The organism is Lysobacter sp. Root983 (genome assembly GCF_001429345.1).
In the GTDB taxonomy this organism is placed as follows: Bacteria; Pseudomonadota; Gammaproteobacteria; order Xanthomonadales; family Xanthomonadaceae; genus Lysobacter.
The window spans coordinates 525,968-635,831 of sequence record NZ_LMJO01000016.1 but is presented as its reverse complement, the minus strand read 5'-3'; the positions used below and the strand labels follow the sequence as shown (position 1 = coordinate 635,831).

Genomic DNA, 109,864 nt, shown 5'->3' with positions numbered 1-109,864 from the left:
GCACCAGGCCGGGCCGAACTGGACCGCGCAGGTCAGCGTCGACGGGCGCCTGGTCACGGGCCAGAACCCGCAGTCGGCCACCGCCACCGCCGAGGCGGTGCGGGATTTGCTGCGCAAGTCGACGGCCGCCAACTAGTACTCGGCGCCGCGAAGACGATGCGGTTCGCCTTTGGCTCACCGCATCCTACGCATCGCGATGCCTGGCGGCGTCCTCTTCGGGTCATGGCGAGGACGGCCGGAGAATTTCGCGCACGATCGGGTGCGGGGCGCGCGCGGAAACTGAGGCGCCGGTCATCCGAAGGTCCCATATCCCGCGTCGCAGCAAGCCCTACACTCGCTCTCACCATATCGCTCCGGGGAGAGTCCGTATGAAGTTGCGCAACGCCGTCCTGTCCGCTGCCTTGTCCTTGGGTTTGAGTCTGGCCTTGAACGCGCAGGCGCAGAACGCCGCGCCGACGATCGCGCTCAAGGCCGCGCACCTGTTCGACGGACGCAGCGGGCAGCTGGTGTCGCCCGGCGTGGTGGTGGTGCGCGGCGATCGCATCGTCGCGGTCGGTCGCGATGCCGCTATTCCGGCCGACGCGCAAGTGATCGACCTGGGCGAGGCGACCCTGCTGCCCGGCTTCATCGACGCGCATACCCACCTGGCTTCCGATCACAGCGAGGATTGGGCCCAGGGCTTCTACGAAAACATGCTGCGCTTCCCGACCGAGCAGGCCTTCCACGCGCAGCGCAACGCGCAGTCGGCGTTGAAGGCCGGCGTGACCACCGCGCGCGAGCTGGGCGCACCGGATTTCGTCGACATCGGCCTGCGCAACGCGATCAACGCCGGCCTGGTCCAGGGCCCGCGCCTGATCGTGGCCGGCCACGCCATCGGCTCCACCGGCGGCCACTGCGACAGCGTCAACGCGCCGCCGGATCGGATCCGGCCCGCCGGTCCGCTGGAAGGGGTGTGCAACGGCGCCGAGGAATGCCGCCTGGCGGTGCGTCAGCAGATGAAGTTCGGCGCCGACGTGATCAAGATCTGCGCCTCCGGAGGCGTGCTGTCCGAGTCCGACCCGGTTGACGTGCCGCAGCTCACGCCGGCCGAGCTCGGCGCGATCATCGGCGAGGCCCACAACTGGGGCCGCAAGGTGGCCGCGCACAGCCACGGCGATGTCGCCGCGCGGCTGGCGGTGGAGGCCGGCATCGATTCGATCGAGCACGGCAGCTTCCTCACCCCGGCCACGCTGCAGCTGATGAAGAACAAGGGCGTCTACCTAGTGCCCACGCGCATGACCCAGCTGTGGGTGGATGAGAAGGCGAACACCTATCCGCCCAAGATCGGCGAGAAGGCGCGCGCCGCCGCCGCCGCGCATACCCAGATGTTCAAGCAGGCCTTGAAGATCGGCGTGCCGATCGCCTACGGCACCGACTCGGCGGTGTTCCCGCACGGCCTCAACGCACGCGAGTTCGGCGATTACGTCGACATGGGCATGAGCCCGGCGCAGGCGTTGATGACCAGCAGCCAGGGCTCGGCGAAATTGCTCGGCATCGACAAGGACACCGGCACTCTGGAAGTCGGCAAGGCCGCCGACATCGTGGCGGTGCCCGGCGACGTGATCCAGAACGTGCGCGCGACCGAGAAGCCGGTGCTGGTGATGCGCGCGGGCGTGGTGGTCAAGGGCGCGCCCTGAGCGGAGGTGCTTCCGCGCTTTAGGAACATCTCAAAGAAGACCGGAGCGACGCGCGGTCCCAGTCCGCGCGCCGCTCCGGGGATCTCCCTGACGAGGAGAGCTGCAGCTTGCCTGCGGGCCGTCGCAGCAGCCGAGACTGCAGCGCAATGTCGTCTCCGCACGATGCCGGTGCGCGCGCAGCCGGCATCGCGGCTGCGCGGATACCGATGCCCCGCATTACCGCCGTTGTCCCGACCCCACCCTCCACCGACTCCGGGAGTAAGACCATGAGCACGATCGCCACCAAAGACGGCACCCAGATCTATTACAAGGACTGGGGCAGCGGCCCCGTCGTCGTCCTCAGCCATGGCTGGCCGCTCAACGCCGACAGCTGGGAAGCGCAGATGCTGTTTTTGGCCGACAACGGCTATCGCGTGATCGCGCACGACCGCCGCGGTCACGGCCGCTCCAGTCAGCCCTGGCAGGGCAACGACATGGACCACTACGCCGACGACCTGGCCGAGCTGCTCGAGCATCTGGACGTCAAGGACGCCTCGCTGTTCGGCTTCTCCACCGGCGGCGGCGAAGTCGCGCGTTATGTGGGCCGTCACGGCACCGCGCGCGTGGCCAGGCTCGGCCTGATCTCGGCGGTGCCGCCGCTGATGCTCAAGACCGAAGCCAACCCCGGTGGCCTGCCGGTCGAAGTCTTCGACGGCATCCGCAAGGCCTCGCTGGCCGATCGTTCGCAGCTGTATCAGGACCTCGCCAGCGGCCCGTTCTTCGGCTACAACCGGCCCGGCGCCAAGAAGTCGCAGGGCGCGATCGACGCGTTCTGGATGCAGGGCATGATGGCCGGGCACAAGAACGCCTACGACTGCATCGCCGCGTTCTCGGCCACCGACTTCACCCAGGACCTGAAGAAGTTCGACAAGCCGACCCTGATAGTGCACGGCGACGACGATCAGGTCGTGCCGGTGGACGCCGCCGCGCGCGCCTCGGCCAAGCTGATTCCGCACGCCAAGCTGGTGATCTACCCCGGTGCGCCGCACGGCATCACCGACACCCACAAGGAAAAGCTCGGCGCCGACATGTTGGCGTTCCTCAAGTCCTGATCCGCGCGCGACGCCGGCCGCGCGCCGGCGTCGCGCCATCGTCCGCAACCGCCCAGCCCTCGCGAGGTGAACCATGTTCGGCATCACGCCCTTCGGCATGTTCCATACCGTCGTCAGCCTCATCGCCCTGTTCGCCGGCCTCATCGCCCTGATCCGTTACCGCGAGATCGGCTACGAGCGCCTGATCGGCAAGGTCTATGTGTGGTTCACCATCGGCAGCTGCGTGACCGGCTTCTTCATCTTCCGCCACGGCGGCTTCGGCAAGCCGCACGCGTTGGGCGTGATCACGCTGATCGTGTTGTTCTCGGCGCTGGCCGCCGACCGCAAGGCGATCTTCGGCGGGCTGTCGCGCTACGTCGCGGCGATCGGCTACACGCTGACGGTGTTCTTCCACCTGATCCCGGGCTTCACCGAAACCGCCACCCGTATCCCGGAGGGCCGGCCGCTGGTGTCGGGGCCGGACGCGCCGGAACTGCAGGCCGCGGTGGGCGCGGCCTTCCTGGTGTTCCTGGCGGTGGCGCTGCTGCAGGCCTTGCGGATCCGTCGTCAGCGCGCGCCGCTGCCGCAAGCTGCCTGATCCCGCCACACCCAGGCGCCCTCGCGGTGGAGGCCTGGGTTGTCGTTGAGCCGCCCGGCGGCGCCTGAGGCGACGCCGGCGGCGTAGCCGTGCGCCCGCTGCGGCCGCCGCGATGCAAGCTCAGGCGCCGACGTCGCGCCGCACGTCGTTGAGATCGCGCACCGGGCGCACTTCGATGCAGCCGGAATTGGCCCAGGGGAACTGCGCGGCGATGCGCAGGGCCTCGTCCATGTTCTCGGCTTCGATCAGGTTGAAGCCGCCCAGGTATTCCTTGGTCTCGGCGAAGGGGCCGTCGGTGATCGTGGCACGGCCGTTGCGCACGCGCAGCGACTTGGCGGTGGTCGGGGCCTCGAGCTGTTGCGAGTCCAGCAGGTAACCCTGGTCGCGCAGCTCGTCGGCGTGGATCAGGCAGTCGCGCATCATGCTCTTGGCCTCGTCGGCGGGTACGCCGCCGAGCAGGCTGTCGTCGTTGTAGATCATCACCAGAAATTTCATTCGCGGTCTCGGATCGAGGGGTGGGCCCGGCAATGTGCGGCCAGCGGTCGCGGGCCGCAAGAGACCCGCCGTTCTTTCGCGCGTTCGTGCACAAGGCAGGGGCCGAAGGTCTTCACAACCAGCCGCGCACGCGGCGAAATCTCAGTGCCGGCCCGGCCGGTCGCGCAGCGGGTCGATCGCGGCAGGGCGGCTCTGGATCACCGACGGCCCGCCGGCGACGCGATCCGGGCGGTCGGGCGCAGGCGCGTACCGTCGCCATCGGCTTGCAGGTCCCAGGCGATCGGGGCCCGCGCGAGTAGGGCGCCCGCGCTTTGGATGCGTTCGACCGCGACGATGCGGCGGCCGTCGGCGTTCATGCGGGGCGGCGTCTGCGTGAGGCGGGTTTGGCGGGCTGCGGCTCGGGGTGGGCGGCGAGATGAGCGCCCAGGCGGTCGAGCTGGCGTGCGCCGGCGTCGCGGCGCTGGCCGATCCAGCGTTCGGCCGCGGCCAGGCCGTCGCGATCGAGTTCGCAGCTGCGGACCCGGCCGGTCTTGCGCGAGCGCACCAGGCCGCTGGCCTCCAGCACCTGCAGGTGCTGCACCACCGCCGCCAACGACATCGCCAAGGGCCGGGCGAGTTCGCTGACCGTGGCCGTACCGCCGTCCAGACGCTCGATCATCGAACGCCGGCTGGGGTCGGCGAGGGCGTGGAAGACGCGGTCCAGATTCGGGGGATGGTTAGGCATGCGCTTGAGTGTGGGCGGGGCCATCCAACTGTCAAGTAATCGCTTAAGTATGGGTGCGCACTGCCGGTGCCGCCGATGCCCCTGCGCGCGGCTGTGCCGATCGCGGACAGTGGCGTAGCCGGCCCGGGCGGTGTCGATTCCGCGCAGCCCCACTCGGAATCTCTACGGGGCCTCTGCTAACGTCCTTCGTTCCGAACCTGGGAGGGGATGCCCATCCGTCGTCTGCGTAGCCCTGCCCGACTTGCCCTGCTGGTACTGCTGCTGGGACTGGCCGGCGCGGTGATGGTGGGGTTGCGCCAGCAGTCCGGCAACGAGGCGCGCACCCAGCAGCTGCTGGACAGCATGGCCGCGCGCGCCACGGCCGATTTGAAGTCGCGTTTCCAGACCTACGAATACGGGCTGCGCGGGGCGCGCGGGGCGGTGCTGGGCGCCGGCGGCGCGATCAACCGCGAACGCTTCCGTCGCTACATGCAGTCGCGCGAGCTCGCGCGCGAGTTCCCCGGCGCGCACGGCTTCGGTTACATCGCGCGCGTGCCCGCCGGCCGCGAGGGCGCCTTCCTGAGCGGCCTGCGCGCGGAAGGCCTGCGCGAGGTCAAGGTCCGCCAGCTCGCCCCGCACAAGGGCGAGAAATACCTGATCAAGTACGTCGAGCCCGAGGCGCCCAATCGCGCCGCGCTGGGTCTGGACATCGCCTCCGAGCGCAAGCGCCGCGAGGCCGCGCTGGCCGCGCTAAAGAGCGGGCAGCCGACCCTGACCGGGCCGATCACCCTGGTCCAGGTCGAGGGCAAGCCCAATCGCAGCATGCTGTTCCTGCTGCCGGTGTACCCGAACGGACAACCCTCGGACCCGGCGCAGGCCGCAGCGGCGGCGGTGGGCTGGGTGTACGCGCCGCTGGTCACCGACGACATCCTGGCCGACTTCGGACAAACCCACGCCGACTACGGCTTCATCCTGAGCGACGTCACCGACCCGGCGCACGGCGAGCGCATCTACGCCTCCGCCAGCATCGGCGAAGGCGTCGACCAGGAGCGTTCGCGCCAGCGCGTTTTCGCCCTGTACGGCCGCCAGTGGCGCATGGATATCGAGGCCCAGCCGGCCACCATCGCCGCCCTGGACCTGCCGCAGCCCTGGCGCGCGGCGGGTTCGATCGCCGCGTTGGGTTCGCTGCTGGCGGTGCTGCTGTATCTGTTCATGAGCTCCAACGAACGCAAGCAGCGTTCGATCGCGCAGAGCGCGCGCCTGGCCGCGATCGTCGAGAGTTCGCACGACGCCATCGTCGGCACCTCGTCCGACGGCCGCGTGACCGAGTGGAACCGCGCCGCCCAGCAGATGTTCGGCTATCCGCCCGAGGAGGCCATCGGCCGCTCGCTGGTCGAGTTGGTGGTGCCGTTCGAGCGCATTCGCGAGGACGGCCAGATCCTGCAGCGCGCGCTGGCCGGCGAAGAGGCGGTGGCGGTCGAGACCATCCGCCGCCATCGCAACGGCTCGCCGTTGTACGTGGAGATTTCGGCCGCGCCGATCCGCAGCGGCAGCGGGCGCGTGGTCGGCGTGGCCTCGACCCTGCGCGACATCGCCGAACGCAAGGAAGCCCAGGCGGAGATCCTGCAGCTCAACGCCACCCTGGAGCATCAGGTCGAGGAGCGCACCGCCGAACTGCAGGCGTTCTCGGCGCTGCAGCGCGCGATCCTGGCCAACGCCGGCTACGCCATCATCGCCTCCGACCCGGAAGGCAAGATCACCCTGTTCAATCCGGCCGCCGAGGCGATCCTGGGCTACTCGGCCGAGGAACTGGTCGGCCGCGAGACCCCGGCGCTGTTCCACGAGCCCATCGAGATGGCCGAGCGCGCCCATGCGCTGCAGATGGAGCTGGGCCGACGCATCGATCCTGGCTTCGAAGTGTTCGTGACCAAGGCCCGCATCGAGCCCGATTCCAACGAGTGGACCTACATCACCAAGAGCGGCGACCGCATCCCGGTGCTGCTCAACGTCAGCGCGCTGCGCAAGAGCGACGGCGAGATCGTGGGTTACCTGGGCATCGCCGTCGACCTGCGCGAGCGCAAGCGCCGCGAGGCCGCGCTGGAGACCAACGAACGCAAGCTGCGCGGGCTGTTCGAGCTGTCGCCGTTGGGCATCGCGCTGACCGACGAGAGCGGGCGCTTCGTCGAGTTCAACGAGGAGTTCCGCGCCCTGACCGGCTACAGCGAGCAGGAACTGCGCGCGCTGGATCAGAGCAAGCTCACGCCCAAGGAGTACGAGCTGCAGGAGAAGGCGGTCCAGCGCACCCTGCACAGCAGCGGCCGTTACGGCCCCTACGAGAAACAGTTCGTGCGCAAGGACGGCGCGCGCGTGCCGGTGCGCTTGAACGGCGTGGCCCTGCGCATCGACGGCAAGCTCCATACCTGGTCGATCGCCGAGGACATCACCGTCCAGCGCACCGCCGAGGCGGCGATGGTGGACGCGGTCGCCGCGGCGGAGGCGGCCAGCAAGGCCAAGAGCGATTTCCTGGCCAACATGAGCCACGAGATCCGCACGCCCATGAACGCGATCCTGGGCATGCTGCAGCTGCTGCAGAAGACCAGCCTGGACCTGCGCCAGCTCGACTACGCCAACAAGACCGAGACCGCGGCCAAGACCCTGCTGGGCATCCTCAACGACATCCTCGACTTCTCCAAGATCGAGGCCGGCCGCCAGACCCTGGAATCGCACGAGTTCGAACTCGAGCAGGTGCTGCGCGACATCTCGGTGATCCTCAGCGCCAACGTCGGCGACAAGGACATCGAGATCGTGTTCGATATCGACGAGCACGTGCCCAAGCGCGTGATCGGCGATTCCCTGCGCCTGCAGCAGGTGCTGATCAATCTGGTCGGCAACGCGATCAAGTTCACCCACTACGGCGAGGTGGTGCTGGTGGTGCGCGTCGCCAACGCCGATCAGGGCCGGGTGTCGCTGGCGTTCGACGTGCGCGACAGCGGCATCGGCATCGACGAAGACAAGTTGGTGGCGATCTTCGAGGGTTTCTCGCAGGCCGAGGCCTCGACCACCCGCCGCTTCGGCGGCACCGGCCTGGGCCTGGCGATCAGCCAGCGACTGGTGCGCCTGATGGGCGGCGAGCTGGGCGTGGAAAGCGAACGCGGCCGCGGCAGCCGCTTCTTCTTCAGCATCGGGCTGGGCGTGCCCAGCCAGCCCTCCGAGGCCCCGGCCGGTCCGCCGGAGCGCCTGCGCGAACTGCGCGCGTTGGTGGTGGACGACAACGACAGCGCGCGCAACGCGATCCTGGCGATGGTGCAGTCGATCGGCTGGAAGGCCGATGCCGCGCGCAGCGGCGAGGAAGCGCTGGAATTCGTCGAGCGCGCCGCCGGCGAGGGCCCGCCCTACGAAGTGATCTTTCTGGACTGGCGCATGCCGGGCCTGGACGGCTGGGAGACCGGCCGGCGCATCCGCGAGCTGATCGGCGGCAGCCAGGCGCCGTTGATCGTGATGGTCACCGCGCACGGCCGCGAGATGCTGGTCGAGCGGCTGGGCCGCGAACAGGCGGTGCTGGACGGTTTCCTGATGAAGCCGGTGACGGTGGCGATGCTGATCGACGCGGTCGCCGATGCGCGCTCCGGACAGGGCCTGCCGCTGCCCTTGCCCGATCCGGCGCCGCTGCAAGCCTCGCGCAATCGCCTGGCCGGAATGTCGCTGCTGGTGGTCGAGGACAATCCGACCAACCAGCAGGTGGTGACCGACCTGCTCGAAAGCGAGGGCGCGCGCGTGGCCGTGGCCGGCGGCGGCGCCAAGGCCTTGCAGATGCTGGTCGGCCAGGCCGGCCAGTACCACGTGGTGCTGATGGACATCCAGATGCCCGACATGGACGGCTACACCGCGACCCGGCGCATCCGCGGCAATCTGGGTTTGACCAGGCTGCCGATCATCGCGATGACCGCGAACGTGTTGCCTTCCGACCGCGAGGCCTGCCTGGCCGCAGGCATGAACGATCACCTCGGCAAGCCCTTCGATCTGGATACCCTGGTCGAGCGCCTGCTGCATTGGACCGCACGCGGCGCCACCACCGCGGGCGCTGCGGCGGCCGCGAACGGCGCGGGCGTAGTCGCGCCTGCGACCACGCCCGCACCCACGCCCGCACCTGCGCCACCCGTGGAACCCGCCGCCGAGCCCGCGCCGCCGCTGCCCGCGCTGGAGGCCGAAGCCGCATTGCAGGCCGAGGCGGCGCAAGCGCTGGCCGCGCGCGCCGTCGCCACCCAAGCCGCTACGGCGCAGGCGGTGACGACCCAGGCCGCCGCCGCCCAGATCGCCACCACCCTGCCGGCCGCGGCGCACACCGCGGTGGCGCCGGGCGAAGCCGCGCCGGCCGCGAACGGCGAGCCGGCCTTGCTGGATTGGGAGGCCGCGCTGGCCCGTTTCGGCGGCAAACGCCGCGTCTACAGCGACGTGCTACGCGGCTTCCCCGACGGCGGCACCCAGATCATGGGCGAGCTTGCGACCGCTTTGCGCTCCAAACAGCGCGAAGGCGCGGCGCGTCAGTTGCACACGCTCAAAGGCGTCGCCGCCACGGTCGGCGCGATGCGCCTGGCGCAGTTGGCCGAGCTGCAGGAGAAGGCGATCGCCGCGGCCGGCGAGGACTGGTTGCGCGCGCTGCAATTGGGTGCGTTGCGCAACGGCCTGGGCGAAGCGGCGGCCGCCACGCGCGAGCGCCTGCAGATATTGAGCGCCGACGAACCGCCGCCGCCGGGCGACGACGCGCCGGTGCCGCAGCGCTCGCTGCAGCGCCTGCGCGAACTGTTGAGCGCCTCCAACCTGGGCGCGCTGGACGTATTCCACTCGCTGGAGGCGGGCCTGGCCCGCCACCACCCGGGCGAGCATCGGCAGCTGGCCGATGCGCTGACCCGGTTCGACTTCGCCGCGGCGGCCGATGTGTGCGGCCGCCTGCTGGCCCGATCGGAATGACAAGGAGATGAACGTGATCTTGTTCGACGTGGAGGCGTTGCCCGGGACGGCGGCCGCTTCGCGACGCGCGCGCTTGCTGGTCGTGGACGATCAGCCGATCAACATACGCGCACTGCACGAAGTGTTTTCCGCCGATCACGACGTGTTCATGGCCACCAACGGCGCGCAGGCGCTGGCGTTCTGCCGCCAGACCCCGCCCGACCTGGTGCTGCTGGACGTGGTCATGCCCGACCTGAGCGGGCTGGAGGTGTGCCGCGCGCTCAAGGCCGATCCGGAAACCCAGAGCATCCCGGTGATCTTCGTCACCAGCCTGGACGATCCGGCCGAGGAGGCCGCGTGCTGGGACGCCGGCGGCGTCGACTTCATCACCAAGCCGATCAACGCCTTGACCGTGCGCAACCGCGTGCGCGCGCACCTGACCTTGAAGCAGCAATCGGATCTGCTGCGGCGCATGGCCTGGGTCGACGGCCTGACCGGCGTGGCCAACCGGCGCCAGTTCGACGAGCGCCTGGCGCGCGAGTGGCAGCGCTGCCGCCGCGGCGGCCAACCGCTGTCGGCGGGCATCATCGATATCGACCACTTCAAGGCCTACAACGACACTTACGGCCACCTCGCCGGCGACGACTGCCTGCGCCAGGTCGCGGCCGCGATCGAAAGCAGCCTGGCGCGCCCGGGCGACCTGGTCGCGCGCACCGGCGGCGAGGAGTTCACCTGCCTGCTGCCCGAAATCGATCTGGCCGGCGCGCGCGTGGTGGTGGAGAACGTGGAGCGCGCGGTGCGCGCGCTGGGCATTTCGCATGCGGCCAGCGAGCACGGAACCGTTACCGTCAGCATCGGTATCGCGACCGCGCAACCGGCGGAGGAAGAGAACGCCGAGAGCTTGCTCAATCGCGCCGACAGCGGCCTGTATCGGGCCAAGCGCGGCGGGCGCGCGCGCGTGCGCAGCGACGAGGACACGCCCACGGCGGGCGCATGAGCGCCGCGTACGACGATGGCGCCCGCGCGCCATGACGAAACCCGCATGAGCGCCGCCGAACGCATCCCGGAACGTTTGAGCTGGATGTCGGGCCTGCTGGATCCGCGCCCGACCGATGCGGTGTTGGAACTGGGCTGCGGCAACGGCGTGCTGGCCGCGCTGCTGCTGCCGCGGCTGACGCGCGGCCACTACCTGGGGTTGGATCGCTCCACCGCGGCGATCGCCGCGGCGGTGTGGCGCAATTCCGATGCGGTCGCCTCGGGCGCGGCGAGTTTCCGCGTGGTCGAGGTCGCCAAGGCCGAACCCGAGCGGCGCTACGAGCGCATCGTCGCGGTTAATCTCAATGGGTTCTGGACCGGCGCCGCGTCGGAACTGGCGCGCGTGCGCGACTGGCTGGCGCCGCGCGGTCGTCTGTATCTGGCCTATCAGCCGCCGAACGCGACCGAGCTGGCGCGGATCGAAGCCGGTTTACGCGAAAACCTGCAGCGCCACGGCTACACGGTCGCCGCCGTGGAGGTCGCGCCGCTACGCCCGGTGCCTGGGCTGTGCGTGATCGCCGGGGCCGACTGAAGCGCCTTCAGGCCTTGGCCGACAACCAGCGCTGGATCAGCGAGGCCAATGTCGCCGCCGCGGTCGCCTCGTCGATGCGGCCGCGCTGCCACTGCTGGGCGATCGCGTCGCCGGCGCCGATGATGCCGACGCAGCGCAGCTGCAGTTCCGACGCGGGCAGCGAGGAGTAGGGCGCCAGCGCGTCGCGATAGCGGGCGACGTAATCGTCGATCAGGCGCTGCTGCTCGCGTTCCATGGATTCGTCGCCCTTGAGCGCCGCGACGATCGCGGGGTACTCGGGACCGGCGGTGGTGTAGCAGCGCAGATACGCCTCGGCCAGCATGCGCGCGGCGTCGCCGAGGCGGCGCGGCAGGCGCTCGAAGCTGCGCTCCAAGGCGGCGGCCTGGCGCTGGTCCAGGTGCCGGTACATCGCGATCAGCAGACCGGCGCGGGTCTGGAAGTGCTCGTAGGCGATCGGCTTGCTCACCCCCGCGCGTTCGGCCAGGTAGCCCAGGGTGAGGGCGTCGCTGCCTTGTTCGCGCACGATCGCGAAGGCGGTCTCGAGCAGCTGCTCGCGCCGTTCGGGTTTGCGCAGTCGTCGGGCTGCCGTCTCGCTCATGGAACGCTGTACCGCCGGGTTTCGTGGTGTCGCCGTCTCGTGCGCAGCGTACATTACCATTCGTAACTTACCAATCGTAGCTTGTCGCCCAGGGCGACGGCACCCGAACCCAGGAGCTAGCCCATGACCTCACACACCCTCGCCCCCGTCCTCATCGTCGGCGGTTCCGGCGTCGTCGGTGCCCAGGCCGCGCACGCGCTGCGCCGGCTGCATCCGCGGCTGCCGATCGCGATCGGCGGCCGCGACCTGGCCAAGGCCGAAACCGTGGCCGTCGCGGTCGGCGGCGCCAGCGCGGTGCGCGTCGATCTGCAGCGCGGCGATCTCGGCCTGGACGCGGACGCGCGTTACAGCGCGGTGATCGTGTTCGTGAAGGACGCGGGCTTGAACACCTTGAAGTACGCGCAGGCGCATGGCCTGCCGTACCTGAGCACCTCCAGCGGCTCGTTCGAGATCGCGCCCGAGGTCGCGCTGCACCTGCGCAAGCCGGGTGCTGCGCCGATCCTGCTCGCCAGCCATTGGCTGGCCGGCGCCGCGACCCTGCCGGCGCTGCACTACGCACGCGAGTTCGCGCAGATCGAGCGCATCGATCTGTCGGCGCTGCTCGACGAGGAGGACATGGGCGGCCCCGCCGCCGCCGCCGACTACGAGCGCCTGATCGGCGCCGCCGGCGCGCAGGTGCTGGAAGACGGGCAATGGCGTTGGCTGCGTGGCGACGAGGCCGGGCGCAGCATTCGCAGCGTGGACGGCATGGAAGTGGCGGCCGCGGCTTATTCGCCGCTGGACGTGGTCACTCTGGCGGCCGCGACCGACGCGCGTTGGATCCGGCTCGACATGGCCCTGGGCGTGAGCGCCAGCCGCCGTCGCGGCGAGGCCTATTCGACCGAGATCGCGATCGAGATCGAAGGCCAGGGCCACGACGGCCGGCCGCTGCGCGTGCGCCACGAACTGGTGCATCCGGCCGGGCAGGCACCGCTGACCGCACTGTGCATCGCCCTGGGCGTCGAGCGCCTGCTCGGCCTGGCCGGCGGGTCGGCGGTGGCGCCCGGCCTGTACTTCCCGGACGGCCTGATCGATCCGGCCTACCTGCTGCTGCGTCTGCAGGAAGCCGGCGTGCGCCAGCGCCGGATCTGAGCCGGTAGGGAGCGCTCCGCGGCCGGCGGTAGGACGCGCGGGTATCGGTGACAGCCACCACGCGATAAGTGGATACTCCGTCACGCTCGGGTCGCGGGGAAGGCGGCCCGATTCCGCGCCAGACCGCCCGGACCCGCAGGCCCGGGCGCACTCCTATCTGACTCCAAGGAAAGGTCGTCATGAGCAAGATCGCGATACCCGATCTGGTCGAAAAGCTGGCCGGCACCGCCGCCAAACCGCTCAAGGATTCCTCGCTCAAGACCGAGCTGCTGAGCTACGAGAAGGGCGCGGAAACCAGCGCCGAGAGCGGCAGCATCAAGGCCGTGTTCGGCGCCACCGCGGCGGCCGCGATCCATCTGTACAACAGCGCCGACGATGTCGACGAAGACGGCGTGATCGGCAGCCGCGCCGAGGCCGTCGATCCGGCCAAGGCCAGCACCGACTGGCGACCGCAGCTTGCGTTCGCACCCGGCAACGCCTGGCTCAAGTACTCGCTGAGCGCAGCGGCCACCGCCAAGGCCACCGCCAAGATCGGTACCGCCGGCGGCAGCATCAGCGGCGATCGCTCGCTGCGCCTGCTTTGCTACAAACGCCACGACGCCGCGACGCGGATCGGCGAGGCGGTGCTGGCCGATGTCGACGAAATCGCCAGCGTGCTGTCCGCATCCGACATCGCCGGGCTCGGCGTCGGCGAGGCGGTCGCGCTGAAGTCGCGCGGCAAGCTCACCGCCAGCCTCAGCGTCAGTTGGTCGGACATTTTCTCCAGCTCGTTGCACGGCCTGACCGAGGTGCTCGGCGCCGAACGCGCCGGCGCGTTCCTGATCAACATCGGCGCCAGCGCCAGTGCCAGCTTCACCGCCACCGTCGACGACGATTTCAGCCTCAGCTTCGTGCGCGAGCGCGCCTCCGGCGATCGCGCGATCCGCGTCGCCCTGCGCAAGAGCACGGTCCACGACGCCCGCTTCGATGCCAAGGCCGGCGTGCAGATCAAATTCGCCGATCCGGCCGCGGTGGAGAAGGTGCTGGGCGGGGTCGTGGCTGGCGTGCTCGACGCGCCCACCGCGGCGTTGAAAGCGATCGAAGAGGCGACCTCGTTGGATCGGGTGCCGGAGCGCTATCGTCCGATCGCCGAAGCCCTGGCCGAGCGCTTCGGCCTGGACGAGGTCAACCCGCTGCCCAAGCTGAAGAAGAAGTTGCAGGAGCTCACCGAACTGCTGAACGAGCACGTGACCCAGATCGCCGAGACCAAGGTCACCCTGGGCTTCAGCTACGAGTACATGCGCCTGGCCAGCGAAGCCTCGCTGCTCGAGGCCACGCTGTCGGAAGACGCCCTGTCGCGCCTGCACGGCGCCCTGCTGAGCTTCGACTTCCAGCGCGTGCTGGCCTACACCGGTTCGGGCTATGCGCTGGAGTTCTTCCTCCATCAGAAGACCGTGGAGCGCGTGCGCGCCTGGGGGTTCACCTTGGGCGTGGGCACCTGGTTCAACCTCAAGAGCAAGCAGGAGCGCAAGGACCGTTTCGTCAGCCGCCGCTACGTCTCGCCGGCCGGCGAAGCGCTGACCCGCGCCTATCTGGGCAGCACCCAGTACACCGCCAACGCCAACACCTGGACCACCGAGTACGGTGCCCTGCTCAAGGCCGATCTGGAAGAAGCGCGCGCGCCGCAGCAGACCGCCGCGCGCGATTTCAAGTGCGGCCTGCAACTGTGGTGGGAGGAAAGCCGGATCAAGACCGCGAGCGAACTGTCGCGCGTGGTCGACGATGCGGTGCTGTGGGGCGTGATCGACGCCGATGCGGCGCCCGCATTGCAGGCGCAGCTGCAGGGCGCGCTGGGCTCGGCGAGCGAGTGCAAGCCGCGCCTGAGCGTGATGCTCAGCGACCACGGCCTGCGCCAGGCCATGCGCGCCTACGCGGGCGCCGACGATGCGACCTGGGCCCGGCATGCGGCGCGCGCCTTGCCCTGGTACGCCAAGCAGTCCGCGCGCGCGAGCTGCGCCAGCCGCGAGGCGGTCTACGCGCCGCTGTTCGAGGCCTATCGGCGTCGTCCCGACGCCAGCGGCAGCGCGCTCAAGCAACTGATCGCCAAGAGCCTGCGCGACTACGGCGGCGGTCTGGCCGGACAGGAGTCGATAGGCGAGACGCCGTGGACCGTCTATCAGGTGCTGCTGCGTTCGGATATCGACCAGCGGCGTTTCTGGAACCGCTGGGAACGCCTGCGCAGCGGCGCGGCGCGCATGATCGATCTGCTGGAGGTGCGCGGCGACTGGAACGACTTCGACGACCACTTCGCGATGCTGCGCGGCGTGTTCGAGCAGACCTTCCTGATCCGCGCGGCCGCCAGCCTGCTCGCCGAAGCCCTGCCGGCCTCGCTGCGCGACGGCAAGGCCTATGCGACCACGCTGACCATCGCCTACCGCGACGGCAATCAGGACAAGAGCCTGGTCGTGGGAGGCAAGGGCTAAGCTCAGACCGCGGCGATTCCTTAGGGAGGAGGAAACGAGCATGAACCTGTTGTTCGAGATCGGCGGCGACCTGCTGGGGTGGGTCGCCTCGGGCGCGGCCTTGCTGCTGTCGTGGTGGCTCTTGCGCGCGCTGATGCGCTGGCTGGTGCGTCCAGGGGACACGCGCCTGAGCCTGGAGCCGGCGCCCTCGGGACAGGCCCGCACGCTGGTGGTGCTGGTCCATGGCATGCCGGGCCTGCGCCGCTTCCGCGGCGCCTTGGACCTGGTCGCGCGCGCGTTGCCGGACGCCGACCGCCTGATCGTCGATTACCAAGGCGGTTGGATGCGCGGCTACACCAGCAACGCCAACGCCCTGGAGATCGCCGACGCGATCGAGCGGGGCATCCACAGCGAGTTCAAGCGCGGGCAGTACGATCGGGTGATTCTGCTGGGCTATAGCGCCGGCGCGGCGCTGCTGCGCAAGGCCCTGGTTTGGGCCTACGGCCAGGAAGAGGATCGCGCCGCGTTCGGCCGCCGTGGCAAGCGCGCCTGGGTCGATCGCACCGAGCGCCTGGTGCTGTTGGCCGGCATGAACCGCGGTTGGACCGTAAGCCCCAAGCCCAGCGCGATGGGGTGGCCGACCTGCGTATTCATCCGCGCCTGCCAGGTGCTGGCGCGCGTGCTCGGTATCGGCCGCCTGATCCTGGCCATGCACAGCGGCTCGCCCTTCGTCGCCGATACCCGCGTGCAATGGATCCGCATCGCGCGTTCGGACGCGGTGGTGCAGGGCCGGCAACCGTTCCCGCAGGTGATCCAGCTGATCGGCAATCGCGACGACCTGGTCACCAAGGAGGACGGCCAGGACCTGGATACCGCCGCCGGCACGGTGTTCCGCACCATCGCCCAGACCGGACACAAGGAGATCGGCAGCGCCCTGGACGATGCCAGCACGGCGGCGGCTTTGGAGCGCCGGCGCCTGATCGAGCTGGCCGTGCTGGGTCGCATCGACGAACTCGAGCCGGACGTGGTCGAGCTCAAGGAGGATCGCGAGGTCACGCGCCTGGTCTACGTGATGCACGGCATCCGCGACCACGGCGATTGGACCGACAAGATCCGCGGCGAGATCGAGCATCGCTGCGACGCGGGCGGCGAGAAGGTCGCGGTGTTCAACGCCAAGTACGGCTATTTCCCGATGGCGCGCTTCCTGCTGTACGCCGATCGCCAACGCAATGTGCGCGACTTCATGGATCGCTACACCGAGCATCTGGCTCACTATCCCAACGTGCGCGCGGTGGATTTCGTCGGCCATAGCAACGGCACCTACATTCTGGCCAGCGCGCTGCAGCGCTATTCGACCATGCGCGTGCGCCGGGTTTTCTTCGCCGGCAGCGTGGTGCGCAGCGACTACCCGTGGGCGCAGCTGGTCGAAGAAGGCCGTGTCGAACGGGTGATCAACGTGGTCGCCACGGCCGACTGGGTGGTGGCCTACTTTCCCAAGCTGTTCGAGCAGATCGCCGGCCTGTTCCGGGTCGGCACGCGCGGCGGCTGGCTGGATCTGGGCGGCGCGGGCTTCAATGGCTTCCGCGATTCCGGCGTCGCCGCGGCGGTGGACGACCTGAAGTTCGCGGTCGGCGCGCACGGCACCGGCGTGGCGGTCGCGGAACCGGCCAAGTTGAATGCGATCGCGGCCTATGTCGTCGCCGCCGACGACAGCGGCTTACGGGCCTTCGAGGGTGCGCAGACGCAGAACGCGCGGATCGGATTCTCGTCGAATCTCAGCATTCTGGTCTGGCTGGCCCTGATCACCCTGCTGTTTCAGATCGGCCTGTTGCTGTACATGGGTTGCGTCTTGATGGGCTGGTTCGGCGCCGCCGACGCCGTCAAGCTGGTGTATCCGGCCTTGGTCTTGTTGCTGCTGTACTTCGTCTGATCCCGGCGGCGGGGTCAGACGATCAAGCCCGGCATCGCGCGCACCGCGCGGCTGTCCGGAAACACCTGATCCTCCAGCGCGCTTTCCGGCAGCCGCAGGTGCTCGACCAGCAGGCCCTTGAACAGGCCGCGCAGGTCGCTGGTCGCGCGCAGGTCGCGGCCCTCGTTGAGCGCGGCCGGCGCCAGGCCGGGCCAATCGCCGGCGATGCGGCCGCCGCGCACCGCGCCGCCGGCCAGCAGGGCCAGGCCGCCGGTGCCGTGGTCGGTGCCGGCGGTGCCGTTGACCGCGGCGGTGCGGCCGAACTCGCTGACGATCGCGATCGCGGTGCGTTCCCAGATCGGCGCCGCCCCGTCCTGGAATGCGCGCAGGCCCGCATCCAGTTCGCCCAGCTTGCGCGCGAGCACGGCGGCCTGATTGCTGTGGGTGTCCCAGCCGGAGTCTTCGACGAAGCCCAGGCGCGGGCCATCGGCGGCGGCCATGAAGCGCGCGGCCGCGCTCATCGCCTGCGGCAGGCGTGCGCCGCGCGCCGTGCCGACCTGCATGCCGGCGCCCTGGTTGTCGAGCGCGCGCGCGAACGCGCCCGACAGCTGCGGATCGGCGGCGTACAAGGACTGCAGGCGCTGCAGCAGGATCGGATCGACGTCCTCGGGCAGCGGCGGCGACCAGGTGGTGGCCGCGCCGGGGCCGCGCATGATCAGCGGCATCACCGCGCTCACCGCCAGCGCTTCGCCGCCGCGCATCGCGGCGACGCAGCGGTTGAGCCAGCCGCTGGCGGCGCCGTTGGCGCTGGCGGTGCCGTTCTCCAGGCAGTCCTGCGCCTCGAAGTGCGAGCGCTGGCGATACGGCGGCGCGATCGCGAGCACCGGCAGCAACTGCCCGCGCGCGTACAGCGAGTGGGCGAACTCCAACGCGGGATGCAGGGCGAAGTCGGCGTTCAAGGCGCGCGCGTTCTGCGGCGCCAGCGCGCCGCGCAGGCGCGCGTAGGCGGCATCGTCGCGTGGCGGCAGCAGGTGCAGGCCATCGACGCCGCCGCGCAGCAGCACCACCAGCAGACGCTGGTCGTTGGTCGATGCCAGCGCGCTCAGGTTCGGCCATAGAGTCAAAGTGGCGGCGGCGCCCGCCGCCGCGATGAAATGTCGTCGGCTCAGTCGCATCTCAGCTTCTCCATTGAAAGGCCGGGCTGGCGAACAACAGGGCCAGGCCGCCGCGCGGGGATTCGGCGCGGCGCAGGGCGCCGAGGGTGTCGGCGTCCAGGCGATCGGCGAACACCGCCCGCGCGATCGCCAGCGGGTCCACGCGCGCGTCGGGCGCCGACTCCGACAGGCTTTGCGCGGCCTGCACGCGTTTCCACAAGGCATCCGGCCCGCTCCATTCGGCGGCCTCGTCGGCGTAACCCGCGGGCGAGCGCGGCGTGAACGGCGGTTGGCCCATGCGCGCGAGCAGGGCGATCAGGCCGCGCGGCTGTTCGCCCGGCGTCGCGCCGCTGGCGCGCAGCGCCGAGATCACGAAGTCGTCCGGGGTCTTGAACTTGCGCGCGTCCTCGCCCCAGGCTTCGGGCGCATCGATCAGGGCCGCGTAGACCGTGGGCAGGTCGCCGCCGCTGCGCAGCCAGGCCGCGCTCAGGCGCGCGACCAGGGCCGGCGGCGGCGTATCGCCGACGAAATGGCGCGCGAGCTTGTACGAGAGGTGGCGCGCGGTGGACGGATGCACGGCCAGGTCGGTCAGGATCGCGCGTCCCTGTTCGAGGCCGCCGTCGGCATAGCGGCGTCCGGCCACGTTGCGCGCGCCGGCTTCGTGCGCGGCGGCGCGGAACACGAAGGCCGAGGATGCGTCGCCAGCCGTGAGCTCGCGCGGCAGCGGCGCGCCCCAGCCGGTGATCGCGCGCGCCAGTTCGGTCACGTCGGCCTGCGTGTAACCGCCGTCGACGCCGAGGGTGTGCAGCTCCAGGATCTCGCGGGCGAGATTCTCGTTCAGGCCGATCTCGCGCTTGGGCGCCTGCGCGTTCGCGCGCGCCATGCGCCGACGCGCGCGCTGGGCGAGCATGGAGTCGGCGCCGACCGAGCGCACGTTGTCCAGGTAGCGCAGCATGCCCGGATGCGATTCCACCGCGATCAGCAGGTCGGCGTAGCGCGACAGCAGGTGCGGTCGGATCGCTTCGCGTTCCATCGGCGCGGCGTACAGCGCGGCGGCGCGTTTGTCGATCGAGATCGCGAAGTGGTTGGACCAGAACCGTACCAGACGCTCGACGAAGCCCTGCTCGCTGGCCACCGCGACCCGGTAGCGCCGCCCGAACTCGCGTAACTGATCCGCGCGGAAACGCTGGCCGAAGTTGGCGACTTGCTCGGACTGCTCGCCTTGCCGGCGCGCGGCCGCGCGTTCGCGGTAGTAGTCGGCCTCGCGGCGCAGGTAGTCCAGGCTGGCGGGCAGATCGGCGAAGCGCGCCTGGGCGCCGTCGCCGCGCAGCTGCGCGTGCAGCCAGCCGCGCGGATCGTCGATGCGGGTCAACTGGCCTGGCGCCGCGCCCAGGCCGAAACGATTGACCGCGCTCACGCTTTCGCCCGTCGTCATGCCCGCTCTCCATCGGCTACCGGTCTGGCAACGCCTGCGCGCGGCGACGGTTGACAGGCGCCGCGCGCAGGCCGCCACCGGCGCCCCTACACGCGCGGGCCCGCATGGCGTAGGGTTGCGGGCAATCGGCGCGCCGCGCCGCGCAACCGCAGGCCCGCGCCCGACGCGTGGCCAGGAGACCGTGGCAATGCAGAGCGAACCGCAAGAGCTCCATCGTGGCCTGGGCGAACGCCATATCCGCCTGATGGCGTTGGGCGCCGCGATCGGCGTCGGTCTGTTCCTGGGTTCGGCCAACGCGATCAAGCTGGCCGGCCCCGGCATCCTGCTGGCCTACCTGCTCGGTGGCGCGGCGATCTTCATCATCATGCGCGCGCTGGGCGAGATGGCCGTGCACAACCCGGTCGCGGGTTCGTTCAGTCGCTACGCGCAGGACTATCTGGGCCCGCTGTCGGGTTACCTGACCGGCTGGAACTACTGGTTCCTGTGGCTGGTGACCTGCGTGGCCGAGATCACCGCGGTCGGCATCTACATGCAGGTCTGGTTTCCGGGCACGCCGCAATGGGCCTGGGCGCTGGCCGCGCTGGCGGCGATGGGTTCGGTCAACCTGATCGCGGTGCGCGCCTACGGCGAGTTCGAGTTCTGGTTCGCGATGATCAAGGTCGTGACCATCGTGCTGATGATCGTCGGCGGCCTGGGCATGATCGTGTTCGGCTTCGGCAACAACGGCGTGGCCACCGGCATCTCGCACCTGTGGTCGCACGGCGGCTTCTTCCCCAACGGCGCCAAGGGCGTGCTGATGTCGCTGCAGATGGTGATGTTCGCCTATCTGGGCGTGGAGATGATCGGCCTGACCGCCGGCGAGGCCGCGAATCCGAAGAAGTCGATTCCCGACGCGATCAACTCGGTGTTCTGGCGCATCCTGATCTTCTACGTCGGCGCGCTGTTCGTGATCCTGTCGATCTATCCCTGGAACGAGCTGGGCACCACCGGCAGCCCGTTCGTGATGACCTTCGAGCGCCTGGGCATCCGCGAGGCCGCCGGCATCATCAACTTCGTGGTCCTGACCGCCGCGCTGTCCTCGTGCAACAGCGGCATCTTCAGCACCGCGCGCATGCTCTACAACCTGGGCCAGCAGGGCCAGGCGCCGCGCACCTTCGCGATCACCTCCGCCAGCGGTGTGCCGCGCAAGGCGGTGCTGGTGTCGGTGGTGGTGCTGCTGTTCGGCGTGCTGCTGAACTACCTGGTGCCGGAGAAGGTGTTCATCTGGGTGACCTCGATCTCGACCTTCGGCGCGATCTGGACCTGGGCGGTGATCCTGCTGTCGCACCGCAAGTTCCGCGCCGGGCTGAGCGCGGAGCAGCGCGCGGGCCTGGAGTTCAAGATGCCGCTGTATCCGATCGGTTCGTGGATCGCGCTGGCGTTCCTGGTGCTGGTGGTGGGCCTGATGGCCTACTTCCCCGACACCCGCATCGCGCTGTTCGTCGGCCCGGCCTTCCTGATCCTGCTGGTGGTGCTGTACTACGCGCTGGGGCTGGGCAAGCGCGCGCCCGCGAACGGATAAGGCCAGACGTCCGAGGCGGCGCGCGGACATTCCGCGCCGCCTCGGCAAGATGCCGGTGGCGGCTTCGCCCGGGTCGCGGAAGAGGTCCGGGGCTTGCGCCCGCGCGCCGCGCCGGCGGCGCTTATTCCTTGGCCGGGGTCAGGAAGTAAGCCTCGACTTCGCCCTTGACCTTGACCGTCATCGGATTGCCGCGCCGATCCAGGGCCTTGCCCACCGGCACCCGCACCCAGCCTTCGCTGATGCAGTATTCCTCGACGTTGTGGCGCTCCTGGCCGTTGAAGCGGATGCCGATGCCGCGTTCGAGCAGGGCGTCGTCGTGGAAGGGGCTGCGCGGGTCGTTGGACAGGCGGTCGGGCGGGGTATCGGTCATCGTCGGTATCGCTGTGGCTGGTGGCGCCCAGGGTGGGCGCGGGCTACGGTCGCGGCGCGCGCGGGGCGGCGCCGGTTGCACAGGATACGCGTCGCGCCGGCCGCGGTCGCCTCAGTGGGGCCGGTGCAGCTCGAACGCGGTCAGCGGCCGGATCGCGTCGATCTGGTCCAGCCACAGGTTGTGCACGCGGCTGCCGCCGTCGTCGAGCGGTTCCTCCAGCCGCAGCATGCCGTTCAGCCCTTCCACGTCGCCGGGCCCGTAGAAGGTCTGCAGGCCGGGCAGGGCGGCGACCACGCCGCGCAGCACGCGGCCGTCGTGCATGCTCAGCTGCACGCGCGCGTCGTCGCGCAGATGGGCGATATGCGACTCCAGGCGGGCGATGTCGGCGGGCGCGGAATAGACATGGTCGGCGTTGCGTGACATGGCGGCGGCCTCGATCGGGGTGATCCGACTCTAGCCCCGCGCCGCGCAAGCGCGGGTGAAGCCGCGTTCAGTGGGCGCGCGGCTGCAGGCGCAGCTGCGCGGCGGCGAGGCGGAAGGGGTCGATGCCGACTTCGTAGTAGCGATGCCCGCGCAGGCTTGCCGACTGCGCGGCCTGCGGATCCGACCAATCGGCGAAATCGCGCAGGGCGTCGGCATGGCCGCGGTCGGCCTGCAGCAGGGCCTTGCGCACGTTGTCGTCGACCAGCAGCACGTCGCGGTCGCGCGGCGCGTGCGCGATCAGCTTGGCAGCGCGGTTCACGCAGGGCCCCATCACCGTCGGCACCTGGAACTGGCGTGGCCCGATGTTGGTCGAGATCAGCGGGCCCAGGGTGATCGAGACGCGCAGGCGCACCGCGTCGGCGGCTTCGGCGGCCAGGCTTTTCCAGTGCAGGCGCTTGAAGTCGCGGAAGTCGGCCAGCAGTTCGGCGGCCGCGCAGACCGCGCGCAGCGCCGGGCTGGCCACGGCCGAGTCGTGATTGCCGCCGTAGTGGAAGCGCGCCAGGGTGCCGTCGCCGCTGAAGCGTTCGATCACCGCCGAGTACGGACCGATGCGCTGATACACGTGCTCGGTGAAGCGCCCGATCAGGCGGGTGGCGTCGACCAGCGGCAGCTCGTCGAACAGCGACGAGGAACGGGTGAGGTCGACGTACAGCACCGCCGCGTTCTCCAGGTCGATCTCGCCCTGCAGGCCCAACGCCCGCGCGCAGTCGCGATGGGAGAGGAAAGCATCGGCCTTGGCGGCCAGGCCGCCGTCGCCGTCTTCCAGCAGTTCGCTCAGGCGCCGTCGGTCCTCGGCGTCGAAGCCCTCGGGGTCGATCACGTCCTGGCTGCCGGCGACGGTCTTGTTGAACAGTTGGATCACGCCGACTTGGCGGTGGCGCGCATGCAGCGGCGCGACCAGGGTGTGCACCGGGGTGAAGCCGGATTGCTGATCGTAGGAGGCGACATGGCGGGCGTTGGCTTGCAGGCGGTTGTCGCCGATCGCCGCGCCCTTGCTCCAGCATTCGCCGACGATGGTCCAGGCCTCGACCAGCTTCATGCGCAGGATCGCGGCGGCCGCCGCGGCGTCGGCGTTGTACACCGCAACGAAGGCGAAGCCGCGCGGAAACTCGCCTTCGTCCTCGCGCGCCGGGTAGATCGGCACGTACAGCGACGCGGCCTGCGCGTCCATCGCGCGCGCCACGCGTTCGACCCGTTCGGTGAGCTGCTCGCGCAGGCGCGCGAGGTCGCGCGCTTCCGGCGACGCGTCCTGGTCGGCGTGGCGCAGGCGTTGCTCGCTCTTGGCCAGATCGGCGCGCACGCGCGCGAGCTCGGCCTCCTTGATGCGCAGCTCGGTGTCCTTTCCGGCCAGGATGCGCTGGTGATAAAGCTTGGCCAGGGTGGCCACGAAACCGGCGCCGAGCACTCCCGCGCCGAGCTTGGCCCATTCGATCCACTCGCTCATGTCCGCTCCTGGACGCGCGCCGGGCCGCCCGCCGGGCCCCATCAGCTGTGACGCGAAAGCCGCGCAAAAGCGGCCCCGGCGCGCGCGCCGGCTTTCCATCGCCGCGCCCAGGCGGCATCCTGCCCGCCTCCCCTGCGGCGAAACCGCCATGCACGCACCCGACGACGACTACGAAAGCGACGATTACGACGGCTACGACGGCGACCTCGACGAGGCCACGCCCGAGGCCCTGGTCTGGCAGTTGCTGCTGATGATCAACCCCGGCGACGAGGAATCGGCGCTGCAGCAGTTCGCCGACTACCGCGAGGCGCTGGCCGAGGCCGGCGGGGAGACCGACGAGCCGGTCTGGCTGATCAAGGACGCGATCGACTGGAAGGCCGGCTACTACGTCGACTGGAAGGACAGCGAGTCCTTCATCGACAGCATCAACGAGCTGGCCGCGCGCTGGAACCTGCGCATCGACTGGGGCACCGACGACACCGCCGACCCGGATTTCCTCGACGGTACCGACGTGCCCGCGCTGATGGCGACCGCGCACGACCGCCTGCGCGAGCACGGCTACACCCTGTGGACCTGGAACACCGGCGGCGACAGCCACGCCGGCTGGATCGCCCTGCGTCGCGACGACGAGGCCATGCAGGTGCTCTCGACAGCGCTCGGGATCGAGTCGCGGCCGGGCAGCGACGCGTTCTGAGGGCGGGCCGGGCCGGCCTAGCCGGCCGGGTCGGCTTCGGCGCCGCCGCGCGCCAGCGGGTCGGGCAGGGCCTCGCCCTGGCGGCTGAAGGCCAGCGAGACCGAATTCAGGCAATGGCGCTCGCCGGTCGGCGGCGGGCCGTCCGGGAACACGTGGCCGAGGTGGCTGCCGCAGCGCGCGCACACGATTTCGTCGCGGATCATGCCGTAGCTGGTGTCGCGCACGACGCGCACGTGGGCCGGGTCGTAGGGCGCGAAGAAGCTGGGCCAGCCGGTGCCGGAGTCGAACTTGGTGCTGGAACGGAACAGCGGCAGGCCGCAGTAGCGGCAGGTGTAGACCCCGTCCAGCTTGTTGTCCAGGAACACCCCGCAGAACGGCGCCTCGGTGCCGTGCTGGAGCAGCACCTTGGCCTCCTCGGGGCTCAGGCCCGCGCTGAGTTCGCGCCGTTGGGCGTCGCTGGGCGGGCTGAGATCGAAGGCGGTCATGGCGGGCTCCGGGTGTCGGCGGGGTGCCCCAGATGGTACGCAAGCCCGTCCCCACTGGCGCGCAGGGCCGGAGAACGGTGCTTCCCAGCCCTGTTCAGCTGAACGGGGAGGCCGGGCCCCGCACATAGTGTTTGCATTTCTCGCAGAAGCGGACTAGCGTATCGAGTGCTGTGTTCGTCAAGGGTCACCATGAACCGTGGCCCGATGCCGTAGATCCCAGATCCGCCCATCGTTGCACCAGGCTTCCTCCTTGCAACCAGCATCAAGGCCGCGTAGGCGGCATTCCCATTACGTTTCAAGGAGCAAGCAAAATGTCGAACCGTGAATTCGGTACGGTCAAGTGGTTCAACGACGCCAAGGGCTTCGGCTTCATCAGCCGTGAGAATGGCGAAGACGTGTTCGTGCACTTCCGCGCGATCGAGTCGCAGGGCTTCAAGAGCCTGCAGGAAGGCCAGAAGGTCTCCTTCACCGTCACCCAGGGCCAGAAGGGCCTGCAGGCTGAATCGGTGCAGGCGGTCTGAACCGCTTAAGGACCGCGCCCTCGGGCGCGATCCGACACGAAAAGCCCGGCTTCGGCCGGGCTTTTTGTTTGTGCGCGATCCGCTACGCCGCAGCCGACCCGCGCGCTCAAGCCGGGGCGGCGGCCATGCGGGTATCGGCCTGGCGCAGCGCACGCAACAGCAGCACCACGCTCAGGATCGCCTGCAGGGTCACCGAGGCCACCGACAGCAGCCACAGCTGACGCAGCTCGAAGTCCGGCCGGGTCGACAGCCATACCGCCGGCAGGGCGAATGTCAGCATGCGGCTGGCGCTGCTGGCGAACGCGGGCAGGGTGTTGCCCAGGGCCTGGAACATGCCGGAACAGGTGAAGATCAGCCCCGAGGCGACGAAGTTCAGCGAGATGATGCTCAGGAACTGCGCCGCCACCGCGATCACCGCGGTCTCCTGGGTGAACACGCCGACCAGCCAGTCCGGCCGCCATTGGCATAGCGCGGTCAGCGCCAGCATCAGCACCACCCCGATCGCGACCGCGGCATGGAAGGTCGCGCGTACCCGGTCCGGCCGGCCTGCGCCGACGTTCTGGCCGGCCACCGGCGCGGTCGCGAAGGCCACCGCCATCGCCGGCAGGAAGATCGCCTGCATCACCCGCTGGCCGATGCCGAAACCGGCCTGGGCCTCGGCGCCGAAGCCGCGGATCACCCAATAGATCACCGCCATGTAGACGAACATCAGCGCGAACTCGCCGCCCGGCGGCAGGCCGATGCGCAGGATCCGCTTCCACACCGCAAGCCGGGCGTGGAACTGGCTGGGATCGAAGCCCACGTACTTTTCCAGGCGCGCGAAGTACAGCGCCATCATCACCACGCCCGCGGCCACCGAGATCGAGGTGGCCAGGCCGGCGCCGGCCACGCCCATCGGTTTGCCGGTCAGCCAGCCGGCGATCAGCACCGGCGCCAGGATCGCGTTGAGGATCACCGTCAGCATCTGCACCACCATGGTCGGCTTGGCGATGCCGGTGCCGCGCAGGGCCGAGCCCATCGCGATCTGGGCGAACTGCAGCGCCAGCCCGGGCAGGAACCAGTACAGATAGTCGATGCCGTGCTGGGTGGTGACGGCGTCGGCGCCCAGCGTGCGCATGTAGGCGCCGCCCAGGGCGTAGCCGAGCACCAGGGTGATCGCCGCGCAGGTCAGGGCCAGCAGCAGGCTCTGGTTGAACACCAGGTTGGCATCGTCGCGGTCCTTGCGTCCGACCGCGTGCGAGATCAGCGCCATCGTGCCCACGCCCAGGATCTGGGTCAGGGCCATCACGATGAACTGCACGTTGCCGGCCGCGCCGACGCCGGCGATCGCGGCATCGCCCAGGCGCGCGACGAAGTACAGATCGATCAGGAAGTACAGGGTCTGGAACAGCATGCCGATCATGATCGGCGCGGCCATCCGCAGCACGTGTTTGGGAATCGAGCCCTGGGTCAGGTCCTGCATGGCGGTGCCGACGTCTGCGATGCGCGGACGTTAGCGCGCGTTTGGCGCGCGCGCCATGGCCGTAAGCCACGGTTCGGCGCAGGCGGCTCCTAGGCGGCGGTGCCCGGGCGTCGGAACACGATCAGCTTGCCGGTGAAGGCCTGCACCACCTCGCCGCGCTGGTTGCGCGTCTCGTTGCGGACCACCACCAGGCCGCGGTCCGGACGCGAGCGCGAGGGCGAAATCTCGACGATCTCGCCGTGCACCTGCAGGGTGTCGCCCGGCCGGGTCGGGCGCGGCCAGGCGATTTCGGCGCCGGCGCCGATCAGGCCGCCGGCCGGAATGCCGCGTTCGACCAGCAGGCGCATGGTGATCGCCGCGGTATGCCAGCCGCTCGCGGCCAGGCCCTCGAACAGGCTGGCGCGCGCGGCCTCCTCGTCCAGATGGAAGGGCTGCGGATCGAACTGGCGCGCGTAGGCTTTGATCTGCTCGGCGCTGACGGTGTAGGTCGCGGTCTCGAAGCGCTGGCCGACCGCCAGATCGTCGAGGTAGAGGCCATCTTCGGAATGTTCGGTGCGCATGCGCTGTCCTCCTCTACTGCTTGCGTTCGAACACCAGCAGGGTCGAGGTGGCCGAGGCGTACAAACGGCCCTGGGCGTCGGTGAGGCGACCCTCGGCGAAGGCCACGCGCTTGCCGATCGACAGCAGCTTGGCCTCGGCGCGCACCGGCCCGGTGTCGGAGCTCATCGCGCGGTGATAGGCGACCTTGAGCTCCAGCGTGGTGTAGGCCTGCTCGGCGCTGAGCGCGCTATGCGCGGCGCAGCCGCAGGCCGAGTCCAGCAGGGTCGCGGCATAGCCGCCGTGGATCACGCCCAAGGGGTTGTAGGCGTGCGGGCCGGGCGTGCCGGCGAACACCGCGCGGCCTTCGTCGACCTCGGTCAGGATGAAGCCCAGGGTCTCGCCGATCGGCGGCGGGCGGCCCGCGGCGAGCAGGGCGCGCAGGGTTTCCAGGCCGTTGAGGCCGCGCAGGGATTCGAGCTCGAACACATTCACGGTCATCGCGGGGGCTCCGAGGGCAGGTCGGCGAGAGGGGTCAGCGAGATAGAACAGCGGCGGCGACCGCGTGCAGCACTTCGTCCGACAAGGCCGGATCGTCGACGGCGCGCGCCAGCACCAGCGCGCCGACCATGCTGGACAGCGTCGCCAGCGCACGCGCGCGGCGCGCGGCGCGGCTGCGGCCGGGCAGCAGCGGGGTCAGCAGTTCGATATAGGAACGCAGCGCCTGGCCGAGGCTGCGCCGCACCGGCGGATCCAAGCGCGCGGCGTCGGCGCCGAGTGCGGCGAAGGTGCAGCCGCGGCCGGGTTGGTCGCGGTGCGCGCTCGACAGATAGGCCGCGGCGATGTGCTGCAGCGCGTGTTCGGGATCGCGTTCGATCAGCCGCGACCAATAGGCCAGCGAGCCGGCGACCGCGTGTTCGCAGGCCTCCGCCATCAGGTCCTGCTTGGATGCGAAGTGGCCGTAGAAGCCGCCGTGGGTGAGGCCGGCGTCGCGCATCAGGTCGGCGATGCCGACGCCGTCGTAGCCGCGTTCGCGGAACAGGCGCGCGGCCGCGCCGACGATGCGTTCGCGGTTCTCGGCGGTTTGTTCGCGGCTGACTTTCATGCATGCGCTCCCCGGGACCCGGGTTCGGCCCGGTCCGGCGATCCTAGCAGTATTGATGACGATCATCATTTATACGCGGACGTCGATCCGACCGGCGGTCGCGCCGGCCCGGCGCGGCCGCCTGAAAGGCGGACAACGCGCGGTCAGGCGCGCTGGCGCCGGTCGCCGGACTTCGCGTCTAATCCGAGGGCCGGCGAAGCGCGCCGGCGTCCCGCACGGAATCGCGATGCGCCTGTACGCCGCTGTAGTCCTCACCGCTGTCTGCGCCATGGCCTCGGCCGCCGAGCCCGCGCGCGGTCCCGCGCCCAAGCCCAACTGCCTGGACGCGCGCAGCATGAGCGAGGCGCGTCAGGCGTCGGATCGCAGCCTGGCGGTGATGCAGGCCGACGGCCGCCGCTTCCGTCTCGACCTGGGCGAGGATTGTCCGGCCGCCGTCGCCGACGAGCAGGCCAGCGTGCTCGCGCGCGAGGGCTGGGTCTGCGGCGGGGGCAACGAATACCTGCGCAGCGGGCAGCGTCTGTGCGCGGTGTCGGCGGTGACCGAGATCGACGCCAAGGCCTATGCCGAACTCGCGCTGGCCAGCCATCGCCGCCACGGCGAGGTCGCCACCCTGGACGCGGTCGAGGTGCGCGCCGAGAAGCGCCGCGGCTTCGGCGGCTCGGTGCAGTACTGCCTCAACCCGCGCTACATGCGCGGCTGGAACGAAGACGGCAAGGGCCTGGTGGTGGAAGTGTCGCCGCAACGTTCCGGCGGCAATCGCTACTACCGCGTCGAACTGGCGCACAGCTGTCCGGAGCTGTTCGACGCCACCACCATCGAGCTGCGGTCGGGCCTGGGCATCAGCGCGGTCTGCGGCAATCCCGGCGACGTGGTGGTGGCGGTGCCGGAGATGCGCGCGGGCGAGGGCATCGCGCGCAGCGGCGGCGCGCTGTCGCGGATCCAGTGTCCCATCGCGACCGTGTATCCGATCGACAAGTAAGCACTGACGCCACGCGCGCAACGCATTCGTTAGCGTCGCGTGCAAGGCGCATGAACGCGCGCGGATGAATGCGCGATGTTCACCGAAGGTTGCCGCATGCGTGGCGAGACTCGACGCACCTTCCCCCAAGGAGGCTGCCATGAGCCGCACCGTCGTACTCCGCAGTACCGTGCTCGCGATCGCGCTGGCCGTATCGGGCACCGCGCTGGCCGAGCAGGCCTTGACCGAGGCCAAGGTCCGCGCCCAGCTCACCGAGCAGGGCTATACCCACATCAACGACATCAAGTTCCGCGATGGCGTCTGGAAAGCCGACGCGCGCAGCGCCGAAGGCAATCGCGTCGACGTGCGCCTGGATCCCAAGACCGGCCGCGTCTATCCGGACGAACAAGTGGCCAACCTCAGCGAAGCCGACGTGCGCGCGCGCCTGGCGGTGGCCGGATACACCAACGTGCACGACGTCGATTACGAGGACGGCATCTGGAACGCCGAGGCCGACGATCCGGCCGGCCGCGATGTCGAGCTCAAGATCGATCCCAGGAACGGGCGCGTGATCGGCGCCGACAAGGACTGAGCGATCGCCTCGTCGCGGATCGCGTCGCTCACTCGGCGCGATCCGCGCGGGTCTTACCAGGTGTCTTCCAGCATGCGCGGCCGGCAGGCCAGATAGCCGCTTATCGTCAGCACCACCAGGCACAGGCTGAGAAAGCCGAACGGCAGCACCCAGCCGTGGGTGGTTTCGTGCAGCCAGCCGAACAGCAGCGGACCGACGCAGCTGATGGTGTAGCCCACGCCCTGCATGAAGCCCGACAGCGAGGCCGAACCGGCTTGCGTGCGCGTGCGCAGATTGATCAGGGTCAGCGACAGCGGGAAGGTGCTCGGGCCCAGGCCCAGCAGCGCCACCCACAGCAGGGTCGCCGACATCGGCGCCCACAGCAGCCCGGCGAAACCGCACAGGTACATCACCACGCAGGCCAGCACCACCGGAAACGGGTTGGCGATGCGAACCGCGAGCGCGGGCAGGGCCAGCGCCGCGACCAGGCCCAGGGTCGAGAACAGCGCGACCATGCTGCCGCCCAAGGCCGCACTGCCGCCGGCTTCGACCAGCAGCTTGGGCAGCCAGGTGAACATGGAATAGGTGATCAGCGAGGTCATGCCGAACATCAGCGCCATGCCCCAGGCCACCGACGAGCGCCAGACTTTGCCGCGCGGCGCGGGCGCGACCAGTTCGGGCGCCTCGTCCGCGGGCGTGACCGCGCGATCGTGCGCGGCGGCCAGCGCGCGCGCCTGCGCGGAACGGCCGTAGCGCTCCATCCACAGCGCCGCGATCCACGGCAGCGCCGCGGCCACCGCCACCAGCGACCACGAGCCCAGCGACACGCGCCAGCCCGCGGCTTGGGCCAGCGGCACCGCGGCCAGGGCCGGCAGGATCGTGCCCAACTGCAGCACGGTGATGTAGAGCGAACTCACCGCACCGACGCGATCGGCGAAGTAGCGCTTCACCAGCGGCGGCAGCACCACGTTGCCGATACCCATGCCCGACAAGGCCACCACCGAGGCCACCAGCAACTGCCAGGTGTCGCCGGCGAAGGAACGCGCGAGCAGGCCCAGCGCGGCCAGCACCATCGCCGTCAGCGCCGCGCGTTCCAGACCGAGGCGGTGCGCGATCGCCGGCGTGAGCACGCCGAACGCCGCGAACGCCGCGGTCGGCACCATGCCGAACACGCCGGTCATGGTGGGGCCGAAACCGAATTCGCTGCCCAGGCTGTCGAGCAGCGGTGTCAGCGAGGTCACCGCGGTGCGCAGGGTGAACGCCGACAGCACGATGCCGGCCAGGACCAGGGCGCGGCCCTGCCACAGCGAACGCGGGCGCAGCGTCGGCGCGGCGGACGCGCTCATCGCGCGCACCGGGTCGCGGGGGAGGGAAAACTGCTACGGAAAGCGGGACTCATTGCGGTGCTGCCATGGGGGGATGCGCGGGCCGGCAGCGGTGGCTGCCACGGGCTGCAGCGAGCGTGGTGGCTCGCGTGGCGGTCGGCGGGCGCGTCGGGTGGGGAAGGTCAGTGCGGCGTCGCGGTGGCGACCGCATCGCCGGAGGCGACAGTGTGCCGCACAAGATGAATGCGCGGCAGGCCCGTCAGGGCAACGCACAGTTCCAGCCCCAATGTGCCGAAAGAGCAGATTCCGCAAACTCCGCGCCTCCGCCCCTGACTTCCGCCGCTGGACCGGCCGATCCGCGCTCCACTAGTATCGGCCGCACTTTGGCCTAAGGCGTTACGCCCATGAAATTGCTGGTTGCGTCCCTGCTGTCCCTGTCGGTGTCCGCGGCCCTGGCGGCCGAAGCCCCGAAGTTCGATCCCAAGCGCCTGTCCGACGAGGTCAAGACGCTGTCCTCGGACGAGTTCGAAGGTCGCGGCCCGGCGACCGCCGGCGAGACCAAGACCATCGACTACGTGGTCGCGCAGATGAAGGCCGCGGGCTTGCAGCCCGGCGGCGATCTCAAGGACGGCCAACGCGCCTGGACCCAGGCGGTGCCGCTCAAGCGCGCGCAGATCGAAGGCACGCCGACCCTGTCGGTGGCGGTGGACGGCAAGTCGCAGGCGCTGAGCCAGGGTAACGAGATCGCCGTGCGCGCCGCGCTCGACGGTTCCACCGCGGTCAAGATCGCGAACGCGCCGCTGGTGTTCGCCGGTTACGGCGTCAAGGCGCCGGAACGCAACTGGGACGACTTCAAGGGCGTCGACCTCAAGGGCAAGATCGCGGTCGTGCTGATCAACGACCCCGACTTCGAGAGCGGCCAGGGCGACTTTGGCGGCAAGGCCATGACCTACTACGGCCGCTGGACCTACAAGTACGAAGAAGCCGCGCGTCAGGGCGCGCTCGGCCTGCTGATCGTGCATGAGACCGATCCGGCGTCCTACGGTTGGGCCACGGTCAAGAACTCCAATACCAACACCATGTTCGACGTGGTGCGCGACCGTCCGGGCGCGACCCATCCGAGCATGGAAGGCTGGATCCAGCGCGATTTCGCGGTCGATCTGTTCAAGCGCGCCGGCCTGGATTTCGAAGCGCTCAAGCGCCAGGCGCAGACGCGCGACTTCAAGCCGGTCGAACTCAAGGGCGCGACCCTGTCGGCCAACTACCAGGTCAAGAGCGAAGTCATCACCTCGCAGAACATCGTCGGCCGCGTCGACGGCGCCCAGCGCCCCGATGAGACCGTGATCTACAGCGCGCACTGGGATCACCTCGGCGTCGGCGCGCCCGACGCCAAGGGCGACAAGATCTATAACGGCGCAGTCGACAACGCCACCGGCACCGCCGCCCTGATCGAAATGGGCCGCGCCTTCGCCCACGGTCCCAAGCCGCAGCGTTCGGTGGTGTTCCTGGCGGTAACCGCCGAGGAAAAGGGCCTGCTGGGTTCGGAGTACTACTCGTCCAAGCCGCTGTACCCGCTGGCCAAAACGGTGGCGGTGATCAACACCGACGCGCTGGATCCGACCGGCCCCTCGCGCGACTTCACCACCTCCGGCAGCGCCAAGCAGGAGTTGCTGGACGAGCTGATCGACCTGGCCAAGGGCTGGAACCTCAGCTACGTCACCGATCCCAAGCCCGAGGCCGGCCACTTCTTCCGTTCCGATCACTTCCCGTTCGCCAAGCGCGGCGTGCCGGCGATCTCGTTCGGTTCCGGCGACGACAAGGTCGAGGGCGGCCGCGCCGCCGGCGAAGCCGCGCAGCAGGCCTACACCGCCGATCGCTATCACCAGCCGGCCGACCAGTGGGAAGCCAGCTGGAGCTTCACCGGCATGGCGCGCGACCTGGAGCTGCTGTACACCCTGGGCAACGGCCTGGCCAACTCCAAGCGCTGGCCGAACTGGAGCCAGGACTCGGAGTTCCGTGCCGCCCGCGACGCCACTTCGGCGCAGCGCAAGTAAGCCTCACGCGCCGCCCGCTCCGTCGATGGAGCGGGCGCTGCCGCGTATTCGATCGTACGCATGAGCCATATCCTCCGACTCCGACCCTGCGTCGCCGGCGACGAAGCCGCGCTGGCCCTGGTGGGCCAAAGCAGTTTTCTGGAAACCTTCGCCGGCATCCTCGGCGGCGGCGACATCGTCCAGCATTGCCAACGCGCGCATGCCGCGTCGGCCTATCGCGCCTGGCTGGAGGATCCGGCCTGCGCGTTGTGGCTGGCCGAGGTCGCGCCCGGCGACGCGCCCGTGGGTTACGCGGTGGTCGCGCCGGCGCAACTGCCGCTGGACGATCCGGACGCGCGCGATCTCGAGCTCAAGCGCCTGTATCTGCTCAGCCGTTTCCACGGCGGCGGCTGGGGCAAGCGCCTGCTCGAGGCCGCGGTGGCGCATGCGCGCGCGGCCGGCGCGCCGCGCCTGCTGCTGGGCGTGTACGCCGGCAACGCCGCCGCGATCGGCTTCTACGAACGTTGCGGCTTTCGCGCCCTGCGCATGCGCCGCTTCAACGTGGGTGGCCGCGACTACGACGACTGCATAATGGGCCTGGCGCTGGACTGAAGCGCGCCAAGCCTGGAACGCTACGACCCATCCATGCACGCCTGACGCGGTTGAAGCGGCGGGCGCGACGCCGCATCTTGTAGCGATAGGGCCGCTACGGCCGCATACGCACGGTGTCGCCATGTCCAAGTCCCTCAAGATCGATTTCGTCTCCGACGTGTCCTGCCCCTGGTGCGCGGTCGGCTTGAAGTCGCTGGAACAGGCGATCGCGCGGGTCGGCGACGAGGTCGCGGTGGAACTGCACTTCCAGCCTTTCGAGCTCGATCCGCAGATGGGGCCGCAGGGCCAGGACATCGACGAGCATCTGTACGAGAAGTACGGCTCCACCCCGGCCCAGCTCGCCCAGAACCGCGAAGCGCTGCGCCAGCGCGGCGCCGCGCTGGGCTTCGAGTTCAACCTGCGCAACCGCATCTACAACACTTTCGACGCCCACCGCCTGCTGCATTGGGCGGCGCTGGAAGGCGGCGAGCACGAGCGCGCGCTCAAGCACGCCCTGTTGCGCGCGTATTTCACCGAAGGCCGCGACGTGTCCGCGCACGAGGTCCTGGCCGAGGTCGCGGCCTCGGTCGGGCTGGACGCGACGCGTGCGCGCGAGATCCTGGCCTCGCAGGAATACGCCGAGGACGTGCGCGCGCAGGAGCGCTACTACCAGAGCCAGGGCATCAGCGCGGTGCCCTCGGTGATCATCAACGACCGCCATCTGATCCAGGGCGGTCAGCCGGTGGAGCTGTTCGAAAGCGCGCTGCGCCAGATCGCGGGCCTGGAGCCGTTGCCGGCGCCTTGATCGCGCTGGCGCGCCGCCGCCGGCGTTGCCGATCTCAGCGGCCCAGGATCTGCAGGATCTCCAAGGCCATGCGCCGCCGGCTGCCCGACAGCCGACGAAAATGCGCCAGTGCCTCGCTCTCGTGTTCGTCGCGCGCGTAATCGTCGACCAGCACGGCCGGCGCCAGGTCGACGCCCTCGCAACGGCTGGGCCCGCGTCCGGTCGCCAGCCATTCGAAGCTCAGCCCGGTCTCCTGCGCGATCTGGATCAGGTGCTCGACGCTGGGCGTGGTCCCGGCCGGATGCTCCCACTGGGTGACCGCGCTGCGCTTGACGCCGATGCGGCGCGCCAGCTCGGCCTGGGACAAGGTGGTCAAGGCCCTGGCCTTGCGGATTCTCAACGACAAGCCACTCACGCAGTGCTCCTAGTGTCGACGTCCTGGTCGCGCATTCCGGTCCTTGGCCCGCCGCGGCTTACCGGCAAGGGATTCTTGCCGCATGTTGTGCGGTATCGCTTTCCTTGCGGCGGGTAGGCCATCACGGCTTACGGCTACAGCAAACGGCTAGTGCGGCTGTCCGAGGACAGCCGGTGCGCGCACTTTTCAGGCGGGGCGCGGATATGCGAAACAGGTCACGCGCCGCGGCCCTGGGTCCGCGGCGTTGCCGTCGATGCCGCCGCCACGGCGTCGGGTACAGGGGGCGGTCCGGATCCATCCTCGCCGTGCGCGCCGCGCCGGCCCAGCACGGAGCATCGGGATGTTCAGGATCTGCCTGTTCGGTTCGCTGTCGATCGCCAGCGAAGGCGCGCCGTCGGAGGCCGTCGCCATCGCCGGCCGCTGCGCCAGCCTGTTGGCTTATCTCGCGCTGGGGCGCGGCCGCTATTTCAGCCGCTCCGAGCTGCTCGCCAGCCTGTGGCCCGAACGCTCGTCCTCGTCCACCGCCGGTTCGTTCAACACCGCCCTGTGGCGGCTGCGCAGATTGGTCGAACAGCCGCCGCTCAAACACGGCGACCTGATCGTCTGCGACCGTCGCGGCGCGATCGGCCTGAACGGGCCGGCCGCGGTCTGGCTGGACGTGGACGAGTTCGAACGCCTGGTCACGCCCGGGCTGAGCCACGTCCCCGAACGCCTCAGCGACGCCGACATCGAGGGGCTGCGGCGCGGCGTGGCGATGTACACCTCCGACATCCTGCTCGACGTCACCGACGACTGGGCCCTGCGCGAACGCGAGAAGCACCGCCGCAGCTATCTCAATGCGCTCGGTCGGCTGGTCCAACTGGCCACGATCCGGCGCGACTACGCCGAAGGCATCCGTCACGCCCAGGCCATCCTGGACAGCGATGCGCTGCGCGAGGACGTGCACCGCGACCTGATGCAGCTGTTCGTGCTCAGCGGTCAGCGCGCGCAGGCGCTGCGCCAGTTCGAGCATTGCCGCGAACTGCTGCGGCGCGAGCTGGCGATCCAGCCGATGCGCGAGACCATGACGCTGTACCAGAGCATCGCCCAGAGCGCGATCGGCAACGAGCCGGCCGCCGCGCCGTGGACGGCGCCGAACGTGAGCGCGTATGCGGTGCCGCTGCCGACCCAGCCGGTGTATCCGAGCATGACGGCCGACGAGGGCATGCGCGCCTACGGGCTGATCGATGCGGCGCGCCGGCATCTGGCGACCGCGGATTCGCAACTGCAGTTGAGTCTGCAGTTCTTGGAGCGCTGAAAGCGGGCGTGGTGCGTTGCAAGGTCTGCGCCCACCCAGGTCATCGCCTGTCCCGATCGCGGCTCACGCCGCTCCCACAGAAAGCAGCGCAGAGGAATCGGAGGCGACGAGGCCGCGGCCCGCGCCCACCTTGCCCTGTGGGAGCGGCGTGAGCCGCGATCGCCTGCCCGCGCTCCTGCCCATCCGGTACGAGCCCTCATCGCGCCGACCCGGCGCCAGCCCCGTCCTGCGCGGCTCTCAGCCGCATCACCGCGACATCACACGCCCGCATGAAGGCGTGATCCACCGGTGATCCGCCCGTGATGCGGCGGTGACGGCGCCGGCGCAGCCTCGGCCACTAGCGCTGGCATAGGGGCTCGTCGCAATGGCACTGCTCGAAGACCGTACCGCCGTCTTCATCGTTCGCGTCTGGTGCGAGCGCGGCGATGCCGAGGCCGCCGTCGCCGAATGGCGCGGTTCGGTCGAGCACGTCCAATCCGGCCAGCGCGCGTTCTTCCGCCACCTCGAATCGGTGGTCGAGTTCATGAAGCCGCACCTGGAAGGCATCGGCATCGATGCCCAGCAGCGCTTCTGGGAACGCATTTCCTCGGTCATCAACGACGTCGGCGGCACGCCGATCGAACTGGCGCTGGATGCCCGCGCGCCGGCGATCGACGCGCGCGCCGATGCGGCTTCTTCCATCACTGCAAGCAAGCGCCGATAGGAGTCAGTCATGGCACTCATCCGAGCCAACCGCGAATCGATCGACGATCGCTTCAGCGTGCTGGGATTCACGGTCCGCAGCGAAAGCCCGCTGTTCGAGATCGGCCTGGCCACCGACCCGGAGCTGCTCAAGGCCGAAAACCGCGCGCGGCGCACGGCCAGCAACTTCTATTCCAGCCGCGTGCTGGGCAGCGGCGCGCGCCGCGGCGACGCGGTCTACCTGGTGCCGCCCAGCGTGGTCGCGCGCTTCGTCGGCCAGCCGCGGCTGTACTTCGGCCTGGCCACCTACAACGAAGGCGACCGCAGCCGTCCGGTGTCGGTGAAGATCCCCGATGCCGGCAACATGTACGTCAATCTCAGCGGCCTCACCGAACGCGGCCTGCGCCGCACGGCGCGCCTGGACACGGTGTCCGGCTACGGCGGCGCGGCCAACGGCGGCCTGGCCTGGGGCGGCGACGCGCTCGACAGCGGCGCCGCGCGCGCGAACGGCAATGGCCGCGGCACCGGCGCGGCCGTCGCGCCGGCCGCACCGGCGCCTTACAGCGACGGTTACTCAGACGATCTGTGGCAACAGGGCGCGAGCGCGCCGCCCGCGCCGGCCAGCAACGGCCACGACAGCGCCGCGCCGGCCGCCGCCGCGCCCGCGCCAGCCGCCACGCCGGCACCCGTAGCCGACGCGGCGCCCGCGACCGCGCAGTCCTACGGCCGCTACCAGCAGCGCTACGACGCGCCCGCGCCGCGCACCCCGGCGCCGAACTCGCGCTCGTTGCTGGTCTCGTCCTATTACCGGCCGAGCAACTGGTTCGACGCCCTGACCACCCAGATCGGCTTTTTCGTGAGCAGCGCGATCTGGTTCCTGGGCGTGACCGACACCACCGTGCCGCCGCATTCGGCGATCTGCCAGGTGCGCCGGCCCGACGGCAGCGAGGAGGGCGCCCTGCACGGCAGCGCGTTCTTCATCGGCCCCTGCCTGCTGCTGACCGCGGCCCACGTGGTCGACGGCCAGAGCGAACTCATCATCGTGCCGGGCAAGAACGGCGCCGGCGTGAGCGGCGCCACCGAACCCTTCGGCCGCTTCCACGTAACCGGGGCCGATTGCCGCAAGCATCCCTCCTACAGCGCCGGCAACAGCGACTTCGACATGGCGGTGATCCGGGTGCCGGCCGCCAACGCGGTGCCGACCGACCGCACCTTCGACCTGGTCGAGGAGCTGACCCAGTCGCGTCCCGAGGGCGTGGTGGTGTGCGGCTACTCCGCGCGTTGGTACGCCAACGACGCGATCGAGCAATGGGTCAACGACAACATCGATCCCAACAAGCAGCACATGCACGGCGGCTACATCCGCAGCCTGCCCAGCGAGGAAACCTTCGACTACGACCTGCAGACCCTGGGCGGCGCGAGCGGCTCGCCGGTGTACTGGATCGAGGGCGGCAGCTTCCCGCGCGCGCACATGGTCGGCGTGCACGTGGCCGCGCATTCGGCCACCACCAACCTGGGTTGCCGGATCACCGCGGCCAAGCGCCAGTGGATCGCCCAGGAGGCCGCGGGCTTCGGCATCGCGTTCTCGCTCGCCCAGCGCGCCGCGCCGCGGGCGCAGGCCTTGGGCGGCGGCAAGGTCTATGCGCGCGCGCAGGAGATCATCACCCCGTTCTACGACCCCGCCGATCCCTCCACCGCGCTGAGCTGCCAGGCCGACGCCTTCAGCCTGGCGCGCGAGGAATGGTTCGCGGGCGTGCCCAACACCTCGCTGTATCCGCATTCGGCGATCTGCCAACTGCTGATGACCGCGCCGGACGGCTCCGGCTACCAGGGCACCGGCTTCTACATCGGCCGCAACCGCATCCTGACCTGCGCGCACAACCTGCACGGCATGAGCAGCGTGCAGATCATCCCCGGCCGCAACGGCGCCGGCGGCCGCCCCTACGGGCAATGCACGGTGCAGTCCTCGTCCTGGCGGGTCGCGCCGCGCTACAGCGGCGACGGCGACTGGAACAACGACCTGGCGGTGATCGACAACGTGCCGATCGCGGCGCCGAACGGGCAGTACTTCGAGTTCCTGCAGGCCACGCCTTCCGACCGCCTGCCGGTCGTGGTCTGCGGCTACTCGGCCGCCTCGCGCGCGGTACCGGAGCTGGACGCGATCATCGACGGCGACAAGCAACACCTGCACGGCGGTTACGTGCGCGAACAGCCCAATCCCGAAACCCTCGACTACCCGATCCTGTCGCTGATGGGCGCCAGCGGTTCGCCGGTCTACACCCTGGTCGACCGCGGCGGGCTCAAGGCCCTGATCTGCGCGGTCCATGTCAGCGGCGAGCCGGCCGCACAGGGCCTCAACCGCGGCTGCTTCATCACCCCCAGCAAGATCGACTGGATCGAGGGCCGCGCCACGACGTTCGCGCTGGGCATGCCGGCCAGCCCGCGTGCGAACGGCCGCACGAACACGCGCGCCTTCGCGCTCGAGGACGAAGAACAGGACAACAAGGGCATCTCCGAGGCGATCCCGGACGAGACCGTCGCGGCCGAGCAGTCGTATCGGCACGCACGCGCGTTCGACGCGCCCACCGCCGAGTACCCGGGCGCCAGCCGCTTCGCGCCAGCCTACTCGGGCAACTACCGCGCCATGCGCACCCAGCGCACGGTCGACCGCATCGTGATCCACATCACCGACGGCGGCTCGCGCATCACCGGCACCATCGGCTGGTTCCAGAATCCGGACCAGCGCAACTCGCGCAACGAGCACATCACCGTCAGCGCCCACTACGTGATCGGCCGCGACGGCGAGGTCGTGCAGATGGTGCGCAACAACGACGTGGCCTGGCATGCCAGCAGCGCCAACACCCACGGCATCGGCATCGAGCACGTCGCCAACAAGCGCGGCCTGGACCCGACCGAGGCGCAATACCAGGCTTCGGCGGCGCTGGTCGCCTGGCTGTGCGCGCAGTACAACCTGCCGATCGACCGCGAACACATCGTCGGTCACCAGGAAGCCTCGCCGCGCGACAACCACGACTGCCCGAGCCGGCTGTGGAACTGGGATCACTACATGGACTGCGTGCGCGCTGCGGCCGCGCCGGCCACCGCACCGGCGACCTCGCAGGGCCTGCGCGGACGCGGGCGTGCGAACGCGCTCGCGCTGCCCGGGCGCCCCTACGCGACCGCGCAGGAAATCATCACGCCGTACTACGACCCCTCCAACCCGATGAGCGCGCTGACCTGCCAGGACGACGCCTTCAGCCTGGCGCGCGAGGAATGGTTCGTCGGCGTCGAGGACACCCGCGCGTTTCCGCATTCGGCGATCTGCCAGTTGCTGATGACCGACAGCGCCGGCAACGGCTGGGGCGGCACCGGCTTCTACATCGGGCCCAACCGCATCCTGACCTGCGCCCACAATCTGCATAACAAGGTCAACGTGACCGTGGTGCCGGGCCAGAACGGCGCCGGCGTCAAGCCGTTCGGCCAGTGCACGCTGCCCAGCTCGTCGTGGCGGATCGCGCCGCGCTACAGCGGCAGCGGCAATTGGGAGAACGACCTGGCGGTGATCGACAACGTGCCGATCGCGGCGCCGAACGGGCAGTACTTCGAGTTCCTCAACGCCACCCCGTCCGACCGCCTGCCGATCGTGGTCTGCGGCTACTCCGGCGCCTCCGACGCGGTGCCCGAACTCACCGCCGCGATCGACGGCGACAAGCAACACCTGCACGGCGGCTACGCGGCCTCGCAGAGCAACGGCGAGGTCATCGAGTACCCGATCCTGACCCTGCACGGCGCCAGCGGTTCGCCGGTCTATCACCTCGACCGCAGCAGCGGCCAGCTCAAGGCCCAGGTCTGCGCGGTCCACGTGACCGGCCAGCCGGCCGCGCAGGGCCTCAACCGCGGCTGCTTCATCACCCCGACCAAGATCGACTGGATCGAAGGCCGCGCGACCACGTTCGCGCTGGGCGCGGGACGCCCGGTGCGCGCGCTGTCCGAAAGCGGCAGCGACTATCCGGTGACGCTGGTGCCGCAGCCGAACAAGGACGCCTGTTGGGCCGCGTCGATGGCGATGCTGCTGTCGTGGCGGCACAACCAGTCCTACTCGCCCGAGACACTGGCCAATCAGGTCGGCGGTTCCCTGGCCAGCTCCTACGGCTGGGACCTGCTCAACGCCGTGCGCGACCGCTACGGCTTCAGCGTGATCCCGCAGCCGTCCAACACCAGCCTGTATCACACGCCCACGCAATGGGCGCAGTGGCTGCGCGAGCGCGGCGCCTTGTGGGTGGTGATCGTCGGCGCGCCGCACGCGGTGGTGATCGCCGGCATCAAGGGCAACCTGGAGGATCCGGCCTCGGTGCAGGTCAAGGTGCTCAATCCCTGGGACACCCGCGTCGCTTTCGATTCCGATGCCGTCGATTTCCATCCGGCCAACCACGGCTACGAAGACTGGCTGCCGTTCGCCGACTTCGCCGCCGACTTCGGCAACATGGCCGAGCCCGATTACGGCAACTGGCGGGTGCTGTATCTGCCGCCGGAAGCGCCGCGTCCCAGCGCGCAATCGCTGGGCAGCGGCGGCGGCCTGCGCCTCGCGCGTCCGCCGTCCGCGGTGCGCGCCTTCGACGTCGGCAGCGACGCCAGCGCCTCGGGCGAAACCCGCGAACCGATCGAACCCAGCCGCGTCGCCGGCACGCGCATGAGCGTGCTGCGCGGCAGCGCCGGCGCCTGCCGCTGGGCCCTGGATCAGCTCGAGGGCCTGAAGTCGCCCGCGGTGCTGTCGCCCAGCGTGAGTTCGGCCGCCGCCGCCGACGTGCGCATCGAGCTGGGCGAATGGCCGGCCATCGAAGGTCAGTCCTCGCCCTTGCCGATCACGGTCGATTTCCGTGCCTCGCAGGGTTCGGTGGGCGAGGTGCGCGTGATCGCGGGCCTGCCGGCCAACCTGGCCTACGGCGTGGAGGCGAGCGCGCGCATCGAGGACGCTCCCGATGTCGGCGGCGTCGCGGCTTTGAAGTTGAGCATCGACTACCGGTTCAGCGGACTCGCACAGGGCAGTCCGGCGGCGCGCATCGAACTGCGCCTGCTCGGCGACGGCCGCTACGAGCGCGAGAACCGTTGGGTGACGACGGCCTGAGGATCGCATCGTGTCCGAGCACAACGGCACCCGCGGCAGGATCTTCCCCCCGAGGAACGGGGCGCCCGCGCCCGCGCGCGGGCTTGCCAACGCGCCCGCTGCCGACGCGCCCGCCACGGGCGCTCCGGCGCCGGCGCCGGCAACCGCGCCCAAGCCGCAGGCCACCGAGACCATCGCCCGCCGCGCCGGTGCGATGGTCAACGAGATCGACTTCCCCGGTTTCGTCGCCCAACTCGTGCACGGCACCTTCGACGCCATCGTCGACGCCTCGATCCGGCAGATGGAGAGCTACTCCGGCCTGGTCGCGGCGGTCGCCAAGACCCTGGACCAGTTCACCGAAGAGAACGTCAGCCCCAACCAGGCGCGCGACTGGCTGGCCACCCGTTACCCCGGCGAAGTGCAGCTGCTGCTGCCCGACGGCGGCGAGCGCACCGAGGCCCAACTGGTGCCGCGCGCCGAAGGCCTGATGCCGGCGTGGCTGGGCGAGTACGGCATCGACGGCGAAGAGTTGAGCACCGAGGTACTGGAACAGCGCGTGCTGCCGCAGGTCCGGCTCAAGGTCGGCGGCGAACGCCAGCAACTGCTCGCGACCATGGTCATGCTGGGCATGAACCGGGTGGTGGTACGCGACGGCAGCATCACCAGCAAGGTGATGTTCCGCGCCGCCGCCCAGGACTCGGCCAAGGTCGGTTACGCGGTCGGCGCCGATCCGCAGTCGGTCAACAACTGGGGCGAGCGCGGCGCGCTCAGCTACAGCGGCCAGAGCTCGACCATGGTGTCGACGGTCGCGGTCAACGCTCAGAACGAGTCCAACGTCCGCGCCGACCTGTTCGGCGAGGTCAAGCTCAACTTCGTCAGCGAGACCCTGCCGCTGGAGCGATTGGCCGATGCGGCCAAGATCGCCTTGGTGCAGCGCCACTCGCCGGCGATGCGCGCGGCCGCGCCCGCCGCCGCGGCGCCCGCCGTCGCCGCGCCCGCGCCGACGCAGGAAGGAGGCGCGTGATGTTGCGCGAACTCTCGCAGCTGCTGGACGAACTGCATGACGGCCTGATCGCTACCGAGGCGCGTGGCTTGCCGGCGCAGGTGCAACTGGCGAACGTCGAGATGACGCTGCCGCTGGAACTGCGCCCGATCCTGCGCGACGGCGGCTGCGTGCTGCTGGCCGACCTGCCGCGCAGCCGCGAGGTCAATACCTGGAACGCGATGCCTTCGCGTCTGACCGTCAGCTGGAGCTGCGGCGGGGGCGAGCCATGAGCGCGCAGATGCCGGCCCTGTTGCGCGACAGCGGCGTGCCCTTCGACCTGTTCATCCAGGCCCTGACCGAGCAGTTGGACAAGGCTCAGGCGGCGATGGCGATCAAGGCCCGGGTCGGCAAGTTGCCGCTGACCTTCGCGGTCAAGGAAGTGTCGATGGACCTGCGCGCGTTCGTGCAGATGATCGACGACGACGTCTATCTGCGCCCGGCCGGCCCCGGCGAGTCCGAAGCCAGCACGATCAAGCTGGCGTTGACCACGATCACCAAGCCGATGATCGAGGAGAACGCGGTCGACTTCAAAGCCGAGGATCCGAAGTTCAACCTGCGCGAGGCGCTGGGCGATTCGATCAGCGAAGACGACCAGCGCCGGCTCGAGCGCATCGGCGTGCGCACCATCACCCAGCTCAACGAACTCAAGCAAAGCGCCGGCACCGACGTGATCGCGCGCCTGTCGCGGATGCCGGTCAACCGCTTGCAGCAGGCCCTGATGAATGCGGCCGCGCCGCGCGTGACTCGGGTCGAGCGCGGCGACGAGCGCGACGCGCGCGCCTCCCAGCGCGTGCACGTGAGCGCGCCGGCCCTGCGCGCCGGGCGCCTGCCGCTGGTGCGCGCCGCCGGCGAAGCGGTGCCGGTGATCGAAAGCGAAGAGGGCCGGCTGGTGCTGGCGCCGTTGGCCAGCCAGCTGGGCTGCGACGCCGAGCTGGATTTCGGCGGCGGCGAAGTCGCGCACGTGCGCCTCAGCGAGGGCCATCTCGGCCGCTGGAGCGACGACGCGCACGGAGGCCGGCCATGAACGTCGCCGTCGCCGCGCCGCGCGTGCCCGGTCGCCTGCTGGTCACCCTGCGCCTGGGCGAAGTGCCCGAGCACCTGCCCGGCTTGCGCGCCTGTACCCAGTACGGCACGCCGATCGCCGAACACATCGACGGCGGCGTGATCGATCGCCTGTTGCGCCATCACGCCGGCGCGTTCCGGGCCGCGCGCCTGCACAGCGCGCGCACCCCGCGCAGCGCGCGCGCGGTGACCGGCGCGCGCCGCTTCGACGACGTCGAGCAGCTCAGCGGCGTGGCCCGCGTGCTGCGCATCGAACTGCGCGATCCCAGCGGCGCCTACAAGCTGCTGCAGGCGCTGGCGGAACTGCCGATGGTCGAGCGCGTGGGCGCCGATCACTTGTGCAGCGCGCCGTTCGCGACGCCGGCGTCCGGCGGCGCGCACGAGAGCCAGCGCGCCTGGGCGCGCGAACTGATCCGCCTGCCGCAGGCGCTGGCCTACGAGCCCGGCGATCCGGCCACCGTGATCGGCCTGGCCGACACCGGCGTCGCGGTTGAGCACGAAGAGCTGTCGACGCGGCTGCGCGCCGGCTTCGACAGCGTCGACCTGGACCCGGCCACGGTCGGCGGCCTGACCCTGGTGGGGGACTACCGCCATCGCGGCGAGCGTCCGCAGGACGAAGTCGGCCATGGCACCGGCTGCGCCGGAATCCTGGTCGCGCGCGGCCGCGACATTCCGCCCGGTGGCGCCGGCGCCTGCGGCTTGACCCCGGTGCGGGTGCTGGGCGCGGCGGTGGGCGCGGACGATCGCCGTTTCGGCGTCGGCGCGCTGGACAACATCGACGCCGGCATGAAGCGGCTGATCGATCTGGGCGTGAAGGTGATCAACATGAGCTTCGGCACCCCCGAATCCGCGCTGGGCGCGGATGCGCCCAAGCCGCACGAGGAGATCGTGCGTTACGCCCTCGCGCGCGGCGTGATCCTGGTCGCGGCCAGCGGCAATTCCGGACTCACCGAGAAGTATTACCCGGCCGCGCACGAGGGCGTGATCGCGGTCGGCGCGATCGACAGCCAGCGCCGCCCGGCCAGCTTCAGCACGCGCGGCGAGCACGTGGCGATCTGCGCGCCCGGGCGCGACATCCTCACCTGCGGCCTGGAGGGATACCAGACCGCCAGCGGCACCAGCTTCGCCTCGCCGTTCGTGGCCGCGATCTGCGGCTTGCTGGCCTCGCGTTCACAGCGCCGCGCCTGGCCGCTGGACAGCGTCGAGGCGCGCGAGGTCCTGATCGAGAGCGCGCGCCCGTTCGCCAGCGCCGGCATCGAAGGCTGCGGCCACGGCGTGGTCGATGCGATGGCCGCGCTGCAGGCGCTGGACGCGCGCATCGACCGCGCGATCCGCGACGAAGGCGACGAACCGGTCGACATACCACCCGCGCTGGCCGCGGCCTGAACCCTTTACCCCGCAACACCACGAACCGTCACGACCCGCACCACGCAACGCTGCCGAGGAGAGCCCCATGGCGAGCAAACGACACAACAGCAAGTCCCGCAAGCACGCGGGCGCCGCGGCAGACCAGCGTAACGCCGTGCGCCCCACCCAATCGTGCTCCACCCAATCCGTTACCAACGCGAGAGAACCGTCATGAAACGTATCCTGCTGGTTGACCTGGGCGAGCGCGAGCTGAAGAAGCGCCAGGAGCTGCGTGCCCGCCAGCAAGTTCTGGAGACCATCCAGAAAACCGCCGACACCAGCGGCGGATTGAGCAGCCGCCAGCTCGACGAGCTGATGCGGATCAAGAAGCAGCTGGGCAGCGACGTGGTCATCGACCCGTTCTACCGCCTGGTCGCCGCGACTCACCAGCAGGAAGCCTGGGAGGAGCTGGAGCGCAAGAAGCAGTTCGTGCACAAGTACGGCCTGCTCGGCTCGCAGCGCATGACCGGCAGCCTGATCGAGCCCTTGGACAAGTACGAGCGCGAGATCGCCTCGATCTGCGGCCTGCTGCAAGTCGACGGCTATACCGATGCCGGGCGCCCGGACTTCGTGCAGCGCATCAGCACCGCGCAGGGCGAGTACCGCAAGAACCGCGAACTGTTCGACGCGGCCTACGCTCAGCTCGGTCAGCGCTATTCGGTGGTGCTGAAGTCGCAGGTCGATTCGGGTCTGATCGATCCGTCCATCGTCGGTTGCATCGATCCCAACGAGGATCCGCGCACCCGCTACGACGCCCTCGACGGCTCCGCCGCCAAGCGCAACGCGGTCGCCGCGGCCCAGGCCGCGCTGGCGCGCTCGCGCGAGGCCGACCAGGCCGCCGCGAGCGCGCGCGAGAGCGCGCGTGCCGCCGCCAAGACCGCCAAGGACAAGCAGGCCGAACTCGAGGCCCTGGCCGACGAGAAGCCGAGCAAAGCCGAACTGGCTGCCGCGCGCCGCGCCGTCGCCAGCGCCAACAAGGCCGCCGAAGCCGCGACCGCGCAAGCGCGCCGCGCCGCCGACGCCGCGACCGCCGCGCGCGCCGCCGCCGAGGAGGCGCAGGAGGAGGCCAGCGACGCCGCGGTCGCCGAGGACATGCGCGACACCGGCGACGCCTTCGTGCCCGCCGCCAGCGACACCGTCTGCGCGCTCAGCGGCCGCAACGTCGCCGCGGTCGTGCGCCGCCTGGCCACCGACGGCGTCAGCGCCAACGATGCCTGGCTCGCCAGCCGCATTCAGAACGTCTACGACATGCAGACCGGCGTGGTCTCCGGCGCGCCTCCGTCGGCGATGGAAATCATGCTGCCGGACCTGGAAGCGGCCACCGATGTCGAGATCATCCGCGAGAACCTGCATGCGGTGCAGGCGATCTACTTCGCTTACATGCTGGAAGAAATGCGCCTGCCGCAGGTGGTCGAACGCATCGTCGAGCTGTTCCGCGCCGGGCTGCTGCCGTTGGGCCGCGGCAAGGCTGGCGACTATCTGTTCAACTACTACAAGAAATCCGGCGAGCGCATCACCGAAGGCGAACGCCGCGACCTGTACATGCGCGTGTTCGGCGCCCCGGGCGGCGATCCCAACGCCAACCAGCCCAACCGCGATTTCAACGAGCTGTGGCTGCGCTTCGTCTCGGCGGTGTCCTCGTTCGGCCGTCAGGTCAGCGTCGACCGGCTCCTGCGCAGCAACATCCCGGTGGCGGTCTCGCAGGAACAGGTGCGCAAGGCCGGCTACGACCTGGGCGCCAATCTGTCGCTCAACGGCTACGGCATCGCCTACTTCGCCGCGACCGAGCTGCAGCAGATGATCCTGGAGTTCCGCGATCAGCTCAGCGATCCGGAAATCCGCGGCGCATTCGGCGCGCGCGACATGTGGCAGGTGATCGACCAGGTCAACGCCAACTATCTGGGCGGCACCCGCAACACCCATCGCTATCGCACCCAGGCCCGCGCCGGCGCGGTGATCATCCGCTGGATCGCCAACAACCACCAGCGTCTTAGCGGCCGTTACGGCGAGGTGATCTCGCTGGCCGCGCTGACCAATCCGCAACTGCGCGGCAGCGACCAGCCGACCGTGGATCCCAACGACTGGGATCTGCTGCAGGCTTGCGAGCAATGGCTGGCCGTCGGCGGCGTGCAGGACGACAGCGTCGAGCACTACTCGCAGTCGACCGAATCGCCGGTCATCACCAGTAAGCCGATCGAGATGCCCGCGTTCGCGCGCGAGACCATCGAATCGCTGACCGGCGGCCTCAACGGCTCGATGCCGTTGATGTGATCGCGACCCCAGCCGCCTGAAGTACCAACCGGAGTACCGCAATGAACCAGCCCTCTGGCAACCACGGCAAGCAACCCATGGCGACGCACGTCAAGCGCTCGCTCGCCACCGCCGCGCGCGCCCTGGGCACGCGCGATCCGCTGCCTTATCTGGATTCGCTGATCGACCGCACGTTCCGTCTGCCCGACGACGACGTCTCCTACGCCCGCAACGCGCTCACGCCCGGCGCGGTGCCGTACGAGCCGTCGTTCTCGGAGACCGAGCCGGACATCCTGCGCTTCACCATTGAACCGCTGGGCCCCGGCGCCGCGCCGATGGCCCGGCGCGACGAGGCCACGCGCGAAATGCGCCGGCTGGTGCAGCCGGTGTTCGGGCGCGACGCGCTGCGTTGGTTCGACTCGCGCAGCGAGGAATGGCGAGGCTTCGGCGGCCTGGGCTGGATGAACTACGGGGCCTGGTTCGGCAGCGCCTTCGACGAGGACGGCCTGTACGCGGCCAAGATCTACTATGAGCTGCTGCCGACCCAGATCGAAGCGCTGTCGCCGGGCCTGGCGATGCTGACCCGGCAGGCGATGGCGGAGATGCCCAGTCTGATGCCGATCTTCACCTCGATCGGCTGCAAGCGCGAAGCCGGCAGCCAACGCGTGACCTTCCTGCATCGCGGTCGCCTGCAGGTGTCGGCGCTGGGTCCGATGATGAATCGGCTCGGCATCGGCCATCAGTTGCCCAGTCTGATGCGCATCGTCGGCGTGGCCCTGGGCGGGCGCTTCGAGCTGCCCGACGGCGGCGTGCTGGTGGGTGTGCGCGAAACCCCGGATGGCGCCGAGCTCAAGCTCGAGATCCTGCTCGCGGCGATCCCCGATTTGCCCGCGCGCTTCCTGGATCTGCTCAAACTCGGCCTGGCCGAACGCCCGCGCCAACTCGCGGCGCTGTCGCGCTGGCTGGAGGCGTTCGGCATGGAGGAAGCGCGCGAGCAAGGCCACTTCTCGGTGCTCAGCATTCGCGTCAATCCGAACTCGCCGGCGCGCATCAGCCTGTATGTGCGGCCGATCGAGTTCGAGATGCGCGACAGCATCGCGGATGCGCGCGACCTGCAGTAGCGCGGGTCGGCGCGGCGATGAGGGCGCGCCGCCAGGCGCACGCGCCCTCGGTGTAGTTCGGCGTGCCGGACCGACTTCGGTGCCGGACTTTGCAAAGACGTATTGAGACGGAGCCATAGCCATGTCAGCCGCGAGCGTCAGATCCGCGATCTTTCCGCCCAGCGCGCGTCCCGCCGGCTCGGCGAGCGCGCCGGTGGCCAGCCGCGAAACCCACGAATCCGCGCGCCTGGCCGTGCGCGAGCTGCTGCAGAGCAGTCAGGCCTTCCACGAACTGGCCCCCGACAAGCGCGAGGCGCTGGCCCAGGGCCTGGTGCGGATCGGCAGCTATCTGGCCGAACCCGGGATCAAGCTCAAGCCCGGCGAGCAAAGCCCGCAGGTGCGCGCATTGGCCAACGAGGGCCTGTCGCGGGTCAGTCAGCGCGGCAGCAACACCGACCAGGACGGCAAGTTCACCGCGCAGAGCGCGCGCGAGGGCGCGGCGGTGGCCGGCGCGCTGTTGCGCGAGGTCAATTTTCCGGAGTTCTGCGCCGGCCTCATCAACGGCGTGTTCCACTCGATCGTGCAAAGCTCGATCGAGCAGATGGAGGCCTACGCCAAACTGGTCGCCGACGTCTCCAAAAGCCTCAATCAGTTCCGCGACGACAACACCACCCAGAACCAGGGCCGCGATCATCTGGTCGAGCAGTTTCCGGACATGTTCCAGCTGAGCATGGACACCGGCAGTTTCGGCGACATGGGCGGTTTCGGCGACGAGAGCGCGGCGCCGCCCGGGCCGCGCGTGACCCTGCGCGAGGGCGTCGACGAGCGCGCCGCGGTCGCGCGGCTCAACAGCTCGCTGCCGCTGGACAAGCCGATCGAACGCCTCGATGACGAACTGATCGAGGCGGTGCTGGTGCCGGCCGCGCGCACCCAGGTCGCGACGGGCCGGCAGCAGCTGCTGGCGACGATGGTGATGCTGGGCATCAATCGGATCGTGGTCACCGACGGCAAGATTTCGGCCAAAGTCATGTACGACTTCCAGGCCCGCGACAACATGTCGTTCCGCAAGAGCGCGCAACAGTTCGACTACGGCGACCAGTACGCGACCACGTCCAGCGGCGACTACGAGGGCAGTTCCGAGGGCGGCGAGCGCAGCAGTTCCTACAGCAAGGACGCCGGCTACCAAAGCAGCAACCGCGACGCCAGCTATTACTCCAAGGGTACCTACAAGACCACCGCGCAGCCGGTGTTGAAGATGGCGTCCGCCTCGCAGACCACGATCGACGCCAGCCTGCAGACCAAGGCCAGCCTGGCCGGCACGATGGAGGTCAACTTCAAGAGCGACTACCTGCCGCTGGAGAAGCTGGCCAATCCCGAATCGATCGCGGCGATCCAGATGAACGCCCAGCCGGGCATGGTCAAGACCTTGGCCGGGCGTCCGCCGGCACAGGGCGGTCAGGCCGCGACGCCGGCGACCACACCGCCGGCAACGCGTTGAGGCGGCGACCTACGGAGCGATGGCCATGAGCGACTCAGTGCGCAGCGCAGCCGCCCCGCCGTCGTGGCTGGATGACGACACCTTGTCGGCGGTGCGGCCGCAGGTGCGGCGCCTGCTCGAATCCTCGCCCGGCTTCCGCGAACTTCCGGTGGCCGAACAGCAGGAGCTGGCCCGCAACATGGTGCGCGTGGCCTCGTACATGACCAATCCCGATGGTCTGGCCAAGCAGGAGCTCACGCCAGGGCAGGGCATATTGGCCAAGAGCCAGGGCAGCGAGGATGGCCTGACGCGCGCGCTCGCCGGCGAAGTCGATCAGGCCAAGGGCAAGGCCTCCGACAAGATCGGAACCTTCGCCGGCAGCGACTTCAAGGCCGGCTCGGTGGAGCAGGGCGCGGACAACTTCAAGAAGTACATCGGCTCGGTGGATTTTCCGGCCTTCGTCGGCGGCCTGATCCAGAATGTGTTCCAGGCCATCGTCAACGCCTCGATCCAGCAGATGAACGCCTATGGCGAGCTGTTGAAGTCGGTCGCGCAGACGGTGGACCAGTTCGCCGCCGACAACATCAGCCTCAACAATGCGCGCGACTGGCTGGTCGACCGCTTCCCCGGCGATCTGGGCATCGACGCCAGCGACAGCGAGGGCGGCGGTCCGCGGCTGACCAACATCAATCAGGAAGACGACCAGGCCGCGCTCGCCCGGATCAACGCCGAGCTGCAGATCGCGCAGCCGATCACCGACATATCCGACGCCGATCAGGAAGCGCGTCTGACCCAGGCCGCGCGTCTGCAGATGGCGCGCAGCCGCCAGCAGTTGCTGTCGTCGATGGTGATCCTGGGCATCAACCGCATCGTGGTCACCGACGGCGCGATCAACGCCAAGGTAGTGTTCGACTTCCGCGCCAGCGACGAAGCCTCGCGCTCGGCCGGCGCCTCGCTGTACGACAGCCAGTCCAGCATGAACCGCAACCGCAGCGCGGCCGGCGTGCATTTCGGCTGGGGCGCGGCGGGCTCGGTCAACGAGAACGTGCAGCGCCACATGACCACGGTCTCGTCCTCGGTCAGCGAGGACTCCGAATCCAAGCAGGATATGAAAGCCAAGCTCACCGGCGAGGTGCGGGTGAACTTCAAGTCGGACTACTTCCCGATGGAGAAGCTGGCCTCGCCGGCGATGATCGCCGCGATCCAGGGCAACTCGACCCCGGTGGATCCGAACTACGTGCCCGGTGCGCGCGGCGCGGGCGGCGGCGCCGCCGGCGGCGCGCAGGGCAGCGGCAATCGCTGAGGGCCCGCGCATGCGCCTGGCCCCGCCGCCGCCGGACCTCCTGATCGCGCCGCGCCACGAGCACGAACCGCTGCTGCGCGCGTTGGCGTTGTCGCTGTCCGCGCTGGAGCGGCAATCGGCGCTGGTGATCGCCCTGTCGGCCGATCCGCTGGAAGGCGCGATCGACCTGCCGCCGGGCGCGCCCAATGCGATGGACCGCGCCCAGTTGCAGGCCGCCGCGCCCTTGTACTTCGCCGCCGAACTCGAAGGCGCCGGCCTGCTGCCCACCGCCGAGCAAATCGCCGGCCTGTTCGCCAGCGGCGCGATCGTCCAGCCCTTGGGCCCGGGCGCGCAGCTGATCAATAGCTTCTGGCGCGCGCGCCGCGAACGCCTGGACGCCAGCGAGCGCCAGGCGATCTTCGCGCGCGTGATCGAGACGCCCTACTTCGAACGCCTGATGGCGGGGCTGTGCGAGGCCATCGTCGCTCAGGCCGATGGCGGCGACCTGCGCGAGCGGGTGGCGCTGGAGACCGCCTGCGGCGCGCTGGGCGAATTCCTGGCCCTGCGCATGGACCCGATGGCGACCCTGGCCGCGCGCGACATCGTCGCCAACATCAACCTGGCCCTGGGCTTTCTGCGCGACCGCATGCTGCAGGCCGCATTCGCGGTGAACTCGCTGTGGCAGCTGGTCGCGGTGGCGGGCACCCAACAGGGGCTGAGCGCGAGCGGCGTGCAGCGCCGCGTCGACCAGGGTCGCGCCGGACAGACCGTGCTGCTGTGGCTGGCCGAACACTACGCCGATGCCGCGCCGCGGATCGCGGCCGACGATTACGAACTGATCGGCGCCGCCCAGCGCTGGCTGTCGGGCCGCGACGCCGCGTCGGCGCCCGCCGCGGCGCCCGCGCTGTCCGCGGCGGCCTGAGATGAGTGCCGCCGTCGCCCGCGCCGCCGTGCCCGCGCCGGCCGCCGCCGCGCCGCCGCCTCCGTGGATCCGCAGCGCCGTGCGCGAAGTGCTGGAGCGCTCGCCCAACTATCAACACCTCTCCGATGGCGACCGCCAATCGCTCGCGCGTTCGATGGTAAGGGTGTCCGCGTTGGCGGCGGATCTGATCGCCGAGGAAGGCCAGGCCGAGGACGAGATCGCGCAACGCGCGCCGCCGCTGGCGCGCGCGCAGGACCAGCCGGGCTTCGCCGCGGCCGCCGACCGCGTCGCCGACACCACCCGCAACGTCCTCAACGCGGTGTCGTTCCCGCGCTTCGTGACCGACCTGATCAACGGCGTGTTCCGGGCCATGCTCGATTCCAGCTCGCAGCAGATGCAGATGTACGTGCAACTGCTCAACAGCGTCTCGGCCTCGGCGGAGGGATTCGAACGCAGCCAGTTCAGCATCATCCAGGTCCGCCAGTGGGTGGCCGAGCACTTCCCGCAGCAGATCGAATACGAACAGCCCGAGGAGGGCGAGGAAGTCGATCCGGAGGAGGCCGCGGAGATCCGCCTGCGCCTGCGCGGCGGCGCCTCGATGCCGACCGCGGAGGAGATCCGCGCCCAGCTGGGCATGGAGCCGGAGGAGTCGGTGGACGCCAGCAATCCCGAGCAGTTGGTTCCGCTGGCGCGGCGCTACATCGCGCGCCAGCGCCAGCAGATGCTCGCGACCATGGTCATGCTGGGCATGCAGCGGATCGTGATCGACAGCGGCCGCATCAACGCCTCGATGCGCTTCCACGTCGACACCCGCAGCGCCGCCAGCGAGGACCGCGGCAGCCAGTTCAACATGAACAACCGCGTGCGCGCCTCGGGCAGTTTCGGTGTCGGGCCGTGGGGCGCCAGCGCCGAGATCGAGAACAACATCGGCTACGTCTCCACCCAGCGTTCGCAGAGTTCGGAAGAAATGAACACCGATCTGGAGCTCAACTCCTCGGTCGAGCTGAACTTCCGCAGCGACTATTTGCCGCTGAACCAGATGGCCGCGCAAGCGCAGGCCGACCGCATCCGCAACGCCTCGATCAATCCCACCGCCGAACCCGATCCCAACGTCGCCCGCAACGCGCGTCTGGCCTCGCAGCAGCAAGGCGACCGCGAACGCCGCACGGCGATGGACACCGCGATCGCCGACGCCGCGCGCCCGCCGGCGCCGCGGCCGGCGACGGCACCCGCAACCGCGCCTGCGACTGCGCCCGCAACGGCACCTGCCACCGCACCAGCCAGCGCGGCACGACCTGCGACCGCTCCAGCGACGGCCCCCGCGACTGCGCCTGCCACCGCACCCGCAACGGCGCCCGCAACGGCACCCGCAACGGCACCCGCAACGGCACCCGCGACAGCACCCGCGACAGCACCCGCGACAGCACCCGCAACGGCACCCGCAACAGCACCCGCCACTGCGGCTCGCCCCGCAACCGTACCCGCCTCGCCACCGCGAGGCGTTTAGGCGCCCGCGAAGCCGGCGATCGCCTCGCCGACCTCGGCGCCGACCCGATCGTAGTGACGCGGGTTCCGCGCGAACTCGCGCAGTAAGGCACCGGGATTGCCGGTGGCGCGCGTTCGATCAGGAAGCGCGCAGAGGCATCGCCGCGCGTCCGCGGCGTGCGGCCGTGCCATGCCCTCACGATCATGGTCGGGCTCCCCATGGACTGCGGCGATCCTGTCGCCGGCGCGCATGGCGGCGTCGGCCGCGATAGGGGACAATGCGCGGCACGGGACGCCGTCGCGTCCCGCGCCCTCGGAACGCCCCGCATGAAGATCCTGGTCACCGGCAGCGCCGGCCACCTCGGCGAAGCGCTGATGCGCCGCCTGCGCCACGACGGTCACGAAGCGCACGGACTGGACGTGATCGCCTCCGCCTACACCGACACGGTCGGCTCCATCGTCGACCGTGCCCTGGTCGCGCGCTGCATGCGCGGGGTCGACGCGGTGTTGCACACCGCGACCCTGCACAAGCCGCATGTGGCCACCCACAGCCGCCAGGACTTCGTCGACACCAATATCTCCGGCACCCTCAACCTGCTCGAGGAGGCGGTGTCGGCCGGCGTCGGCGCGTTCGCCTTCACCAGCACCACCAGCGCGTTCGGCCGCGCCCTGACCCCACCGCCGGGCGCGCCCGCGGCCTGGGTCACCGAGGACGTGACGCCGGTGCCGCGCAACATCTACGGCGTTACCAAGGTCGCGGCCGAAAGCCTGTGCGAGCTGTTCCAGCACAAGCAGGGCCTGCCGGTGCTGGTGCTGCGCACCTCGCGCTTCTTTCCCGAGGAGGACGACCTCAAGGCCTCGCGCGACGCCTACGAGGACGCCAACATCAAGGCCAACGAGCTGCTGTACCGGCGCGTGGACATCGAGGATGTGGTCGACGCCCACCTGCTCGCGATCGCGCGCGCGCCGGCGATCGGTTTCGGCCGCTACATCATCAGCGCGACCACGCCGTTCACCCGCGACGATCTGCGGCAGCTGCGCGAGGACGCGCCGGCGGTGGTCGCGCGCTATGTGCCGGACTATGCCGACGAGTACGCGCGCCGCGGCTGGCGCATGTTCCCCGGCATCGAGCGCGTCTACGTCAATCAGCGCGCCCGCGACGAGCTCGGTTGGCGCCCGCGCTACGACTTCGCCTACGCCCTGCAGCGCCTGCGTGCCGGCCAGGACCTGCGCAGCGACCTCGCGCGCGCGATCGGTCGCAAGGGCTATCACGCCGAAACCTTCGCCGAAGGCCCCTATCCGGTGGATTGAGCGCTGTCCGCCGTTTTAGTCGGGCAGGGACGGCGGTGGGCGGAAATGGCGGTACAAGGCGTAGAACACGCCGGTGACGCCGGTCAACGACGCCGGCAGGTACAGCGCGTCGTAGCCGAAATGCCGGAACGAGAGCGCGCCGATCAGGCCGCCGGCGAAGAAGCCCGCGACGATCAGGGCGCTCAACGACAGCCGCTGCCGCGATAGCGGCCGTCGGCGTAGCGCATGGCCCAGGCCGATGCCCAGGTCGGTGATCATGCCGCTGAGATGGGTGGTGCGCACCACCGAGCCGCTGTAGGTGCTGGCCATCGCGTTCTGCAGGCCGCAGGCGACCGCGGCGAGCAGAGCGCCGAGAATCTGTTGGCGGTGGAACAACGGCACCGCCGCGAACAGCAGGGCCGATTCGATCGCCAACGCGACGCCGTAGCGGCGGCCCAAACGCAGAGTGCTGTCCTGCACGATCATGCCGCTGAGCGCGGCGCCGGCGAAGAAGGCCAGGATCATGCCCAGCAGATGCGTCGCGGCACGCAGGTCGGCGCCGACCAGTGCCGCGGCGAGCAGCGAGGTGGTACCGGTGAGGTGGGTGATCGCCTGGTGCTCGAAACCCAGATAGCCGATCACATTGACCATGCCGGCGACGCAGGCCAGGGACCCGGCGCCCAGCCAGACCCAGCGCGGCAGGTGCTGCAGCCCCACTCAAGCCTCCATAGCGCGGTTGGCGCGCGCGTTGGCCACGCAGGCCGCGGTCATGGCTCGGTCGGCAGGGTGTAGTCGAAGTCGTAGTAATGCTTGCCGTCGGCGATCTCGATGGTCATGGTGCCGCTGAGACCGCTCAGCTCGTCGTCGCCGGAATCGGGCACCACCCGCAGCACCAGCGCGGGAGTGCCGCGGTCCATGATCGCGCTGTGCTGCAGCACGAAGCTGCCGCTACGGCCTGCCAGGCGGCCTTCGACGCGCTCCATCGCGACATAGCCCGCCGAGCCGGCGACGCCGCTGCGGAAGGCCAGCATCTGGCCCTGGCCGCCGGCGTCGAGTTCGCCGTGGTAGCGCTTGTCCAGCCGCATACGGCCGATGTAGCGGCCGGCCGCGGCGTCGTCGGCGGGTTGCGGAATCATTTCGACGTCGAAGACGCCGCGAATGCGCGTGCTCATGGGGTCGTCCTTGCCTGGGGCGCGTGGGCCGCGCATAGCGTCCGATGCTCGCTCCGGTCGCGGCGCAGGTCAATCGCCGCCTGCGTGGCTCGGCCGTGCAGCGGTTGTGGGCCGATGAGCGGCCGTGCGCGTGGGCCAGGGGCGGCGAACTTGGATCGCCGGCACCGACCGTCGCTTTCGTTTGCGCGAACGCATCGCCGACCCGCCGATCCCCCAGATGGAAGCCGCTCCCATAAGAGGCATCGGCACCGGTGTAATCCAGCGGCGGCGCACTCGACGGAGCTGGGCGGCGTCGCGGCCGCAGACGCAGGATGAAGAAGACTCCTCAGCCTAACGCCTGATTGCAACAAAGCTGCGACAGCATAGCCGGCGCGATCGTACACCGACGCAGGATCGGCGCATCGCGTTGTGATGCCCGCCACAGTCGCGCGGCCGCAACGCAACGATGATCCGCTGCGTTGTCGTCGGACCCCACAAGCGGCGCAGTCCGCTAGGGGCGCGAACACGCAGCGCAAGCGCAGGGGGCGCGTGCGCGGCGATTGCACCGACGGTCCGTGAGGGCCGTGCCGTCGGTGGACTGCAGTCCGTTACGCCGGCGCGCAGCGTCCGGCGGCGATCGGAGTCGCGTACCCGGTGGGGCCATTGCCCGCCGCGCGCAACGCCCTGAGCGCAGCGAACCGGCGCAAGCCGCACAGCCACGATGGAACCAACCAGGAAGATTCCAGTGAACAAGACCCACAAGGAACGGCTGCGCCTCGGCGCGACCGCGACGCTAGCGCTGGCAGGCGCGCTCGTACTCGCGCCGAACGCGGGCGCCGCGCAACGCACCCTGCAATTGTCGGAAGACGACGCGGTCACGCAAAGGATCGCGCCCGCGCGCGGCGCCTCGATGCTGGCCACGCCCGGCAACCGCGTCTGCCAGGCCGGCGCCAAATGGATACGCCTGGGCTTCAAGGCGCTGGAGCTCAAGCCGTACGACTCCCTGGTCATCCGCAGCTCCGGCGGCGATGTCTACCACTTCGAAGGCGCGCACTGGAACGGCCGCTCCTTCCACGCGCGCGCCTTGCGCGGCGATTGCGTCGAGATCCAGTCCTACTTCGGCAATCCCGACAGCCGTTACGAACTGGACAGCTACGACTACGGCACGCGCGCGCTGGCCGCCAGCCCGGTGATCGTGGCCGGCGCCGGCGACATCTGCGACAGCAGCGGCAACGCCTGCGCGGGCACCTCGGACCTGATCGTGGCGATCAATCCCACCGCGGTGTTCACCGCAGGCGACAACGCCTACAGCAGCGGCACGCTCAGCGAATACAACAACCGCTACGCGCCGACCTGGGGCCGCTTCAAGGCCCTGACCAGCCCCACGCCCGGCAATCACGAGTACAACACCAGCGGCGCCAGCGGTTACTTCGACTACTTCAACGGCGTCGGCGCGCAGACCGGTCCGGCCGGCGATCGCAGCAAGGGCTATTACAGCTGGGACGTGGGCGAATGGCATTTCATCGCCCTCAACACCATGTCCGGCGGCACCGTCGCCAGCGCCCAGATCACCTGGCTGCAGAACGATCTGGCCGCGAACACCAAGCCCTGCACCGCGGCCTACTTCCACCATCCGCTGGTGAGTCGCGGCAACTACACCGGCTACAGCCAGGTGAAGCCGTTCTGGGATGCGCTGTACGCGGCCAAGGCCGACCTGGTGCTGGTCGGCCACGACCATAACTACCAGCGCTACGGCAAGATGAATCCCAGTCAGGCCGCGGCCAGCGACGGCATCCGTCAGGTCCTGGTCGGCACCGGCGGACGCGCGTTCTACGGCCTCAACGGCAGCCATCCCCTGCTCGAGGCCAGCAACGCCAGCACCCACGGCGTGCTCAAGCTCAGCCTCACCGCCACGGGCTACACCGGCGAGTTCGTGCCCAAGGCCGGCAGCAGCTACACCGACAGTTTCAGCGGCACCTGCAACAAGGGCGCGCCGCCGGCCAACAGCATGACCCTGGACGCGGTGCGCGACGTCACCGTGAAGTCCAACGGCAGCCGCGACAACGGCGCGGTGCTGTACGCCGACGGCGACGACGCCGGCGTGCAGCTTCGCGGCCTGATGGGCTGGAACCTGGGCGCCGCGGCCGGGTTGGACATCACCTCGGCGACGGTCTCGCTCAACGTCAGCAACCTGTCCAACGGGGCCTACGATCTGTACCAGGTCACCGGCGCATGGACCGAGGCCGATGCGACTTATGCCGGCGCGACCCTGGGCACCAAGCTGGGCACGGTCACGCCCAGCGCCACCGGCACCCAGACCATCGCGCTCAACGCCGCCGGCGTGCAGCTGGTCGAGAACTGGGCCTCGGGCGCGGTCGCCAATCACGGCGTGGTGCTGGTCAATGCCTCCGGCGTGATCGACGGCGTGGACTGGAGTTCGCGCGAAGGCGCCTCGGCGCCCAAGCTGGCCCTGAGCTACACCGGCAGCGGCGGAAACGCGCCGCCGGTGGCGAACTTCGCCTCGTCGGCCAGCGGCCTCAGCGTGGCCTTCACCGACAGCTCCAGCGACAGCGACGGCAGCATCGTCTCGCGCAGCTGGACCTTCGGCGACGGCACCACGTCGACCGCGACCAACCCCAGCAAGACCTATGCGGCGGCGGGCACCTACACGGTGGCCCTGACCGTGACCGACAACGGCGGCGCCAGCAACACCAAGACCGCCTCGGTCACGGTGACCGCCAGCGGGGTGCAGACCTACAGCAACACCGCCGACTACACCATCAGCGACAACGCCACGGTCGACAGCCCGATCACGGTCTCCGGCCGCAGCGGCAATGCCCCCAGCAACGCTTCGGTGACGGTGGCGATCGTGCACACCTATCAGGGCGACTTGAAGGTGGACCTGGTGGCGCCGGACGGTTCGCTTTACAACCTCCACAACCGTACCGGCGGCAGCGCCGACAACGTCAACAAGACGGTTACCTTGAACTTGTCCAGCGAGACGCTGAATGGGACGTGGAAGCTGCGCGTGAACGACAACGCCGGCGGCGACGTAGGCAAGATCGATAGTTGGAGCGTGACGTTCTGAGGCCTGGACCGATGCGGTACCGCTGAGGGCGCCGCAAGCGCCCTCAGCTCGGCCTCGTGCCCCGGCCCGAGCGCACAGTGGTCGGGGGGCGCGGAGTTTCTGCCGTAGCGGACTCAACCAGCGCGAGGTCGCGCTACCCGGCATCCGTTATTTGCAGGAAGATTCACCGGACGGGATCGGCCGCGCGCTGCGCGACTTCGTCGCCGAGGTCCGCGGCGTCGAGGCGTACGATCCCGCCCATCCCCACGTCGGAGCGCGCTCATGATCGACCTGTATTTCTGGCCCACGCCCAACGGCCTCAAGCTCAAGCTGTTCATGCTCGAATCCGGGCTCGCGCATCGCCTGCTGCCGGTCAACATCGGCAAGGGCGAACAGTTCGATGCCGAGTTCCTGAAGATATCGCCCAACAACAAGATTCCGGCCCTGGTCGATCACGCCCCCGCCGACGGCGGCGCGCCGCTGGCGCTGTTCGAATCCGGCGCGATGCTGCAGTACCTGGCCGACAAGACCGGCCGCTTCCTGCCCAGCGACGCGCGCGCCCGCGCGCAGACGCTGCAATGGCTGTACTGGCAGGTCGGCGGACTCGGCCCGATGGCCGGGCAGATCGGCCACTTCAACATCTACGCGCCGGAGAAGGTGCCCTACGCGATCGACCGCTACACCCGCGAGACCCATCGCCTGTACGGCGTGCTCGATCGCAGGCTGGCCGGACGCGACTACATCGCCGACGCGTATTCGATCGCCGACATGGCCTGCTACCCCTGGATCGTGCCGCATGTCTCGCACGGGCAGTCCTTGCAGGATTTCCCGGAACTGCGGCGCTGGTTCGAGCGCATGCGCGAGCGCCCGGCGGTGCAGGCCACCTACGCCGACACGCCCGATGCCTATGCGCCCAACACCAGCATCAGCGACGAGCAGCGCCGGATCCTGTTCGGGCAGGGCGCGCCCACGCGTTGAGGCGCGCGCTCAGCGCACCCGTTGCGCGTCCTCGCGCAGGTTGACGGGCCGGTAAGTCGGGTCCAGCTCGCGGCGCAGGTACACGCTCTCGTGCACCAGCGCGCCCGCGCGCAGCGTGCGGGCGCGCTCGCGATGCGGTTGCCAGCGCCGCTGCCAGCGGCCATCGGCGGCTTGGGACCAACGCGGGATCGGCAGGCGTTCGGACAACTGCCACAGCCAGCGCCGGATTTCGTCGTGGCGCGGCGCCAGCGCGAATCGCCGCAGGGCCTCGTCGTCGTCGAGATCGGGCAAGCCGGCGTCGGCGCGCGCGCTGGGATCGCTGAGCAGGCCCGCGGCTTCCGCCTCGCGCAGCATCCAGGCCAGCGGGATACGCGCCAGTTCCAGCTCGCGCCCGCCCGTGGGGTAGCCGCCGCCGACATCGCCGTGGCCGCCGGCGAACCAGATTTCGCGCACGTCCTGGCCCGGCGGCGGCGTGCGCGTCCACAGGTTCTGCACGAAGTTGCCGCGGCGCTCGTCCAGCGCCATGGCCTGGCGCACGGTGGCGACGCTGGGATTGGACGCGGTGTGGCTGTACACGCGCGGCAACCAGGGCAGACCGACCGAGCTGACCGTGTCCCACAAGCCGAGGAAATGCACCGGCACACGCCGCGAATAGCTTTTGCGGAAACTGCGGATGCGGCGGAAGTAATCGCGCAGCGCCTGCTGCTGGCGCGGCGGCGGTGCCGCGGTCCGGCGCGGTGGCGTGGGCATGCTCGCGTAGGCCTGCCAGGCGAACGCGACCATCTCGTGCATGCCCGGCTGCAGCAGACCCACCGTGTTGAGCATGCCGGCCAGCACGCGCACCGAATAGGCGCCGCGGCTGAAGCCGAACAGGTACAGGCGGTCGCCTTCGCGGTAGGCGTCGGACAGGAATTCGTAGGCCGCGCAGACGTGCCGCTGCAGCATCCAGCCGCTGGCCGAGTCCAACCCCATCAGCACCCGGCGCCGCATCGGGCCGAGCACGCCGATCGGCTCCAGCGTGCCCACGCCGGGCTGGTAGTAGGTGAGCTGCGACGGGGACTTTTCGATCAGCCGGTACAGGCGCTGCACATGGGTGCGCGCGTCGGCGGGGGAATTGTTGGTGCCGTCCAGGCAGACGACGATATTGCGTGCTGCGCTCATGCACGGCCTCGCATGGGTCGATCAGTATGGACCGGGCTCATCGCACAGCCTGAGACCACGCGCCTAGCGTTGCCGGCGCAGTTCGGCCAGGCGCGCGCGCACGCCGGCGATCAGCGCGTCCAGCGATTCGTAGCGCGGCACGCCGTAGCGGTCGGCGGTGATGTCGACATTGCCTTTGCGCCAATAGCCTTCCGGACAGGCCAGCAACACTTTGCCGGAGGGCGCGTGCAGGCCCAGTTCGAGCAGGGTGATCGGGCTTTGCGAGGCCGGCGCGAAATACATCAGGATCACATCGGCGCGGTTGAGCGCGCTCAGTTCCCACTCGACTTGTTTGCGGAATTCCGGCTCCGCGGCGGAGGGCTTCCAGGCCGGGTTCCAGTCCGCGCGGCGCGGGTTCAGCAGCACCACGCCTTCGTCGGCCAGGGCCTGCTCGACCCGGGCCTGCCAGTTCTCGCTGCCGCCCATGTCGATGGTGCCGGCCAGAAACACCTTGATGCGGTCGTCGGCGGGCAGCGGCTGCGGCGAGGTGACCGTGACCGACGCGGGCGCCGGCGGGGGCGGAGCCTCGGCGGCCAGGGCGGGAGCGGAGCTCAGCAGCAGCGACCACAGCAACAGGGTTTTCATCGCGACCTCGGGCGGGGCGGTGGGGCGCGCCGCACGGCGCGCCCGCAGTCTAGCCCAGGGCCGGCTTACTCCAGTACGCCGGTCAGGGCGGGTTTCCAGCATTTCTTGGCGATCGCCTCGAAGCCGCTGGCGACCGGGTGGATCTCGTTCTCCCACTGCGACGCGGTCTTGAGCGTGCCGCGCGAATCGACCAGGCGCATGTTGGCGTTCTGCGACACGAACGCGCGCAGCGCGCGCGCGAACTGATCGACCAGCCAGCTCGTGACCACGCGCTGGCCCTTGGGATCGGTGAGCCCTACATTGTCCAGGAACGGCTTGACCCAGGGCCCCATGGTGAACGGCCCGAGCTTGAACGCCTTGCCGCTGGGGAAGATGTAGTCGTAGGTGTGCACGTAGATGATGGTGTCGCGCGAGAGCAGGTCGCGCATCTGCACTACTTCCTTCATGTCCTTGATCGCGTAGCGCAGCGCGTGCTCGAAGGTTTCCAGGCGGATGTGGTCGAACACCTCCGGCGGGATCTCGCCCCAGGGCCCCGCGCCGGTGGATTGCGGCTGCGCGGCGGTCTTGACGAACTCGCGCAATTCCTCGCCGACGATGTCGTTGCCGCCGTTGGACAGCAGGATCGCGTCGAAGCCGAAGGTGCCGATCTCGCGCTGGATGCGCGGCAGCGCCGCCTTCCACATCGCGCTGTCGCGGCCGGCCACGCCCTCGCGCAGGAACAGGGTCCGCTTGAACAGCCGCGCGATCTGCTTGTTGAGGTCGGTCGGATGCGGCACGTACTGGAACCAGGAGTCGCCGAAACACAGAGCGCGCCTGGCGTCGGGATGCTTCTCGATCGCCGCCGGATATTTGCTCAGGACCAGATTGTTGTTGCCGATGTTCATGCTGCACTCCCTGTGCGGTGGTTCCCTCATGCTCCAACGCCGGCCGTCGCGATGGGCGGACAGCGGTCGCGGTTTCGCCCTCAGTCGGCCAGCGCGGCGGCCAGTCCGCCGACCGTGCGCAGCGCGGTTTCGACCTGCTCGCTCCAGGGCTGGCCGCAGCTCAGGCGCAGGTGGCGGTCGTAATCGCCGCGGTTGGAGAACAGGTGCCCGGGCAGGGTGCCGATGCCGCGCGCGAGCGCAGCTTCGAACACCGCCTGGCCCTGGACCTGCGGCGGCAGCTCCAGCCACAGCGCCATGCCCCCGGCCGGCGCGCTCACGCAGGTGCCGGCCGGCCAATGCAGCGCGATCGCCTCGCGGTAGCGCTGGGCGTTGATTGCCAACTCGCGACGCAAGCGGCGCAGGCCGCGGTCGAAGTCGTGGCGTTCCAGGTACTCGACGATGGTGAGCTGCGACAGCGTCGAGGTGGCCACGGTCGAGAAGCACTTCGCGCGCAGCAACGCGGTCGCCCAGCGACCGCCCAGCACCCAGCCCACGCGCAGGCCCGGTGCCAGCATCTTGGAATAGGAGCCGCAGGTAATCACGCCGCCGCCCTCGTCGTAGCGGCGCAGCGGGCTGGGGCGTTCGCCGGAATAGGCGAGCTCGCCGTACAGATCGTCCTCGATCAGCACCGTGCCGTGCGCGGCGCAGGCGGCGACGATGCGGCGCTTGTCCGCATCGCCGGTGAGGCTGCCGACCGGATTGTTGAAGTTGGGCACCAGCACCGCCGCGCGCACCGCATGCCGCTCCAGCAGTTCGGACAAGCGGCTGGGATCGATGCCCTGACCGGGACGGTTGGGGATCTCGATCACGCGCAGGCCGAGTTCGGCCACCGCCTGCAGCAGGCCGTAATAGGTCGGGGTTTCGACCAGGACCACGTCGCCCGCGCGCGCGACCGTGCGCAGGGACAGGCTGATCGCCTCCATCGCGCCGGCGGTGATCACGATCTCGTCGGGGTCCACGTCGACGCCGCACTGCGCGTAGCGCTGGGCGATGCGCGCACGCAGCGGCGCCAGGCCCTGCGGCACCGCATAGCTGAGCGCGGCCTGGGCGTTGCGGCGCATCACCCGCGAGGCCGCCGCGGCCAGCGCGGCGGTGGGCAGCAGCGAGGGCGCGGGCGTGGCCGCGTGCAACGAGATCAGGTCGCAGCGGCCGAGCACGTCGAGCACGCCGAGCAGGGCCGGGTTGCGGATCGGCTGCGGCGCGCGCGGACGGCGATGGCTGCTCGCGCGCGGCGCCGGCGCCGCCGGCGCGCGCACGTAATAGCCCGAACGCGGACGCGCCTCGATCAGGCCCTCGCGCTCCAGTTGCAGATAGGCCTCGACCGCGGTGGCCAGGCTGATGCGCTGGTCGCGCCCGAGCCGGCGCAGCGAGGGCAGGCGTTCGCCCGCGCGCAGCGCGCCGCGCTGAATCTGGCCGCGCAGGCGTTCGGCCAGGCGTTCGTAAAGCAGCTCGTTGGCCATGGCGGGCCTCCCGGCAGGCCCGGGGCCTGCGCATCTGTACCGGTCGAAACCGAGTCTAACTGAATCTGTACCGGTCGCGCGCGCGGCCCTAGCCTGCTCGCATGAACCCGACCGCCGCCCCCGCCGTCACCCCCGCCGAATCGCGCACCGCGCTGATCCAGCTGTTCGTCGCCGAGATCCTGATCGGTTCGGTCGGCGTGTTCGCCCACGAGGGCGGCCAGGACGCGATCACCACGGTGTTCTTCCGCTGCGTGTTCGGCAGCGTCTTCCTGATCGCCTGGGGCCTGGCGCGCGGCCACCTGCGCGGCCTCAGCGGCGAGCCGGCGCTGATCCGCGCCGCGATCGTCAGCGGCGTGCTGCTGGTGTTGAACTGGGTCGCGCTGTTCGCCGGCATGGCGCGTTCGTCGATCGGCGTGGCCACCATGGTCTACCACTTCTTCCCGTTCGCGATGCTGGCGATGGCGGCGCTGTTCTTCGGCGAGCGCACGCGTCCGGCCGACTGGGCCTGGACCGCGCTGGCCTTCGTCGGCGTGGCCTGTTCGGCCGATCCGATCAAGCTGTGGCGCAGCGCCGATGCGGGCTATCTGATCGGTATCGGGCTGACTTTCGTGGCCGCGCTGTTGTGCGGCGCCTCGCTGATCCTGTCGCGCCGGATCAGCCGCGAGCGCCCGTTCGCAGTGGTGCTGATCCAATGCCTGGTCGGCGTGTGCATGTTGGCGCCGTTCGCCGACTATGCCGCCGTGGCCGATATCGGCCCGCACTGGTATTGGCTGGCCGGCCTGGGTCTGATCCACAGCGGCGTGTGCTACGTGTTGTTCTACTCGGCCTATCCGCGCCTGCCGGTGGTGACGATCGCGGTGCTGGCCTTCGTCTATCCGGTGATCGCCCTGCTGCTGGATTACCTGCTCTACGGCAGCGTCCTGAGCGGCGTGCAATTGCTGGGCGTGGCTCTGATCGTGTTGGGCACGCTGGGCGTCAACCTGAAGTGGCAATGGCCGCGGCGGTCGCAGCCGGTCGAGGCCTGAGCGCGGCCGTTCGCCGCGCGCGCCGCGCTACAACCGGATCGCCCCGTGCCAGGCGGCCTCGACGTGGTCGACCACGTCCAGCCATTGCGCACGCCGATAACCGCGCATGCGCGCCCAACCGGCGGCGAGTTCGTGTTGTATGTCGGTCCAGGCGCGTTCGGCGTGGTGCCGACGCGCTTCGATGCCGTAGGTAACGGCCAATTCGCGGTCCTCATGCGACAGGGTCGCGTGAGACGACGCGGCATCCAATGCCAGATCGTTCATGGCTCCACCTCTCCTTGAGCGGGCCCCTGCCAGGACGACGATACGCCCGGCCGGTTAACTATCCGTTACCCGCGCGGCGCTGACGAGGGGGAGAATCGCGCACCGTGTCGCAATCCGGCGGTTACGTTTTGTTGCGTTCGCAAAATTGCGACGGACGGCGGTCTTGGACCGCCGATTCGGGCTGGTCGCGCGGCGGGCGCCAGGCAAAGGAATCCCCGCTTAGGCGGGGATTCTCTAGAGAGCTAGTTATAGGCCCTTCGCTACTCTCTCGGCGGGCGCCGTCTGGTGATGGCGATGATAACGGCGATCACGCCGCCAATAGTGAGCAGGATCGACCAGTGCCAAAGGCTTAATCCAAACATGCTCACTCCTCCAGAAAGTTCGGCGCTATGTGATAGTTACTCAGTAATGAGAACAGTCGAGCGTCTGGCCGTCTCACGTACAGTTAACCCGATTTGAGCCGCTCCCGGCTCCAGTGATTGGGATGCCTCCCCACTTCCACAGACTGTCAGCATCATCGTGCCTCAAGTAGGCCCTGGATAGTACTGTGGACCTCGCCCGACTAGCACTACGGACTACTTGGGCGTGGTGTTATGTGGTTATTTTGCACGCGCTTGGTGTGGGCCTAAGGGCATCGCAAAAAAAAGGCGCCGCCCCTCGCGGAGCGGAGCCCGCTCATGGTGATCGGCCTTACCCCTTGATGCAGATCACCTGGCGCAAGGTATGCAGCACTTCGACCAGATCGGTTTGCGCGGCCATGACCGCGTCGATCGATTTGTAGGCCGCCGGCGATTCGTCGATCACCGCGGCGTCCTTGCGGCATTCGACGTGCGCGGTGGCCTCGCGGTGCTGCTTGAGGGTGATGCTCGCGCGTGCCTGGGTGCGGCTCATCACCCGGCCGGCGCCGTGGCTGCAGCTGTGGAAGCTGTCCGCATTGCCCTTGCCGCGCACGATATAGCTGCGCGTGCCCATGCTGCCCGGGATGATTCCCAACTCGCCCGCCCGCGCGCTGACCGCGCCCTTGCGGGTGACCAGCAGGGACTCGCCGTGATGCTTCTCGCGCTGCACATAGTTGTGGTGGCAGTTGACCGCCATCTTCTCCAACTGGAACTTCGGCAGGCGCTGGCGCAGCTCGTGCAGCACGCGCGCCATCATCGCCTCGCGGTTGTGGCGCGCGTAGTCCTGCGCCCACGACACCGCCTCAACGTAGTGCTCGAACAGGGGCTCGCCCTCCAGGAAGAAGGCCAGGTCCTTGTCGGGCAGGTGGAAGCCGAGCACGCGCCGCTCCAGCTCGCGCCGGGCCAGCTCGATGAAGTAGGTGCCGATCAGGTTGCCGGTGCCGCGCGAACCCGAGTGCAGCATCACCCACACCGCATCGGCCTCGTCCAGACAGATCTCGATGAAATGGTTGCCGCCGCCGAGCGTGCCCAGCTGCTTGTCCACCTTGTCGTAGCGGATCTTCGGATGGCGCGCGCGCACGGTCTCCAGGCGCGCCATCAGCCCGGACTGCGCGAGCCGGGTGTCGATGCTGTCGGGCCGCTTGCGGTGATCGCCGCCCGGGCCGTTGCCGACCGGCACGCTGCGTTCGATCGACGAGCGCAGCAGGGCCAGGCTGTCGGGCAAGTCCTTGGCGCGCAGGGTGGTGCGCACCGCGGCCATGCCGCAGCCGATGTCGACGCCGACCGCGGCCGGGACGATCGCGCCACGCGTGGGCACCACCGATCCCACGGTCGCGCCCTTACCCAGATGGACGTCGGGCATCACCGCCACCCAGGGCCCGACGAAGGGCAGGGCGGCGATGTTCTGCAACTGGCGGTGGGCCTGCTCGTCCAGCGGCACGCCGCGCACCCAGCCCTTGATCGGCGTGGCGTCCGGCGCGTGCAGCAGTTCGTATTGAGGACTCATGATGTTTCTCCTGTGCGGTGGCGCCGCGACTTGCGCGGCGCCACCGATTGCTTCTCTAGTGCAGGCGTTCGCCATCGTGGTTGCGCAAGCCATAACGCTGCAGCTCGTGCCGATTCAGCTGGCGCTTGCTGCGCGCGTACAGGCCACTGCGGCCGTAGGGCTTGCAGGCCTCGCAAGCGCGATGCCCGCAGGGCTTGCCGATCCGGCGGGCCGGACGCTTGGCGATCACATCGAACGGCATCGTGAACCGGGCCGGCCCGCCGCGCACGCTCGTCAGCGCGGCCGTTTCGGGCAACGCGGCCAGTTCGACCTCGTACCAGATGCCGTCGATGCGGCGCAGCTGATGCAGTTCGTCGACGCGACGCAGATCCGGCGACGCCTGCGCCGCGCGTTCGACCGCGCGCCGACGCCGCAGCGCACGCCTGGCCGCGATCGCCTCGCGGTTGTCCAGCAGCAGGCCGCTGTCAGGATCCACGTACAACTTCGGCGCCCAGGGATCGCTCAGCGATTTCAGGCCGCCCCAGCCATGATCGAGGTGGAGCCTGCCGTCGAACACGACCACCCGCAGCGCGACGAACTGGTCGAGGTGCTGGTGGATGTGCTGCTGCACGGTGTTGCGGCGGTCGATGCGCGCGCATAGCTCCGAGTAGACCTGGTCCCAGCGCCGGCCTACCTGCGTCTCGAGGTAGCGCCGCAGCGGGTTGAGGTTCTCGTTGAGCCACTTGTGCGAGCGATGGCGGAACTTGAGGCTTTCGTGTTGGATTTGGTCCTCCGGATCGGTCGAGGGGCGGCGTTCGCTGCTGTAGCGACCTCCGCGCCGCGGCCGTTCCACGATGACCTTGTACATGTCCTTACGCATAAGGGTTTCCAATGGAATGGGATGCGATGGCCGCTCCCTGGGGAGCGGCGTTCTCGGTGTGGGGCGGCGGCCGAGTCGTCATCCGGGATTCCACGGATCACCCCTTCAGCCGCCGCTCTTGAGGCTGACCAGCTGCTTGAGCACGCCGTCCAGGCCGCCGAAGACGGTGAGCTTGTCGATCTTCTCGGTGACCTTCTCCAGCGCCTCCAGCTCCTTCAGGCGCATCAGCGTCGGGCTGTCCTCGATCAGCTTGGCGGTGTTGAGCAGGCTGCGCGTGGCGTTGGCCTCCTCGCGGCGGCGGATCACGTTGGCCTGGGCCGTCTTCTCCGCTTGCACTACGCCGTTGAGGATCTCCTTCATCTCGCCCGGCAGGATCACGTCCTTGACACCCACGCCCAGCACCTCCAGGCCGAGGCCATCGAGCTGATCGCGCACGTAGCCGTAGATGTCGGCATCCAGCGAGGCCTTGTCGCCGAGCAGCTCGTCCAGGGTCTTGGCCGAGACCGCCTTGCGCAGGCCGTACTGCAGCTCGCGGTACAGGTAGTCGTTGACCTTGGCGACCTTGCTGCGCGTGGCGACCGCATCGGTCACGCGCATGCTCGCGGCCAGGTTCACGCGCAGCGATACCTTGTCGCGCGTCAACAGTTCCTGGCCCGAGACCTCGACCGACTGCACGCGCAGCTCGACCAGCTCGACGGCGACGTTCTTCTGGAAGTTCCAGTAGGCGTAGCTGCCGGCGTCCAGCGTGCGCACCAGCTTGCCGTCGACGTAGAGCAGACCGGCCGATTCGTTGGGCACGGTCACCGCCAGGGCGACGCGATCGAGCAGGCCGATCTGGCGCAGACGCTGAGCGATGTCGCTGCGCAGCTCCAGTCCCGCCGACAGGGTCGTGGCGACCACCTCGATCGGGACCAGGCCCTTCCAGTACAGCTTGCGCGAGCCGGGTGCGAGCAGGTCCTCGAGCTTGCCGTTTTTCATCACCAGGCCGACCTGGTCGACGCCGATGTCGGCCAGGACGAAGTGTTCGTCCAGGCGCGCGCCCAGCGCGGCCACCAACGCGTCGGTGTCATTGCCCGCGTACTCCGGCTTGGCGATGCCGTACAGCAGGACCTCGACGCGGGCGCGCCATCCGTACACGCGGTGCACGCCGGGGCCCAGCACGCGATCGAAGCGGCGGTTTCGGTAAATCAGGGCGCGCTCGGCATCGCCGACCACCACCCGTTGTGTCCAGAACATGATGATGTCTCCTTGCTGGTTCTGCGGGTTTCGATCCGGTCGTGGTGGAGTGCGCGCGACCGGATCGTTCGTCGCGCGCAGCGGTGGTATCGCGATCGCTCGCGGATGCGGCGCTCGCAGGAATGGGATGGAAGCGCCCCCGATGGCGTCGGCGCGGAACCCGCGCGCGCTCGGCGCGGTCCGTGGCGGAGCCGGTGCGCGACGCTGTCGCGTCCGGCCGTCCGTCGCGGTCCGTCGCCTCGCGGGCGCGGGTCCGGCGTCGTCGCCGCTGCGGCGTTCCGTCCTCCGCCACGCCGTAGCGCGGTGTCGGTCGAAACGCCGCAAGGGGCGTTTCCGGGTGGGGACTTTCGTCCCCGGTATCACCGACTGCTTAAGAGGCAGTTTTGGAGCGGGATTTGAACCCGCGACACTCGGAGTTTTGATCCGATGCTCTACCCATCTGAGCTATCCAGTGGCGACGTGTCGGATTCGAACCGACGACCCGCGGACGCTATGTCCGCTGCTCTACCTAGCTGAGCTAACGTCGCTGTTCGAAACACCGCTGGCGCACCACGGCATACGCCACGGCAGGGCCGCGCGCACCGGACGGGATGCGAACCCGTGCCGCTGTGGAACGTTCGATCGATGTTTCGCATTGGCGTCTGTCACCAGACGCCAATTCGTGCGGGCGCATGCGCCCTATGCCTTGCGATCTCCCACCGCACCGCCCGTGCCGAAGCATCCGGACACAGCGCCTCGCGGCGCCTCGACGGCATTGCCCCTGCGGCGCGCAAACGCGCGCGGATGCTTCGGGGTCGGCTGGAAACCGCTGAATTAGAGGAAAAAACGATCCTTGGCGGACGCTGAAAACAAAACGCCCCCGGGTTTCGAATCCGAGGGCGTTCGCGTTCCTCGGGAGGTCGGGGTCACCGACCTCCCGCATAGGCAAGGTCAGTGTGGAGTGCGCAGCTGCGCTTCGATGCGATCGCCGACGTTCATCGGCGCGCACGCGTCCTTACCGTGGCGCAAGGGCCGCGGCTGGAGCGATTTGGCGATGTCGATGAAGAGGTTCATGGCGGAAGATTCGAAGTCTGCGTGTGGCCGCGCGGGGCCGAGGTGGCGCACATTACGCCCGTTAAAATTTAGTTGCAAGACCGTTCGTCGCCTCATCAACGGTCGTTGCGATGCATGCGTCCTCGTCATGCCGCTTGCGCATGCGCGCGCAGCGACGCGATCACGTCCTGTGTATCGACGACCTGCGCGAACTCAGCGCGCAATGTGGCCAAGTGCGCGCGCGCGATATCGTCGGCGGCGATGACGCGACCGTGTTCGTCGCGCAGATCGAAACAGACGCAGGCGTCGGCGACCACGAGCACGCGGTAACCCAGGTTGGCGGCCACGCGCGCGGTGGTCGATACGCACATGTCGGTGCTGATGCCGAACAGCACCACGCAGTCTATGCCCAGCCTGCGCAGGCGCAGATCCAGATCGGTGCCGATGAAGGCGGCGTTGACCGACTTGCTCACCAGCGCTTCGCCGGGCAAGGGCTCGAACCCGGGCCGGAATGCGTTGCCCGGATGCGAGGGCTGCAAGGACGAGCCCTCGATCACCGAGTCGTGACGTACGTGGATCGGCGTCAGGCCGGCTTCGCGCCAGGCCGCGAGCAGGCGCAGGCCGTTGGCCTCCATGGCCGGATTGTTGCGCGGGCCCCAGGGCGGATAGTCGAAGCCCTGCTGTACGTCGATCGGAATCAGGGCAGTGCTGCGCGGGTCCAGCTTCATGGCGTGGTCTCGTCGGGTGGGGTGGGAGCGGGGCGTGGGCCGCCGTAGGCGCGCTCGACGCGGGCCACGCGTTGTTCGAAACGTTGGTACCAGAGGCGGTGGCCGCGCTCGCGCGCGAGCGTGTGTTCGGCGTGCATGCGCCAGGCCGCGATCGCGGCCTCGCTGTCGAAGTAGGCCACGGTGATGCCGAAGCCGCTGCCGTCGCGCGTGGATTCGTAGCCGAGGAAGCCGGGCTGTTCGACCACCAACTCGACCATGCGCTCGGCGGTGGCCGCATAGCCGGCCTCGTCGCGGCCGTTGCGCTGCGAGGAGAAGATCACCGCGTAGTAGGGCGGCGGCGGCAGCGCGGCGAAGCGCTGGCTGCGGTTGGTGTCGGTCATGGCGTGCACGCGGCAGGGGAGTGACGGCTACTGTGCGCACTCGCCGACGCCGGTCTCAACCCGGCACAATGCCGGTCGCACCGACATATCGCCGGATCCGACCATGAAAGCGCTGGACGCCACCGATCGCCAATTGATCGCCCTGCTGCAGGACAATGCGCGGCTGTCCACCGTCGCCTTGGCCAAGGCGGTGGGCCTGTCGCGCAGCACCGTGCAGGAGCGCCTGCAGCGGCTGGAGGCGGGCGGGGTGATCGCGCAGTACACCGTGCGCCTGGGCAAGGACGGCGACCCGCTGCAGGCCTGGCTGTTGGTGCGTTATGCGGACGGCTTCAGCTGCGACGACGTGATGCCCTTGCTGGCGCAGCTGCCGCAACTGCGGTTCTGCCACAGCGTCGCCGGCGAGATCGATCTGATGGCGCTGGTGCAGGTGGAATCGCCGGGCGCACTGGCCGATCTGCGTGAGGTGGTGATGGCGATGAAGGGCGTGGACGATGTCACCACGATCCCGGTGCTGCGCACCATGCTGGATCGCATGAGCGGCTAGCGCGAGGCGCGCACGCGCCGCCAGGGCGCGTGCGTGCTGGCCCGGGCGCATCCGATCGCGCGGATGCGCCGGCCCGCATTCACGAAAGGCGGCGCGAAAGCGCGTAGTAAGCCAGGTTGCCCAGGCCGGTCGCAGCCAGCAGCAGGGCGATCACGCCAGGGGTCACCTCGCGCCAGCCGAAGGCCTCGATCAGGCCGAAGGCGACGGCCAGGGTGAGGGCCAGCACGCCCCAGCGTAGCGAGGCGTGGCGGCGGCGCTGATCGTCGCCCTGGACCAGCGAGCGGATCAGTTCTTCCGAGCCGCTGCCTTGCTGGATCAGCTTGCTGCGAAAACGGGCGTCGACCACGAACTTGATCGCGTAGGTGATGCAGAGGAACAGGGTAATGGGGATGAGGGAGTCTAGATCCATGGCACGGTCTCGGGTTTGGGGCTCGGGGCAATGGATACGGCCACAGTCGGAACGGTTGCAGACCCCAGCATGGCCGGCCGGCGGCCACCGGTCCAGGCGGGGGCGGGCGGCAGTTCTCAAAAATTGTGCTCCGGCATTGCAACCATTCGCCCCCGGGACGTATCCACTGCCCTAGATGACCGCCCCGCCGCCCGCCGCCAACGACGATCGCGCGCTCGTGGACGCCGTACTGGCGCGCGCGCCGGGCGCGTTCGAGCGTCTGGTGCGCGAGTACCAGGGCCTGTGCTGGCACATCATCCAGCGCATGGTCCGCCAACCGGACGACACCCGCGAGCTCTGCCAGGAAGCGTTCCTGCGCGTGCACCAGTGCCTGCACCAGTACCGCTACGAGAGCGCGCTGAAGTCCTGGATCGGCCAGGTCGCCTACTCGGTGGCCAAGCGCCATCTGGAGCGCAAGCGCATCCCCATCCTCGAGGTCGCCGACGACGAGGACGCGCTGTCGCCGCTGGACCAGGTCAGCGACGGCTTCGACCTGGAGGCGGCCTGCGCCGACGCCGAGGTCGCCGCCGCCCTGCACGCCCAGATCGAGGCGCTGCCGCCGTTGCAGCGGACCTTGCTGACCCTGTATCACTTGGACGAGGTGCCGATCGTCGAGATCGCGCGCATCACCGGCCTCGCCGAGGGTACGATCAAGAGCCATTTGTTCCGGACCCGGGCCTTGCTGCGCGAGCGCCTGCAGTCCAGCATGGGAGTCACCGCATGAACATGTCTCACACTCCGCCACCGCCCGACGATCGCGAGCAGCGCGAAGCCCAGGAATGGCTGGCGCAGGAGCGCGCGCTGCGCGACGAGCGCGCCGGCCTGCCGATGGACGCCGGCGATGCACGCGTGGCCCAGTACCGTTTGCTGGTGCGCGCGCTGCGCGCGCCGGCGATGGAGCCGTTGCCGGCCGATTTCGCGGCCCAGGTGGCGCGTCGGGTCGAAGCCAGCGCCACGCTCGGCGACCGCCTCGAACAATGGCTGCTCAACGGCTTGATCCTGGTCATGGCCGCAGTCGCGTTGTACGTGGTCGCCAGCTACGGCGGCGCGTGGTGGGATGCGATCGCCGCGCCGCTGGCGCGGATGCCGTCCGGCTTGGGTGCCTGGTTGCCGGTGCTGGGGCTGTGCGCGGGCGGCACCTGGCTATGGGACCGTATGTCCGATTTCGGCGGTCGCGACCGCCACGCGCGCACCGCCTAAGCGTAGGCCAACGCGCGATAGCGCTGGAACGCCGGCCGCGCCGCAATCCGCGTCAGGTACGCCTTGAACGCCGGCCGCTCCGGGATCGTCCCGAGCAGTCGCATGCCCCGATCCAGGCCTTCGGCCCATTGCGTGTCGGCCGCGCTGTAGCGCGCGCCCGCGGCGTAGGCGTGCGCGCTTAAGCGCCGTTCCAGATACGCCAGCATGTCTTCGTAAGCGCCGAACGGGAATGCGCGCGACGCGTATTGCCAGCCCTGCGCATGCGCGGTCAGGCAAGGATCGAACACGGCGTCGGCGTACACCAAGGCGCTCAGATACGCCGCGCGCATGGGGTCGTCGATCGCCGGCGCGAGGCCGGCCTGCGGAAACGCATCGGCCAGATAGACGCAGATCGCCGCGCGTTCGATCACCACCACGCCGTCGTGCACGATCGCCGGCACCTTCTTGTGCGGATGGATCGCGCGGTAGCTTTCCGGCGCGCCGTCGTCGGCGTGGATGTCGATCTCGAGGACGTCGTAGGCGACGCCCAGTTCCTCGAGCAGATAAAGAATGCTGGAAGAGCGCGATCGCGGCGCGTGATAGAAGGTCAGCATGATCGGCCTCGGACATGGCGCGGGAACCCGGCGGACCGGGCGCCGGAAGCGCCCCCGCCACGGGGTGTTTGTAAGCGAGGGGGCTGACAGGTTTTGTCAGTAGTGGAAAATCGCCCCGCTGTGTCACCCAGGTAACAGCCTTTCCGTGAGCGTCTCACCAGACTCGCCTGTGTGTACTCAACACAGGAGGTGTTGGTGATGAACAAGCCGGGCGATGGATCGCAAGAACTGGGCCTAGCCGACGAAATGTTCGTGAAAGCCTGGCGAGCGACCAAGCCGGAGCTCGACCGGCGCGCCCGCCGGCTCTCGGACGGCCACCGCGACCGCGCCGACGACTTGCTCGCCAACACCGCCATCAAGGCCCTGTTGTTCATGCGCCGCTCGCCGGACGCGATGAGCGATCCCGAGGGTTTCCTGTTCGTGGTGCTGCGCCACGTGTTCCTGGACAGCGTGCGCCGCAACGGCCGCGACGGCGAGGTCTTCGACCGCGGCGTCGACATCGAGGCCGAGGGCGTGGCCCAGGGCCTGGACCTGTCCGCACTGCAGCGCATGGAGCTGGAGGAGCAACTGGGCCGGGTGATCGCCGCGGTCGCCTCGCTCAGCCGCGACCAGAAGCGCTTGTTCGTCTACCGCTTCATCGACGACCTGCCGTACCCGGCGATCGCCGAGCGCCTGGCGATCAACCAGCCGCTGGCGCGCAAGCGGGTCCAGCTGCTGCGCGAGCGGATCAAGGTCGCGGTGGATCGCGATTGAAGGCGCGGCCGCGTTCACAGAATCGGACGCGGCGCGTTTAACCCATAGCTATCGCATCAAACGCCGCACGCCGACGCCGCCTCCGCGCCGTCGTACGGCCACAGGACGCCGCGCGTGCCGGGTTTCGGGCACGCGCGGCGGAACGCCTCGGCGCGGCGCTGGTCGGGGACTCCATCAAACACGCGACTCCCAAGGACAGGTCCATGGCCGACACCACGCCCGTGAATTCGCAAATTACCGATGCCGTCACCCAGACCAACGTCAAGGTCGTGGCCGAGGCCCCCGCGCAGGCGATCGCCGCGCTCTACCAGGTCGCTAGCCACTCCGCGGGCCTGTCGCTGCAGAACGCCGTGCACAGCCAGCAAGTGCTCAACCAGATTTCGACCGCGGTGGTGTCCAAGGCGGTCGGTCTGATCATGGCCATAGGCGAGAAGTCGTCATGACGGCCCCCGCGACAACGGACGTTGATTAGGGGAGTAGCGCCATGCCTTTCTGGAACAGGAACAAACCGCCTACCGCATCCGCGACGACGCCGGCGACGCCCGGCTCGCCGACCACGCCCGCAACATCCGCAACACCCGCTGCTCCGGCGGCCGCGGCGATGCCGGCCGATCCGGCGACGCCCGCGACCGCGACCACCGCGGACACGGCTGCGACGCCCGCGATCACGCCTGCCGCGGAGGCCGATGCAGGCGCCACGCCGAGTGCGACCACCGCCGCGGCGGGGGATGCCGCGGGCGGTTCCGGCACGACGGGCTCCGCTGCGACAGGTTCCGGCACGACCGACGCGGGTACGACCGGCGGCGGTACCACGGGATCGGCTACGACCGGCAGCGGCAGCACCGGGGCCGGGACCACCGGTTCCGGCGCTGGCGGATCGGGCGGTGGCGGCTCCGGCACGACCGGCTCCGGCACCGCATCGGATCCGCCGACGCCACCGGTCACCCCGCCCGCGCCGCCCGCGCCGCCGCCGCCCAGCGTGCTGGCGACGATGAACACCCAGATGCTGGCCCAGTCCGCCGCCGCCAACCCGCCGACCGACGCGCTCAATCAGAAGATCGTGCAGGCCGTGCAGCTGAGCAACGCCGAGACCGCGCAGTACGCGCCGTCGCAGATCGCGATCCCGCCCAACATGATGATCACCCAGGCGGCCGGTCTGGTCGCGCAGTCGGCGGCCGCCTACTTCGACGGCGTCAGCAAGCTCGCGTTGGCCAGCCAAGGCATCTTGCTCAAGGAGATGACCCAGAACCTGGTCGAGAACCAGCTGGAGAAGGCCGCCGAGGACGCGCTAGGCGTGCTCGCCACCGACATCCTGATGGGCGCCGCGGCCGCGGTCGCCGCCGCCGCCGGTGCGATGGAGGCCGAGGCCGCCAGCTTCGCCATCGATCGCATCGACCAGAGCATCTCCAAGTACGCCAGCGTGCTGCAGAACCACAAGAGCGCGTCGTCCTGACCTGACGCCCCCCGCGAGAGCGCGTCGCCGCGATGCGCTCCGGACCCGAATGCCGCCTTGCGGCGCAGACCTTAGGAGCCCCGTCCATGGCCTTTTTCTCTCTGACCAAGCCGGTCGCGATGCAGCAGTATCCGTTCGACTATCACAGCCACTTCGGCGGCATCCTGCCGGTCGAGGGCGTGCTGGACGCATCCACCGACTATCAGATCAGCTACCGCACCGCGAAACTGCAGCGGCCGGTCGAAGTCAGCCTGCCCAAGGGCCAGCGCCTGTCGCTGGTGGGGATCATGGGCGGTACCGGCAAGTACGCGATCGAAGAGGGCACGGTGGTGCTGTTCGATCTGGCGCTGCAGATGATGATCGAGGGCAATCCGCTCACCATCGTGGCGACCAAGGCCAACAAGGCCCAGTACGAGCGCGGCGAATGCGCGGCCGAGTCGATCTACGTCGCCTGCGTGGTGCTGGCCAGGCGTTGGGCCCTGTCGTCGGCGATGTTGAACGCCTCGGCCACCAGCCCGGAGCTGTACGAGGAGATTCGCGGCCTGCTGCGCGCACGCGTGCAGCCGGACCCCAACGGCCCCTACAACCCCGAGCTCATCGCGATCCTGCGTTACTTCAACAACAAGATCTACAGCGCCAACAAGTACACGCCCTTCGACGACTGCTACAAGACCCGTTCCAGCCTGATGAAGGCGGTGATGCGCGATCCCAAATACGCGGGCCGCTACGACCAGTGGATGCTGGCGACCTACGCTTATCTGTATCAGAGCGGCGTGCGCTGCAACCAGGCCGCGATGGGCTTCGACGAGATCGAGGTCGCCGACCAGATCGCGCAGTCCTTCAATGCCCTGTACCCGAAGGACCCCAGCAACTACCGCCTGCTGGTGCATACCTCGGCCGGCTACATGCCGGGCGAGCGCCTGAGCGCCGAGCTCACCGAAAAAATCCTGCCGCTGCTGGTCGAGCCCGGCCCCAGCACGGTGATCGGCATCGACTTGTTGGGCACCGAGACCAAGGTCGCCGACTACAAGCAATTCTTCAAATTCCTGTTCGAGAACCAGGCCGCGTTAGGCAAGTGCTTCGGCACGGGCAAGGGCGCGCGTTCGGCGCAGCTGATCTGCCATGTGCATTGCGGCGAGGGCGCGGCCTCGACCGCGGACAACCGTTCGATGATCGGCTACTACTACGCCAACGCCGCCGAAGCGCCGAACGAGACCTTCTATCCCGCCTATTCCGCCTACATCGCGCGCGGCCTGGCCACCGCCCAGGGCCGGCGCGACGACGAACCGCGCGGCAGCCGCGGCGCCACGCCGCGCAAGAAGAGCGACGTCGCCGGCCTGTTCGACGAGCTGTTCCGCAGCGATTCCCTGACCCACGGCGGCTGCACCCTGCGCCGCTTCGACATCAACAGCCCGGCCAGCATCGCGATCGTCGCCTACAACGGCAAGCGCAGCGAAATGGCGATGAGCGAATCGCTGGACACCGTGCCGGCGACCCAGTCGCAGAGCTGGTACAGCTTCTTCTCCGGCAGCCAGCAGTTCGCGATCCGACTCGGACACGCGTTCTATTACCGCAACTACATGGCGCAGCGCTATCCGCTGATCGCTTTCGACACCAACCTGGGCAGCAACGCGATCACCGGCGCCTCCGGCCTGTTCGACTCGGTCGAGGGCTATCGCATCAATCGCGGTTTCCGCCATCTGGACGGCTACATCGACACCGACGTGCTGCATCAAGCCGGCAACGCCGTGGCCTACCTGGGCGCGAACGCGCTGGAGCAGGCCCAGGTGGCGCAGTTCATCGCCATGGTGCGCGCGCAGACCAGCGTGGCCGATGTGCTGAACGATCAGGCCAACAAGACCTGGCTGTACGGCGAGCTGACCGCGGGCATGGCGCCGATCTGCAACCAGAGCAACATCGCGGGCTACTACCAGCTGTATTGCGAGCTGGTGCTGCAATTGGCGGGCCAGACCACGATCAAGTCCTACTGGTTCGACGCCTTGACCCGCGTGCTGACTTTGTTCAACAACTGGCGCTCCTACCTGCTGGGCGCCGACGGTCAGGGCGTGGAGCACACCGACATCCAGGACGAGTTCCTGCGCATGGTGATCCTGCTGGCCTACCAACTGTTGCCCGCCGGTCAGACCCGCGTACTCGACCAGACCATGGTGTCTCTGCAGCAACTGGTGCTGAACATCGCCACCGACTACTGGAAGACCACGGTCGATCCCAACGTCACCCTGGTCCTGTCGGACGGCCTGGGCCTGGAGGCGATGGACGGCTTCAAGTCGCCGGCCTCGGTGGTCACGCTGCGCCGCCCCAAGCCGAAGAAGTGAACGCCATGCGTCCGGCTGCGGCGCGGACGCCTTTCAGCCCGGCCGCGCGGCGCGCGCGGCGGGCGCCGCCAGGAGCTTGCGATGAACGACCTCGTCGAACACCTGCTGCACGAAGAGATAGACGGTCCCGACGCGCCGACCGCGCCGGGGAAATCGCCGGATTCCTCGGCGCCCGCATCGCCGCCGGCATCGCCACCCGCGACCGCCGTGGCCGACAAGGCGCTCGACCCCGAGCTGGTGAAAGTGCTCGAGCGCCTGATGCAGCCCGATGTGCTGCGCGCGCTCACCCAACTGCTGCGTGCGCGCTGAGCGCCCGTGCCCCTGACAGCCGCGAGTAGTGCCATGACCGTAAGCCGGAACGAGTTGACCGAGCAGGTGCATGAGTTCGCGCGCCAGTGGCTGGGTCACGACCTGGACGAGGACGAGCGCAAGCAACTGGCCGAGTTCCTCACCACCCTGAGCGCGAACGAGGCGGTGCTGGGCGGCTACACCGACCAGGCCCGGCGCCATGCCGCCGATATCGTCGATCAGGGCCGGCAGCGCGTGGAGGCGGCGATGAAGACCGTGCTCGGCGCCGCCAACGCCCCGCCCGCCGACGCCGCCGCGCCCGCCAAGGGCGCGGCAAAGGCGGCCCCGCTGACCCGCGAGGAGCAGGCGATCCTGCGCTTGCTGGAGTCGTCGCGCACGCTCGGCGACCTCCGGCCCTCGCAGCTGAAGGGCGCCGGCGAGGGCGAAACCGCGGCCGCGCAGCTGGCGATCGCGCAGATCGCCGACCGCCTCGCGATCCTGATCAAGGCCGAAGTCGAGGCCTGTTTCGAGCGCCAGTACGGCCCGCTCACGCGCCAGATCGAGGCCGTGCTCGAAGCCGGGCGCGCCGAGGCCGGCGCCCGCAAGTCCCCGTCCGCCGCGTCGTCCGCCTGATTCACAAGGCGGGTTCCGCAGCGTTCATTGAAACGTACGGCATGGGCCGTACACGACCCCGAGGAGTTAAACCATGGCTTTCCCGACCGCCGTCAACGATCAGATCACCGATGCTGTCACCCAATCCAACGTCAAGGTCATCGGCGAAGCGCCGGCCTTCGCGATGGGCTCGATCTACCAGAGCCTGGCGCACTCGACCGGCATCCTGTTCCAGAACGCGATCGCCGCGCAGCAGCAGCAGAACACGCTGGCGCAGGCCGCCGCCAACCAGGGCGTGATGCAGATCTACAGCCTCGACACCACCGCTGCCGCGGGTGCGACCGAGAAGGTCGCCCAGACCGGCGTTTCCGACAACCTGACCAGCCTGCTCACCGTGCTCAACGCCTTCAAGTAAGGGATCCCCGGCCGATGGCCACCGCGCCATCTGCCGGATCTCCCAGGCGCGCATGTTCCTGACGACCGCATAACGAGGATGACCTCATGGCATTTCCCACCGCCGTCAACGACCAGATCACCGATGCCGTAACCCAGTCCAACGTCAAGGTGATCGGCGAAGCGCCGGCCTTCGCGATGGGCTCGATCTACCAGAGCCTGGCGCACTCGACCGGCATCTTGTTCGAGAACGCCGTAGCCGCGCAGCAGCAGCAGAATACGCTGGCGCTGGCCGCCGCCAACCAGGGCGTGATGCAGATCTACACGCTCGACACCACGGCCGCCGCGGGCGCGACCGAGAAGGTCGCTCAGACCGGCGTGTCCGACAACCTGAGCAGCCTGATGACCGTGCTCAAGGCCTTCACCGGTACCAAGCCGGTCAAGGGTTTGAACAGCGGTTCTCCGTAACGCGGAAGGCGTCGGGCGCGACACCCGACGCCGGACGCAAGGGATGCGGCGGCCCCCGATGCCGCGTCCGCGAGGCAGTCCGCCGGCGCCCGCGCCGGCAGTCGGCCCCGCACCAGCCCGGATGCGTCGCCGCCCACGCGGCCTCGCTCCGGACCCAGGGAACGACCGCGAACGAACCGCAGGCGGCCCAATGGATGGGCGCCCGCCGATCGCGGCAGAGGCCGGCGCAGCTACGGTTGGCGGCGGCAGGGGATCGAATATGGATCGTTCGTCACGCAGCGGCGGCCTACGGCACCGGCGTCGCGTAGGCTGCATGCTTGCCCATCGCCGATCGTCCGGCAGCGACGGCCATACGGCGGTCGCTTTCGCGTTTTCGGCCTCTCGCGCCGGCGCGCGTCCCCCTTCGCGCGTGTGGTCGTGCGCATGTGCATGACGCTGGACCGTTCCGCCAACGCACGCGCAAGGCAGTTGATTCTGGAGCAATCCCCGCTGTTTCAGGGCTTGCCCGACACCTTGCTCGAGCACGTCGCCCGCAACGCCACCGAACGCACGCTGCGCGACGGCCAGGCCTTGTTCCTCAAGAACGATCCCAGCGATTTCCTGGCTCTGGTCGCGCGCGGTCGGATCTACAAGATCCTGTACGGCCCCGACGGCCAGGAACTGATCGTCGACACCATCGAGGCCGGCGAGACCGTCGACGAAACCGCCTTGCTCGACGCCAAGGACCGCAACTTCACCGCCATCGCCTACGGCCCGGCGCGCGTGCTGCTGCTGTCGCGGCGGCATTTTCCGGCGCTGACCTCCGAGCCGGTGCTGCTGGAACGCGCGCACGCGACCTTGTGCCTGCGACTGCGCAAGGCGGTCGACAGCCTGGAGACCATGTGCCTGCATCGCCTGGAGTCGCGCCTGGCGCGCTATCTGCTGTCGATCATGCACGACGGCGGTCGCGCCGCGGTCGACGGCTTCGAGGTCGCGCTGCCGCCGACCCAGAGCATCCTGGCCGCGATGGTCAACGCCAGCCGGCCGAAGTTGAACGCGCAGCTGCAGACCTGGCATCGCAGCGGCCTGGTGAGCCGACGCCGCAACATCCTGCGCATCAACGACATCGACCAGTTCCGCTGCAAGGCCTATCTGGGTCGCGATTTCGTGCGCGCGGAGCCGCGTGCGCGCGCCAAGCCGAACTAGCGTTCGTCGGCGGGCAGGTGGGGCGCGTACAACTGCGCGACCATCTCCTTGAGCAGCGCGCCGCGCCGCCGCGGCAGCGGCTCGGGCAGAACGTCCAGGGAGGCGATGCGGTCGAGGCGGAAATGGCGGTAGTCGCCGCGCAACTCACACCAGGCGCCGACCACGCGCGCGTGGTCGAAGAAGGCCAGCGCCAGCGGCCAGATCGTGCGCTCGCTTTGCTGGCCGTCGCTGCCGCCGTAGCGGATGCGCAGCTTGCGTTCGTCGCGCATGGCGTCGCGCACGCGCTGCATGGTGGTGGGCGCGCCGCGCTGGGCGTTGCTGGGCGACACCCACAGGCCGATTTCGCCGATCGCGTCGCGCAGGTCGCGCGGCGCGGCCGCGGCGATCTTGGCCAGCGCATTACTGGCCGCCAGCGACAAGGCGCGATCGTCCTGGCGTTGCACCCAGCGCGCGCCCAGCACCAGCGCCTCGATCTCGTCCTGGGCGAAGTTCATCGGCGGCAGGAAGAAACCGGGCCGCAGCAGATAGCCGACGCCGGCCTCGCCGTCGATGGGCGCGCCCAGGCTGACCAGGGTCTGCACGTCGCGGTAGATCGTGCGCAGCGATACGCCCAGCTCCTGCGCCAGGCTGGCCGCCGCGATCGGCTGGCGGTGCCGGCGCAGGGCCTCGATCAGGTCGAACAGGCGTTCGGTACGGCTCATGCGGTCGTGGCGGCGGGGTCAGCTGCGCACGATAGCAAGCGTGTGGACGCGGCGCGCATGTGCGTGGCGTCGGACGCGCGGCGACCTCCCCCGACGCGGTCGCGCGATCGCGGCTTACGCGGCTGCCAAGGGGTGCGCGTCGCCGCGCTCAGCGCAGCAACGGCCCCAGCTGGGTCCACACGTGGTCGCGCAGCTTGGGTTGCGCGCTCGCCACCGGATGCAGGTTGTCGTCCTGGAATGCCTGGCGGTCCAGCGCGATCGGCTCCAGCAGGAACGGCAGCAGCGCCGCGCCGTGGCGCTGGGCGAGTTCGGCGTAATTGCGTTCGAAGCCCTGGGTGTATTCGCGGCCCAGGTTCGGCGGCATGCGCATGCCGATCAGCAGCACCCGCGCCTTGCCGGCCTGGGCGGCGGCGATCATGCGCTCCAGATTGGCCCGGCTCTGCGCCAGCGGCAGGCCGCGCAGGCCGTCGTTGGCGCCCAGCTCGATCACCACCACCGCGGGTTTGTGGCGCGCGAGTTCGGCGGCGATGCGCGCGGCGCCGCCGGCGGTGGTTTCGCCGCTGATGCTGGCGTTGACCACGCGCCAACCCGGACGGGTCTGGGCCACGCGTTGCGCGGTCAATGCGACCCAGCCCTGCGAGGCCGCCAGGCCGTAACCGGCCGACAGCGAATCGCCCATCACCAGCACGGTGCGCGCGGCCTTGGCCGCGGGCGCCGGCGTCGCGGCGGCCGGCTGCGCGCGCGCGGGCTGGGCCTGCAGCGGCGTCGCGATCAGGGCGCAAGCCAGCACCAGGGCCAGGGAGCCGGTACCGATGGCCCATTGAAGCCGGCGCCGCGATGCCGCATATCCTTGTTTATTAAGCGTCATTAATAAGGCCTCCGGATGATGTCGCTGGAGCAAGCATAAGGACGATCATGGCCGATTCCATTCAAGTGCACGCCGTACGCGTCGATTCCGTTCAGCGTGATGCGGGCCGCCGCGGCGGCGCCCGCCGCGATGCCGGGGCCGCGTCCGCCGATGCCGCGCCCGCGCTGCGGGTCGAGGGCTTGGGCAAGCGCGTCGCCCTGCCCGACGAAGAACTGACCATCCTCGACGGGGTCGGTTTCGAGATCGCGCGCGGCGATACCGTCGCCATCGTCGGCGCGTCCGGCTCGGGCAAGAGCACCCTGCTGTCGCTGATGGCCGGCCTGGACACGCCCAGCAGCGGCAGCGTCGCCCTCGACGGCGAACCGTTGTCGGCGCTGGACGAGGACGGCCGCGCCCGCGTGCGCGGCGAGAAGGTCGGCTTCGTGTTCCAGAGTTTTCAATTGCTGCCCTCGCTGACCGCGCTGGAGAACGTGATGCTGCCGCTGGAGCTGCGCGGCGATCGCGAAGTCGAAGGCCCGGCCCAGGCGATCCTGGACAAGGTCGGCCTGGGCCAGCGTCTGGGCCACTACCCGCGGCAACTGTCCGGCGGCGAGCAACAGCGCGTGGCGCTGGCGCGCGCGTTCGTGACCCGGCCCTCGCTGCTGTTCGCCGACGAGCCCACCGGCAATCTCGACACCCATACCGGCCAGGCCATCATCGAGCTGCTGTTCGAACTCAACGCCGACGCCGGCACCACCCTGGTCTTGGTCACCCACGACGAGCACCTGGCCCAGCGCTGCGGCCGCATGCTGCGCCTGGACAGCGGCAGGCTGGTGCCGTGAGGACGCTGGGGCTGGCCTGGCGCCAGCTGCGTCGCGATTTCAAGGCCGGCGACGTGCGCATCCTGTTCGCCGCGCTGGTGCTGGCCGTGCTGGCGGTGACCTCGGTGGGCTTCGTCACCGATCGCGCCGAGCGCGCGCTGGCGATCGAGGCCAACCGTCTGCTCGGCGGCGACGCCGTGGTCCGCGCCGACGCGCCTATCGCGGGCGCCTTGCGCACCGCCGCGCAGCGCGACGGCTTGCGCCGCACCGAGACCATGGAGCTGCAGACCATGATCCGGGTCGGCGAGCGCCTGCAACTGGGCGAGCTGCGCGCACTGGGCGCAGGCTTTCCGCTGCGTGGCGCGTTCCGCGTCGCCGACCGCGGCGGCGAACGCGACGCCGACGGCGTGCCCGCGCGCGGCACGATCTGGATGAGCCGCGCCGGCGCCGACACCCTGCGCGCCGCGCTGGGCGACAGCATCGCGATCGGCGATGCGCGTTTCACCCTCGCCGCGCTGGTGGTGCAGGAGCCCGACGCCGCACTGGATTACTTCAACATCGCGCCCAAGGTCTTCCTCAACCTCAGCGACGTCGGCGCCACCGGCCTGATCCAGGAAGGCAGCCGCATCCGCTATCGCCTGGTGATCGCCGGCGACGCCGCCGCGGTCGAGCGTTTCGTCGCCGCCGCGCGTCCCGCGCTGGGCCGTGGCCAGCGCCTGGAAACCATCAGCGACGCGCGCCCGGAAATCCGCTCCGCGCTGGACCGCGCCGGCCGCTTCCTCGGCCTGGCCGCGCTGGTGTCGGTGGTGCTGGCGGCGGTCGCGGTGGCGATGGCCGCGCGACGCCACAGCGAGCGCCATCTGTCCGGCACCGCGGTAATGCGTTGCCTCGGCGCCAGCCAGCGCACCCTGGTCGGCGTGCACGTGGGCGAGCTGCTGATGCTGGGCCTGGTCGCCTGCACGGTCGGCGTGCTGCTCGCGTTCGGATTGCAATGGCTGGTCGGCAGTTGGTTGGCGCAGGCCTTGAAGCTGTCGATACCGCCGGCCGGGCTGTTGCCGGCACTGCAGGGGTACGGCGTCGGCCTGGTCGTGCTGCTCGCGTTCGGCGCGCCGCCGGTGCTGGCGCTGCGTCGGGTGCCGGCCTTGCGGGTGCTGCGCCGCGACCTCGATACCACCGAGCCCAGCGCCTGGCTGGTCGCGCTGGCCGGTTTCGCCGGCCTGGGCGCGCTGCTGTGGTGGAAGGCCGGTTCGGCGGCCTTGGGCACGGCGATGCTGCTCGGCATCGCCGGCACCCTGGCGGTGCTGGCGTTGCTGGCCTGGCTGCTGATCGTGGCGGTGCGCCGCCTGCGTTCGCGCCTGCGCGGCAGCCTGCGTTACGGCCTGGCCAACGTCAGCCGCCGCGCCGGCACCAGCATCGCCCAGGTCTCGGCCTTGGGCCTGGGCCTGATGGCCTTGCTGCTGCTGACCTTCGTGCGCACCGATCTGCTCGATCGCTGGCAGCTCGCGCTGGCCGCCGATGCGCCCAATCGCTTCATCATCAACGTGCAGGACGATCAGCTCGCGCCGGTGCGCAGCTTCATGAGCGAGCAGGGCATCGCCGCGCCGACCTTGTATCCGATGATTCGCGGCCGCCTGGTCTCGCGCAACGGCAAGCCGGTCACCGGCGCCGACTACGCCGACCAGGGCGAGCGCGCGCAGCGGCTGGCCGAACGCGAATTCAATCTGTCGGTGGCGGCGAAACTGCGCGACGACAACCGCGTCACCGCCGGCCGTTTCTGGGGCGAGGCCAAGCCCGCGCGGCCCGAGGTCTCGGTCGAAGAAGGCTTCGCCGAGCAACTGGGCTGGAAGCTGGGCGACCGGGTCGCGTTCGACATCGCCGGGCAGCCGTTCCAGGCCACCATCACCAGCCTGCGCAGCGTCGATTGGGAAAGCTTCCGTCCCAACTTCTTCGTGATCGCCTCGCCGGGGTCGATGGACGGCTATCCGGCCAGCTACATCACCGCGGTCAGCGTGCCGCCGCAGCGCACGCGCTTCACCGCCGACCTGGTCGCGCGCTTCCCCAACCTGTCGGTGATCGACGTCGACGCCGTGCTCAAGCAGGTGCGCGGCACCGCCGACCAGGTCTCGACCGTGGTCGAAGTGGTGTTCTATTTCTCGCTGGTGGCCGGCGTGCTGGTCCTGATGGCCGCGGTCAGCGCCAGCCAGGATGAGCGGTTGCTGGAAGGCGGCGTCATGCGCGTGCTCGGCGGCAGCCGCCGCCAGCTGCGTCTGGCCCAGGCTTCCGAGTTCGCGGCGATCGGCCTGCTCGCGGGCCTAGTCGCGGCGACGGCGGCCTCGGTGCTGGCCGGCGTGATCGCGACCCAGGTGTTCGACCTGCCTTGGCGCGTGGACTGGCTTATGGGCGCGGTCGGCGCCGCCTTGGGCCTGGTCGCGGCCCTGCTCGCGGGCTTGTACGCGACCCGGCGCGTGCTCGATGCGCCGCCGTCGGTGACCTTGCGCGAGCTGCAGAACTAACCGCCCGTCGCGGCGCCTGCGTTCGCCGTTGCGAGCGCAGGCGCGAAGCGCTCAGGCCTCCGAGTGCGGCTCGGCCTGGAAGCGGCGCGCGTAGCCGCGCTCCTCGGCCACGCGTTCGACTTCCTCGTCGGCCAGCTCGGGCGCGGCATACACCGCGTACGCGACCGCGCCGTCGCGGCGGCCGGTGTGGTGCAGGCGGTAACGCGGGCGCCCGCCGCCGGTGTTCTCGGGGTAGTGGCGCGGCGGCTGTTCGCCGTCCAGGTCGAGTTCGCTGTTGTCGACCATACCGCCGATGAAAAGAGCTCGCATGCGCTGGGTTCCTTCGTTTTGCATGCAGCATGGCGCGACCGATGTTGCGGCGGCATGAAGCCGACGTTCGCCTCACCCCGCGCGCGCGGTCGCGCGCCGACGTAGCCACAGGCTCTGCGCGGCCAACACGGCGGCGATCGCGAGCGCGACCCAGGCCGCGGTCGTGGCGCCGGGCAATGGCGATCGCGACTGCTGCACATAGACGCCGACCAGGCCCCACAGCGCGGCCAGCGCGTACGCCCAGTTGCCGCGCATGCGCGCGTTGAGGGTCAGCAGCAACGCGGCGGCGACCGCGTATAGACCCAGGCTCCAGGCCAGCATGTCGTCGCCGGGAAACAGGCGGTAGGCGACGATGGTCTGCGCCGTATCCAGCAGCGCGGCCAGCGACAACCAACCGGCGTGCAGCGACAGCGGCAGCCATGCCAGCCAACGTTGGCCGGGCAGGGGATCGGGATCGCGCGACAGCACCAGCGCGCACCAGCCGATGCAAGCCAGCGCGGCCCAGATCACCAGCAGCGCCAGCCCGAACCGTTGCTGCGAGAACACCGGCATCCACAGCGCCGTCAACGCGAAGCCCGCGGTCGCGGCCGGACGGATGCGCGCCAGGGTCGCGTCGCGCTCGCGCGGCCGCCGCGACTGCCAGAACGCGAACAGGGCATCGCAGAGAAAGATCGGGCCCCAGATCGCGAAGGCATAACCCGCGGCGACCAGCAGGGTCGGATAGCGGTCGGAGAGGGTGGCGTTGTCGGGGCCGAACGCGCCGCGTTGCGACCACCACGCCACCAGCGGCATGGACAGGGCGGACAGCAGGACTAGCAGGCGCATGACGTCGCTCCTCGGGGCCGGCCCGCACCCTAGCGCAGGCCGCCGTGAAGGCCGCGCAGTCGCGGCACGGGCGTGCGCGCGCGGCGACGGGTAAAATGCGTCCGATGATCCGCATTCGACCCTGCTGTGCGCGCTGACGCACCCGATAACGCCCTCGAAACCCTGTTCCTGCCGTTCGCCGAAGGCCGGCTGAGCTGGCCCGCGCAGGGGGGAGCATTGTTCCTGCGCGCGCGCGACGGTTGGCCGCTGCATGCGCAGCCGCGCCCCGGCCTGGTCTGCGAGCAAAGCTTCAAGCCGCAGGCCGAGGCCTTGCAGCGTTCGGGTCTGAGCCTGGACGAGGACGACGGCTCGCGGCGTTACCCGCTGGTGCTGATGCTGCCGCCGCGTCAGCGCGACGAGGCGCGGGCGCTGATGGCTCGGGCGCTCGCGCGCACCGCGCCGGGTGGGCGCGTGGTCGCCTGCATGAGCAACGACGAAGGCGCGCGTTCGGGCGAGGCCGACCTGGGCAAACTGGTCGGCCCGGTCGGGCAGTTGTCCAAGAACAAATGCCGGGTGTTCTGGAGCGCGCCGCTGGACGGCCCCGCCGATGCCGCGCTGGCCGCGCAATGGCAGGGCCTGGACGCGATCCGGCCGATCCTGGGCGGGCGGTTCCAGAGCCGGCCGGGCGTGTTCGCCTGGGACCGCATCGATCCGGCCTCGGCCCTGCTGGCCGCGCAGCTGCCGGCGGATCTGGCTGGGCGCGCGGCCGATTTCGGCGCGGGCTACGGCTATCTCGCCGCCGAGCTGCTGGCGCGCTGTCCGCGCATCGTCGCGGTGGATCTGTACGAAGCCGAAGCGCGCGCGCTGGAGCTGGCGCGGGTGAACCTAGCCGCCGACCGCCTGCCGGCCACGGCGCGCGAGGTCGCGCTGGACTACCGCTGGCAGGACGTGACCGCCGGCGTCGACGCGCGCTACGACGTGATCGTCAGCAATCCGCCGTTCCATGCCCAGGGCCGCGCCGAACGCCCTGACATCGGCCGCCGCTTCATCGAGGTCGCGGCGCAGGCGCTGAATCCCGGCGGCCGGCTGTGGCTGGTCGCCAATCGCCATCTGCCTTACGAGGGTGCGCTGGAGACCGGGTTCGCGCAGGTGCGCACGGTCGCTCAGCAGGGCGGTTTCAAGATCGTCGAGGCGATCAAGGAGGCCGCGCCCGCGCGCGGCCGGGCGGGGCGCGCATGAAGCTGGTCAAGTTGATCGGCAATCTGGGTTACGGCAGCCGCAAGGAAGTCGCGGCGATGTTCCGCGAAGGCCGCATCACCGATGCGGAAGGCGAAGTGCTGTATGCCGACGATCAGATCGGCCACGAGCGCATCCGTATCGACGGCGCGCCGCTGGATCCGCCCGCGGGTCTGGTGCTGATGCTGCACAAGCCGGTCGGTTACACCTGTTCGACCAAGGACCCCGGCCGCATCGTCTACGACCTGCTGCCGCCGCGCTTCCGTCTGCGCTCGCCGCTGCTGTCCACGGTCGGGCGCCTGGACCGCGACACCAGCGGTCTGTTGCTGCTCACCGACGACGGCGGCCTGCTGCATCGCATCGTCTCGCCCAAGGCCAACCTGGCCAAAGTCTACGAGGCCAGCCTCGCTTCCGATCTGCGCGGCGACGAAGCGGCGACCTTCGCCAGCGGCACGCTGATGCTGGAGTCGGAAAAGACGCCGCTGGCGCCGGCGACGCTGGAAACGCTGGCGCCGCGCCAGGCCCGGTTGGTGCTGACCGAAGGCCGTTATCACCAGGTGCGGCGCATGTTCGCCGCGGTCGGCAATCACGTCGAAGCGCTGCATCGCAGCCGCATCGGCGGCCTGGGCCTGGACGAACTGCCGTCCGGGCAATGGCGCGCGCTGGACGCGGCCGATCTGGAGCGTTTATTTGGCGGTTGAAGCGGCCGCCGCCGTTCACCGCCCGCGGCTGGCGTCGCGGGCCGACATCCTGCAGGACCCAAGATGCTGACCGACACCGCGCGCGCCGCCGCGCTCGAGTTCCTTCCCGCCGCGGTGCTGTTCGACATGGACGGCACCATGATCGAAAGCGAAGCGGCGCTGCTGGAGTGCTGGCGCCAGGCCGCGCAGGATTTGGGCTACGACCTGGAAGATGGCTTGTGGCTGTCGATGGTCGGTTTGCACGACAGCGCCTGCCACGACCTGTTGCGCACGCGCCTGGACGAGGCGCAGGTGCAGGCGCTGCTGCACGCGATGCAGGCCTTGTACGACGTGCGCGTCGATGCGGGCCTGCCCTTGAAGCCGGGGCTGATCGCCTTGCTCGAGCAGCTGGCCGCGCAGGGCATGGCGACGGCGGTGGTGACCTCCACGCGCCGGCCGCGCGCGCTGTACAAGCTGGAGCGCGCCGGCCTGCTCGCGCATTTCGCGCTGGTGGTCGGCGGCGACGAGGTCGCGCATCCCAAGCCCGCGCCGGACATTTACCTGCTGGCGGCGCAACGCCTCAGCGTGGCGCCGGAACGCTGCCTGGTGCTGGAGGATTCGCCAGCCGGCGTGCGCGCGGCGCTGGCCGCCGGCATGACCCCGATCCACATTCCGGACCTGGTCGCACCCAGCCCCGAGGTACGCGCGCTGGGCCACCGCATAGTCGCGAACATGGACGAAGCCCACACCCTGCTGACGCCATGGCTGCGCGATGAGGCGCTGGCGGGGCTGTAGGCGTGTAACGCCTCTGCTTCCCCCCTTTGAAAAAGGGGGGCTAGGGTGGATTTGCTTCTGCTCGAATAGCAACAGCGAACAGCAAATCTCCCCTAACCCCTCTTTTCCAAAGAGGGGGATCAGGCGCGAGAACGGCCTGGGCTCGGGGCACGCCTGCGCCGACGCTCCATGTCGAATTCCCTCCCAACCGTCCATGTCGAATCCCCCCTTTGAAAAAGGGGGGCTAGGGGAGATTTGCTTCTGCTCGAATAGCACCAGCGAACAGAAAATCTCCCCTAACCCCTCTTTTCCAAAGAGGGGGACCAGGCTCGAGAACGGCCTGGGCTCGGGGCACGCCAACAACCTGCGCTGACGCTCCATGTCGAATTCCCCCCCCAACCGTACATGTCGAATCCCCCCCTTTGAAAAAGGGGGGCTAGGGGGGATTTGCTTTTGGCTCGAATAGCACCAGAGAACAGCAAATCCTCCGAACCCCTCTTTTTCAAAGAGAGAGACCGAAGGCAAGAGTGATTTGGACCTTACGGCGTCAGCAACTTGCGCCAGCCCTCGATGCCGAGCTTCTCCAAGGTCTCCAGATTGCGCTCCACGATCACGTCCGGATCCGGGAACGCCGCCACCGCGCGTTCGACGCTGGCCTCGCGCAGCAGGTGCAGCATCGGATAAGGCGAGCGGTTGCTGCAGTTGCCGACCTCGTCGTAGGCGGTGTCGGCGAACTGGTAATCCGGGTGGAAGCTGGCGACCTGGATCTCGCCCTGCAGTTCCAGCGCCTCGACCGCGGCGTCGGCGGTGTCGAGGAAATCGTTGTAATCCAGGAAATCCGTGAGCACCCGCGGATGGATCAGCAGGGTGGTGTCGACCTGATCGGGTTCGGTCTGCTGCAGCCGGACCAGCTCGTAGGCCAGTTCCTCCAGCAAAGCCTCGGGTGTGGTCGCCTCGCTGAGCACGTAACGGACCTGGTCCTTGGCCACCACTGCCTTGGCGAACGGGCACAGATTGAGCCCGATCACCGCCCGTTCCAGCCAGCGGCGGGTGGCGACGATGGGCTCGGCTTCGGCGTCCATGGTCGCCGGCTCAGTCGCGGAAGTTTTCGAACTGCAGCGGGCGCTCGAACTCGCTGGCCTTGAGTAAGGCGATCGCGGTCTGCAGATCGTCGCGCTTCTTGCCGTTGACGCGCAGCTTGTCGCCGTTGATCTGGGCCTCGACCTTGAGCTTGGCGTCCTTGATCGCGGCCACGATCTTCTTGGCCAGCTTCTGCTCGATGCCCTGCTGCACGGTGATCTTCTGGCGGGCGCCGGCCAGATTGGTTTCGATATCGCCGAACTCCAGGCAGCGGCCGTCGATGCCGCGCGCGATCAGGCGCGCGCGCAGGATGTCCTGCATCTGCTTGAGTTGGAACTCGCTGGGCGCGGACTGGTTGATGAACTTGTCGTCGAGCTCGAACTTGGCCTCCACGCCCTTGAAATCGAAGCGCGTGGACAACTCGCGATTGGCCTGGTCGACGGCATTGGTGAGTTCGTGGGTGTCGACTTCGGAGACGACGTCGAAGGAAGGCATGGCGGTATCCGGATCGGTGCTGCGGGTGGGGAGGTAAAGGGTAGCGCAGCCGCGCAGCCGCGGCACGTAGCGTTGCGCGCGCATTGACGTCGGGACAACGCCGGCTTGGCTAGACTGGCGCTCTCGCCCAGTCCCCGGACCCGTACATGCTCAAGATCGCCGCCTATGCCGCCGCCAGCGCCCAGTCGCCGCTGGCCCCGCACTCGATCGAACGCCGTCAGCCCGGTCCGAACGAGGTCCTGATCGACATCCTGTATTGCGGCGTCTGCCATTCCGACATCCACCAGGCACGCGACGAGTGGGGCGGGTCGATCTTCCCGATGGTCCCGGGCCACGAAATCGTCGGCCGGGTCGCCCAGGTCGGTGCCGGGGTCGACAAGTTCCAGGTCGGCGATGCGGTCGGCGTGGGCTGCTTCGTCGATTCCTGCCGCGAGTGCCCGCAGTGCCGCGACGGCCTGGAGCAGTACTGCGACCAGGGCATGACCGGCACCTACAACTCGCACGAACGCGTCGGCGGCGCGCCCACCTACGGCGGCTACTCGACCCGGATCACGGTCGATCAGGACTACGTGTTGCGCATTCCCGCCTCGATCCCGCTGGACCGCGCCGCGCCGCTGCTGTGCGCGGGCATCACCACCTATTCGCCGCTCAAGCACTACGGCGTCAAGGCCGGCGACCGCGTGGCGGTGGTCGGCCTGGGCGGTCTGGGCCACATGGCGGTCAAGCTGGCGGCGGCGATGGGCGCGCAGGTCACCGTGCTGAGCACCTCCGAGTCCAAGCGCGAAGCCGCGCTGGCCCTGGGCGCGCAGGATTTCGCCGCCACCCGCGATCCGGCGGTGTTCAAGCGCCTGGCGCGCAGCTTCGACTTCATCATCGACTCGGTGTCGGGCGAGCACGATTACAACGCCTACCTGTCGCTGCTCAAGGTCGACGGCACCATGGTGCTGCTGGGCATCCCCGAAACCCCGGCGCCGGTCGCGGCCGGCGTGCTGATCACCAAGCGCCGCCGCCTGGCCGGCTCGATGATCGGCGGCATCGCCGAGACCCAGGAGATGCTGGATTTCTGCGCCGAACACGGCGTGGCCTCGGATATCGAGCTGATCGACATCGCCCAGATCAACGAGGCTTACGAGCGCATGATCAAGGGCGATGTGCGCTACCGCTTCGTGATCGACATCGCCAGCCTCGAAAACGCGGCCTGATCGCAGACGCGCCCGGGTCGTTTCGCTTTTCGTGGAAGCGGCGTTCGAGCCACGCCGGTCGATGCAAGCCTGATCGCGGCTCACGCCGCTCCCACAGCGGGGCGGCGGCGCTTCGGCTGGCGGCCCGACCGCACCTCATCGTCTAAGCTGGCCCGCATGCAATTGTTGCTGATCCCCTTGCTCGTCCTGCTCATGGTCCTGCTCGGCGCCCTGCTGCTGCCGGTGGCGCTGATCCAGCGCTATCGCTACGGAAAATCGCGCCGGCGCGCGATCGGCTGGACGATCTCCTTGAACCTGGGGGCGACCTTCGTCTCGCTGCTGCTGTTCTTCTTCAGCGCCTGGATCGTCGGCCACTGGATCGCCGACGCCAGCGTCTACGCCGCGGCCGGCGTGGCGCTGGGACTGCTGCTGGGCGTGGCCGGGCTGGCCCTGACCCGTTTCGAGTCCGAGCCCGGCGCCTTGTACTACACGCCCAACCGCTGGCTGGTGCTGGCCCTGACCCTGATCGTCGCCGCGCGTTTGGGTTTCGGCCTGGTGCAGGCGCTGCACCTGTGGGGACAGCAGGACGCGCGCGACGCCTGGCTGTCGCGGCAGGGCAGCCTGCTCGCGGTCGGCGGCATGATGCTGGGGTACTACCTGAGCTACGCCTTCGGATTGCGTCGACGCTGCCGGCGCCTGACCTGATCGGCCCATGACGGCGGCCGCGATTGCCGGCAAGATGCGGCTTCGCCTCCCCCGGCTGTGGACATGACTCGCGATTTCCTTTTCACCGCCGCGCGCGGCGGCACGGCCGCATGAGCGCCGATCGCAAACGCCAGACGCGCGCGGCCTTGAGCATGCTGGCCGCGGTCGGTTTGTTCGCGATGATGGACGCCGGCCTCAAGCTGCTCAGCGCGCGCTACCCGCCGTTCCAGGTCGCCTCCTTGCGCGGCGCGGCTTCGCTGCCGTTCGTGCTGGCCTGGGCCCTGGCCACGGTGGGCCCGGCGGCGCTGCTGCGCGTGCGTTGGTCCCTGCATCTGCTGCGCGGCGTGCTCGGCATCGGCATGATGGCGGCGTTCGTGTACGCGCTGCGCAGCCTGCCCTTGTCGACCGCGTACTCGGTCTTCTTCGTCGCGCCGCTGCTGATCACCGCGATGTCGGTGCCGCTGCTGGGCGAACGCGTCGGTCCGCGCCGCTGGATCGCCATCGCGGTCGGTCTGATCGGCGTGCTGGTGCTGCTGCGTCCCACCGGCGAGGGCATGCTGAGCCTGGCCTCGCTGGCGGTGCTGGGCGCGGCCCTGGCCTACGCGGTCAGCGCGATCACCGTACGCCTGCTCGCGCGCACCGACAGCACCCAGTCGATGATGGTCTGGCTGATGGCGATGCTCGCGATCGGCGCCGGCGCGCTGGCCTGGCCGGATTGGGTCGCGATCCGCAGCGCGGACCTGTGGCTGATCCTCGGCGTCGGCGTCGCCGGCGGTCTGGGTCAGTATGCGATCACCGAGGCCTTCCGCCTCGGCGAGGCCTCGCTGATCGCGCCGCTGGAATACACCGCCCTGGTCTGGGGCGTGCTGCTCGACCTCAGTCTGTGGGGCGTGCTGCCGGATGCGATCACCTGGCTGGGCGCGGCGATCATCGTCGCCAGCGGCTTGTATCTGCTGCGTCGCGAGCGTGCGCACGCCGAATCCGAACATCCCTGAACCGGGCTCTGGCCGGGCCCAGCCTCGCATCGCGTTTGCCTGTCTGTCTCCACACACAGGCAGGCTTCATGAAAACGTTCAGGACGAACTCCGTCACCGGCAAGCGCGCAGCGGTCGCGCTGCTGCTCCTCAGCGCGGTGGCGGCCGCGACGGTCTGGGCCTACAAGGGCCCGGCCGATCAGGTGGTATTGGAACCGGTGAAGCAGGGCGCGGACATTCCCGCCAGCAGCCGTCAGCGCAAGCTCTCGCTCAGCGCCGCCAAGGCCGCCGCGCCGATCTCGCTGGCCGCCGCCGCGGTCACCGACGAGGACGTCGGCGACAGCGACTCCTTCGGCCGCAACCTGCGTTGGCTGGGTTTGGCCGACATGGCGGTCGAGCTCACCGACACTTGCCCCAGCACCGACCCGGAGGCGGGCTGCAAGGTGCTCAATCCGGCGCCGGCATTCACCTCGTTCGCGTTCGAGGACCTGGGCCGCATCACGCTGCCCGGCAAATCCACCCAGTCCTTGCTGTGCTACTGGTTGTCGCCGGTGCTGACCGTGCGCTACGCCAATCCGACCGCGAGCCCGGTGGTGGCCCGGTTCCGCTATTCGCCGACGTTGACGGTCGAAAATCCGGTCCTGGCCACGCCGGGCCTGATCGACCCGACCACCGGTCTGCCGTTCAACGGCAAGCTGCTGACCGGCCTGACCTCGTCGGAAATGTTCGAGGTGCCCCTGGCGCCGGGCGTGGCGTTCACCGAACGCACGCGCGATTCTGCGGTGTGCATCGCCGGCTTCATCAGCCGCAAGTCGCTGGCCGATAACTACGGGCTCAGCGACGCCCAGATCAAGGAGTTCTTCAAGAAGCCGACCACCGTGCGCATGAACATCAGCGGCAACGCGCAATACGTGGAATCGGCCTCGCTCTACTTCGGCCTGCGCATCATCGGCGACTGAGGCCGCGAGGGTTCAATGGCGGCGGGCGCGGAGATGGGGGGCGCGCCTGCCGCCAGCTTTCGCCGCACCGCGCCATGACGGCGTGGCGCGATCGGCGTAGCGTCCGCCGTATCTCGTCGCCGAACGCCGCCGTCATGCGCCTGGATCTCGTTTCGCTCCGTGAGGCGCCGCTTTCAAGTCCGCGGCACGCGGGCATGCGTACGCGCCCGGGGCGCGCGAGCTGATGGCCGGCAGCGCCGCCAAGACGGTCGCGGCTTACCTGGCCGACCTCGCGCCCGAACGGCGCGCGGTGGTCGCGGCGGTGCGCGATCTGGTCAATGCGCAGCTGCCGGCCGGCTACGTCGAGGAAATGGCCTACGGCATGATCGCCTGGAACATCCCGCTCGCGCGCTATCCCAAGACCTACAACGGACAGCCGCTGTGCTACGTCGCGCTGGCGGCGCAGAAGAACGCCTACTCCCTCTACCTCAATGGCGTCTACGCCGACTCCGAACGCGAGCTGCGCCTGCGCGAGGCCTATGCGCGTGCCGGCCTCAAGCTCGACCTGGGCAAGAGTTGTCTGCGCTTCAAATCGCTGGACGGCCTGCTGCAGGACGAGATCGGCGCGATCGTGGCATCGACTTCGGTGGAGGCGTACATCGCCCTGTACGAGGCGAGCCGTCGCAAGGCTTGAGGGGCCAGCAGACGGGATCGTTCATGGCCGCCTGTCGGCGGGCGACGTTCGAAGCGGGTCGGCGTGTCAGGTGAGCAGCTTGATCTTGTCTCGATAACTGCGTGACAGCTTCAGCTCATGCCCCGAGTCGAGCCTGAGAAAATACTCGCCGTTGACGTGTGGGCGCATCTCTTGGACCCTCGCCAGATTGACGATGGTGGAGCGATGGATGCGCGCGAATTTCCGCGGGTCCAGGCGTTGCTCGAGTTCTTGCATCGTGCCGCGCAGTACGTGGGTCTGCTCGCCCGTATGCAGGCACATGTAGTCGCCGGCCGCGTCGACCCAGCGTATCGAGTCGAGTTCGATGCGCAACAGCCGGCCGCCGTCCCGGATCGTCAAGGTGCGGCCAGCGGGAACGGCTTCATCCCCGAGCAAGCCCTCGATCTTCGCGCGTTGCGCGCCGGGCAGGGTCGCGATGAACTTGAGTAAGCGTTCGTAGTGGTCCCCGATATCGCGCGCGGCCAGGCGCTCGCGCGCCCGCTCGACCGATTCGTCCAGGCGCGCGTCGTCGACCGGCTTGAGCAGGTAGTCCAGCGCGCTCGCGGCGAACGCGGCAGAGGCGTAGTGATCGTAAGCCGTGACGAACACCGTCAACGGAATCTGAGTGGCGGGCACCATGCGCAGCAGATCGAAGCCGTCGATGCCTGGCATCTGGACGTCGAGAAACATCAGCTGCGGGCGCAAACTGGAGATGGCGTAGAAGGCCTGGCGGCCGTTGCCGGCCTCGCCGACGATCTCGATGTCGCTGTGACGGCCCAGGCGCAGTTCCAATCCCCGGCGAGCCAGGGGTTCGTCGTCGACGATCAGCGTGCGGATCCTCTTCATGGCCGCTCGCTCTGATCGATGACGAACGGCAGGCGCACATGCACGTCCACACCCTCGGGATCGCGGTTGCGAATGCTCAGATGCTGGCGCTCGCCATACAGCACGCGCAGCCGTTCGCGCGTGTTGGCCAGGCCGACGCGCGCGTGGCCGTTGGTAGCCGAGTCGGATTCGACGAAGCCCGGGCCGTTATCGCAAAGATGCAAGTCGAGCATGTCGCCGTCGAGCCGTGCACTGAGCTCGATGCACCCGCCCTCTTCGCGTTTGGTGACCGCGTGCTTGATCGCGTTCTCGATCAGCGGCTGCAGGATCAGGCTCGGTACCAGCGCGTCGCGTACGCCGGGCTCGATATCCACCGTCATGTTCAGGCGATCGCCAAAGCGCACCTGTTCGATGCCGAGATAGAGATTTAGCGCCTCAATCTCCTGCGTGAGCGTCACCTGCTGCTCGGGATCGGAGTCGAGGGAATGGCGCAGGAACGACGACAGGCTCGCGACCATGCGGTAGGCGGTATCCCGCTGGTCGTCCAGCACGAGGGTGGAGATCGCGTTGAGGGTATTGAACAGAAAGTGCGGGTTGAGCTGGTAACGGAGCATCTTGATCTGCGCCGCGTGCGCGGCGTTACGCGCGCGCAACGCGGCTTCCTTCTGCTGTTGCAGCTGCAGCGCGAACTTGATTCCGAAATACAGCGCGCTCCACGACAACAGGAGGTAGAGCGTTGAGGCGAAGTACCACAGGTAGCCGAACACACTGCGCAGCTGACAGTCGTCGCAGTAGCTGAAAGCGATCGCGACGTAGAGCTTCATCTGCACGAGTGTGGCCAGCACGAGCAAGCCGATCGCCGCTGCCGCCATCTTCGCCACGGGCAGCCCCCACAATCGTCGATAACTCAGGCGCAGCAGGCTGGTGATCGCGAAGCCGCAGGCGGTCACGGATAGCGAGGCGTACACATAGTGCAACGGCTTGCCGTCGCCCATCGCAGCGGTGAAATGGAGGACGAAGTAACCCATCCATCCCAGGACCTGCAAGGGCCAGAACAGGCGCTTCGAGGTCGCCGCGGTCGAATCGGGCAAGACGATGGAACTCATCGGGGCGTTCTTCATGAGCGGCGCTCACTATGAACTAGTCCCTGCGCAGTTTGAAGGCGCCAGGGGCCGCGTCGGGCGTTCAAACGTTTCGGCGTGCCTTCGCAACGCTTCGTCGCGTCGGCTGGAGACTTTCTCTCGTCGTACCTGCCTAATCGGTGGATCGGTATCCCTGGGCGAAAGAGATTCTATGTCGGCATTTTCCTTGGTTATTGCGGCCGCTGCCGCGGTGGTTCCCGGCCCGACGAACATCGATCCGGCGACTCGCGCCGCGATCGAGGCGACTTGCTTCGATTATGCGGACGGTCAGCTCGCGGGCGATCCGGATCGGGTCGCCCGCGCTTTGCATCCGGACCTCGCCAAGCGCGCGGTCATAGGCGATACCCCGTACGAACGGCTAGGCCTGCGGCGCATGTCGAAGGAAGAGCTGGTGGGGCTGACCCGAAACGGCGCCCTGAAGACGCCGAAGGAACGTTGGGATCGCAGTTGCCGCGTGCTCGATGTAACCGGCAACGCAGCGTCGGTGAGGCTGGAGACGCCATGGTTCGTCGACTACTTCCATATGGGAAAGTTCGAGGAGCGCTGGATCATCGTGAATGCGCTTTGGTACCCCAAGCCCAAGTGATCCCGGCGTCGTTCGTGGCGTTTCCGGTTGCCCTACCCATGCGGAGTGTGCAGTGAGAATTAGCGGTCTGATGATGGTTTGCCTGTTGGCGTCTGCCTGTGCGCCGATGGATCGCGCACCGCCTTCGATGGCTGCGAGCGAGCCGGCTGCGCCTACACAGGGGCAGGGGGCCCCTGTCGCGGAGCGGGTCTTGCCATCGCCGCAGGCCGATGTCGCCCGCCTGGCGGGCGCAGGGTGGCTGTCGAGTACGCGCAACGACTACAACCTCAGCACCGATGCCGCGCAGACGCTGATGGTGTTCGCGCGCTCGGAGGCGAACTTCAAGGAGAGCCGAGTGTGGTTCGCGGCGCGGGAGGGCAGCGGTTGGGGCGATGCGGCGGTAGCGTCGTTTTCCGATCCGCGTTACCGCGATTCCGACCCCTGGCTGACGCCCGATGGCAGGATGCTCTATTTCGTCTCCAACCGCCCTGTCAGCGGTGAGGCACCTAATACCAGCTTGGATATCTGGCGCGTCGTGCGGGAGGATGGGCGTTTCGGCGAGCCGGAGCATCTGGCTGCGTTGGCCAGCGAGGGCGAGGAGCTAGGCCCCGAGCTGCACGATGGCTGGCTCTACTTCAATAGCTCGCGCAAGGGTGGGCCGGCGAAGTTGGCGATCTATCGGGCGCGCATGGACGGTGACGGCTTCGCTGCGCCGCAGGCGCTGGGCGCGCCGTTCAACAACGGTACGATCCAAGGCGACTTCACACTCTCGTCGGATGGCGCCTTGGCCCTGTTCTGGAGCCAGCGCGGCGATTCCGCGGATGCCGACCTATTCGCCGCATGTCGTACCCGCGATGGCTGGTCGGCAGCGGTGCGTCTGCCTCCACCGATCAATGCGCCCGGCATGGACTTCACTCCGTCGTTGTCTGCCGATGGCAGGGAGCTGCGCTTCGCGAGCATGCGCAAGTCGGCACAGGCGGACGACGCCTCCCCGTTCTTGAACGGGCAAGCCAACATCTTTGTGGCGCCCGTCGAATTGGCGATTCAGGCCACCCGGCGAGTTCTGCCCTCCGTCCGCTGCAGTCGCTGAGCGGACTCCCAGGGCGGTTCAGCGCACCGCCTTCCCGAAATGCGCCGGCGGTCGCGAAGGCGCCGTCTTACGGCGCCGCCACCTTCGCATCCCGCACCACCACCTCGCCGCCCTTCATCACGAACACGGGCTGCGCGTCCAGGGCGTGGATGTCGGCGAGCGGATCGCCGCTCACCGCGACCAGGTCGGCGTAGCGGCCGGCTTCGACCGCGCCGACCTTGTCCGACCAGCCCAGCAGTTCGGCGGCATCCGAGGTCGCCGCGCGCAGCGCCTGCATCGGCGTCATGCCCCATTCGACCATCTTGGGAAACTGTTTGCGGTTGTCGCCGTGCGGATAGACGCCGGCATCGGTGCCGAAGCCCATGCGCGCGCCCGCGCGCACGGCTTTGCGGAAGTTCTCGCGCTGGGTGCGGCCGACCAGCTTTTCCTTGTCGATCATCTGCTGCGGAAAGCCCAGGCGCCCGTACTCGGCGAGGATGTAGTCGTCGTTGTAGACGTCCATGACCAGCCAGGTGCCTTTCTGCTTGGCCAGGCGCAGGCCCTCGTCGTCGATGAAACTGGCGTGCTCGACCGAGTCGACGCCGGCCAGGATCGCCATGCGGATCGCCTCGGCGCCGTGGGCGTGCGCGGCCACGCGCTTGCCCCAGCGATGCGACTCGTCGACGATTGCGTTCATCTCTTCCTGGGTGTACTGCGGCGCGCCCACCGACGCCTCCGCGCTGAGCACGCCGGCGCCGGCCATGAACTTGATCACCTCGGCGCCGTGCTTGATGTTGTCGCGGACCTTGGCGCGCACCGCCTCGACGCCGTCGGCGACGCCGGTGGCGTTGTGGAATTCCAGATACGGCGAGAAGCCGGTGTTGCCGTCGATGTGGCCGCCGGTGGCGCCGATCGCCAGGCCCGAGGGCAGGATGCGCGGGCCCTGCAGCTTGCCGTGCTCGATCGCGCGCGCCAGGGCGACGTCGATGTACTCGCCCGAGCCGACGTTGCGCACGGTGGTGAAGCCCGCATGCAGGGTGCGTTCGGCGTAGAGATGCGCGGTCACCGCATCGTCGATCGGGCTGCGCTTGAGGATGTCCTCGAAATAGTTGCCGGTGCCGCTGGTGGAGTCGCCGGTGATGTGCACGTGCAGGTCGATGAAGCCCGGCAACAGGGTGGCCGAGCCCAGGTCGATCAGCTCCATCCCCGCTGGGGCCTCGCCGCCGCCGGACACGCCGACGATCTTTTCGCCCTCGATCAGCACCAGCGGCCGCTCGATCACGCGCTGGTGGGCGGTGTCGATCAGGCGCGCGGCGCGCAGCGCGATGCGCTTGGGTGCGGCGGATGCGTCGTTCGCGTACGCATCGGCGCCGGGCAGCGCGAGCAGCAGTAGGGCAAGCAGGGCGGGTAGACGCATGGCGGCACTCGGCTGGGAGGGAAGCTGCGAGTGTAGCCACGCCCGCGCGGGCGCAGCAGTGCGCCAAGACCGGTTTCGACGCGGATGTGCGGCCGATGTGGATGGGGAGCAACGGCGGCCCACGAAAAAGGCGGGCCCCGTCGCCGGGGCCCGCCTGCGTTGCTGTTTGCGGCGGTGCGGGCCTTAGAAGCGCGCACCCAGGCCGACGCCCAGGATCACCGGGTTCAACTCGGCCTCGCCGACCTTGACGCCGTTGACGCGCGCGTCGGACTTGCCCTGCAGGTAGCGCACATCGGCGCGCGCGAACCAGGTCGGGTTGATGTTGAGGTCGACGCCGGCGGTGGCCATCGCGCCCTTGGCGGTTTCCACGCCGATGCGCTGGCCGGCCAGTGCGCCGGTCGGCTCGGCCTTTTCGCCGCTGTAGTTGGACTCGTAGTAGCCCAGGCCCACGAACGGACGCACGACCTTGTCCGGCGCGCCGAAGTGGTACTGGCCGCTCACGGCATAGGGCTGCGCCTCGACGCTACCGGCCTTGGCGCCGTTGAGGTTGACGCGGTGACCGAACTTGTCGGCTGCGCCCCAGGCTTCGACCGCGATGTTGTCGGTGATGTAGTAGCTGGCGCTGAGGGTGGCGGCGCCATCGCCGTCGGCCTGGGCGCGTGCGCCGGCGATCGACGGGTTCTTGGTCGGTTCGGACAGGGCATAGCCGCCGACGACGGCGAAACGCTTGCCGGCCGCGGTGCCGGTATCGGCGTCCTGAGCGAAGGCGGCCGGGGCAACGGCCAGAGTGCCCAGCAGGGCTAGGGTCAAATGACGAAAACGCATCATGGCGTGGACTCCTGAAGTTTCTTTTGTGAGCCTTGGGGGAGGCGTGCGCAGGCTAGGACTTCGCGCATGAACCGTGCTTGTTTCGCGATCGCGCGGCTCGGAACTTTTGCGCGTGCTGCGTCGCGATCGCCGTCGCGCGGCGGTGCACGCAGTGATGAACCGAACTTGAAAGGGCCTCCGAGCGCGGCGCTTCCTGGCTGAACGAGCACGCCGCGAACGCTGTGCTGGTCATGGCGCGGTTGTGCGCAAAGCGCACCGCAGCGGGCTGCGTATGGAAAGGAGTCGCGACGCGCGACGATGCTGAATATCGGCCGAAGCGCGAACCGTATGGAGGCCGTCGCTCACGCGCATACCGATGATCGTCTTGAAATCGCGGCGCGCGGCTCTTTGCAACCGACCATGAACGCTGCCGTATGTCGGGGCGCCGTTCCGCCGCGCCATGACGAAGGTCACGCTCCCCACCGGCAGGGGACGCGCCGCCGCGCGCACGGCATGATGGCCGCATCCCGACATGGAGTTCGACGATGCGCCGCCCTGCCCAGATCCGTCCCGCCCGTTCCCTCGCGCCGCGTCTGCTGGCGCTGACCCTGCTGGCCTTGTCCTGCGGCGGCGCCTGGGCCGCGGAGATCGAGTGCAACGTCGAGAGCGATTACGAGCTGACCCTCAACGAGCGCAGCGTGATCTTCACCCGCGACACCGGCGCCCCCAAGGCGATCGTGATGCGCCAGGGCCGGCTGTTCGTGGACGACAAGTGGCTGAGCCTGAGCGCGGCCGACAGCCGCCGCATCGCCGATTTCGAGCAGCAGACCCGCGCCGCCATGCCCGAGGCCCAGCAGATCGGGCGCGAGGCCGCCGAGATCGCCTTCACCGCCCTGGGCGAGGTCGCGGCCAGCTTCAGCAGCGATCCCAAGGCCGCGCGCGCCAAGATGGACAAGGCGCGCGCCCAGATCGACGCGCGCCTGGCGCGCTCGGTCACGCCGACCCACTTCAACGGCAAGGACTTGGGCGAGGGCATCGGCGACGCCGTGGCCGAGGTGATCCCCAGCCTGATCGGCGACATCGTCGGCGGCGCGATCGGCGCGGCCTTCAGCGGCGACGAGACCCGGCTCAAGCGCCTGGAGAACCTGGACGCCCAGGTCGAGGCCAAGGTCAAACCGCGCGCCGATGCGCTGGAAGTGCGCGCCGAGGGCCTGTGCCGGCGCATGGTCGAGCTGGACCGGATCGACGATTCGCTGGAAGTCCGCCTCGACGGCAAGCCCTTGAACCTGATGACCGCGAAGGCCGAGCGGAGCAAGGTCACGACCAGGAAGTAAGCGCGGCGGGCCTCGACGCGCCTGCGGCGCTGTCTTTCGGCACGAATGCCGCGGTCGCGCCCGCCCGGTCCCGACCGGGCCGCGTGCCCGCGCGGCCCCAGTACCCGCCCGTACGCGCAAGCCGCCAAAGGCCGCGGTTGGCGTGGCTGGCTCCAGCAGCCACAATAGGGTTTTCGCGCATTTGCGGAGCCCCACGATCATGGCTGAGCTGAAGGAAGCACGCGTCCCCGACATCGGCGACTACGACGGCGTCCCCGTCATCGAATTGCTGGTCGCGGTCGGCGACACGGTCCAGCAGGACCAGGGGCTGGTCACCCTGGAATCCGACAAGGCCACCATGGAAGTCCCGGCGCCGTTCGCCGGCATCGTGCGCGAGCTCAAGGTCAAGATCGGCGACAACCTGGCCGAAGGCAGCGTGGTCGCCCTGATCGAGCCCAGCGAGGGCGCCGCCGCCGCGGCTCCGGCCGCCGCCGAAGCGCCGAAGGCCGAGGCGCCCGCCGCTCCGACTCCAGCCGCTCCCGCGCCGGCTGCCGCGCCCGCTCCGGCACCTGCCGCTGCTGCGCCCGCCGCGCCGGTCGCCCTGGCCGGTGCCGGTGCCGGCACCGATCCCGAAGCCATGCCGCCGCGTACTCCGCCGGTGGCCTTCACCGCCGACGAACTGCTGCCGGACAAGGTGCCCTACGCCAGCCCGGCGGTGCGCCTGTTCGCGCGCGAGCTCGGCGTCGATCTGGCGCGCGTCGCCGGCAGCGCGCGCGGCGGCCGTATTTCCAAGGAGGACGTGCAGTCCTTCGTCAAGGGCGTGATGCAGGGCGGCGGTGGCGCGCCGGCCAGCGCGGGCGCCGCGCCCGCGCTCGGCGGCGGCCTCAACCTGCTGCCCTGGCCCAAGGTCGACTTCAGCAAGTTCGGCGAGACCGAAACCAAGCCGCTGTCGCGCATCCAGAAGCTGTCCGGCGCCAACCTGGCGCGCAACTGGGCGATGATCCCGCACGTCACCCAGCACGACGATGCCGACATCACCGATCTGGAAGCGCTGCGGGTGGCGCTGAACAAGGAGAACGAGAAGGCCGGCCTCAAGCTGACCATGCTCGCGTTCCTGATGAAGGCCAGCGTGGCTGCGCTGCAGAAGTACCCGACCTTCAACGCCTCGCTCGACGCCTCGGGCGAAAACCTGACCCTGAAGAAGTACTTCCATATCGGCTTCGCCGCGGACACCCCGAACGGCCTGGTCGTGCCGGTGGTGCGCGACTGCGATAAGAAGGGCGTGCTGCAGATCGCCAAGGAAACCGGCGAACTCGCGGCCAAGGCGCGCGACGGCAAGCTCGGCCCGGCCGACATGAGCGGCGGCTGCTTCTCGATCAGCTCGCTGGGCGGCATCGGCGGCACCGCGTTCACCCCGATCGTCAACGCGCCGGAAGTCGCGATCCTGGGCGTGTCGAAGTCGGCGACCAAGCCGGTCTGGGACGGTAAGCAGTTCGCGCCGCGCTTGATCCTGCCGCTGTCGCTGTCCTACGACCACCGCGTCATCGACGGCGCCGCCGCCGCGCGCTTCACCGCATACCTCGGCCAGCTGCTGGGCGATATGCGGCGCGTGCTGCTGTAAGCGGCCGCGCGGCGCCGGGCGCGATCATGCCGATCCGACTTCGTCACAGCGCGATCGGGCTGCTGCTCGCCGTCGGCCTGTGGTCGACGGCGGTCGCCGCCGCCGAGCCGGCAGCGCCCAAGTCGCTGTCGGCGACGCTGGACGCGCACCTGACCGCGATCAACGCGCGCGACCTCGACGGCTTGCTGGCGACGGTCACCCGCGGCGACAAGCTCACCCTGATCCTGCCCAACGGTCAGGTGCTCGAGACCCGCGAGCAGTTCCGCCAGCTGCACGTCGACTGGTTCGCCGAACAGGACTGGCGCATGCGTTTCCAGACCTATTCGGTGCGCGAACTCGGCGATGTCGGGGTCGCGTTGGTGAAGTACGAATCGCAGACCCGGCAGCCCGACGGCGCCTACCTGACCCGACGCGAGGCCTGGCTCAGCCTGGTATTCGCGAAAGAGTCCGATGGCTGGCGCCTGGTGTACGACCAGAACACCGTGATTCCCCCGACCACGCCCTGAACCCAGGATCCCGACAGGCCTCATGAGCGACTCCCGCGCCTTCTGTGTTTCCGCTTTCGCGTTAGCGATCACCGCGCTGTTGCTGGCCGCGCCGCTGGCGCGCGCCGCCGACGAGTGCAAACCCGAGCTCGGCCGAGGCTGGCCGCCGGCGACCGAGAACCACGGCAGCGCGGTCGAACGCCTGTTCGCGGCCGGCGCCACGCCCACGCTCAGCCTGACCACCCTGCCGCGCTACAGCACCGAGAGCGGTCTGCTGCTGATCCCGGGCGAGGGCGACGCCGATTGGCGCCTGCGCTACGCCGAAGCCGACGACCGCGTCGCCTCCTGGAGCGGCGGCACCCTGCGCATGCGCGTGGACCAGGAGCCGGAAGTCGCCGAAGTGCCGATGCCGGCCGCGCTGGCCAAGCGCATGGTCGCCGACTGGCGGCGCGCGCTGAGCGCGACCGTGCCTGAGGACCGCGCCGCGGGCTTCCACGACGAGGACACCCTGCTGTTCATGGTCGACGGCATGCGCGTGAGCGGCCTGCTGCCCGAGTGCGGCGCCGGCGAACTGCTGATGCGGCAAAGCGAACTGTTGATCAAGGCGACCGACGACGGCAACGAGCGGCGCGCGCGCCGCTGGACCGAACTGTCGGTGCAACTGGACGAATTGGACCAATGGCTGGCCGGCAATGCCGCCGCCGGCGCGGGAGTAGCGAATGGCAACGATTGAAGTCAAAGTCCCGGACATCGGCGGTTACGACGACGTACCGGTCATCGAGTTGCTGGTCGCCGTCGGCGACACGGTCAAGAAGGACCAGGGGCTGGTCACGCTGGAGTCGGACAAGGCGACGATGGAAGTGCCCTCGTCGGCCGACGGCGTGGTCAAGTCGATCAGCGTCAAGCTCGGCGACAAGGTCGCCGAGGGCACGGTGATCGCGGTTCTGGAAGCCGCTGGCGAGAGTGAGGCCAAGGCTGCGCCCGCCGCGGCCGCGCCTGCACCGGCGAAGGCCGCCGAAGCCGCGCCCGCGCCGGCTGTGGCTGCCGCGCCCGCGACGCCAGCGCCTAGCGCCGCCGCGTCCAGCGGCCGCAAGGCCGACGTCGAATGCCGCATGCTGGTGCTCGGTTCCGGCCCCGGCGGCTACACCGCCGCCTTCCGCGCCGCCGACCTGGGCCTGGATACGGTGCTGGTCGAGCGCTACGCCACCCTCGGCGGCGTCTGCCTCAACGTCGGCTGCATTCCGTCCAAGGCCCTGCTGCACGCGGCCGCGCTGATCGACGAGACCTCGCATTCGGCCGACATCGGCCTGGATTTCGGCACGCCCAAGATCGACCTGGGCAAGCTGCGCGATTTCAAACAGAACAAGGTGGTCGGCCAGTTCACCAAGGGCCTGGCCGGCATGGCCAAGCAGCGCAAGGTGCGCGTGGTCACCGGCACCGGCCGTTTCGTCTCGCCCAACGAATTGGAAGTGCAGGGCGAGAGCGGCACTCAGCTGATCCGTTTCGAGCAATGCATCATCGCCGCCGGTTCGCAGGCGGTGAAGCTGCCGGGCTTCCCCTGGGACGACCCGCGCGTGATGGATTCCACCGACGCGCTGGAACTGGCGGAGGTGCCGAAGAAGCTGCTGGTCGTCGGCGGCGGCATCATCGGCCTGGAAATGGCCACGGTCTATCGCGCCCTGGGCAGCGAAGTCACCGTGGTCGAGTTCATGGACCAGCTGATGCCGGGCGCGGATCCGGACCTGGTCAAGCCGCTGGCCGATCGCATCAAGAAGCAGGGCGTGGCCGTGCATCTCAAGGTCAAGGCCGCCGGCACCGAGGCGAGCAAGCAGGGCCTCAAGGTGTCGTTCGAACCCGCGGTCGCGGGCGGTAGCGCGCCCGAGGCGCAGCTGTTCGATCGCGTGCTGGTCGCGGTGGGCCGCGCACCCAACGGCGGCAAGCTCGACGCCGACAAGGCCGGCGTGCAGGTCACCGAGCGCGGCTTCATTCCGGTCGATCGGCAGATGCGCACCAACGTGCCGCACATCTTCGCGATCGGCGACCTGGTCGGTAATCCGATGCTCGCGCACAAGGCCACCCACGAGGGCAAGCTCGCGGCCGAAGTCGCCGCCGGCGAGAAGAAGGAATGGGTGGCGCGGGTGATTCCGTCGGTGGCCTACACCGATCCGGAAATCGCCTGGGTCGGCGTTACCGAAACCGAAGCGAAGGCCAAGGGTCTGAAGGTCGGCGTCGGCAAGTTCCCCTGGGCCGCGAGCGCGCGCGCGCTGGGCCTGGGCCGCAGCGAGGGTTTCACCAAGCTGATCTTCGACGAGGCCACCCACCGGGTGATCGGCGCCGGCATCGTCGGCGTGCACGCGGGCGATCTGATCTCGGAGCTGGCCTTGGCCATCGAGATGGGCTGCGAGGCGTCCGACATCGGCCACACCATCCACCCGCATCCCACCTTGAGCGAGTCGGTGGCGATGGCGGCGGAGGTGTACGAGGGCACGATCACGGATCTCTACATTCCGAAGAAGAAGGCGTAATCGCGCCCATCCGTTCCCTCTTCCGCTTGCGGGAGAGGGCTAGGGTGAGGGCGGCGGCACCGCAGGCGCAACGGCTCTCGCTTTTCGCGTCGTTCGTCGTGCCGCGAAGGTTGGCGGCTGTGCCTTTGCGTTCTACCGCAAGTGCTTAGCTGTGTGGAGCCTTGCTCTGGCTCGTCATCCCGTTAAAGCGGGTTCCGCGTTACTTCGACGGAGCCGAATATCCAGTGTCTTTAGCGTGCACTCGCACGCGAGTCCGCCTTCGCCTTTGATTCCCTCCTTTATCAAAGGGTAAAGCCGTGCGGCTTGCGAACCGCAGGGTCGTACACGACCGAACGCCGACCACTTGCTCCTAAGCTCTTAGCTCTTAGCTCCTAGTTCCTAGCTCTTTAGCTCCCTCCTTTATCAAAGGAGGGTTGGGGAGGATTTGCTTTGGCTTTGCTTTGCGTGTGCTCTTCACGAAGGTCAAAGGCTTCCGCCTGCTGCGCATGCGGGTCACTTTCTCTTGCTAGCCCAAGAGAAAGTAACCAAAGAGAAGGGCTAGCGGGACCAAACCTCCCCTGCGAGCGCGAGCTGGCGCCGGGATTTTTCGAATGGACGTCCCTGTCCATTCGAAAAACGGCGCGCGTCCTGCGCGCCGCCCTTCGGGTCTACGGTTGGTCGGGTGAGTGCGGGGCTTTTGGGCTTCAATGCCGCGGCAACGGCAACGGCAACGGCAACCGCAACCGCAACCGCAACCGCAACCGCAACCGCAACCGCAACCGCAACCGCAACCGCAACCGCAGCCGCAGCCGCAG

General features: G+C 69.3%; 107 protein-coding genes and 2 tRNA genes (1 of these 109 only partly in view). 64 read left to right on the top strand and 45 right to left on the bottom strand.

The window, feature by feature from the left end; translation table 11 throughout:
- The 4 genes from ASE43_RS15015 to ASE43_RS15000 all read left to right on the top strand — a co-directional run.
- Window positions 1–136, top strand: partial view of a type 1 glutamine amidotransferase domain-containing protein gene (locus tag ASE43_RS15015; protein ID WP_082576566.1) — the 3' end only. 620 nt of this gene lie to the left of the window's left edge; the window shows 136 of its 756 coding nt (coding positions 621–756); the start codon falls outside the window, past its left edge; it ends in the stop codon at window positions 134–136.
- Between the two features lie 232 nt (window positions 137–368).
- Entirely contained in the window at window positions 369–1,676 is a 1,308-nt protein-coding gene (locus ASE43_RS15010; protein ID WP_057161017.1) for an amidohydrolase family protein, read from the top strand.
- Window positions 1,677–1,882: 206 nt separating this feature from the next.
- The gene (locus tag ASE43_RS15005) at window positions 1,883–2,767 is read left to right on the top strand and encodes an alpha/beta hydrolase (protein WP_235568759.1); all 885 of its coding nucleotides are present in this window, start codon (window positions 1,883–1,885) and stop codon (window positions 2,765–2,767) included.
- A gap of 73 nt (window positions 2,768–2,840) precedes the next feature.
- Window positions 2,841–3,344 carry a hypothetical protein gene (locus ASE43_RS15000; protein ID WP_057161016.1) on the top strand — a complete coding sequence of 168 codons (504 nt, stop codon included), beginning with the start codon at window positions 2,841–2,843 and terminating at the stop codon, window positions 3,342–3,344.
- A gap of 120 nt (window positions 3,345–3,464) precedes the next feature.
- Here the strand turns inward: ASE43_RS15000 and ASE43_RS14995 are convergent, their stop codons facing one another.
- From ASE43_RS14995 to ASE43_RS14990, 3 genes are all read right to left on the bottom strand, one after another.
- Window positions 3,465–3,839: a YciI family protein gene (locus ASE43_RS14995; protein WP_056180808.1), complete on the bottom strand. Its 375-nt coding sequence runs from the start codon at window positions 3,837–3,839 to the stop codon at window positions 3,465–3,467.
- A 197-nt stretch (window positions 3,840–4,036) separates the two neighbouring features.
- On the bottom strand, window positions 4,037–4,195 hold the full coding sequence (locus tag ASE43_RS21900; RefSeq protein WP_157499952.1) for a hypothetical protein: 159 nt from the start codon (window positions 4,193–4,195) through the stop codon (window positions 4,037–4,039).
- Complete coding sequence (locus ASE43_RS14990; protein ID WP_057161015.1) at window positions 4,192–4,563, bottom strand: metalloregulator ArsR/SmtB family transcription factor; 372 nt, start codon at window positions 4,561–4,563, stop codon at window positions 4,192–4,194. Before ASE43_RS14990 ends, ASE43_RS21900 begins: the two co-directional genes overlap by 4 nt.
- A gap of 207 nt (window positions 4,564–4,770) precedes the next feature.
- Here ASE43_RS14990 and ASE43_RS14985 point away from each other — a divergent pair, with 207 nt between their 5' ends.
- The 3 genes from ASE43_RS14985 to ASE43_RS14975 are packed head-to-tail and all read left to right on the top strand — an operon-like array spanning window position 4,771 to window position 11,056.
- Window positions 4,771–9,510, top strand: coding sequence for a PAS domain S-box protein (locus ASE43_RS14985; protein ID WP_057161014.1), 4,740 nt, complete (start codon window positions 4,771–4,773; stop codon window positions 9,508–9,510).
- A gap of 7 nt (window positions 9,511–9,517) precedes the next feature.
- Window positions 9,518–10,486, top strand: coding sequence for a diguanylate cyclase (locus tag ASE43_RS14980; protein WP_056180801.1), 969 nt, complete (start codon window positions 9,518–9,520; stop codon window positions 10,484–10,486).
- Between the two features lie 45 nt (window positions 10,487–10,531).
- Window positions 10,532–11,056, top strand: a complete 525-nt coding sequence (locus ASE43_RS14975) for a class I SAM-dependent methyltransferase (RefSeq protein WP_162258799.1) — start codon at window positions 10,532–10,534, stop codon at window positions 11,054–11,056.
- 7 nt (window positions 11,057–11,063) lie between these two features.
- Here ASE43_RS14975 and ASE43_RS14970 read toward each other — a convergent pair whose 3' ends face one another.
- Entirely contained in the window at window positions 11,064–11,654 is a 591-nt protein-coding gene (locus tag ASE43_RS14970) for a TetR/AcrR family transcriptional regulator (protein ID WP_057161012.1), read from the bottom strand.
- A gap of 123 nt (window positions 11,655–11,777) precedes the next feature.
- Between ASE43_RS14970 and ASE43_RS14965 the strand changes: the two genes are divergently transcribed.
- From ASE43_RS14965 to ASE43_RS14955, 3 genes are all read left to right on the top strand, one after another.
- Complete coding sequence (locus ASE43_RS14965) at window positions 11,778–12,785, top strand: hypothetical protein (RefSeq protein ID WP_057161011.1); 1,008 nt, start codon at window positions 11,778–11,780, stop codon at window positions 12,783–12,785.
- A 179-nt stretch (window positions 12,786–12,964) separates the two neighbouring features.
- Window positions 12,965–15,247 (top strand): hypothetical protein, encoded by a 2,283-nt coding sequence (locus ASE43_RS14960; protein WP_057161010.1) that lies wholly within the window; start codon window positions 12,965–12,967, stop codon window positions 15,245–15,247.
- Between the two features lie 40 nt (window positions 15,248–15,287).
- Complete coding sequence (locus tag ASE43_RS14955; protein ID WP_057161009.1) at window positions 15,288–17,156, top strand: hypothetical protein; 1,869 nt, start codon at window positions 15,288–15,290, stop codon at window positions 17,154–17,156.
- Between the two features lie 14 nt (window positions 17,157–17,170).
- Here ASE43_RS14955 and ASE43_RS14950 read toward each other — a convergent pair whose 3' ends face one another.
- Window positions 17,171–18,310: a DUF1501 domain-containing protein gene (locus ASE43_RS14950; protein ID WP_057161008.1), complete on the bottom strand. Its 1,140-nt coding sequence runs from the start codon at window positions 18,308–18,310 to the stop codon at window positions 17,171–17,173.
- 1 nt (window position 18,311) lies between these two features.
- Window positions 18,312–19,724 (bottom strand): DUF1800 domain-containing protein, encoded by a 1,413-nt coding sequence (locus ASE43_RS14945; RefSeq protein WP_057161007.1) that lies wholly within the window; start codon window positions 19,722–19,724, stop codon window positions 18,312–18,314.
- 187 nt (window positions 19,725–19,911) lie between these two features.
- Between ASE43_RS14945 and ASE43_RS14940 the strand changes: the two genes are divergently transcribed.
- Window positions 19,912–21,285, top strand: a complete 1,374-nt coding sequence (locus ASE43_RS14940; RefSeq protein ID WP_056180777.1) for an amino acid permease — start codon at window positions 19,912–19,914, stop codon at window positions 21,283–21,285.
- Window positions 21,286–21,406: 121 nt separating this feature from the next.
- On the opposite strand, the gene ASE43_RS14935 is transcribed toward ASE43_RS14940, so the two are convergent.
- From ASE43_RS14935 to ASE43_RS14925, 3 genes are all read right to left on the bottom strand, one after another.
- Window positions 21,407–21,655 carry a DUF3297 family protein gene (locus ASE43_RS14935; protein ID WP_056180774.1) on the bottom strand — a complete coding sequence of 83 codons (249 nt, stop codon included), beginning with the start codon at window positions 21,653–21,655 and terminating at the stop codon, window positions 21,407–21,409.
- A gap of 111 nt (window positions 21,656–21,766) precedes the next feature.
- Window positions 21,767–22,078, bottom strand: a complete 312-nt coding sequence (locus tag ASE43_RS14930) for a DUF3247 family protein (protein ID WP_057161006.1) — start codon at window positions 22,076–22,078, stop codon at window positions 21,767–21,769.
- Between the two features lie 67 nt (window positions 22,079–22,145).
- Window positions 22,146–23,582: an adenylate/guanylate cyclase domain-containing protein gene (locus tag ASE43_RS14925; RefSeq protein WP_057161005.1), complete on the bottom strand. Its 1,437-nt coding sequence runs from the start codon at window positions 23,580–23,582 to the stop codon at window positions 22,146–22,148.
- Window positions 23,583–23,730: 148 nt separating this feature from the next.
- On the opposite strand from ASE43_RS14925, the gene ASE43_RS14920 reads away from it, so the two are divergent.
- The gene (locus tag ASE43_RS14920) at window positions 23,731–24,276 is read left to right on the top strand and encodes a hypothetical protein (protein WP_057161004.1); all 546 of its coding nucleotides are present in this window, start codon (window positions 23,731–23,733) and stop codon (window positions 24,274–24,276) included.
- A gap of 17 nt (window positions 24,277–24,293) precedes the next feature.
- Here the strand turns inward: ASE43_RS14920 and msrB are convergent, their stop codons facing one another.
- Window positions 24,294–24,761: a peptide-methionine (R)-S-oxide reductase MsrB gene (gene msrB / locus ASE43_RS14915; RefSeq protein WP_057161003.1), complete on the bottom strand. Its 468-nt coding sequence runs from the start codon at window positions 24,759–24,761 to the stop codon at window positions 24,294–24,296.
- Window positions 24,762–25,072: 311 nt separating this feature from the next.
- On the opposite strand from msrB, the gene ASE43_RS14910 reads away from it, so the two are divergent.
- Complete coding sequence (locus ASE43_RS14910; protein ID WP_055904688.1) at window positions 25,073–25,282, top strand: cold-shock protein; 210 nt, start codon at window positions 25,073–25,075, stop codon at window positions 25,280–25,282.
- Window positions 25,283–25,388: 106 nt separating this feature from the next.
- Here ASE43_RS14910 and ASE43_RS14905 read toward each other — a convergent pair whose 3' ends face one another.
- The 4 genes from ASE43_RS14905 to ASE43_RS14890 all read right to left on the bottom strand — a co-directional run bounded on the left by ASE43_RS14905 (window position 25,389) and on the right by ASE43_RS14890 (window position 28,386).
- Complete coding sequence (locus tag ASE43_RS14905; protein ID WP_057161002.1) at window positions 25,389–26,744, bottom strand: MATE family efflux transporter; 1,356 nt, start codon at window positions 26,742–26,744, stop codon at window positions 25,389–25,391.
- 89 nt (window positions 26,745–26,833) lie between these two features.
- Window positions 26,834–27,304: a MaoC family dehydratase gene (locus ASE43_RS14900; protein WP_057161001.1), complete on the bottom strand. Its 471-nt coding sequence runs from the start codon at window positions 27,302–27,304 to the stop codon at window positions 26,834–26,836.
- A 13-nt stretch (window positions 27,305–27,317) separates the two neighbouring features.
- A complete protein-coding gene (locus ASE43_RS14895; protein WP_056180755.1) occupies window positions 27,318–27,782 on the bottom strand; it encodes a PaaI family thioesterase in 465 nt (154 codons plus the stop codon).
- A 34-nt stretch (window positions 27,783–27,816) separates the two neighbouring features.
- Complete coding sequence (locus ASE43_RS14890) at window positions 27,817–28,386, bottom strand: TetR/AcrR family transcriptional regulator (protein WP_056180752.1); 570 nt, start codon at window positions 28,384–28,386, stop codon at window positions 27,817–27,819.
- 226 nt (window positions 28,387–28,612) lie between these two features.
- Between ASE43_RS14890 and ASE43_RS14885 the strand changes: the two genes are divergently transcribed.
- Both ASE43_RS14885 and ASE43_RS14880 read left to right on the top strand, forming a co-directional pair.
- Window positions 28,613–29,365 carry a hypothetical protein gene (locus tag ASE43_RS14885; protein ID WP_057161000.1) on the top strand — a complete coding sequence of 251 codons (753 nt, stop codon included), beginning with the start codon at window positions 28,613–28,615 and terminating at the stop codon, window positions 29,363–29,365.
- Window positions 29,366–29,504: 139 nt separating this feature from the next.
- Window positions 29,505–29,936, top strand: coding sequence for a PepSY domain-containing protein (locus ASE43_RS14880; RefSeq protein WP_056180746.1), 432 nt, complete (start codon window positions 29,505–29,507; stop codon window positions 29,934–29,936).
- Window positions 29,937–29,989: 53 nt separating this feature from the next.
- On the opposite strand, the gene ASE43_RS14875 is transcribed toward ASE43_RS14880, so the two are convergent.
- Window positions 29,990–31,261: an MFS transporter gene (locus ASE43_RS14875; RefSeq protein WP_057160999.1), complete on the bottom strand. Its 1,272-nt coding sequence runs from the start codon at window positions 31,259–31,261 to the stop codon at window positions 29,990–29,992.
- 383 nt (window positions 31,262–31,644) lie between these two features.
- Between ASE43_RS14875 and ASE43_RS14870 the strand changes: the two genes are divergently transcribed.
- The 3 genes from ASE43_RS14870 (at window position 31,645) to ASE43_RS14860 (ending at window position 34,669) form a co-directional block, all read left to right on the top strand.
- Window positions 31,645–33,294 (top strand): M28 family metallopeptidase, encoded by a 1,650-nt coding sequence (locus ASE43_RS14870; RefSeq protein WP_056180738.1) that lies wholly within the window; start codon window positions 31,645–31,647, stop codon window positions 33,292–33,294.
- A 60-nt stretch (window positions 33,295–33,354) separates the two neighbouring features.
- Entirely contained in the window at window positions 33,355–33,885 is a 531-nt protein-coding gene (locus tag ASE43_RS14865; RefSeq protein WP_057160998.1) for a GNAT family N-acetyltransferase, read from the top strand.
- Window positions 33,886–34,006: 121 nt separating this feature from the next.
- On the top strand, window positions 34,007–34,669 hold the full coding sequence (locus ASE43_RS14860; protein ID WP_057160997.1) for a DsbA family oxidoreductase: 663 nt from the start codon (window positions 34,007–34,009) through the stop codon (window positions 34,667–34,669).
- A gap of 34 nt (window positions 34,670–34,703) precedes the next feature.
- On the opposite strand, the gene ASE43_RS14855 is transcribed toward ASE43_RS14860, so the two are convergent.
- Window positions 34,704–35,063 carry a helix-turn-helix transcriptional regulator gene (locus tag ASE43_RS14855; RefSeq protein ID WP_056180726.1) on the bottom strand — a complete coding sequence of 120 codons (360 nt, stop codon included), beginning with the start codon at window positions 35,061–35,063 and terminating at the stop codon, window positions 34,704–34,706.
- A 340-nt stretch (window positions 35,064–35,403) separates the two neighbouring features.
- On the opposite strand from ASE43_RS14855, the gene ASE43_RS14850 reads away from it, so the two are divergent.
- From ASE43_RS14850 to ASE43_RS14790, 13 genes are all read left to right on the top strand, one after another.
- Window positions 35,404–36,360, top strand: a complete 957-nt coding sequence (locus ASE43_RS14850) for a BTAD domain-containing putative transcriptional regulator (RefSeq protein WP_057160996.1) — start codon at window positions 35,404–35,406, stop codon at window positions 36,358–36,360.
- A 364-nt stretch (window positions 36,361–36,724) separates the two neighbouring features.
- Complete coding sequence (locus ASE43_RS14845) at window positions 36,725–37,063, top strand: hypothetical protein (RefSeq protein ID WP_056180720.1); 339 nt, start codon at window positions 36,725–36,727, stop codon at window positions 37,061–37,063.
- Window positions 37,064–37,072: 9 nt separating this feature from the next.
- Entirely contained in the window at window positions 37,073–42,166 is a 5,094-nt protein-coding gene (locus ASE43_RS14840) for an N-acetylmuramoyl-L-alanine amidase (protein WP_057160995.1), read from the top strand.
- Between the two features lie 10 nt (window positions 42,167–42,176).
- Window positions 42,177–43,169: a hypothetical protein gene (locus ASE43_RS14835; RefSeq protein WP_200956266.1), complete on the top strand. Its 993-nt coding sequence runs from the start codon at window positions 42,177–42,179 to the stop codon at window positions 43,167–43,169.
- Window positions 43,169–43,420, top strand: coding sequence for a hypothetical protein (locus ASE43_RS14830; protein WP_056180714.1), 252 nt, complete (start codon window positions 43,169–43,171; stop codon window positions 43,418–43,420). The genes ASE43_RS14835 and ASE43_RS14830 overlap by 1 nt, the downstream gene beginning before the upstream one ends.
- Window positions 43,417–44,214 carry a hypothetical protein gene (locus ASE43_RS14825; RefSeq protein WP_056180711.1) on the top strand — a complete coding sequence of 266 codons (798 nt, stop codon included), beginning with the start codon at window positions 43,417–43,419 and terminating at the stop codon, window positions 44,212–44,214. Before ASE43_RS14830 ends, ASE43_RS14825 begins: the two co-directional genes overlap by 4 nt.
- Complete coding sequence (locus ASE43_RS14820; RefSeq protein WP_057160994.1) at window positions 44,211–45,638, top strand: S8 family serine peptidase; 1,428 nt, start codon at window positions 44,211–44,213, stop codon at window positions 45,636–45,638. The genes ASE43_RS14825 and ASE43_RS14820 overlap by 4 nt, the downstream gene beginning before the upstream one ends.
- A 192-nt stretch (window positions 45,639–45,830) precedes the next feature.
- Complete coding sequence (locus ASE43_RS14815) at window positions 45,831–47,930, top strand: hypothetical protein (RefSeq protein ID WP_057160993.1); 2,100 nt, start codon at window positions 45,831–45,833, stop codon at window positions 47,928–47,930.
- A 41-nt stretch (window positions 47,931–47,971) separates the two neighbouring features.
- Window positions 47,972–49,030 (top strand): hypothetical protein, encoded by a 1,059-nt coding sequence (locus ASE43_RS14810; RefSeq protein ID WP_057160992.1) that lies wholly within the window; start codon window positions 47,972–47,974, stop codon window positions 49,028–49,030.
- Window positions 49,031–49,151: 121 nt separating this feature from the next.
- Window positions 49,152–50,507, top strand: coding sequence for a hypothetical protein (locus ASE43_RS14805; RefSeq protein WP_200944019.1), 1,356 nt, complete (start codon window positions 49,152–49,154; stop codon window positions 50,505–50,507).
- A 25-nt stretch (window positions 50,508–50,532) separates the two neighbouring features.
- Window positions 50,533–51,789, top strand: coding sequence for a hypothetical protein (locus tag ASE43_RS14800; protein WP_056181276.1), 1,257 nt, complete (start codon window positions 50,533–50,535; stop codon window positions 51,787–51,789).
- A gap of 10 nt (window positions 51,790–51,799) precedes the next feature.
- On the top strand, window positions 51,800–52,690 hold the full coding sequence (locus ASE43_RS14795) for a hypothetical protein (RefSeq protein WP_157499950.1): 891 nt from the start codon (window positions 51,800–51,802) through the stop codon (window positions 52,688–52,690).
- A 1-nt stretch (window position 52,691) separates the two neighbouring features.
- Window positions 52,692–54,197 carry a hypothetical protein gene (locus ASE43_RS14790; RefSeq protein ID WP_057160990.1) on the top strand — a complete coding sequence of 502 codons (1,506 nt, stop codon included), beginning with the start codon at window positions 52,692–52,694 and terminating at the stop codon, window positions 54,195–54,197.
- On the opposite strand, the gene ASE43_RS21895 is transcribed toward ASE43_RS14790, so the two are convergent.
- Entirely contained in the window at window positions 54,194–54,427 is a 234-nt protein-coding gene (locus tag ASE43_RS21895; protein WP_157499948.1) for a hypothetical protein, read from the bottom strand. The genes ASE43_RS14790 and ASE43_RS21895 overlap by 4 nt on opposite strands.
- A 75-nt stretch (window positions 54,428–54,502) precedes the next feature.
- Between ASE43_RS21895 and ASE43_RS14785 the strand changes: the two genes are divergently transcribed.
- The gene (locus tag ASE43_RS14785; RefSeq protein ID WP_056180691.1) at window positions 54,503–55,486 is read left to right on the top strand and encodes an NAD(P)-dependent oxidoreductase; all 984 of its coding nucleotides are present in this window, start codon (window positions 54,503–54,505) and stop codon (window positions 55,484–55,486) included.
- Between the two features lie 15 nt (window positions 55,487–55,501).
- On the opposite strand, the gene ASE43_RS14780 is transcribed toward ASE43_RS14785, so the two are convergent.
- On the bottom strand, window positions 55,502–56,182 hold the full coding sequence (locus ASE43_RS14780) for a YoaK family protein (protein WP_057160989.1): 681 nt from the start codon (window positions 56,180–56,182) through the stop codon (window positions 55,502–55,504).
- Window positions 56,183–56,232: 50 nt separating this feature from the next.
- A complete protein-coding gene (locus ASE43_RS14775) occupies window positions 56,233–56,637 on the bottom strand; it encodes a DUF3224 domain-containing protein (protein ID WP_057160988.1) in 405 nt (134 codons plus the stop codon).
- Between the two features lie 724 nt (window positions 56,638–57,361).
- Between ASE43_RS14775 and ASE43_RS14770 the strand changes: the two genes are divergently transcribed.
- Together ASE43_RS14770 and ASE43_RS14765 are read left to right on the top strand one after the other, a co-directional pair.
- Window positions 57,362–59,704 (top strand): proprotein convertase P-domain-containing protein, encoded by a 2,343-nt coding sequence (locus ASE43_RS14770; protein WP_057160987.1) that lies wholly within the window; start codon window positions 57,362–57,364, stop codon window positions 59,702–59,704.
- Window positions 59,705–59,965: 261 nt separating this feature from the next.
- Window positions 59,966–60,661, top strand: coding sequence for a glutathione binding-like protein (locus ASE43_RS14765; RefSeq protein ID WP_057160986.1), 696 nt, complete (start codon window positions 59,966–59,968; stop codon window positions 60,659–60,661).
- 9 nt (window positions 60,662–60,670) lie between these two features.
- Here ASE43_RS14765 and ASE43_RS14760 read toward each other — a convergent pair whose 3' ends face one another.
- The 4 genes from ASE43_RS14760 to ASE43_RS14745 all read right to left on the bottom strand — a co-directional run bounded on the left by ASE43_RS14760 (window position 60,671) and on the right by ASE43_RS14745 (window position 64,829).
- Window positions 60,671–61,822, bottom strand: coding sequence for a DUF2235 domain-containing protein (locus ASE43_RS14760; protein WP_057160985.1), 1,152 nt, complete (start codon window positions 61,820–61,822; stop codon window positions 60,671–60,673).
- Window positions 61,823–61,885: 63 nt separating this feature from the next.
- Complete coding sequence (locus ASE43_RS14755; protein WP_057160984.1) at window positions 61,886–62,446, bottom strand: nucleoside 2-deoxyribosyltransferase domain-containing protein; 561 nt, start codon at window positions 62,444–62,446, stop codon at window positions 61,886–61,888.
- Window positions 62,447–62,511: 65 nt separating this feature from the next.
- On the bottom strand, window positions 62,512–63,330 hold the full coding sequence (locus ASE43_RS14750) for a hypothetical protein (RefSeq protein WP_057160983.1): 819 nt from the start codon (window positions 63,328–63,330) through the stop codon (window positions 62,512–62,514).
- 80 nt (window positions 63,331–63,410) lie between these two features.
- Window positions 63,411–64,829: a PLP-dependent aminotransferase family protein gene (locus ASE43_RS14745; protein WP_057160982.1), complete on the bottom strand. Its 1,419-nt coding sequence runs from the start codon at window positions 64,827–64,829 to the stop codon at window positions 63,411–63,413.
- A gap of 101 nt (window positions 64,830–64,930) precedes the next feature.
- Here ASE43_RS14745 and ASE43_RS14740 point away from each other — a divergent pair, with 101 nt between their 5' ends.
- Window positions 64,931–65,854, top strand: a complete 924-nt coding sequence (locus ASE43_RS14740; RefSeq protein WP_056180665.1) for a DMT family transporter — start codon at window positions 64,931–64,933, stop codon at window positions 65,852–65,854.
- 27 nt (window positions 65,855–65,881) lie between these two features.
- On the opposite strand, the gene ASE43_RS14735 is transcribed toward ASE43_RS14740, so the two are convergent.
- The 9 genes from ASE43_RS14735 to ASE43_RS14700 form a co-directional block, all read right to left on the bottom strand.
- Complete coding sequence (locus ASE43_RS14735; protein WP_057160981.1) at window positions 65,882–66,118, bottom strand: hypothetical protein; 237 nt, start codon at window positions 66,116–66,118, stop codon at window positions 65,882–65,884.
- A 690-nt stretch (window positions 66,119–66,808) separates the two neighbouring features.
- Window positions 66,809–68,023: an RtcB family protein gene (locus tag ASE43_RS14730; RefSeq protein WP_057160980.1), complete on the bottom strand. Its 1,215-nt coding sequence runs from the start codon at window positions 68,021–68,023 to the stop codon at window positions 66,809–66,811.
- 55 nt (window positions 68,024–68,078) lie between these two features.
- Window positions 68,079–68,882, bottom strand: coding sequence for a hypothetical protein (locus ASE43_RS14725; protein ID WP_157499946.1), 804 nt, complete (start codon window positions 68,880–68,882; stop codon window positions 68,079–68,081).
- Between the two features lie 105 nt (window positions 68,883–68,987).
- A complete protein-coding gene (locus tag ASE43_RS14720; protein ID WP_057160978.1) occupies window positions 68,988–70,118 on the bottom strand; it encodes a slipin family protein in 1,131 nt (376 codons plus the stop codon).
- 384 nt (window positions 70,119–70,502) lie between these two features.
- Window positions 70,503–70,568, bottom strand: a tRNA-Phe gene (locus ASE43_RS14715).
- 3 nt (window positions 70,569–70,571) lie between these two features.
- Window positions 70,572–70,645 (bottom strand) — tRNA-Leu (locus tag ASE43_RS14710).
- 403 nt (window positions 70,646–71,048) lie between these two features.
- Entirely contained in the window at window positions 71,049–71,171 is a 123-nt protein-coding gene (locus tag ASE43_RS22840; protein ID WP_255356391.1) for a hypothetical protein, read from the bottom strand.
- Between the two features lie 125 nt (window positions 71,172–71,296).
- Window positions 71,297–71,878 carry a cysteine hydrolase family protein gene (locus ASE43_RS14705; RefSeq protein WP_057160977.1) on the bottom strand — a complete coding sequence of 194 codons (582 nt, stop codon included), beginning with the start codon at window positions 71,876–71,878 and terminating at the stop codon, window positions 71,297–71,299.
- Window positions 71,875–72,258, bottom strand: coding sequence for an antibiotic biosynthesis monooxygenase (locus ASE43_RS14700; RefSeq protein ID WP_057160976.1), 384 nt, complete (start codon window positions 72,256–72,258; stop codon window positions 71,875–71,877). The genes ASE43_RS14705 and ASE43_RS14700 overlap by 4 nt, the downstream gene beginning before the upstream one ends.
- 103 nt (window positions 72,259–72,361) lie before the next feature.
- Between ASE43_RS14700 and ASE43_RS14695 the strand changes: the two genes are divergently transcribed.
- Window positions 72,362–72,802 (top strand): Lrp/AsnC family transcriptional regulator, encoded by a 441-nt coding sequence (locus ASE43_RS14695; RefSeq protein ID WP_056180646.1) that lies wholly within the window; start codon window positions 72,362–72,364, stop codon window positions 72,800–72,802.
- Window positions 72,803–72,881: 79 nt separating this feature from the next.
- Here ASE43_RS14695 and ASE43_RS14690 read toward each other — a convergent pair whose 3' ends face one another.
- Entirely contained in the window at window positions 72,882–73,211 is a 330-nt protein-coding gene (locus ASE43_RS14690; protein WP_056180643.1) for a DUF6249 domain-containing protein, read from the bottom strand.
- A 217-nt stretch (window positions 73,212–73,428) separates the two neighbouring features.
- On the opposite strand from ASE43_RS14690, the gene ASE43_RS14685 reads away from it, so the two are divergent.
- Complete coding sequence (locus tag ASE43_RS14685) at window positions 73,429–73,974, top strand: sigma-70 family RNA polymerase sigma factor (protein WP_235568758.1); 546 nt, start codon at window positions 73,429–73,431, stop codon at window positions 73,972–73,974.
- Window positions 73,971–74,450 (top strand): hypothetical protein, encoded by a 480-nt coding sequence (locus ASE43_RS14680; protein WP_056180630.1) that lies wholly within the window; start codon window positions 73,971–73,973, stop codon window positions 74,448–74,450. Before ASE43_RS14685 ends, ASE43_RS14680 begins: the two co-directional genes overlap by 4 nt.
- Here the strand turns inward: ASE43_RS14680 and ASE43_RS14675 are convergent.
- A complete protein-coding gene (locus ASE43_RS14675) occupies window positions 74,447–75,043 on the bottom strand; it encodes a glutathione S-transferase family protein (protein WP_057160973.1) in 597 nt (198 codons plus the stop codon). The genes ASE43_RS14680 and ASE43_RS14675 overlap by 4 nt on opposite strands.
- A 198-nt stretch (window positions 75,044–75,241) precedes the next feature.
- Between ASE43_RS14675 and ASE43_RS14670 the strand changes: the two genes are divergently transcribed.
- Together ASE43_RS14670 and ASE43_RS14665 are read left to right on the top strand one after the other, a co-directional pair.
- Complete coding sequence (locus tag ASE43_RS14670; protein WP_056180625.1) at window positions 75,242–75,796, top strand: sigma-70 family RNA polymerase sigma factor; 555 nt, start codon at window positions 75,242–75,244, stop codon at window positions 75,794–75,796.
- Between the two features lie 203 nt (window positions 75,797–75,999).
- On the top strand, window positions 76,000–76,239 hold the full coding sequence (locus ASE43_RS14665) for a RebB family R body protein (protein WP_055904532.1): 240 nt from the start codon (window positions 76,000–76,002) through the stop codon (window positions 76,237–76,239).
- Window positions 76,240–76,264: 25 nt separating this feature from the next.
- Here the strand turns inward: ASE43_RS14665 and ASE43_RS14660 are convergent, their stop codons facing one another.
- Window positions 76,265–76,795 carry a hypothetical protein gene (locus ASE43_RS14660; protein ID WP_157499944.1) on the bottom strand — a complete coding sequence of 177 codons (531 nt, stop codon included), beginning with the start codon at window positions 76,793–76,795 and terminating at the stop codon, window positions 76,265–76,267.
- Here ASE43_RS14660 and ASE43_RS14655 point away from each other — a divergent pair.
- The 7 genes from ASE43_RS14655 to ASE43_RS14625 all read left to right on the top strand — a co-directional run bounded on the left by ASE43_RS14655 (window position 76,788) and on the right by ASE43_RS14625 (window position 82,531).
- The gene (locus tag ASE43_RS14655; protein ID WP_056180621.1) at window positions 76,788–77,249 is read left to right on the top strand and encodes a hypothetical protein; all 462 of its coding nucleotides are present in this window, start codon (window positions 76,788–76,790) and stop codon (window positions 77,247–77,249) included. The genes ASE43_RS14660 and ASE43_RS14655 overlap by 8 nt on opposite strands.
- Before the next feature lie 86 nt (window positions 77,250–77,335).
- Window positions 77,336–79,585: a hypothetical protein gene (locus ASE43_RS14650; protein WP_057160971.1), complete on the top strand. Its 2,250-nt coding sequence runs from the start codon at window positions 77,336–77,338 to the stop codon at window positions 79,583–79,585.
- An 81-nt stretch (window positions 79,586–79,666) separates the two neighbouring features.
- A complete protein-coding gene (locus ASE43_RS14645; RefSeq protein WP_057160970.1) occupies window positions 79,667–79,894 on the top strand; it encodes a hypothetical protein in 228 nt (75 codons plus the stop codon).
- 33 nt (window positions 79,895–79,927) lie between these two features.
- Window positions 79,928–80,506, top strand: a complete 579-nt coding sequence (locus tag ASE43_RS14640) for a hypothetical protein (protein ID WP_157489467.1) — start codon at window positions 79,928–79,930, stop codon at window positions 80,504–80,506.
- Window positions 80,507–80,579: 73 nt separating this feature from the next.
- Window positions 80,580–80,900, top strand: coding sequence for a RebB family R body protein (locus ASE43_RS14635; RefSeq protein WP_055904514.1), 321 nt, complete (start codon window positions 80,580–80,582; stop codon window positions 80,898–80,900).
- Between the two features lie 86 nt (window positions 80,901–80,986).
- Window positions 80,987–81,346 carry a RebB family R body protein gene (locus tag ASE43_RS14630; protein ID WP_055904510.1) on the top strand — a complete coding sequence of 120 codons (360 nt, stop codon included), beginning with the start codon at window positions 80,987–80,989 and terminating at the stop codon, window positions 81,344–81,346.
- A gap of 429 nt (window positions 81,347–81,775) precedes the next feature.
- The gene (locus tag ASE43_RS14625; protein WP_056180607.1) at window positions 81,776–82,531 is read left to right on the top strand and encodes a Crp/Fnr family transcriptional regulator; all 756 of its coding nucleotides are present in this window, start codon (window positions 81,776–81,778) and stop codon (window positions 82,529–82,531) included.
- On the opposite strand, the gene ASE43_RS14620 is transcribed toward ASE43_RS14625, so the two are convergent.
- Together ASE43_RS14620 and ASE43_RS14615 are read right to left on the bottom strand one after the other, a co-directional pair.
- Window positions 82,528–83,232: a YafY family protein gene (locus ASE43_RS14620; protein WP_057160968.1), complete on the bottom strand. Its 705-nt coding sequence runs from the start codon at window positions 83,230–83,232 to the stop codon at window positions 82,528–82,530. The two genes, ASE43_RS14625 and ASE43_RS14620, sit on opposite strands and share 4 nt — an antisense overlap.
- A gap of 148 nt (window positions 83,233–83,380) precedes the next feature.
- Window positions 83,381–84,100 (bottom strand): arylesterase, encoded by a 720-nt coding sequence (locus tag ASE43_RS14615; protein WP_082607298.1) that lies wholly within the window; start codon window positions 84,098–84,100, stop codon window positions 83,381–83,383.
- 47 nt (window positions 84,101–84,147) lie between these two features.
- Here ASE43_RS14615 and ASE43_RS14610 point away from each other — a divergent pair, with 47 nt between their 5' ends.
- Window positions 84,148–84,921 (top strand): ABC transporter ATP-binding protein, encoded by a 774-nt coding sequence (locus ASE43_RS14610; RefSeq protein WP_082607297.1) that lies wholly within the window; start codon window positions 84,148–84,150, stop codon window positions 84,919–84,921.
- A complete protein-coding gene (locus tag ASE43_RS14605; protein WP_057160967.1) occupies window positions 84,918–87,413 on the top strand; it encodes an FtsX-like permease family protein in 2,496 nt (831 codons plus the stop codon). The genes ASE43_RS14610 and ASE43_RS14605 overlap by 4 nt, the downstream gene beginning before the upstream one ends.
- A 51-nt stretch (window positions 87,414–87,464) precedes the next feature.
- Here ASE43_RS14605 and ASE43_RS14600 read toward each other — a convergent pair whose 3' ends face one another.
- Together ASE43_RS14600 and ASE43_RS14595 are read right to left on the bottom strand one after the other, a co-directional pair.
- The gene (locus ASE43_RS14600; RefSeq protein WP_056181269.1) at window positions 87,465–87,722 is read right to left on the bottom strand and encodes a hypothetical protein; all 258 of its coding nucleotides are present in this window, start codon (window positions 87,720–87,722) and stop codon (window positions 87,465–87,467) included.
- Window positions 87,723–87,794: 72 nt separating this feature from the next.
- Window positions 87,795–88,547, bottom strand: coding sequence for a hypothetical protein (locus ASE43_RS14595; protein ID WP_057160966.1), 753 nt, complete (start codon window positions 88,545–88,547; stop codon window positions 87,795–87,797).
- Window positions 88,548–88,673: 126 nt separating this feature from the next.
- Here ASE43_RS14595 and ASE43_RS14590 point away from each other — a divergent pair, with 126 nt between their 5' ends.
- The 3 genes from ASE43_RS14590 (at window position 88,674) to ASE43_RS14580 (ending at window position 91,237) form a co-directional block, all read left to right on the top strand.
- The gene (locus ASE43_RS14590; RefSeq protein WP_057160965.1) at window positions 88,674–89,765 is read left to right on the top strand and encodes a class I SAM-dependent methyltransferase; all 1,092 of its coding nucleotides are present in this window, start codon (window positions 88,674–88,676) and stop codon (window positions 89,763–89,765) included.
- The gene (locus ASE43_RS14585) at window positions 89,762–90,463 is read left to right on the top strand and encodes a pseudouridine synthase (protein WP_057160964.1); all 702 of its coding nucleotides are present in this window, start codon (window positions 89,762–89,764) and stop codon (window positions 90,461–90,463) included. The genes ASE43_RS14590 and ASE43_RS14585 overlap by 4 nt, the downstream gene beginning before the upstream one ends.
- Window positions 90,464–90,526: 63 nt before the next feature.
- Entirely contained in the window at window positions 90,527–91,237 is a 711-nt protein-coding gene (locus tag ASE43_RS14580; protein ID WP_057160963.1) for an HAD family phosphatase, read from the top strand.
- Between the two features lie 518 nt (window positions 91,238–91,755).
- On the opposite strand, the gene ASE43_RS14575 is transcribed toward ASE43_RS14580, so the two are convergent.
- Entirely contained in the window at window positions 91,756–92,298 is a 543-nt protein-coding gene (locus tag ASE43_RS14575; RefSeq protein WP_056180588.1) for a DUF1415 domain-containing protein, read from the bottom strand.
- A gap of 10 nt (window positions 92,299–92,308) precedes the next feature.
- Window positions 92,309–92,791: a YajQ family cyclic di-GMP-binding protein gene (locus ASE43_RS14570; RefSeq protein ID WP_056181266.1), complete on the bottom strand. Its 483-nt coding sequence runs from the start codon at window positions 92,789–92,791 to the stop codon at window positions 92,309–92,311.
- Window positions 92,792–92,937: 146 nt separating this feature from the next.
- Between ASE43_RS14570 and ASE43_RS14565 the strand changes: the two genes are divergently transcribed.
- The 5 genes from ASE43_RS14565 to ASE43_RS14545 all read left to right on the top strand — a co-directional run bounded on the left by ASE43_RS14565 (window position 92,938) and on the right by ASE43_RS14545 (window position 97,283).
- A complete protein-coding gene (locus ASE43_RS14565) occupies window positions 92,938–93,993 on the top strand; it encodes an NAD(P)-dependent alcohol dehydrogenase (RefSeq protein WP_057160962.1) in 1,056 nt (351 codons plus the stop codon).
- A gap of 156 nt (window positions 93,994–94,149) precedes the next feature.
- Window positions 94,150–94,677: a hypothetical protein gene (locus ASE43_RS14560; RefSeq protein ID WP_056180581.1), complete on the top strand. Its 528-nt coding sequence runs from the start codon at window positions 94,150–94,152 to the stop codon at window positions 94,675–94,677.
- Window positions 94,678–94,787: 110 nt separating this feature from the next.
- Window positions 94,788–95,672 carry a DMT family transporter gene (locus ASE43_RS14555; RefSeq protein ID WP_057160961.1) on the top strand — a complete coding sequence of 295 codons (885 nt, stop codon included), beginning with the start codon at window positions 94,788–94,790 and terminating at the stop codon, window positions 95,670–95,672.
- A 68-nt stretch (window positions 95,673–95,740) separates the two neighbouring features.
- Entirely contained in the window at window positions 95,741–96,610 is an 870-nt protein-coding gene (locus tag ASE43_RS14550; RefSeq protein WP_057160960.1) for a hypothetical protein, read from the top strand.
- Between the two features lie 223 nt (window positions 96,611–96,833).
- Complete coding sequence (locus ASE43_RS14545) at window positions 96,834–97,283, top strand: DUF1801 domain-containing protein (protein ID WP_056180573.1); 450 nt, start codon at window positions 96,834–96,836, stop codon at window positions 97,281–97,283.
- 66 nt (window positions 97,284–97,349) lie between these two features.
- Here ASE43_RS14545 and ASE43_RS14540 read toward each other — a convergent pair whose 3' ends face one another.
- Window positions 97,350–98,147, bottom strand: coding sequence for a LytTR family DNA-binding domain-containing protein (locus ASE43_RS14540; protein ID WP_057160959.1), 798 nt, complete (start codon window positions 98,145–98,147; stop codon window positions 97,350–97,352).
- Complete coding sequence (locus tag ASE43_RS14535; RefSeq protein ID WP_162258798.1) at window positions 98,144–99,232, bottom strand: histidine kinase; 1,089 nt, start codon at window positions 99,230–99,232, stop codon at window positions 98,144–98,146. The genes ASE43_RS14540 and ASE43_RS14535 overlap by 4 nt, the downstream gene beginning before the upstream one ends.
- A 187-nt stretch (window positions 99,233–99,419) precedes the next feature.
- Here ASE43_RS14535 and ASE43_RS14530 point away from each other — a divergent pair, with 187 nt between their 5' ends.
- Complete coding sequence (locus tag ASE43_RS14530) at window positions 99,420–99,854, top strand: nuclear transport factor 2 family protein (protein WP_057160957.1); 435 nt, start codon at window positions 99,420–99,422, stop codon at window positions 99,852–99,854.
- A 190-nt stretch (window positions 99,855–100,044) separates the two neighbouring features.
- Window positions 100,045–100,923 carry a PD40 domain-containing protein gene (locus tag ASE43_RS14525; protein ID WP_162258797.1) on the top strand — a complete coding sequence of 293 codons (879 nt, stop codon included), beginning with the start codon at window positions 100,045–100,047 and terminating at the stop codon, window positions 100,921–100,923.
- Window positions 100,924–100,990: 67 nt separating this feature from the next.
- Here the strand turns inward: ASE43_RS14525 and ASE43_RS14520 are convergent, their stop codons facing one another.
- Both ASE43_RS14520 and ASE43_RS14515 read right to left on the bottom strand, forming a co-directional pair.
- Window positions 100,991–102,319 (bottom strand): amidohydrolase family protein, encoded by a 1,329-nt coding sequence (locus tag ASE43_RS14520; RefSeq protein ID WP_057160955.1) that lies wholly within the window; start codon window positions 102,317–102,319, stop codon window positions 100,991–100,993.
- 183 nt (window positions 102,320–102,502) lie between these two features.
- On the bottom strand, window positions 102,503–103,147 hold the full coding sequence (locus ASE43_RS14515; RefSeq protein ID WP_057160954.1) for an OmpW family outer membrane protein: 645 nt from the start codon (window positions 103,145–103,147) through the stop codon (window positions 102,503–102,505).
- Between the two features lie 524 nt (window positions 103,148–103,671).
- Here ASE43_RS14515 and ASE43_RS14510 point away from each other — a divergent pair.
- From ASE43_RS14510 to lpdA, 5 genes are all read left to right on the top strand, one after another.
- The gene (locus ASE43_RS14510; protein ID WP_056180552.1) at window positions 103,672–104,460 is read left to right on the top strand and encodes a DUF2884 family protein; all 789 of its coding nucleotides are present in this window, start codon (window positions 103,672–103,674) and stop codon (window positions 104,458–104,460) included.
- A 199-nt stretch (window positions 104,461–104,659) separates the two neighbouring features.
- Window positions 104,660–106,060: a dihydrolipoyllysine-residue acetyltransferase gene (gene aceF, locus ASE43_RS14505; protein ID WP_082576559.1), complete on the top strand. Its 1,401-nt coding sequence runs from the start codon at window positions 104,660–104,662 to the stop codon at window positions 106,058–106,060.
- A gap of 26 nt (window positions 106,061–106,086) precedes the next feature.
- Window positions 106,087–106,566 (top strand): SgcJ/EcaC family oxidoreductase, encoded by a 480-nt coding sequence (locus tag ASE43_RS14500; RefSeq protein WP_057160953.1) that lies wholly within the window; start codon window positions 106,087–106,089, stop codon window positions 106,564–106,566.
- A gap of 22 nt (window positions 106,567–106,588) precedes the next feature.
- A complete protein-coding gene (locus tag ASE43_RS14495; protein WP_057160952.1) occupies window positions 106,589–107,278 on the top strand; it encodes a hypothetical protein in 690 nt (229 codons plus the stop codon).
- On the top strand, window positions 107,265–109,070 hold the full coding sequence (gene lpdA, locus ASE43_RS14490) for a dihydrolipoyl dehydrogenase (protein WP_057160951.1): 1,806 nt from the start codon (window positions 107,265–107,267) through the stop codon (window positions 109,068–109,070). Before ASE43_RS14495 ends, lpdA begins: the two co-directional genes overlap by 14 nt.
- The last annotated feature ends 794 nt before the right edge of the window (window positions 109,071–109,864 follow it).

Excerpts from the sequence above, each read along its gene's own strand:
- ASE43_RS14625 (WP_056180607.1), top strand. The coding sequence starts at position 81,776 with ATGACGCTGGACCGTTCCGCCAACGCACGCGCAAGGCAGTTGATTCTG.
- ASE43_RS14965 (WP_057161011.1), top strand. The coding sequence starts at position 11,778 with ATGACCTCACACACCCTCGCCCCCGTCCTCATCGTCGGCGGTTCCGGC.
- ASE43_RS14615 (WP_082607298.1), bottom strand. The coding sequence starts at position 84,100 with ATGACGCTTAATAAACAAGGATATGCGGCATCGCGGCGCCGGCTTCAA.
- ASE43_RS14760 (WP_057160985.1), bottom strand. The coding sequence starts at position 61,822 with ATGAGCGCAGCACGCAATATCGTCGTCTGCCTGGACGGCACCAACAAT.
- ASE43_RS14805 (WP_200944019.1), top strand. The coding sequence starts at position 49,152 with ATGTCAGCCGCGAGCGTCAGATCCGCGATCTTTCCGCCCAGCGCGCGT.
- ASE43_RS14705 (WP_057160977.1), bottom strand. The coding sequence starts at position 71,878 with ATGAAGCTGGACCCGCGCAGCACTGCCCTGATTCCGATCGACGTACAG.
- ASE43_RS22840 (WP_255356391.1), bottom strand. The coding sequence starts at position 71,171 with ATGAACCTCTTCATCGACATCGCCAAATCGCTCCAGCCGCGGCCCTTG.
- ASE43_RS14860 (WP_057160997.1), top strand. The coding sequence starts at position 34,007 with ATGTCCAAGTCCCTCAAGATCGATTTCGTCTCCGACGTGTCCTGCCCC.
- ASE43_RS14825 (WP_056180711.1), top strand. The coding sequence starts at position 43,417 with ATGAGCGCGCAGATGCCGGCCCTGTTGCGCGACAGCGGCGTGCCCTTC.
- ASE43_RS14875 (WP_057160999.1), bottom strand. The coding sequence starts at position 31,261 with ATGAGCGCGTCCGCCGCGCCGACGCTGCGCCCGCGTTCGCTGTGGCAG.
- ASE43_RS15000 (WP_057161016.1), top strand. The coding sequence starts at position 2,841 with ATGTTCGGCATCACGCCCTTCGGCATGTTCCATACCGTCGTCAGCCTC.
- ASE43_RS14985 (WP_057161014.1), top strand. The coding sequence starts at position 4,771 with ATGCCCATCCGTCGTCTGCGTAGCCCTGCCCGACTTGCCCTGCTGGTA.
- ASE43_RS14535 (WP_162258798.1), bottom strand. The coding sequence starts at position 99,232 with ATGAGTTCCATCGTCTTGCCCGATTCGACCGCGGCGACCTCGAAGCGC.
- ASE43_RS14750 (WP_057160983.1), bottom strand. The coding sequence starts at position 63,330 with ATGAACATCGGCAACAACAATCTGGTCCTGAGCAAATATCCGGCGGCG.
- ASE43_RS14545 (WP_056180573.1), top strand. The coding sequence starts at position 96,834 with ATGGCCGGCAGCGCCGCCAAGACGGTCGCGGCTTACCTGGCCGACCTC.
- ASE43_RS14565 (WP_057160962.1), top strand. The coding sequence starts at position 92,938 with ATGCTCAAGATCGCCGCCTATGCCGCCGCCAGCGCCCAGTCGCCGCTG.
- ASE43_RS14635 (WP_055904514.1), top strand. The coding sequence starts at position 80,580 with ATGGCTTTCCCGACCGCCGTCAACGATCAGATCACCGATGCTGTCACC.
- ASE43_RS14495 (WP_057160952.1), top strand. The coding sequence starts at position 106,589 with ATGAGCGACTCCCGCGCCTTCTGTGTTTCCGCTTTCGCGTTAGCGATC.
- ASE43_RS14585 (WP_057160964.1), top strand. The coding sequence starts at position 89,762 with ATGAAGCTGGTCAAGTTGATCGGCAATCTGGGTTACGGCAGCCGCAAG.
- ASE43_RS14595 (WP_057160966.1), bottom strand. The coding sequence starts at position 88,547 with ATGCGCCTGCTAGTCCTGCTGTCCGCCCTGTCCATGCCGCTGGTGGCG.
- ASE43_RS14670 (WP_056180625.1), top strand. The coding sequence starts at position 75,242 with ATGAACAAGCCGGGCGATGGATCGCAAGAACTGGGCCTAGCCGACGAA.
- ASE43_RS14515 (WP_057160954.1), bottom strand. The coding sequence starts at position 103,147 with ATGATGCGTTTTCGTCATTTGACCCTAGCCCTGCTGGGCACTCTGGCC.
- ASE43_RS14500 (WP_057160953.1), top strand. The coding sequence starts at position 106,087 with ATGCCGATCCGACTTCGTCACAGCGCGATCGGGCTGCTGCTCGCCGTC.
- ASE43_RS14895 (WP_056180755.1), bottom strand. The coding sequence starts at position 27,782 with ATGACCGTGAATGTGTTCGAGCTCGAATCCCTGCGCGGCCTCAACGGC.
- ASE43_RS14840 (WP_057160995.1), top strand. The coding sequence starts at position 37,073 with ATGGCACTCATCCGAGCCAACCGCGAATCGATCGACGATCGCTTCAGC.
- aceF (WP_082576559.1), top strand. The coding sequence starts at position 104,660 with ATGGCTGAGCTGAAGGAAGCACGCGTCCCCGACATCGGCGACTACGAC.
- ASE43_RS14830 (WP_056180714.1), top strand. The coding sequence starts at position 43,169 with ATGTTGCGCGAACTCTCGCAGCTGCTGGACGAACTGCATGACGGCCTG.
- ASE43_RS14610 (WP_082607297.1), top strand. The coding sequence starts at position 84,148 with ATGGCCGATTCCATTCAAGTGCACGCCGTACGCGTCGATTCCGTTCAG.
- ASE43_RS14530 (WP_057160957.1), top strand. The coding sequence starts at position 99,420 with ATGTCGGCATTTTCCTTGGTTATTGCGGCCGCTGCCGCGGTGGTTCCC.
- ASE43_RS14945 (WP_057161007.1), bottom strand. The coding sequence starts at position 19,724 with ATGACGACGGGCGAAAGCGTGAGCGCGGTCAATCGTTTCGGCCTGGGC.
- ASE43_RS14995 (WP_056180808.1), bottom strand. The coding sequence starts at position 3,839 with ATGAAATTTCTGGTGATGATCTACAACGACGACAGCCTGCTCGGCGGC.
- ASE43_RS15005 (WP_235568759.1), top strand. The coding sequence starts at position 1,883 with ATGCCCCGCATTACCGCCGTTGTCCCGACCCCACCCTCCACCGACTCC.
- ASE43_RS14880 (WP_056180746.1), top strand. The coding sequence starts at position 29,505 with ATGAGCCGCACCGTCGTACTCCGCAGTACCGTGCTCGCGATCGCGCTG.
- ASE43_RS14845 (WP_056180720.1), top strand. The coding sequence starts at position 36,725 with ATGGCACTGCTCGAAGACCGTACCGCCGTCTTCATCGTTCGCGTCTGG.
- ASE43_RS14675 (WP_057160973.1), bottom strand. The coding sequence starts at position 75,043 with ATGCTGACCTTCTATCACGCGCCGCGATCGCGCTCTTCCAGCATTCTT.
- ASE43_RS14785 (WP_056180691.1), top strand. The coding sequence starts at position 54,503 with ATGAAGATCCTGGTCACCGGCAGCGCCGGCCACCTCGGCGAAGCGCTG.
- ASE43_RS14885 (WP_057161000.1), top strand. The coding sequence starts at position 28,613 with ATGCGCCTGTACGCCGCTGTAGTCCTCACCGCTGTCTGCGCCATGGCC.
- ASE43_RS14810 (WP_057160992.1), top strand. The coding sequence starts at position 47,972 with ATGAACCAGCCCTCTGGCAACCACGGCAAGCAACCCATGGCGACGCAC.
- ASE43_RS14865 (WP_057160998.1), top strand. The coding sequence starts at position 33,355 with ATGAGCCATATCCTCCGACTCCGACCCTGCGTCGCCGGCGACGAAGCC.
- ASE43_RS14890 (WP_056180752.1), bottom strand. The coding sequence starts at position 28,386 with ATGAAAGTCAGCCGCGAACAAACCGCCGAGAACCGCGAACGCATCGTC.
- ASE43_RS14655 (WP_056180621.1), top strand. The coding sequence starts at position 76,788 with ATGAACACCCAGATGCTGGCCCAGTCCGCCGCCGCCAACCCGCCGACC.
- ASE43_RS14870 (WP_056180738.1), top strand. The coding sequence starts at position 31,645 with ATGAAATTGCTGGTTGCGTCCCTGCTGTCCCTGTCGGTGTCCGCGGCC.
- ASE43_RS15010 (WP_057161017.1), top strand. The coding sequence starts at position 369 with ATGAAGTTGCGCAACGCCGTCCTGTCCGCTGCCTTGTCCTTGGGTTTG.
- ASE43_RS14555 (WP_057160961.1), top strand. The coding sequence starts at position 94,788 with ATGAGCGCCGATCGCAAACGCCAGACGCGCGCGGCCTTGAGCATGCTG.
- ASE43_RS14900 (WP_057161001.1), bottom strand. The coding sequence starts at position 27,304 with ATGCGCACCGAACATTCCGAAGATGGCCTCTACCTCGACGATCTGGCG.
- ASE43_RS14775 (WP_057160988.1), bottom strand. The coding sequence starts at position 56,637 with ATGAGCACGCGCATTCGCGGCGTCTTCGACGTCGAAATGATTCCGCAA.
- ASE43_RS14790 (WP_057160990.1), top strand. The coding sequence starts at position 52,692 with ATGAGTGCCGCCGTCGCCCGCGCCGCCGTGCCCGCGCCGGCCGCCGCC.
- ASE43_RS14690 (WP_056180643.1), bottom strand. The coding sequence starts at position 73,211 with ATGGATCTAGACTCCCTCATCCCCATTACCCTGTTCCTCTGCATCACC.
- ASE43_RS14990 (WP_057161015.1), bottom strand. The coding sequence starts at position 4,563 with ATGCCTAACCATCCCCCGAATCTGGACCGCGTCTTCCACGCCCTCGCC.
- ASE43_RS14740 (WP_056180665.1), top strand. The coding sequence starts at position 64,931 with ATGAACCCGACCGCCGCCCCCGCCGTCACCCCCGCCGAATCGCGCACC.
- ASE43_RS14940 (WP_056180777.1), top strand. The coding sequence starts at position 19,912 with ATGCAGAGCGAACCGCAAGAGCTCCATCGTGGCCTGGGCGAACGCCAT.
- ASE43_RS14950 (WP_057161008.1), bottom strand. The coding sequence starts at position 18,310 with ATGCGACTGAGCCGACGACATTTCATCGCGGCGGCGGGCGCCGCCGCC.
- ASE43_RS14730 (WP_057160980.1), bottom strand. The coding sequence starts at position 68,023 with ATGAGTCCTCAATACGAACTGCTGCACGCGCCGGACGCCACGCCGATC.
- ASE43_RS14560 (WP_056180581.1), top strand. The coding sequence starts at position 94,150 with ATGCAATTGTTGCTGATCCCCTTGCTCGTCCTGCTCATGGTCCTGCTC.
- ASE43_RS14580 (WP_057160963.1), top strand. The coding sequence starts at position 90,527 with ATGCTGACCGACACCGCGCGCGCCGCCGCGCTCGAGTTCCTTCCCGCC.
- ASE43_RS14575 (WP_056180588.1), bottom strand. The coding sequence starts at position 92,298 with ATGGACGCCGAAGCCGAGCCCATCGTCGCCACCCGCCGCTGGCTGGAA.
- ASE43_RS14695 (WP_056180646.1), top strand. The coding sequence starts at position 72,362 with ATGAAAGCGCTGGACGCCACCGATCGCCAATTGATCGCCCTGCTGCAG.
- ASE43_RS14550 (WP_057160960.1), top strand. The coding sequence starts at position 95,741 with ATGAAAACGTTCAGGACGAACTCCGTCACCGGCAAGCGCGCAGCGGTC.
- ASE43_RS21900 (WP_157499952.1), bottom strand. The coding sequence starts at position 4,195 with ATGAACGCCGACGGCCGCCGCATCGTCGCGGTCGAACGCATCCAAAGC.
- ASE43_RS14800 (WP_056181276.1), top strand. The coding sequence starts at position 50,533 with ATGAGCGACTCAGTGCGCAGCGCAGCCGCCCCGCCGTCGTGGCTGGAT.
- ASE43_RS14905 (WP_057161002.1), bottom strand. The coding sequence starts at position 26,744 with ATGCAGGACCTGACCCAGGGCTCGATTCCCAAACACGTGCTGCGGATG.
- ASE43_RS14650 (WP_057160971.1), top strand. The coding sequence starts at position 77,336 with ATGGCCTTTTTCTCTCTGACCAAGCCGGTCGCGATGCAGCAGTATCCG.
- ASE43_RS14520 (WP_057160955.1), bottom strand. The coding sequence starts at position 102,319 with ATGCGTCTACCCGCCCTGCTTGCCCTACTGCTGCTCGCGCTGCCCGGC.
- ASE43_RS14955 (WP_057161009.1), top strand. The coding sequence starts at position 15,288 with ATGAACCTGTTGTTCGAGATCGGCGGCGACCTGCTGGGGTGGGTCGCC.
- ASE43_RS14645 (WP_057160970.1), top strand. The coding sequence starts at position 79,667 with ATGAACGACCTCGTCGAACACCTGCTGCACGAAGAGATAGACGGTCCC.
- ASE43_RS14795 (WP_157499950.1), top strand. The coding sequence starts at position 51,800 with ATGCGCCTGGCCCCGCCGCCGCCGGACCTCCTGATCGCGCCGCGCCAC.
- ASE43_RS14850 (WP_057160996.1), top strand. The coding sequence starts at position 35,404 with ATGTTCAGGATCTGCCTGTTCGGTTCGCTGTCGATCGCCAGCGAAGGC.
- lpdA (WP_057160951.1), top strand. The coding sequence starts at position 107,265 with ATGGCAACGATTGAAGTCAAAGTCCCGGACATCGGCGGTTACGACGAC.
- ASE43_RS14975 (WP_162258799.1), top strand. The coding sequence starts at position 10,532 with ATGAGCGCCGCCGAACGCATCCCGGAACGTTTGAGCTGGATGTCGGGC.
- ASE43_RS14925 (WP_057161005.1), bottom strand. The coding sequence starts at position 23,582 with ATGAGCGAGTGGATCGAATGGGCCAAGCTCGGCGCGGGAGTGCTCGGC.
- ASE43_RS21895 (WP_157499948.1), bottom strand. The coding sequence starts at position 54,427 with ATGCGCGCCGGCGACAGGATCGCCGCAGTCCATGGGGAGCCCGACCAT.
- ASE43_RS14815 (WP_057160993.1), top strand. The coding sequence starts at position 45,831 with ATGAAACGTATCCTGCTGGTTGACCTGGGCGAGCGCGAGCTGAAGAAG.
- ASE43_RS14970 (WP_057161012.1), bottom strand. The coding sequence starts at position 11,654 with ATGAGCGAGACGGCAGCCCGACGACTGCGCAAACCCGAACGGCGCGAG.
- ASE43_RS14745 (WP_057160982.1), bottom strand. The coding sequence starts at position 64,829 with ATGGCCAACGAGCTGCTTTACGAACGCCTGGCCGAACGCCTGCGCGGC.
- ASE43_RS14630 (WP_055904510.1), top strand. The coding sequence starts at position 80,987 with ATGGCATTTCCCACCGCCGTCAACGACCAGATCACCGATGCCGTAACC.
- ASE43_RS14680 (WP_056180630.1), top strand. The coding sequence starts at position 73,971 with ATGAACATGTCTCACACTCCGCCACCGCCCGACGATCGCGAGCAGCGC.
- ASE43_RS14755 (WP_057160984.1), bottom strand. The coding sequence starts at position 62,446 with ATGAAAACCCTGTTGCTGTGGTCGCTGCTGCTGAGCTCCGCTCCCGCC.
- ASE43_RS14570 (WP_056181266.1), bottom strand. The coding sequence starts at position 92,791 with ATGCCTTCCTTCGACGTCGTCTCCGAAGTCGACACCCACGAACTCACC.
- ASE43_RS14920 (WP_057161004.1), top strand. The coding sequence starts at position 23,731 with ATGCACGCACCCGACGACGACTACGAAAGCGACGATTACGACGGCTAC.
- ASE43_RS14510 (WP_056180552.1), top strand. The coding sequence starts at position 103,672 with ATGCGCCGCCCTGCCCAGATCCGTCCCGCCCGTTCCCTCGCGCCGCGT.
- ASE43_RS14720 (WP_057160978.1), bottom strand. The coding sequence starts at position 70,118 with ATGTTCTGGACACAACGGGTGGTGGTCGGCGATGCCGAGCGCGCCCTG.
- ASE43_RS14935 (WP_056180774.1), bottom strand. The coding sequence starts at position 21,655 with ATGACCGATACCCCGCCCGACCGCCTGTCCAACGACCCGCGCAGCCCC.
- ASE43_RS14735 (WP_057160981.1), bottom strand. The coding sequence starts at position 66,118 with ATGAACGATCTGGCATTGGATGCCGCGTCGTCTCACGCGACCCTGTCG.
- ASE43_RS14640 (WP_157489467.1), top strand. The coding sequence starts at position 79,928 with ATGACCGTAAGCCGGAACGAGTTGACCGAGCAGGTGCATGAGTTCGCG.
- ASE43_RS14725 (WP_157499946.1), bottom strand. The coding sequence starts at position 68,882 with ATGCGTAAGGACATGTACAAGGTCATCGTGGAACGGCCGCGGCGCGGA.
- ASE43_RS14600 (WP_056181269.1), bottom strand. The coding sequence starts at position 87,722 with ATGCGAGCTCTTTTCATCGGCGGTATGGTCGACAACAGCGAACTCGAC.
- ASE43_RS14540 (WP_057160959.1), bottom strand. The coding sequence starts at position 98,147 with ATGAAGAGGATCCGCACGCTGATCGTCGACGACGAACCCCTGGCTCGC.
- ASE43_RS14765 (WP_057160986.1), top strand. The coding sequence starts at position 59,966 with ATGATCGACCTGTATTTCTGGCCCACGCCCAACGGCCTCAAGCTCAAG.
- ASE43_RS14980 (WP_056180801.1), top strand. The coding sequence starts at position 9,518 with ATGAACGTGATCTTGTTCGACGTGGAGGCGTTGCCCGGGACGGCGGCC.
- ASE43_RS14700 (WP_057160976.1), bottom strand. The coding sequence starts at position 72,258 with ATGACCGACACCAACCGCAGCCAGCGCTTCGCCGCGCTGCCGCCGCCG.
- ASE43_RS14930 (WP_057161006.1), bottom strand. The coding sequence starts at position 22,078 with ATGTCACGCAACGCCGACCATGTCTATTCCGCGCCCGCCGACATCGCC.
- ASE43_RS14960 (WP_057161010.1), top strand. The coding sequence starts at position 12,965 with ATGAGCAAGATCGCGATACCCGATCTGGTCGAAAAGCTGGCCGGCACC.
- msrB (WP_057161003.1), bottom strand. The coding sequence starts at position 24,761 with ATGACCGCCTTCGATCTCAGCCCGCCCAGCGACGCCCAACGGCGCGAA.
- ASE43_RS14620 (WP_057160968.1), bottom strand. The coding sequence starts at position 83,232 with ATGAGCCGTACCGAACGCCTGTTCGACCTGATCGAGGCCCTGCGCCGG.
- ASE43_RS14665 (WP_055904532.1), top strand. The coding sequence starts at position 76,000 with ATGGCCGACACCACGCCCGTGAATTCGCAAATTACCGATGCCGTCACC.
- ASE43_RS14820 (WP_057160994.1), top strand. The coding sequence starts at position 44,211 with ATGAACGTCGCCGTCGCCGCGCCGCGCGTGCCCGGTCGCCTGCTGGTC.
- ASE43_RS14910 (WP_055904688.1), top strand. The coding sequence starts at position 25,073 with ATGTCGAACCGTGAATTCGGTACGGTCAAGTGGTTCAACGACGCCAAG.